This is a genomic window from Lelliottia sp. WB101 (assembly GCF_003051885.1).
Taxonomy (GTDB): Bacteria; Pseudomonadota; Gammaproteobacteria; order Enterobacterales; family Enterobacteriaceae; genus Enterobacter; species Enterobacter nimipressuralis.
Genome location: NZ_CP028520.1, coordinates 3214546 through 3328214, shown reverse-complemented (window position 1 = coordinate 3328214; position 113669 = coordinate 3214546). Strand labels below are relative to the sequence as shown.

Below are 113669 nucleotides of genomic sequence, written 5' to 3'. Positions count from 1 at the left end.
GCCCATCCCGCAACGCACTCTCGTGGTACAGGACCCGACCATGCAGCGGCGCACGATGGCGACCTTTGCCAGAGTGTGCCGTGACGAGCGCGAGTCGCCGCACTTTATCAGCCATCCGGGGATCACTCCGCATCTGCAAAACAGCGAAAACGGCCTGGTGTTTAGTGGCGGCGGTGAGGGGCTTTGGCCGGTTGAGCGTTATCTGTCGCTGGTGCTGGGTGAACTGCCGCGCCTGCGGGACGACGCGAACGGCTACGGCCCGGCGGGGCGGGACTTTATCGCTCACGTCGAGATCCCGCCTGATGTGGAAGCCGCGTGGCAGATTTTGCGCCACGACACCACTCTCACCGACGCGCTGGTCAGTCGCTCTCTGCTGTAAGTGATGCCCGTTTGCGCACCCTCTGTCGCAAACGGGCATTTTATGTTGCCGGTCTGTAATGTCATTGTTTTGCTGACCCGTTTCTTTTTTGAGATATCTCACAAAAACAGCGCGATACGATAGGCAACCTGACGCCTGATTGTAATTTTTAACATTAATTTTACTTGTTAAAAACAGTGCAATTACAGGAGCAGGTCATGACAGTACCCGTACAACATCCTATGTATATCGATGGACAGTTTGTTGCCTGGCAAGGTGAAACCTGGATTGATGTAACCAATCCCGCCACCGAAGAGGTCATTTCCCGTATTCCCGATGGGCGCGCCGAAGACGCCCGCAAAGCGATTGAGGCTGCCGAACGCGCGCAGGCCGGCTGGGAAGCGCTCCCGGCGATTGAACGCGCCAACTGGCTGCGCAAAATTTCCGCCGGTATTCGCGAGCGCGCCAGTGAGATCAGCGCCCTGATCGTGGCCGAAGGTGGCAAAATTCAGCAGCTGGCCGACGTGGAGGTCAGTTTCACCGCCGATTACATCGACTATATGGCCGAATGGGCGCGCCGCTACGAAGGGGAAATTCTTCAGAGCGACCGTCCGGGCGAGAACATTTTGGTGTTTAAACGTGCGCTGGGCGTAACGACCGGCATTCTGCCGTGGAATTTCCCGTTCTTCCTGATTGCACGCAAGCTGGCACCTGCGCTGCTGACGGGCAACACCATCGTCATCAAACCGAGCGAATTCACGCCGAATAATGCGATTGCGTTTGCCAAAATCGTCGATGACATCGGACTGCCAAAAGGGGTCTTTAACCTGGTGCTTGGGCGCGGCGAAACCGTCGGGCAGGAGCTGGCGGGCAACCCGAAAGTGGCGATGGTGAGCATGACCGGAAGCGTCACCGCCGGGGAGAAAATCATGACCGCTGCGGCGAAAAACATCACCAAAGTGTGCCTGGAGCTGGGCGGCAAAGCGCCTGCTATCGTGATGGATGACGCGGATCTTGAGCTGGCGGTGAAAGCGATTGTCGATTCGCGCGTCATTAACACCGGGCAGGTCTGTAATTGCGCCGAGCGCGTGTATGTGCAAAAAGGCATTTACGACCGCTTCGTGAACCGTCTGGGTGAAGCGATGAAAGCGGTGCAGTTTGGCAATCCCGCTGAGCGGAATGATATTGCGATGGGCCCGCTGATTAACGCCGCTGCCCTTGAGCGCGTGGAACAAAAAGTGGCGCGCGCGGTGCAGGAAGGGGCCAGAGTGGCGCTGGGTGGCAAAGCGGTGGAAGGTAAAGGCTATTTCTATCCGCCGACGCTGCTGCTGGATGTGCGCCAGGAGATGACCATCATGCATGAAGAGACCTTCGGGCCGGTACTGCCGGTGGTGGCGTTTGATTCTCTGGATGAGGCGCTGGCGATGGCTAACGACAGTGAGTATGGCCTGACCTCGTCCATTTACACGCAAAATCTGACTGTGGCGATGCAAGCGATCAAAGGGCTGAAGTTCGGCGAGACCTACATCAACCGCGAGAACTTTGAAGCGATGCAGGGCTTCCATGCGGGCTGGCGGAAATCGGGTATCGGCGGGGCAGACGGGAAACACGGTCTGCACGAATATCTGCAAACCCAGGTGGTGTATCTACAGTCGTAATTTTGCGATACGCGGGCAGCCTGGCTGCCCGCTGAAAATCAGAGTGCGGCGAACTTATCCAGAGTGCGCACCAGCTGGGTGACGAAGCCGTATTCGTTGTCATACCAGGCGACGGTTTTCACCAGCTGCAGGTCGCCCGCCTCGGACACCTCTGTCTGAGTGGCATCAAAGATCGAGCCAAAGTGGGAGCCGATCACATCGGAAGAGACAATCTCCTCGTCCGTATACCCAAAAGAGTCGTTGCCTTCGGTCGCTTTTTTCAGTGCGGCGTGAATCTCATCGACCGTCACTTTTTTCTCCAGAATCGACACCAGTTCTGTCACCGATCCGGTTTTCACCGGTACGCGCTGGGCGTGACCTTTGAGCTTGCCGCTGAGCGCCGGGATCACCAGCCCAATCGCTTTTGCCGCCCCGGTGGTGTGCGGAATAATGTTCTCCGCCGCCGCGCGTGAGGCGCGCAGATCTTTCCCGCGCGGCCCGTCCACCAGTGCCTGGGTGCCGGTATAGGCGTGGATGGTGGTCATGGTCCCGACTTTAATCCCAAAGGCGTCGTGCAGTGCTTTCGCCATCGGCGCCAGGCAGTTGGTGGTGCAGGAGGCCACCGAGATAATGGTGTCGCTGGCGTCAATCGTGTCGTCGTTGACGTTAAAGACAATGGTTTTCATCTCGCCTGCGGGCGCGGAGATCAGCACTTTTTTCGCCCCGGCGTCCAGGTGGGCTTTGGACTTTTCTTCCGAGGTATAAAAACCGGTACATTCAACCACCAGATCCACGCCCGCCGTGGTCCATGGAATGTGTTTGGCCTCTTTTTCGGCGTACACGGAGATGGATTTGCCATCAACAATCAGGGAATCTTCGGTGAAATCGACGCTCCAGGGGAAGGGACCGTAATTCGAGTCATGCTTTAGCAGATACGCCAGCACCTTGGGGGAGGTGAGGTCGTTAATGGCGACGACGGTGTTGCTGTCCTGAGTTTCAAGCAGACGGCGCAGGACGAGGCGTCCGATGCGACCAAAACCATTAATGCCAATTTTACTCATGGTTGACTCCTGTATGAACTGAACGATGCGACAGTTTGAAAACTCCTCCAGGCTTAGACCATGTCGGCGGGTGAGGCAATTGAAGATGATTCATGAGCAGGCGAAGTTTTTGAAAACCCATAAAGAAAAGTTAATGAATTTTTAAGGAAAGCCCGTTATGTTGACCCTTTGTTCGACCTTTTCCAGGAAATCATATGCGTAATAAATATACTGGCCTGCAAATTGGCATTCACTGGCTGGTGTTTCTTCTGGTTATCGTGGCTTATGCGGCGATGGAGCTGCGAGGATTCTTCCCCCGCAGCGCGCGTCCGGTCATTAATATGATTCATGTTTCCTGCGGGATTTCGATCCTGGTATTGATGGTGGCGCGTCTGCTGGTACGCCTGAAATTCCCGGCACCGCCGATTCAGCCTAAGCCAAAACCGATGATCACCGGCATGTCACATCTGGGGCATCTGGTGGTGTATCTGCTGTTTATTGCTTTGCCATTGATTGGCCTGGTGATGATGTATAACCGCGGCAACCCGTGGCTGGCCTTCGGCCTGGTGATGCCCCATGCGCCAGAAGCAAATTTCGATCTGGTGGACAGCCTGAAGGCGTGGCACGTGACGCTTGCGAACATCGGCTATTTCGTCATCGGCATTCACGCTTTTGCGGCGCTGCTGCATCACTATTACTGGAAAGACAACACGCTTCTGCGCATGATGCCGAAAAAGCGTTCCTGATAACCTTTCCTGCCTGTCCCAAACCCGCTCTCGTCAGCGGGTTTTTTGTGTTTATTTCCGACATCAATCCATAAAAAGAGCCATTCCAGTTAAGCGAATAAACATTCGTTCTTAAGGTGAGCTTTAACCCGATGATTTGCTTTAAGTCTGTTGTATTTCAGTCATGAATATATCCATGACAAACGCAGGGTGAACGATTATAAATGCACTATCCACCACGGACAGGGTGTATCCAAATCTGCAGTGCTGTGTGTTTACGGGACCTGACCGATGTCGGCAGGTTCCCGGATTTTCCTCAAGGCTGCGTGAATACACTTCCTAAACGTCTCCCTCCACAACCCTTTGCTCACTCGTCGCCAATCATTGCTATCCGCGTCATAAAATTCCGTTTAGGTCTGCGTTGTTAGACAAGGCCCGTTGATCATTTGCTTGAGAGTATGAATGAAGTTACTATACCCCCCTACAGTATCCATGAGGAGGGCGTATGCCTCATTCACCCGAAGACAAAAAACGCGTTCTGACTCGCGTGCGGCGCATTCGGGGGCAGGTTGATGCCCTTGAACGTGCGCTGGAGTCCGGCGAACCCTGCCTTGCCATCCTGCAGCAAATCGCGGCGGTTCGCGGTGCGGCGAACGGTTTGATGGGCGAGATGGTCGAAATTCACCTTAAAGATGAGCTGGTGACGGGCGAAACCACCGCCGACCAGCGTGCGGTTCGCATGGCGGAAGTCGGTCATTTGCTACGCTCTTATCTAAAATAAAACACTGGCATCACATAAAGGAAAGCAATATGAAATCACGTGCAGCTGTCGCATTTGGCCCCGGCCAGCCGTTGAAAATCGTCGAAATTGACGTTGCGCCGCCGAAGAAGGGCGAAGTGCTGATCAAAATCACCCATACGGGCGTGTGCCACACCGATGCCTTTACCCTGTCGGGTGACGATCCGGAAGGCGTCTTCCCGGCGGTATTAGGCCATGAAGGCGGTGGCGTGGTAGTGGAAGTCGGTGAAGGCGTCACCAGCCTGAAGCCGGGCGATCACGTTATTCCTCTGTACACCGCCGAATGTGGCGAGTGTAAGTTCTGTAAATCCGGTAAAACCAACCTCTGTCAGGCCGTTCGCGCCACGCAGGGCAAAGGCCTGATGCCTGATGGTACCACGCGTTTCTCTTACAATGGTGAGCCGATTTATCACTACATGGGCACCAGTACCTTCAGCGAATACACCGTTTGCGCGGAGATTTCCCTGGCGAAAGTGAATCCACAGGCGCCGCTGGATAAAGTCTGCCTGCTGGGTTGCGGCGTGACCACCGGTATCGGCGCGGTACACAACACGGCGAAAGTGAAAGAGGGCGACACCGTGGCGGTGTTTGGTCTCGGCGGGATCGGTCTGGCGGTGATTCAGGGCGCGGTGCAGGCGAAAGCCGGGCGCATCCTCGCAGTCGATACCAACCCGGAGAAATTCAAACTGGCCGGTGAAATGGGCGCAACAGATTTCATCAACCCGAAAGACTACGACAAACCGGTTCAGGATGTGATTGTTGAACTGACCGGCGGCGGCGTGGATTTCAGCTTTGAATGTATCGGCAACGTCAATGTCATGCGCTCTGCGCTGGAATGCTGCCACAAAGGCTGGGGTGAGAGCATCATCATCGGCGTGGCAGGGGCGGGTCAGGAGATCAAAACCCGTCCATTCCAGCTGGTGACCGGACGCGTCTGGCGCGGCTCCGCATTTGGCGGCGTAAAAGGGCGCACCCAGTTGCCGGGGATGGTCGAGGATGCAATGGCCGGGAAAATCAATCTCGACCCGTTCATTACCCACCGTCTGCCGCTTGAGCAGATCAACGAAGCCTTCGATCTGATGCATGAAGGAAAATCGATCCGCACCGTCATACATTTCGGCAGCAACTAATTATTCTGCCAGCGGTTTTTTGCCGCTGGCCCTTCCTGCATATTCTTCTCTAAAGTGTGACCTGTCTGGCGCTTTTAGCCGTAAGCAAATTTCCTTCCGTGCCGATGACTATTTTACAGGCGTGTTTTTCACGCATTTACCTATAAAGAGAGTCGACGGTCATGGACAACACAAAAACGATGCGCAGCCCGCAAACGCTGAGCTTCCTGCATCATATCCGGCTGGTTCCGCTGTTTTCCTCAATTCTCGGTGGCATCATTTTGTTATTCGCATTGAGTTCGGCTCTGTCGGGGTATTTCCTGCTGCAGGCTGACACGGATCTGCAGGATGTCACGTCAGAAATCCAGGTACGTACGGGGCTGTCGAATAGCTCGAACCATTTACGCACGGCGCGCATCAATATGATCCATGCCGGTGCGGCCAGCCGTATCGCTGAGATGGACGCGATGAAGCAAAACATCGCTGAAGCCGAAACGCGTATTAAGCAGTCACAGGAGAGCTTCGCCGCCTATATGAATCGTGCCGTGCGCACGCCTGCGGACGAAGCGCTGGATGGTGAGCTGAAAACCCGATTTGATGCCTATATCACCGGCCTGCAGCCGATGCTGAAATACGCCAAAAACGGCATGTTTGAAGCCATCATTAATCACGAAAATGAGTCTGCGCGCCCGCTGGACGATGGCTACAACGAAATCCTGCTGAAGGCGATTAAGATCCGTACCGATCGCGCGAATGCCCTCACAACCGACGCTCACAAGCGCACTCAGCTTGGCCTGATGTTTATGGTCGGCGCCTTTGCGCTGGCGCTGGTGCTGACCGCGATGACCTTCGTGGTGCTGCGCCGCACGGTGATTCATCCGCTGCAACGCGCTGCCCGCCGCATCGAACAGATTGCGAAGGGGGATTTGACCATGGCGGACGACCTGACCGGTCGCAGCGAGATCGGGCGTTTAACCCGCGATCTGCAAACCATGCAGCACTCGCTGGTGAATACCGTCGGAACGGTTCGCCAGGGCGCGGAGCAGATTTACCGTGGCACCAGCGAGATTTCTGCTGGTAACACCGATCTCTCTTCCCGCACCGAACAGCAGGCGGCGGCCATCGAACAGACCGCTGCCAGCATGGAAGAGCTGACGGCGACGGTGAAACAGAACGCCGATAATGCCCATCATGCGAGCAAACTGGCGGAAGACGCTTCCGGGAAAGCCAGCCGTGGCGGCCAGATGGTCTCTGGCGTGGTGAAAACCATGAGCAATATCTCTACCAGCTCGAAGAAAATCTCGGAAATCACGGCGGTGATCAACAGCATCGCTTTCCAGACCAACATTCTGGCCCTTAACGCCGCCGTGGAAGCGGCCCGTGCGGGCGAGCAGGGGCGCGGATTTGCCGTGGTAGCCAGCGAAGTGCGTACGCTGGCAAGCCGCAGCGCCAACGCGGCAAAAGAGATTGAAGGCCTGATTAATGAATCTGTCACCCTGATCGACCAGGGTTCCGGCGAAGTGGTTGCCGCGGGGAATACCATGAATGAAATCGTTGAAGCCGTGAAACGCGTCACCGATATCATGCTGGAGATCGCCGCAGCCTCCGACGAGCAGAGCCGGGGTATCGTGCAGGTGAGCCAGGCGATCTCTGAGATGGATAAAGTGACCCAGCAGAACGCCTCGCTGGTGGAGGAAGCCTCTGCGGCGGCGGCATCGCTGGAAGAACAGGGTGCTCGTCTGACCGAAGCCGTGGGCGCGTTCCGTCTTAACGGCACAACCGCCAGTCGCGGGAATAAAGCCGCACCAGCCAAGCAGCCTGCGCCATTGCGTCAGGCGGTGGTTGACGGTGGGGATAACTGGGAAACATTCTGAGTGGGTGACATATCGATGGGCAGCTATGTCTAACTCCATCGATATCATCATACGTCCGTAAACGTGAAACGTCGCCGGGCGATAAAAAAAGGGGCCAATCGGCCCCTTTTTCATTACTGCTTTTACGCTTTATCGGGCAGGGCGTACGCAATAATGTAATCACCACGGTCCGGTGACTGACGCGCGCCACCTGCGTTAATGATGATGTACTGTTTGCCGGTTTTCGGCGACACGTAGGTCATCGGGCCTGACTGGCTGCCCACTGGCAGACGGTCTTTCCAGATCTCTTTCCCGGTTGCGGTATCAAACGCGCGCAGGTAGAAATCCTGAGTGCCCGCGAAGAACAGCAGACCAGACTGGGTGGAAAGCGATGCGCCCAGCGTCGGCATTCCGATTGGGATCGGCATGTGCATGCGAATACCTAGCGGACCGGTATCTTCAACGGTACCAACCGGAACCTGCCACACCAGCTTGCCGCTTTTCAGATCCACGGCGGACATGGTGCCGAACGGTGGTTTCTGGCACGGAATGCCCAGCGGAGAGAGGAAACGCTCGCGCATTGCGCCAAACGGCGTACCGTCCATCGGCACAATACCCATCTCGATCCCGCTGGCGTTTTTGGCAACGTTCGCGCGCGGCACCATATAGTTCGCGAGACCCAGACGCATATCGTTGACGAACATCAGGCCGTTATTCGGATCAACGGAGACGCTGCCCCAGTTCATCCCGCCGAGAGAGCCTGGGAACTGCAGGGAGCGGTCAAGACCTGGTGGGGTAAAGACGCCCTGGTGACGCATCTCTTTAAACTGAATGCGGCACAGTAGCAGATCGACAGGCGTTGCGCCCCACATGTCGGATTCGGTCAGCGTCTGGTTGCCAATCATCGGCATGCCAACGGAATACGGCTGCGTTGGGGAGTAACGTTCGCCTTCAATATTACCTGCCGGAACCGGACGCTCTTCCACTTTGGCTACCGGCTTGCCGGTTTCGCGGTTGAGCATAAAGATCATGCCCTGTTTGCTGGTCTGCACCAGCACCGGCGTGGTGCCGCCTTTACCGTCAGGGAGATCGTACAGCAGCGGCTGCGACGGCAGGTCGAAGTCCCACAGGTCGTGGTGTGTGGTCTGGAAATGCCAGCGCACCTGACCGGTAGTCGCGTCTACCGCCACAATTGACGAACTGTATTTATCGTCCAGCGCGGTACGTTCGCCAGCATAGAAATCGGGCGTTGCGTTGCCGGTTGGCAGATAGATCAGGTTCAGTTTTGCGTCGTAAGACATGGCAGACCAGACGTTCGGCGTACCGCGCGTATAGGTCTGGCCTTCTGGCGGCAGACCGGTCAGCTCCGGATTGCCGGGGTCCCAGGCCCACGCCAGTTTGCCTGTGTGCACGTCATAGGCACGAACCACACCCGGCGGTTCGCCAGTCGAGAAGTTATCCGCCACGCGGCCACCGACAACCACCACATTACCGGCCACCAGCGGGGTGGAGGTTTGCTGATAGTAGCCCGGTTTGATTTCACCCATGCCAACGCTGAGGTCAACAATACCGTGATCGCCAAAGTCTTCGCAGACTTTGCCCGTATCGGCGTTGATAGCAATCAGGCGCGCATCGGTGGTTGGCAGGAACAGACGACGGGCACAGGCGGCCGGTTGCGTGTCTGTTTGTGACGTTGTCACGACGCTGTGATCTTCAAAGAAGCCCAAGCCACGGCAGCGCTGCCAGTTTGGCGCGGTGGCTTTGGAATCGTAGCGCCATTTTTCTTTACCGGAATCCACGTCCAGCGCCAGCACTTTGCTGTATGGCGTGCAGACAAACAGGGTGTCGCCCACCTGCAGTGGCGTGTTCTGATCTTCTGCGCCAGAACCGTTGCTCACCGGGATATCACCCGTGTGCGCGGTCCAGGCCACTTTCAGCTCGCCGATGTTTTGCTTGTTAATCTGATCCAGCGCGGCAAAACGGTCGCCGTGGGTGGTGTTACCCCAGTGTTCCCAGTTTTTCTGCTGCTCGCCAGGGGCGACGGGTTTCACTGGCACCGCTTCGTTAGCCGTGACCAGGGTTTGCGGCTTAAACATCCAGCCGAAGCTCACCAGCATCGCCACGGCGAGCACGGCGGCAAGGGTAAACGCCGGGGTTTTGTTTACGGCCTGGTTGCCGTTTGCTGCGCGCAGGAACGGCCAGACAATGGCACATAAAAAGGCCAGCACGGCGAGGGTAAACAGGCGCGAGAAGAGCGGCCAGAAATCCCAGCCTGCGTCACTGACGGCCCAGAATAACGACGCGATAAACGCGATGGCATACAGAATGATGCCGCTGGTACGATTCATGAGGATTAAAACGGCGGAGATAACCATCACCACGCCAATGATCAGGAAGTACCAGCTTCCGCCTACGGTGGCGAGCTTAAAGCCCAGCCCGCCGACCGCCAGTCCGATGATTGCCATCAGGACGACCAGGAGCCACTGCAGGAGTCTCGGAACCCCGCGTGGCGCGCTGCCAAATGTCATGTCTATCTCCTTAAAGACCTCGTATTCCTCCGGCGGCACGGGCACGGGGCCTGTACCAAATGGGTAACCGAATACGGGTTTAATGATGATTTATACGATGAATACCGTTTATACGGCTTTGAAATCCACCGAATGAAATAGGGTGTGAACCATTTGGTGAATTCGTGGCTATGATAAGTCTGTTAAATTGTTTGTTGCAATTGTTAATAAAAAATTTCGCATTATTTGATTAAAAGCGATAAAAAACCCGTCATCACGACGGGTCAGCTGGAAAGCGAAGGGAGACGGTTAAATCGGCATCGACTTGCGGATGGCGCTCAGCAACGCTTGCGCCCCCGAGGAGAGCGGGGTGTCTACGCGGGTCAGGATACCAATCGGCTCACCGGCGCCCGGCGACGCAACAGGCAGCGCGGTCAGGGTGCCCTGGCGGAGATCTTCTTTTACCGCCCCGGACGGCACGAACCAGACATAGTCATAATCTACCGTCAGCTGGCGCGACAGGGAGGCCGAGAGGGTTTCGATACACCCCGATGGCAGCTTGCAGCCCTGCATTTGCAGCATCACTTCGGCGTTATGGCGCGGAACAGTCCCTTTTGGAGACACCACCACCGGCCATTCCATGACCCGACTCAGGGTGACCGTATCATGCAGCAGCGGGTGATTCGGGCGAACCACCAGTTTCAGCGATTCCAGGAACAGCAGCTCGTAATTCAGACCGCCCATCAACTCTGGATCGGACATTCGCCCAATGCCCAGATCCAGCTCGCCAGACTTTAACCCGGCCAGCAGCATGGTGTTATTCATCGTGGCGACCTGCAGCGTGGTATTTTTTTGCTGCTTATGAAACTGACCAATCGCCGAAGGCAGAATGCCGAGCGCCGCCGTAGGCAACGCGCCAACGCGAACCACATCCGAGATCTGATCGTCCTTACGATTCAGCGCCTGACCGGCAGTATTGAGCGCATCCAGCACTTTGACGGCGTGGGTGAGAAACTGTTCGCCGACTAAGGTGAGCTGTGCACCAAGGCGCCCGCGATCGAACAGGCGTGCGCCGGTGAGTTGTTCCAGTTCGTTCAGGGTCTTTGAGAGGGCTGGCTGGCTAAGATTAAGAGTTTCAGCCGCACGCCCCAGCGTTCCCTGTTGAGCGACGGCCACAAAAGTGTGCAGATGGCGCAAGCGTATGCGCTGACTAAACAAACCATTTTTTTCCATGATGCGATGTTAAGAACAGAGCCGTGCGAGTGACAAGGGAAGATGTTTAATTTTGATAACTTGATAGCAAAATATTATTAACATTTGATCTATTTGAGTTACAAGAATTTTTTCACCCGTGGATGAGGTGATTCTCCTGAGGTTTTTTCTTCGCGCAGAAAGAGAAAAAGCGCAGGGAATAACCACTTGTCTGTCAGGATCACAAATCGCAAATTCTTCCCCCCAACGACAGCGGCCTTCTCTACACTCCAGGTAATATTCACTGGAGGCATGACATCATGGCGAACACCATCACGGCTGATGATATTCGGGAACACTTTTCGCAGGCTATGTCAGCGATGTACCAGCAGGAAGTTCCGCAGTACGGCACGCTGCTGGAACTGGTAGCGGACGTGAATCTGGCGGTACTGGAAAACAATCCGCACTTACATGAACAGCTGGCCAACGCCGATGAGCTGGCGCGTTTAAACGTCGAACGCCACGGGGCGATTCGCGTGGGGAGCGCTCAGGAGCTGTCCACCTTGCGCAGGATGTTTGCCATTATGGGCATGTATCCTGTCAGCTATTACGATCTCTCCCAGGCGGGCGTCCCGGTGCATTCTACGGCGTTTCGTCCCATTGATGACGCCGCGCTGTCGCGCAACCCGTTCCGCGTGTTTACCTCGTTGCTGCGCATGGAGCTTATCGAAAATGTCGCTCTGCGCGAACGTGCGGCTGAGATCCTCGCCCAACGTACTATTTTTACTCCGCGCTGCCTGGAACTGATTGCGCTGCATGAGTCAGAAGGGCAGTTTACTGACACGCAGGCGCGCGAGTTTGTTCAAGAAGCACTGGAGACGTTCCGCTGGCATCGCCACGCCACCGTCGATCAGGAGACCTATCAGGCGCTGCACGATGAGCACCGTCTGATTGCCGATGTGGTCTGTTTCCCGGGATGTCATATCAACCATCTTACGCCGCGCACCCTGGATATCGACCGGGTGCAGGAGCTGATGCCGAAATATGGCATTGAGCCGAAGATTCTGATTGAGGGGCCGCCGCGTCGTGAAGTACCGATTTTACTGCGCCAGACCAGTTTTAAAGCGCTGGAGGAGCCGGTGCTGTTTGCCGGAGAGCATAAAGGCACCCATACGGCGCGCTTTGGCGAAATCGAACAGCGCGGAGTTGCGCTCACGCCAAAAGGTCGTGAACTGTATGACCGTCTGCTGAATCAAGCCGGAACAGGCAAGGATAATTTGACGCATCAGCTGCATCTGCGAGAGGTGTTCCAGACCTTCCCGGACAGCGAAATGTTCCTGCGCCGTCAGGAGCTGGCCTATTTCCGCTACCGTCTGACGCCTGCGGGCGAAGCGCACCGACAGGCGTTCCGCCCGGGCGACGATCCCCAGCCGCTCATTGAGCGTGGCTGGGTAGTGGCGCAGCCGATTATTTATGAGGATTTTCTGCCGGTGAGTGCGGCGGGGATTTTCCAGTCCAATCTGGGGAATGAAACCCAGGCGCGTAGCCGTGGAAATTCGAGTCGTGAAGCGTTTGAAGCCGCACTGGGATGCCCGGTAAACGACGAGTTTGCGCTGTATCAGCAGGCCGAAGACCGCAGTAAACGGCGTTGCGGTTTGCTCTGAAATCGCTACTCTGCTGGGGTGTGATGGAAAAAGAAGGCAAGTATGGAAAATTCCACGACCCCAGTAGTGACCACCCGCCAGGGCGCAGTAAGCGGTTTTATTGATGATGATGTGCACGTCTGGTGCGGTATTCCGTATGCCGCGCCGCCCGTTGGCGCGCTGCGCTGGCGCTCGCCGCAACCACCCGACTCCTGGGAAGGTATCCGCCCGGCCAATACGTTTTCGGCATCCAGCTGGCAAAACATCGACTACTGTCGGGAACTGGGCGGGGGCGACCCAGGGCGATTCTCGGAAGATTGTCTCTATCTCAACGTCTGGGCTCCCGCAAAACGGACCGGGCCACTTCCCGTAATGGTCTGGCTGCATGGCGGCGGATATACCATTGGCGCGGGCGGATTACCGCCTTACCGGGGGAAAGCGCTGGCACACCGCGACGTCATTGTTGTCACCATTAACTACCGTCTGGGCCATCTCGGCTTCTTCGCTCACCCGGCGCTCGCCGGTGAGGAAGCCGATGTGGTGCATAATTTTGCGCTGTGCGATCAAATTGCGGCGCTTCACTGGGTACAGGATAATATTGTTGCGTTTGGCGGTGATGCGGATAACGTGACCTTGTTTGGCGAATCCGCCGGGGCGCGAAGCGTGCTGTCACTACTGGCTTCGCCGCTGGCAAAAGGGTTGTTTCACAAGGCGATCGTGCAGAGCGGTTACACCCTTCCTGATACCCCGCGCGAGCAGGCACTGCAAAAAGGTGAGGCGCTGGCGGCGCATTTTAGCATTGAGAATGCGACCGCTGAACAGCTGCGGGCGATCCCCGCCGATGCGTTCTGGTCACTGACGGCTCCCCTCAATATTGCCCCGACGCCGATTGTCGGCGACTGCGTGCTGCCAGAAGCAATGCTGGATGTGTTTTTCTCGGCCCGCCAGCATCCGGTTCCGGTGATGATTGGTTCCAACAGTGACGAAGCCAGCGTGATGGCGGTGTTTGGCATCGATCTCGCCGGGCAAATTCAGAAGCTGCGTCGTGAACGTCGGTTTGGCCTGGGGCTGATCAAGCTGCTTTATCCCGGTGTGAAGGGGGATGAAGAGCTGGGGCGTCAGGTGTGTCGTGATATGGCTTTTACGACCATGGGATTTGTGGTGATGCAAGCTCAGCAGCGGGTCGGCGAACCCTGCTGGCGCTACTGGTTTGATTACGTTGCGGAAGCGGAACACGAAACCTATCAGAACGGCGCGTGGCACGGCAACGAAGTGCCCTATGTCTTTGACACGCTCGGAAAGGTGGAACCTGCCAGCCAGTATGTGAACGAGCGCGATTTGGCCTTTGCTGCGCAGGTGGCAGATTATTGGGTCAATTTTGCGCGTTTCGCGAGCCGAACCTGTGATGCGCTACATGGCCCGACGCGCTGGCCAGCCTGCCGGAAAGGGCGTGATGTGCTGTTACGCATTGGTTTGAATAAACATGCAGGATTTCGCCTGGAAAACCGCTTTATGCGCGCCAGAATGAGTCTGTTTAAACGGGTAATGAAGCATCACGTGAGCCTGGATTGAGCAGACATGCGCGAAACGCGGCCAGCCCGGCGGCTTTTGCGCGTGATTCCCGTAAAACCAGCCGATAGCTGGCGCCGGTTTTCACGCTGGTATTGAAGGGGCGTGCCAGGCGCCCGGCGCGAATATCTTCTCTCACCAGCGTTTCGTCAGCAATCGCCACGCCCAGCCCCTGCATCGCGGCGGTTATCGCCAAATCCATGGTGTCGAAGTGTTGATTTCGCTGCATTGTCAACGCGAGCTCTTCCTGCCTGGACAACCACAGCGACCAGTCGGTTTTATCCCGCGTGGGGTGAAGGAATGTCAGCGACTCCAGAGAGGCGCTCATTCGTAATGGACTCATCACCGGCGTGAGCGCCTCTTCGAACAGCAGATCGCCCGCGCTGAGATGCGTTCCGAAGACGATAGCCGCATCGTAGGACTCGGTTTTGAAATTCACCGTGTGATCGGTGGTGGTGGTGAGGGCAATTTGCAGCTCAGGCTGATCGCGTTCCACTTCAAGCAGGCGTGGAACCAGCCAGCGCATAGCGCAGGTCGGGACCTTCAGACGCACCACCGTTTGCTGAGCACGCGCCTGTTCCGCGACGGTCAGCAGGTGTTCGAAGGCGGCCTGTAGATCAGGAAGCAGGGCGCTGCCCTGAGATGAAAGCCGCAGCCCCCGCGCATGACGTTCAAAAAGAGAAAAGCCGAACCAGGCCTCCAGTGTGGCAATTTTACGACTAACGGCACCCTGAGTGAGACACAGCTCTTTCGCGGCGTGGGTGAGATTCAGATGACGAGCGGTGACCAGAAAGGCGTCCACAGCATTGTGCGGAAATGAACGGCGCGACATAAACACTCCAGGTATGCGTTTTTATCATGTCGTTCATAACACCTGACCTTAAGGTACCTGTCAATCGGCGAAAAAAAACCCGCCGGATGGCGGGTTTTTGGATTATGCGCAGAATTAGAACTGGTAAACCAGACCCAGGGCTACGATATCATCAGTAGAGATGCCAGAATCTTTATAGAACTGATCATCTTCATCCAGCAGGTTGATTTTATAGTCAACGTAGGTGGACATATTTTTGTTAAAGTAATAGGTCGCGCCAATATCAGCGTATTTAACCAGATCTTTATCGGTGTTGCCGTTATAGCTCAGGTCCTTACCTTTAGACTGCAGGTAGGAAATCGATGGGCGCAGACCGAAATCGAACTGGTACTGAGCAGTAATTTCGAAGTTCTGCGTTTTATTCGCAATACCGCCATCATCGCTGTTACCGTAAATGGTCATATTACGGGTTTCAGAATACATGGTCGCCAGGTAAATATCTTGATCGTCATATTTCAGACCCGCAGTCCATGCTTCGGCTCTATCGCCACCAGCATAACGGCCACCACCAGAGTTAACCTGGTCGGTAGTACGGTCGGAAGAGGCATACGCCGCACCAGCGCTGAAGCCCATACCGAAATCATATGTAGTAGACATACCATAGCCGTCGCCATTTTCATGACGAATATCGCGGCCGTTGTTGGTGCCTTCGTTACCGTTGCCATCACCTTCGTTGTTACCCTGATACTGCAGAGCAAAGTTCAGGCCATCAACTGCACCGAAGAAGTTACTGTTACGGTAAGTTGCAACGCCGTTTGCGCGGCTGGTCATGTAGACATCAGACTGTGCCCAGGTATCGCCACCGAACTCTGGCAGCATGTCGGTCCAGCCTTCTACGTCGTACAGTACGCCGTAGTTACGACCGTAGTCGAATGAACCGTAGTCACCGAATTTCAGACCTGCGAAGCCCAGACGGGTCCAGGACTGGTTAGACGAACCTTCAGTGTTGTTCGCCTGAACGTTGTATTCCCACTGGCCAAAACCGGTCAACTGGTCGTTGATCTGCGTTTCGCCTTTGAAGCCAATACGCACGTAGCTCTGATCGCCATCCACACCAGAATCATCAGAGAAATAGTGCAGGCCATCAACTTTACCGTACAGATCCAGTTTGTTACCGTCTTTGTTATAAATCTCAGCTGCGTGAGCAGCACCGGCTGCCAGAAGCGCCGGGATAACAAGTGCCAATACTTTTCTATTCATTTTTTCATTCCTTAGAAAGGTTTTTATTATGATTTGAAATGAACTTTTGCCCATTACAAGAATCACCCGAATCCTAATATTGTTTTTAATAGTGCGGCAAACAGTATGCGCTTATAAAATGTTAAGAATTAATTCCGCCGTAACGGAATGAAACCTCAATTATATTGAGTTATGAGTTGCTATTATTTATTGATGTGAATTATTAATTGTTAATTAACAGTGCTGCAAATTTCGTCTTGTTTATTAAGTTTCCGCCTGTGTGATTTAATAATTGTGACCGCTGCATGAGTTTTTAATGGAAAAATAAAAACTCTGTTTTTGCCAGAGTTGCGCCCGGCGAAATACGTCAGCCATGCGTTTTCATCATGGCTACTATGACAACAATTCGGTTGTCGCCACAGCTGCCTTCGCGTTGAATAGTTATGCAATATCCACGAGAAAGGATTGATGATGACTCTGCGTACTCCCGTGCACACCCGCTCGAAACTGCCTGACGTTGGCACGACTATCTTTACGGTGATTGGGCAGCTTTCTGCTCAACATAACGCCATCAATCTTTCTCAGGGGGCACCTAACTTCTCCTGCGATCCTAAGCTCATTGCAGGCGTAACCCGCGCCATGGAGGCGGGGCATAACCAATATGCGGCGATGACCGGCCTGCAGCCGCTGAAAGAACGCATCGTCGATAAAATTGCCACACTCTATGGCACCCGTTATGACGCCAGCAGCGAAGTGCTGATTACCGCCAGTGCCAGCGAAGGGCTGTACTCGGCCATCAGCGGCCTGGTGCATCCTGGCGACGAGGTGATCTATTTTGAGCCGTCGTTCGACAGCTACGCGCCGATTGTGCGCTTACAAGGCGCCACGCCGGTGGCGATTAAGCTGACGGTGCCCGATTTTGCCGTCGACTGGGATGAAGTCCGCGCCGCGGTGACGTCGCGCACACGCATGATCATCATCAATACCCCGCACAACCCGAGCGGTCAGGTCTTCTCGGCGAACGACCTCGAACAGCTGGCAGCGATTACCCGCCAGACGGATATCATTATTTTGTCTGATGAAGTGTACGAACACGTCGTGTTTGACGGCCAGCCGCATCACGGCATGGCAACGCACCCGCAGCTGGCGGAGCGTAGCGTGATCATTTCATCATTTGGAAAAACCTATCATGTCACCGGCTGGCGAGTAGGGTATTGTGTGGCTCCCGCTGAACTGATGGACGAAATCTGCAAAGTGCATCAATTCCTGATGTTTTCTGCCGATACCCCTATGCAGTACGCCTTTGCAGAGCATATGGCCGATCCTCAGACCTGGCTGTCGCTGTCGGCGTTCTATCAACGCAAACGCGATTTACTGCAAAATCTACTGGCGGAGTCGCCGTTCCGTTTGCTGCCGAGCGCAGGTTCGTTCTTCCTACTGGCCGATTACAGCCACTTCAGCGACGAAAGCGACAGTGAGATGGTCAAACGGCTGATCGTTGAATCCGGTGTCGCGACCATTCCGCTGTCGGCGTTCTACACAGACGGTACAGATAACAAATTGATCCGCCTCTCTTTTGCGAAAGACGAGGCGACATTACGGGCAGGTGCGCAGGCCCTGTGTCGGGTTAAACCACGCTAAGGAGTGTTGAGATGAAATTTAACGCGTTAGTTGTCGGCATGGGATTGCTGTGTTCTTTTTCTTCCTTCGCTGCAACCGAGCTGCGCTATGGCCTGGAAGCGGAATATCCGCCGTTTGAAAGCCGTAATGCGTCGGGTGAACTGGAAGGTTTTGATATCGATCTGGGCAAAGCGATTTGCAAAGCCGCTGAGCTAAAGTGCAGCTGGGTCGAGACCTCATTTGATGCGTTGATCCCAGGGTTAATGGCGAAGAAATTCGATGCCATCAACTCGGCCATGAACATTACGGATCAGCGTCGTCAGAGCATTGATTTCACCCAGCCGATCTACCGTATTCCTTCCCAGCTGGTCGGGAAAGAAGGGAGTGGCGTCGACGCGACGCCGGAAGGTTTGAAAGGTAAAACCATCGGTGTGTTGCAGGGTTCCATTCAGGAAACCTATGCCAAAGAGCACTGGGAGAAGCACGGTGTCACCGTGGTGTCTTATAAAGATCAGAATATGGCCTGGGGTGATTTGCTGAATGGCCGTATTGATGCTTCGCTGGTGATGTCCGCGGCCGGGCAAGCAGGTTTCCTGAGTAAGCCGCAGGGGAAAGGGTTTGGCTTTATTGGCAAACCGGTGTCGGATGACACTATCCTCGGCAGCGGGATCGGTTTCGGGCTGCGCAAAGGTGACGAGGCCACCAAAAAACAGCTCGATGCGGCTATCGAAAAAGTCCGCGCTGACGGCACCATCGACCAGCTTGCGAAGAAATACTTCCCGGGTATCGATGTCAGCGTAAAATAATAATATTGCGCCTCTTCGCCTCTGATGCAGATGTCCATCAGAGGCTTTTTATTTTCGATTTATACATAACTTTACCGTCAATTCAGTCCTTTCCCCTCGACAGAAAATATTTCTCGCTTTGCTCAGAATATCGCCGCTCAACAATTGGATTTCAAACCGTTTTTGTTTAGGCTGTGCGTTCTTTCTTGCCGTCGTTTCGCTGCCCGCGAAACTCATTCACACGACCATAAGGACGTTTTCTCAGGCATGAATCGCAGACGTTTTTTACAAGGCTCGCTGGCAATGGCTGCGCTGAGCGGTACCGCTGGACTCTCATCGCTGTTTTCCCGTGCGGCATTTGCCGCGGAATCGGATATTGCCGACGGTCAGAGTCGTCGTTTTGACTTCTCTGTACTGCAATCCATGGCGCACGATCTGGCGCAAACTGCGTGGGGCGGTGCGCCGCGTCCGCTGCCCAATACGCTGGCGACCATGACGCCGCAGGCGTACAACGCCATCAAATACGACGAGAAACAGTCACTGTGGAACAATATTGAAGACCGCCAGCTCGACGTGCAGTTCTTCCATATGGGAATGGGATTCCGCCGGCGTGTACGTATGTTCTCGCTTGATTCTGCGACATCCCAGGCGCGTGAAATTCACTTCCGCCCGGAGCTGTTTAGCTACAACGATACGGATGTCGACACCCAACAGCTGCAGGGGCAGAGCGATTTAGGCTTTGCCGGTTTCCGCGCCTTTAAAGCGCCGGAGCTGGCGCGTCGCGATATCGTCTCCTTCCTAGGCGCGAGTTATTTCCGTGCCGTGGATGATACCTATCAGTACGGCTTGTCCGCACGCGGTCTGGCGATAGACACCTTTACCGATACGCCGGAAGAGTTCCCGGACTTCACCTCATTCTGGTTTGAAACCGTCAAGCCGAACGACACCACGTTTACCGTCTATGCGCTGCTCGACAGCCCAAGTATCACCGGTGCCTATAAGTTCGTGATCCACTGCGAGAAGAGCCAGGTGATCATGGAGGTGGATAACCACCTGTATGCCCGTAAAGACATCAAGCAGCTCGGCATTTCGCCGATGACCAGCATGTTCAGCTGCGGAAATAACGAGCGCCGCATGTGTGACACTATCCATCCGCAAATCCACGACTCCGATCGTCTGGCGATGTGGCGGGGCAACGGCGAGTGGATCTGTCGTCCGCTGAACAACCCGCAAAAACTGCAGTTCAACGCCTTCCAGGATAAAAACCCGAAAGGCTTTGGCCTGCTGCAGCTGGATCGCGATTTCTCCCACTACCAGGACATCATGGGCTGGTACAACAAGCGTCCGAGCCTGTGGGTTGAGCCGCGCAATCAGTGGGGCAAAGGCAGCGTCGGACTGATGGAGATCCCTACCACCGGCGAAACGCTGGATAACGTCGTCTGCTTCTGGCAGCCGGAAAAACCGGTTAAAGCTGGCGATGAGCTGGACTTCAAATACCGTCTCTACTGGAGCGCACAGCCGCCGGTTCGCTCGCCGCTGGCGAACGTCTACGCCACCCGCACCGGTATGGGCGGCTTCCCGGAAGGCTGGGCACCAGGCGAAAACTACCCGAAAGTCTGGGCGCGTCGCTTTGCTATCGACTTCGTGGGGGGCGATCTGAAAGCCGCTGCGCCTAAAGGCATCGAGCCGGTGATTACGCTCTCTAACGGCGAAGCGAAACAGGTCGAAATCCTCTACGTCGAACCGTTCGACGGCTACCGTATTTTGTTTGACTGGTACCCAACGGACGATTCCACCGATCCGGTCGAAATGCGCATGTTCCTGCGCTGTCAGGGGGATGCGATCAGTGAAACCTGGTTGTATCAGTATTTCCCACCTGCGCCTGATAAACGCAACTACGTTGACGATCGCGTGATGCGCTAACGCTGAATTCCCTCTCCCAAAACGGGGGAGGGAAAGTGAGGACCCATGACGGCTAACACCCCTGAAATCATTCCTGTTACCGACCGCATCGAACTGCGGGCCATCGACGAGCGCTATACCGCTGAACTGCACAATCTGGTGGTCAAAAATAAAAGCTGGCTACAAACCGCCTTTGACTGGGCGCAGTATGTGGGAACGGAAGACGACACGCGCAAAAATGTGCTCAGCAATCACATGCTGCATCAGCGTGGTTACGCGAAAATGTTCCTGATTTTTCAGGATCAAACCCTGAAAGGTGTGCTGTCATTTAACTCGATTGAGCCGACGAATAAGACGGGTTACATCGGCTACTGGCTGGATAAAGGCAGCCAGGGGCAGGGTATTTTGTCAAACGCGTTGCAGGCGTTTATGCGCTACTACGCTGAGCGCGGGGAAGTCCGCCGTTTCGTCATCAAATGTCGTGTGGCGAATGCGCAAAGCAACAGCGTAGCCGTGCGCAATGGTTTTGAGCTGGAAGGCTGCCTGAAAGAAGCCGAATTTTTAAACGGCGAGTTCCAGGATGTAAACAGCTACGCCAAAATCATTCGTCTATAGCGCGCCGAGCAGCGGGGTACGGGTGATGCGCTGTTTCCCGTTGATCACCTTCTCACCGCGTAAATGGATGTTATCGCCACCGAATGCCTCAATCACCGCATCGTCGGTGATTTCAATACGATGTTCGATCAGCACATCGCCGCTGATTCTCGCCCGTCCCTGAATCACCACTTTATCATCAATCAGAATCGGACCACCGCGCAGCCAGGCCTGGCCGCCGATCAGTACATGATGTTTGATGATCACGTTCCCCTCGACCACGGCGTTTTCAGCCACCTGCGAACTGTAGCGTAGCGTCGGAATCGCATCGTCTTCATGGCCGGCAACCAGCCGGGCATTGCCATACACTTTTGCGCAGTCGCAGACCCAAACGTTATTCAGATCGTTGCCTTCGATGAGCGCATTCTCGAACACTTCGGCCCGATGCTCGATAAAGGCGAAATTGACCATCGCCTCCCCGTAAATCTGCGCCTGATGGACAATTCTGGACTGGCTGACGGTGGCGTTATCGTAAATTTTCAGAACCTGTTCACGATCCGGCGTCAGGCCAAGGGCTGCAATAACAGTGCTTTGATGCAGAATCCGTGCATTGCCGTAAAGATGGCAGATACCGCGCACTTCGGAAGACTGAACGGTGACGTTGTCACTTAACTGTGCGCCATGGCTGATGTGTGAACCGTCGACCCAGCTGTTATCAGCTATTTTCGCGCCGTGGCTGATCACACAATGCTGGGTGATTCGCGCGTTATCACGAATTTGCGCCTGTGCGAAAACCACGCTGTTTTCATCATAAACCCAGCAGTTGCCGTCATGGGACAGGGCGCTTTCATCCTCCAGCCAGCCGCCTTTTGTCCCGGCGGTCACATCGCTGAAATCTCGTGTGGCGATGATTTGCCGGAGCTTTACGGCTGCTTTTGTCTCGCCGTTCTGCCAGTGGTGGAGGCGGGTTTCGTCGCTGAGTCGGTATTTTTGCATCTCATGATCTCGGCTAAGGGTCTTTACTAACCGTAGCAAACTTTACGCCTTCTGAAGTGCTGGCAACCGCGTCTGAAACCCCTTAAACTAGCATTTCAAATATAATTTATACTTTAAAATGAATGCATAAAAGACACAAATCCCAACAGGTTCTTAACTTACCGTTCGGTTACTTTGGCATGGTATTAGGGACTATTGGCATGGGTTTCGCGTGGCGCTATGCCAGCACGATCTGGCCGGTTTCCCGTTGGCCGGGTGAGATTCTGGTGCTGGTGGCGATCCTCATCTGGTGTTTGCTGACCCTGGCAATGCTTACCCGCGCCGTACGCTTCCCGCACAGTGTTCTTGCGGAGATGCGCCATCCGCTGATGAGCAGTTTTGTCAGTCTGTTTCCGGCCACCACACTGCTGGTGGCGATAGGTTTTGTCCCCTGGTGTCGACCCGTTTCGCTGGTGCTGTTTGGTATCGGCGTTGTGGTGCAGCTGAGCTATGCCGCCTGGCAAAGCGCCGGTTTATGGCGGGGAAAACACCCCGAAGAGGCCACCACGCCGGGCCTGTATCTTCCGACGGTCGCCAATAACTTCATCAGCGCGATGGCCTGCGGCGCGCTCGGTTTCCACGATGCCGGGCTGGTATTTTTGGGTGCCGGCGTTTTCTCCTGGCTGAGCCTTGAACCGGTGATATTGCAGCGTCTGCGCAGTTCTGGCGAGCTACCCTCGGCGCTGCGCACCTCTCTGGGTATCCAGCTGGCGCCTGCGCTGGTGGCCTGCAGCGCCTGGTTTAGCGTCAACGGCGGTGAGGCAGATACCTTCGCCAAAATGCTGTTTGGCTACGGGCTGTTGCAGCTGCTGTTTATGCTGCGACTGATGCCCTGGTATCTCTCCCAGCCGTTCAACGCCTCCTTCTGGAGCTTCTCATTCGGCGTTTCTGCGCTCGCTACCACCGGGCTGCATCTGGGGCAGAGCAGTCCATCGGGCTTTTTCCACGCCATTGCGGTACCGCTGTTTATTTTTACCAACTGCATCATTGCGCTCTTACTGGTGCGCACCTTCATTTTACTGGTGCAGGGAAAGCTTTTAGTTCGTTCAGATAAAGCCACGCTTATGCACGCTGAGGAAAAGAGATGACTCACTTTGATGAAAACTATTTTACGGAAAAATATGGCCTGACCCGCACCCACTCGGATGTGGTTTACAGCGCCGGGATCGTCAAACTCGGCAAAACCCTGGATCTGGGCTGCGGCAATGGTCGCAATAGTCTGTATCTGGCCGCGAAGGGTTATGACGTAACTGCCTGGGATAAAAACCCGATGAGCATCGATAACATCGCGCGCATCCAGGCGGAAGAAGGGATCGTCAATCTGCAGGCTTCCGTGCAGGATCTGAACAGCCTGAGCTTTGACGGTGAGTACGATTTTATTCTCTCGACCGTGGTGATGATGTTCCTGGAAGCCAAAACCATTCCAGGACTGATTGCGAACATGCAGCGCTGCACGGTGCCTGGCGGTTACAACCTGATTGTGGCGGCGATGGATACGGAAGATTATCCGTGCACCGTTGGTTTCCCGTTCGCCTTTAAAAGCGGCGAGCTGAGCCGCTACTACGAAGGCTGGGAACTGCTGAAATATAATGAAGACGTCGGTGAATTACACCGCACCGACGCCAATGGCAACCGCATCAAACTGCGTTTCGCCACACTGCTTGCCCGTAAACCGGCCTAACGCGCCGCCAGCAGGCAGAGTTGCAGGGCCGTTTTGTAAGAGGCCTCGAACGACGACAGCGGCAAAAACTCAAACTTCGAGTGGAAGTTATGCGCGCCGGTGAAGAAGTTCGGGGTCAACAGTCCTTTCGCCGACAGGGCCGCACCATCGGTGCCTCCGCGCATCGGCGTCGGTTTTGGCGTGATGCCGAGCGACGTCATCGCCTCAAACATCAGGTCGATAGCACGACGATCTTCCCCAATCGCATTGCTGATATTGCTGTAGGTGTCTTCAATGTGATGCTCGACGCGGGCGGTAGGGTGTTGCGCGGCGATTTTACCGGCAACGTCAGCGATCTGCTGTTTGCGCGCGGCAAAACTGGCTGTGTCGAAATCACGGATATTGGCTTTCAGTACCGCCTCGTTTTGCCCGGCCTGAATGCCGTTAAACCAGATATACCCCTCGCGGCCCTCGGTGCATTCCGGCGTCTGCTGACGATCGAAATGGCTGATGTAGTCCATCGCCATCAGTAGCGGGTTCACCAGCACGCCTTTCGCCGACATGGGGTGGGCGGTTACGCCGGTAAAGCGGATTTCTGCCGCCGCCGCGTTAAAGTTCTCGTAAACAATCTCGCCGATTTCGCAGCAGTCGATGGTCCAGGCAAAATCAACGTCAAAACGTTTTAGATCCAGCGCTTTCGCCCCGCATAAGCCAATCTCTTCATCGGGCACAAACGCCACCACGATATCGCCGTGCTGATCTTCTGCCGTCAGGTTTTCCAGAACCGTCATTACCACCGTCACTGCGGCTTTATTATCTGCGCCTAATACGCTGGTTCCGTCGCTGAAAATAATCTCTTCGCCAGGATAAGCCAGTATTTCTGGATGCTCATTCACCCGTAACCAGATCTGTTTCTCTTTATTCAGACAGAGGTCTTCTCCTGCAAAAGTTAATATTTGCGGATGAATATCCGGTGATAATCCCACGTCTACCGTATCAATATGGGTAATAAAACCAATGCGCGGAGCGCCGCTGACATTGCCTTTTTTGACGGCGGTCACCGTGGCAAATTCGTCGATCACGATGTCGCTCAACCCCAGTGATTCCAGCTCTTCTGCCAGCACCCGCGCCATCTCGTGCTGGCCTGGTGTGGAAGGGAGGGTTGCGCTTTTCGGATCGCTCTGGCTGGTGATGGCCAGGTAGCGATAAAAGCGTTGGGTTAATTGACTGGAAAGCGAATTCGTCATAGTGATTCTCTCTTTATTTGTATTATCAGGTGTTTGCATTGTCACTTTAATGGTATTTATGCAATGGCAAAAGAATTAATTAGCCGTCGAATTAAAAAGACAGGAAAATGCGATGAATAGCAAACTGACAACCTTAACCCTGGCAATTGCTGCATTAACGGTAAGTTCCGCCGTGGCGGCAAAGACACTGGTGTATTGCTCCGAAGGATCGCCGGAGAATTTTAATCCCCAGTTATACACCTCTGGCACCAGTGTGGATGCCAGTGCCGTACCGGTCTATAACCGACTGGTCGATTTTAAACCTGGCACGACGGAGCTGGTGCCAAGCCTGGCCGAAAGCTGGGATGTCAGCGAGGACGGCAAGGTCTACACCTTCCATCTGCGCAAGGGCGTTAAATTCCAGAGCAATAAATTCTATAAACCGACGCGCGATTTTAACGCCGATGATGTGATTTTCTCCTTCATGCGGCAGAAAGACGTTAACCACCCGTACCACAACGTCTCCAACGGCAGCTTTTCCAACTTTGAAAGTCTGGAGTTCGGCAGCCTGATTACCGCTATCGACAAGGTGGACGACCACACCGTGCGCTTTACCCTGGCGCATCCGGAAGCCCCGTTTGTCGCCGATCTGGCCTGGTATTTTGCCTCGATTCTATCCGCGGAATACGCCGACGCGATGCTCAAAGCGGGTACGCCGGAAAAAGTGGATATGGACCCAATAGGCACCGGGCCGTTTAAACTGACGCAGTACCAGAAAGATTCGCGCATCCTCTTCACCGCGTTCCCGGACTACTGGCAGGGCAAATCAAAACTCGACCGACTGGTGTTTAGCATCACGCCGGACGCCTCCGTGCGTTTTGCTAAAATCGAGAAAAACGAATGCCAGGTGATGCCGTTCCCAAATCCTGCCGATCTGCCGCGCATGAAGGCCAACAGCGATATCAACCTGATGAGCAAAGCGGGGCTAAACACTGGATTCCTGGCGTTTAACACCCAAAAGCCGCCGCTGGATAACGTGAAAGTGCGTCAGGCGCTGGCGATGGCGATAAACAAACCGGCGATCATTGACGCGGTGTTCCATGGCACGGGAACCGCAGCGAAAAACCTCCTGCCTCCGGGCGTCTGGAGCGCCGACAGTGATCTGAAGGATTACGACTACAGCCCCGATAAGGCCAAAGCGCTGCTGAAAGAGGCGGGATTTGCCAACGGCGTGAGTATTGAACTGTGGGCGATGCCGGTGCAGCGCCCGTATAACCCGAACGCCAGACGGATGGCCGAAATGATTCAGGCTGACTGGGCGAAAATCGGCGTGCAGGCCAAAATCGTCACCTATGAGTGGGGCGAATACCTTAAGCGTGTGAAGGGCGGTGAGCACCAGGCGGCGCTGATGGGCTGGACCACGGCGACGGGCGACCCGGATAACTTCTTCGGCCCGCTGTTTACCTGTACGTCCGCCAACGGCGGCTCGAACTCGGCGAAATGGTGCTATCAGCCGTTTGATAAGATCATTAACGAGGCGAAATCGATAACCGATCACGAGAAACGCGTGGCGCTGTACAAAGAGGCGCAGCAGATGATGCACGATCAAATGCCTGCGGTGATGATTGCGCACTCCACCATTTTCGAACCGGTGAGAAAAGAGGTGACGGGTTACGAAATCGATCCGTTTGGTAAACACCTCTTCTGGCAAGTGGATATTAAATAACCATAAATCACTGCCCGTGACTATTCCGGGCAGTTTGTTTTTTGAATTGTGCCGCCAGCACCCTTTTTGTCACAACAAACCCCTGATTCTTTTGCTATAACTTCATATGCATATCTGCACATAACAGGGATTCACAACCATGCGTACTCAGACTTTTTTTAAAGTTGCAGCGCTCTCTGGCCTGCTGGTTTTAGCGGGCTGCGCGTCCAAAGTGGCGCAACCCGATCAATATTCGGGCTTTTTGAAAGATTATTCAGGCTTGCAGCAGACAACGTCAGCAACGGGCAAACCGACGCTGCGCTGGGTAGATCCATCCTACAAACCGTCTAATTACGATAATATTGTCTGGAATCCAATCACCTATTATCCGGTGCCTAAACCAACTACTCAGGTAGGGCAAAAGTTACTGGACGATCTGCTGGCCTACACCAATACCAAATTGAAAGCGGCCATTGGCCAGACGAAACCGCTGGTGACAACACCAGGGCCACGTAGTCTGATCTTCCGCGGCGCGATTACGGGTGTGAGTTCGAAGAGCGAAGGGCTGCAGTTCTATGAAGTGGTGCCGGTTGCGCTGGTGGTAGCGGGTACGCAAATGGCGACAGGACACCGCACGATGGACACCCATCTCTTCTTTGAAGGTGAGTTGATCGACGCCTCAACGGGTAAACCGGTGATCAAAGTAGTTCGTAAAGGCGAAGGGAAAGAGCTGAATAACGAAAATGCACCAATGACCGTGGCGACGCTGAAACAGGTCGTGGATGACATGGCGACGGATGCCACCATGTTTGATGTGAACAATACCAAAAAATAATCTGAAACCGGCGGCCTCACACCGCCGGTTTTTTTATGCCATCCGCAGACGCCTGAACCAGGTTTCCGGTCGGGTGAACATCACCAGGTTCCCCGTCAGTATCAGCAGTAATCCCGCCACCGCGTTCATGTGCCAGACGTAGCCCTCATACACCGTAGAAATCGACAACGCGACCAGCGGGAACAGCAGGGTGCTGTAGGCCGCTTTGCCTGCACCGATGCGACCGACGAGTGTGAAGTACGCGCCAAAGGCAATCACAGATCCAAAGATCGCCAGATACAGCAGCGCACCGATGTAGCTCATGGTCCACTCGGGGACAAAGCTGTCGCCGCGCACCAGCGCAATCGCACCCATCACCAGCGTACCGTAGGTCATCGCCCAGGCGTTGGTGGTCATGGTTTCCAGGCCGTTACGCTGATGGCGAAGGCTGATCATATTGCCCAGCGAGAAACCGTAGGTTCCAAGCGCTGACAGGCCGATACCCAGCAGCAGTTCGTGGCTCCAGCCGCTGGCCAGCAAATCGTCCCAGAAGAGGGTGATGATGCCAAGCAGCCCGAGGATCGCGGCGGCCCAGAAACGTGCCGGTGGACGCTGGCCGAAGAAAATAAAGCTGTTGATGGCGTTATACAGCACCGCCATCGAGAAAATGACCGACTCCAGCCCGGTATTGATAAACTTCGCCGCTGTGTAAAAACACCAGAAGTTGAAGCAAAACACGCAGCAGCCCTGAACCATACAGAACAGATGATCGCGCACCGCCAGTTTACGCAGACGCCCCAGCGCCAGCAGGACCAGCATCATCGCGGCGCTCGCCACGGCAAAGCGCCAGAAAATGGACACCGGCGCGGCAACCGGTCCTTGTTGCAGGAAAATCGCAATCCAGGTCGTCCCCCAGATCACCACCACCAGCCCATACAGAAGTGCGTTCATCGTTCTCTCTTATCAAAGGGTAAAAGTGAAGTGTGACCGGAACTGAACCGGCGCGCTTTCAGCCACTTGCGGCTCACTTGCAAATTCTTGCGCTTTTTTGTTTCCCCATGACTGGTATCGCGGGGCAACACTTCTTAGACTGTCGATCTGTTTACTTGTCAGTTACGGTTATGTCTCACGCTTACGACACCTTTGAAACCCTTCGCCAACAGAACGCCGTGCTGCGGGAGACGGTTGCCCTCAATTCGGGCATCCAGCTGGCGGCGTGGTACAACAAGCACGATACGGTGACGGTAAAAAGTAACCACCACACCCTGAGCCTGTATGTGGCGGACGGCTACGAGAGTTACCACAAAACGGCCAGCGGCTGGAAAAACGGCGGCGGGCCGGACCGTTTTTGCCTGATGCCAAAAGAGAGCGAGTCGAGCTGGGACATCCGCGACGATTTATCCTTTGTGCATCTCTACTGCACTGACGAGCACCTGCGCGAACTGGGGGAGAAGATCTGGGATAAAAGCCCGGCGGCGATCGCGCTGGATGAAAAAACCTTCGCCAGCGATCCTAAAATCGCGATGCTTTATCGCCAGTTTTTGCTCGGCTGCGACTGGCAGCAGCAGGCCAACCAGCTGACGCTCAGCACCGCCAGCACCTTGTTGTTGACCCATTTGATCCAGAACTATTCCAGCGTGCAGTGGAAGCTGCCCGTCGTCACGGGCGGCCTGTCGCCGTACGTGCTGCGCAACGTACTGGAGTATGTGAATAACCATCTCTCCCAGGCGTTAACGCTGGCTGAACTGGCTGCGGTAGCGGCGTTGAGCGAATACCACTTTGCCCGCATGTTCCGCCAGTCGATGAATATGGCGCCGCATCAGTACGTCATGCAGCAGCGTATGGAAAAGGCGAAGAATCTGGTGCAGTTCACTCAGCAACCTTTGACCGACATCGCGCTGGCCTGCGGGTTTAGCTCGGCCAGCCATTTCAGCAATCGCTTTAAAGCGACCCTCGGATTAACCCCCTCGCAGCTACGCGCGGCGAAAGCGTGATAACACGACAAAACAGATCCCACCCGCGATAAGCCCCCAGAACGCCGACCCAATCCCGAGCAGTGTTACACCGCTGGCGGTCACCAGAAAAGTGACGATGGCCGCATCGCGCTCCGCCTCATGCTGCAACGCCTGATACAGACTGCCACTGATGGTGCCCAGTAACGCCAGCCCGGCCAGCGTCTGGATCCAGCTGAGCGGCAGCGCCGCCATCAGCGCGGTAATCGATCCGCCGAAAATGCCTGCCAGCAGATAAAACACGCCTGCCGCCGCCGCGGCCAGCCAGCGCTTGTTGGCGTCCGGATGCGCGTCCGGGCTTTGACAAATGGCGGCGGTGATCGCCGCGATGCAGATGGAAAAGACGCCAAACGGCGAGAACAGCAGGGCCAGTGCGCCGGTGAAAATGATCAGCGGCGAAACCGCGACCGGATATCCGGAGGCTTTCATGGTGGCGAAACCCGGCGCGTTTTGCGACGCCATGGTCACGAGAAAGAAAGGCAAGCCGATGCTGACGAGCGTGGTGAAGGTAAACTTCGGCGCGATAAATTCCGGAAGCACCACGCGAAAAGCAAGATTATCCGTGACAACGTCACCTCCCGCCCAGGCAGCCATGCTTCCGACCAGCAGTGTGGTGACAATGGCATAGCGCGGCGCGAAGGCTTTTGCGATAAGCCACGCCAGCAGCATGCTTCCACACAGCAGAAAATGGCCCTCAAGATGACTGAACGCCTGCAGGCCAAAGCGCAGCAGCACACCTGCGAGCATCGCCGCCGCGAGAGTATGTGGGATAATTTTCATCAGCCGGGCGAACAGACCCGTCACGCCGCAAAGCAGAATTAGCGCGTTAGCGAAGATAAAAATGCCGATGGTTTCGGCAAGGGTGACGCCCTGCAGGCTGGTCGCCAGCAGCGCCGCGCCAGGCGTGGACCAGGCGGTAAGCACCGGCGATTTGTACCACAGGGAGAGGGCGAGCGTGCTTACCCCCATCCCGATGCCGAGTGCGGTCATCCAGCCTGCAATCTGTTGGGGCGTGGCGCCCGCTGCGGCCGCAGCCTGCCAGATGATAGCGGCAGAGCTGGCGTAGCCCACCAGCACGGCGACGAAACCGGCCAGCACCGCCGGAAAAAGTGAGGAGGAAGGGCGCATAAAGACTCCATTGTGCGTTATAGCGTCCGTGGGAATGTAGCACTGTGCGCTATAGCGTACAAGTGGTACACTCCCGGCAACGGGAGGATCTATGAATATCACTGAACATCTGGCGTCAACGCTGAAAAACGAGCGTCAGGCGCGTGGCTGGAGTTTGTCGAAGCTGGCGGACGAGACAGGCGTATCGAAAGCGATGCTCGGGCAAATCGAGCGCAACGAGTCCAGCCCGACGGTTTCGACCCTGTGGAAAATCGCCACCGGCCTGAACGTCCCTTTCTCCGCCTTTATTACACCGGAAACGCACCCGCAGCCCGTCTTTGACCCGCAGCAGCAGGCGATGGTGGTCAAGCCGCTTTTCCCGTGGGACGAAACGCTAAAGTTTGACCATTTTTCGATCACCCTGGCGCCGGGCGCACTCAGTGAATCGACGCCGCACGAAGCGGGTGTGATTGAACATGTGGTGGTGATCAGTGGCGAACTGGAGATGTGTATCGACGGTATCTGGCGCACGATTTTACCCGATTCCGGCGTGCGTTTTGCGGGCGATAAACCCCATGCCTACCGCAATAGCAGCGGGCAGACCGTGCACTTTCATTCGTTGATACATTATCCCCGCTAAAGGTACGCAAAACGGTTTCGCTGTCGTAGACTTCTGACTACAATAGCCGCCATTTTGACCATAACGGATAACGACGAAGTATGCGCCTGCAATCCCATCATCTTGAACTCTTAAGCCCGGCCCGTGACGCCTCCATCGCGCGTGAGGCGATCCTGCACGGTGCGGACGCGGTCTATATCGGCGGCCCGGGCTTTGGCGCTCGCCATAATGCCAGCAACAGCCTGCGCGATATCGCCGAGCTGGTGCCGTTTGCCCACCGTTTCGGTGCCAAAGTGTTCGTGACCCTGAACACCATTCTTCATGATGATGAACTTGAGCCTGCCCAGCGTCTGATTACCGATCTGTACCAGACCGGCGTTGATGCCCTGATCGTGCAGGACATGGGTGTGCTTGAGCTGGACATACCGCCGATTGAGCTGCATGCCAGCACTCAGTGCGATATCCGCACGGTTGAAAAAGCGAAGTTTCTCTCTGACGTCGGTTTTACCCAGATCGTGCTGGCGCGCGAACTGAATCTGAACCAGATCCGCGATATTCACCAGGCCACCGACGCCACCATTGAATTCTTCATTCACGGCGCGCTGTGCGTGGCCTATTCCGGCCAGTGCAACATTTCCCACGCGCAGACCGGGCGCAGCGCGAACCGCGGTGACTGCTCTCAGGCGTGCCGTCTGCCGTACACCCTGAAAGACGATCAGGGCCGCGTAGTGGCATTCGAAAAACACCTTCTGTCGATGAAAGATAACGACCAGACCGCCAACCTGGCGGCGCTGATCGACGCTGGTGTGCGCTCCTTCAAAATTGAAGGGCGCTACAAAGACATGAGCTACGTGAAAAATATCACCGCGCACTACCGCCAGATGCTGGATGCCATCATTGACGATCGCGGCGATCTGGCGCGCGCGTCTGCCGGGCGTACCGAGCATTTCTTTATCCCGTCGACGGATAAAACCTTCCACCGTGGCAGCACAGACTACTTCGTGAATGCGCGAAAAGGCGATATCGGCGCGTTCGATTCACCGAAATTTATCGGTCTGCCGGTGGGAGAAGTGCTAAAAGTCGCGAAAGATCATCTCGACGTGAAAGTGACCGAAACGCTCGCCAACGGCGACGGTCTGAATGTGATGATCAAACGTGAAATTGTTGGTTTCCGCGCTAATACGGTGGAGAAAACCGGCGAAAATCAGTATCGCGTCTGGCCAAATGAAATGCCTGCCGATCTCTACAAAGCCCGTCCTAATGCGGCGCTCAATCGCAACCTGGACCACAACTGGCAGCAGGCGCTGCTGAAAACCTCCAGCGAACGTCGCATCGCCGTGGATATCGAACTGGGCGGCTGGGAAGAGCAGCTGATCCTGACCATGACCAGCGAAGATGGCGTGAGCGTGACCCATACTCTGGACGGTCAGTTTGAAGAGGCGAATAACGCCGAAAAAGCGCTGAACAGCCTGAAAGAGGGCGTGGCGAAGCTCGGGCAGACAATCTACTACGCGCGGGATATTCAGGTGAACCTGCCCTCCGCGCTGTTTGTCCCGAACAGCCTGTTGAACGCGTTCCGTCGCGAAACGGCAGAGATGCTGGATGACGCGCGTCTGGCAAACTATCCGCGCGGCAGCCGTAAAGCGGTTTCTGTGCCTGCGCCGGTCTATCCGGACACCCATCTGTCGTTCCTTGCTAACGTCTACAACCACAAAGCGCGGGCGTTCTACCATCGCTATGGCGTACAGCTGATCGACGCGGCCTATGAAGCGCATGAAGAGAAGGGCGATGTGCCGGTGATGATCACTAAACACTGCCTGCGCTTCGCCTTTAACCTGTGTCCGAAACAGGCGAAAGGCAGCATCAAAAGCTGGAAAGCAACGCCAATGCAGCTGGTGAACGGAGACGAAGTGTTAACGCTGAAATTTGACTGCCGTCCGTGTGAAATGCACGTCATTGGTAAGATGAAAAATCACATCTTTAAGATGCCACAGCCGGGTAGCGTGGTGGCATCTGTCAGCCCGGAAGATCTGATGAAAACCCTGCCGAAGCGTAAAGGGATTTAATCAGCGAAAATGGGTCTCCGGTTTGCGCGATTTTTGCCAGTGATGGTGCTCGCGCAAACCCTCCGCAGACTCCTCCGCCACATACCGCAGTTCGTCGCTGTCCGCGCTATGACGCAACTGATGGTCGGCATTCTGTACCAACAGATATTCATGGCCTTTATGCCCCGCCATTAACTGACCCGAAAACAACGCGCAGGTCAGCAGTACGATTGATAAACACGTTTTAACCATTTCATCACCACCGCGTAATATTTGCGGCTACTATGCCAATAGTTGCGTCGGGTTATTATTCGGATATTCAAACTAACGAAAAGAGTTTGTCAGTTTTTACAACTGGTTTGTGTCAAGTCTAATAAAAGACCTGACCTTTAAAGGGTATTTTAGCGAGGTGATGCCCTCTGAATAATAGGCGCTAGAAGATTGAGAAGAATCCGATATAATAATGTTTTGACTATGGACCAGGTCGATCAAATGACAAAAGCATTCTCTCTTTCCGCCTTCGGTATTGCTGTCGCAATTGTTGGCGCTGCCTATATGGGTTACGCGCACTTCCACGATAAACCCGATTATCTGCAAGCTGCTGAAACCCGAGTCAGTTCATATCTCACCAGCGATTATGGCCGCGTATCCTGCAACAGCACGCAGGTGAAGGGCCAGCAGTGGCATTTGGAATGCCACAACATAGCGAAAAGCAAAAACTTCGAATACGCTGTCTATCCCGCTGATCAGGCACCCTATGGCGTATCACGCGCATTTTACCTTGAAGCGGTTAACGATAACGCCATTCAAAGCGCCAGCCAGGGGCTGATGAAGTATCTGCAAATCAGTACAGCGGCGAATAATGCCCAGTCGTGATAATGCCGGATGACGTTTGTTTAATATTCGTTTATGTCGCGAATGGTAGTTTATTGTGCGATCCGCTACCGGTTATGGAATACCGGACGTAGATACCAAAATACAAATCTATCCATGCAAGCATTTACCGCCAGATTATGGCGGTTTTTTTTTGCGTTAAATTCAGCGAATATCTGCATGACACTGGCGGGATAAATACTCTTTTCTGTATTGCGCAGGCGAAAGATCATACTGCTGGCGAAAATGGTGGCGCAGGGTGGCGGAATGGCCGAAACCGGTTTGCTCTGCGATGCTGTCGATACTTAAGCGGCTATTTTCCAGAAACTCCTTTGCCCGCAGCAGCCGTTCATTCAGCAGCCAGCGCGCAGGCGTGGTTCCCGTGGCATTCGCAAAACGGCGCAAAAAGGTACGCTCACTCATTCCCACACGACGCGCCAGGGAACTCACGCTGTGGTTCACCGTCAGCTGCTGATGCAGAAAATCAAACAGCTGTCCGAATCGCTGGCTCTCCCGCAATACCGCGACCGGACGGCTCACCTGCTGCGTTTGTGCACCATCGCGATGCGGCTGAATCACCAGACGGTGCGCCACGCGGTTCGCGGCGTCCATCCCATAATCACGCCGGACGACGTGCAGGCACAGATCGATTCCGGCGGCGCTGCCCGCCGAGGTGAGAATTGTCCCTTCGTCCTGGTAAAGCACATCTTCAATCACCTCAATTGCCGGAAAGCGCGTTTTCAGTGTCTCTGTATAGCGCCAGTGCGTGGTGGCTTTTCGCCCGTCAAGTACGCCCGCTGCGGCCAGCACGAACACGCCGGAACAGATTGAGAGCAGATGGCAACCGCGCGCGTGGGCACGGAGAAGCGCCTCGCACAGTGCGGGCGGAACGGTTTCCTCTACACCGCGCCAGCCGGGAACGATAATCAGGTCTGCCTGCTCCAGAAGTGTTAAATCACCGTCTGCCACCATTCTGATCCCGCCCGTTGCCCGCAGCTCGCCTTGCTCCACGGAAGCCACGCTAAACCGATACCAGTCATCGCCCATTTCCGGGCGCGGCAGGCCGAAAATCTCGACCGCCACGCCAAACTCGAAAGTACACAGACCGTCGTACGCCAGAGCAACCACCCGCGGGCGCGGGACCTGTCGTAAGTTTGTCATCATTTTGCTGTTTTCTGGCATAACCGCAGGCATTCACTGACTCAATTTTTGGATAACGTACTGTTAACACAAACGCCATACAGGAGAAAGTACCATGAGTTATGTCACTGAGTTTCCCGCCGCCGACCCACAAGAGTCTGTCGCCCATTTTCTGCGCCGTCTGAGCGTGGAAACAGACTGCGCCGACGTGCATCACGCCATAGCCCATCACCAGCAGGATTTTGTACTGCTGCACGTCGTGGGCCGCCCGGAGCAATTTGCCCGCCGTCATCTGCCTGGGGCGATCCATTTGCCCTGGTCGGCGATGAACGCCGAAACCATGGCGCAGTGGCCGCAGGATACCCTGTTTGTGGTGTACTGCGCCGGACCGCACTGCAACGGCGCAGACCGGGCGGCGCTGAAGCTTTCCCGTCTCGGCTTGCCGGTCAAAATCATGATCGGCGGCATTACAGGTTGGGAAGATGAAAACTTCGCCTTTGCCACGGATGATTGACCCGAAGATGAAAAAAATTCATCTGCCATGAAATTTTCTCGTTTGCTGCAACGCAGGGGTTATGACATCTTTTTGGACATATAGCCATCCAGAAGTCTAAAAGTTCAATTACTGAATTATCACTGTTGGCAATCAATTGCCGGCAGCAAAGGAGAGAATCATGCAACGACAACACGCCCCGTACCGTGCAGATGTGGTAGGCAGTTTTTTACGTCCCGATGCGATTAAAGAGGCGCGAGCGAAATTCGCCAGCGGTGAGATTGACGCCGGTCAGCTGCGTGCCGTTGAAAACGACGCCATCCGTCAGGTGGTGGAGCAGCAGTGCGCCTGCGGCCTGCACGTGGTGACAGACGGTGAGTTTCGTCGCGCCTGGTGGCACTTTGATTTCTTCGACGGTTTACAGGGCGTGGAACGCTATGATTCGAACCAGGGCATCCAGTTTAACGGCGTGCAGACCAAGGCCCACGGCGTGCGCGTTACCGGCAAACTGGGCTTTGGCGACCATCCGATGCTGGAAGATTTCCGCTATCTGAAAAGCATCAGCGGCAACGTCCAGCCGAAAATGACCATTCCAAGCCCGAGCGTGCTGCATTTCCGTGGCGGGCGTAAAGATATCGACGCGACGGTTTACCCGGAACTGGACGCCTATTTCGACGATCTGGCGACCACCTGGCGTGATGCGATCCATGCATTTTATGAAGCGGGCTGCCGGTATCTGCAGCTGGACGACACGGTCTGGGCCTATCTCTGTTCTGAAGATCAGCGCCGCCAGATCAAAGAGCGTGGTGACGATGCGGATCAACTGGCCCGTACCTATGCCCGCGTGCTGAACAAAGCGCTGGAAGGCAAACCGGATGATTTGACGATCGGTCTGCATGTCTGTCGCGGTAATTTCCGCTCCACCTGGATCTCCGAAGGCGGTTATGAGCCGGTGGCCGAAGTGCTGTTTGGTTCCGTCAACGTGGACGCGTTCTTCCTCGAATATGACAACGACCGCAGCGGTGATTTCGCGCCGTTACGCTTTGTTCGTCCCGGCAAGCAGCAGGTGGTGCTGGGCCTGATCACCACCAAAAATGGCGAACTGGAAAACCCGGAAGGGGTAAAAGCGCGCCTGGAAGAGGCGGCGCAATACGTGGCAAAAGAGCAGATTTGCCTCAGCCCGCAGTGCGGTTTTGCCTCGACCGAAGAGGGCAACACCCTGACGGAAACCCAGCAGTGGGACAAAGTGCGTCTGGTGACGCAGATCGCTGACGAAGTCTGGTAATTCTTCGGGCACAGCATTGCACTTTATTAATGCAGCGCTGTGCCATTCTGAGTCGTTTCCCGCCGTTTACTGCCTTTACTCCCCTGAAATTCCGCGATTTTCCATCCTGGCATCCTTTTTGCTCTCCTGAAAATGACACGTTTGATTCTGCGTCCAGATAGTACCGGACGTTTTCGCACAGCTTGTTTTTCAGGAGTGAAAATATGCACCGTCGTACCTTAATCAAAGCTTTCGCACTGTCTGCTTCCGTTGTCGCAATGGGGATGAGTTTCGGCGTGCAGGCTGCCGATACGATTAAAATCGGGATCATGCACTCGCTCTCCGGCACGATGGCGATCTCAGAGACGCCGCTGAAAGACGTGGCGCTGATGACCATTGATGAAATCAACGCCAAAGGCGGCGTGCTGGGTAAAAAGCTCGAACCGGTGGTGGTAGACCCGGCCTCGAACTGGCCGCTGTTTGCGGAAAAAGCGCGTCAGCTGTTAAGCCAGGATAAAGTCGCAGCGGTCTTTGGCTGCTGGACTTCTGTATCGCGCAAATCGGTATTACCGGTCTTCGAGGAGCTGAACGGGCTGCTGTTCTATCCGGTGCAGTATGAGGGCGAAGAGATGTCGCCAAACGTGTTTTATACCGGTGCGGCACCCAACCAGCAGGCCATTCCGGCTGTCGAGTATCTGATGGGTGAGGATGGCGGGAGTGCGAAACGCTTCTTCCTGCTGGGGACCGACTACGTTTACCCACGCACCACCAACAAAATCCTGCGCGCTTTCCTGCATTCCAAAGGGGTTCAGGATAAAGACATTGAAGAGGTCTACACCCCGTTTGGTCACAGCGATTACCAGACTATCGTCGCCAATATCAAGAAATTCTCCGCTGGCGGCAAAACGGCGGTGGTCTCCACCATCAACGGCGACTCCAACGTTCCATTCTATAAAGAGCTGGCAAACCAGGGCGTGAAAGCGACGGATGTGCCGGTGGTGGCGTTCTCCGTGGGTGAAGAGGAGCTGCGCGGCATCGACGCTAAACCACTTGTCGGCAACCTTGCCGCCTGGAACTACTTCGAGTCTGTCGATAACCCGACCAACCAGACGTTCGTCGCTGCTTATAAAGCCTACGCCAAAGCGCACAAACTGCCGAACGCCGATACGGTAGTGACTAACGATCCGATGGAAGCCACCTACGTGGGCATTCATATGTGGGCGCAGGCCGTGGAGAAAGCCGGAACCACCGACGTGGACAAAGTGCGTGCCGCCATGGCCGGGCAATCCTTCAAAGCGCCGTCGGGCTTTACGCTGACCATGGATGAAACCAACCACCATCTGCATAAGCCGGTGATGATTGGCGAAATCGAAGGCGATGGCCAGTTTAACGTCGTCTGGCAGACTGATAAAACCGTCCGCGCTCAGCCGTGGAGCCCGTTCATTCAGGGCAATGATAAAAAGCCCGACCAGCCGATGAAAACCGCCAGTAACTAAGCCTAATCGCACGGAGAAAAGCCATGAGCGTAATGCGAATGTTCGTCGCAATAGTCTGGCTTGCCGGTCTGCTGCCAGGGATGGCGCAGGCGTCGGATGCGGACAACTTTGTCGCCGCAAGCCGCAGCCAGCAAACCGCACTGCTGGAACACTGGGCCGTCGCGCCGGATGTCAAACGCCTGCCGCTGTTGCAGGCCCTACAGAAAGAGAACCTGTTTGCTGACGGGCAGAAGCACGCTTTTGCCCGCGTCAACGGCGAGATGGTCGCGCTGGGGGAGGCGTCGACGGTGGCGGGTGAGCCGAAAGCGGTCCGTCTGACCAACCGCCTGCGGGTGTTGGCGTCGACGGCACTGTCCACGCACCTGCTCGCCAGTGACAACGTCACGCAAAGAGCACGTGCCGCGCTTCAGTTGCAGCGCGATGCCACGCCGGACATGCTGAATATGTTGCAGCAACGTCTGCTCGTCGAGAAGGATGACGGCGTGCATCAGGCGCTGGAAGTGGCGCTGGCAAATCTCCAGCTGGTCAGCCCGCAGGCGGAGGTGCGTTTGCAGGCGGTTGAGCTGCTGGGGCACTCAGCCGATCCGGAAACCCAGACCCGTCTGTTGCCTTATACCCAGCTCCAAACGGAACCCGACGCCCGCGTGCGCGAGGCGGCGGAAAACAGCCTGAGCAAAATTCAGCATCGTCTGCTGATAAGCGATCTGCTGGGGCAGGCCTTTATGGGGTTGTCGCTGGGGTCCGTACTGCTGCTGGCGGCGCTGGGACTTGCGATCACCTACGGCTTGCTGGGGGTGATCAATATGGCGCACGGCGAAATGTTGATGCTGGGCGCCTACTGCACGTGGATGGTTCAGCAAATGATGGCGCAGTTTATGCCCCAGTGGCTGGCATTTTACCCGGTGGTGGCGCTGCCGGTGGCCTTCCTGGTGACTGCCGGGATCGGTATGGCGCTGGAGCGCACGATTATCCGTCATCTCTACGGTCGACCGCTGGAAACGCTGCTCGCGACCTGGGGTATCAGCCTGATGATTATCCAGATTGTGCGCATGACCTTTGGCGCGCAGAACCTGGAAGTGGCTAACCCGGCGTGGCTGTCGGGGGCGTGCAGGTGTTTGCCAATCTGATCCTGCCGTGGAACCGTCTGGTGGTGCTGGGATTTGTGCTGCTGGTCCTGTTCTTCACCTGGCTTATCCTCAACAAAACCCGCCTGGGGCTAAACGTGCGGGCGGTGACGCAAAACCGCAGTATGGCTGCCTGCTGCGGGGTGCCGACCGGGCGCGTCGATATGCTGGCGTTTGGTCTGGGATCGGGGATCGCGGGATTGGGAGGCGTGGCGCTGTCGCAGCTCGGTAACGTCGGGCCGGAACTCGGACAGGGTTACATCATCGATTCGTTCCTCGTGGTGGTGCTGGGCGGTGTCGGCCAGCTGGCAGGCAGCGTGGCCGCGGCATTTGGCCTCGGGATCTTCAACAAAATTCTTGAACCGCAAATGGGTGCCGTGCTCGGCAAAATCCTGATTCTGGTGGCGATCATTCTGTTTATTCAGAAACGTCCTCAGGGGTTGTTTGCACTTAAAGGGAGGGTGACAGACTGATGAGCCAGCCGCTGACGTTAACCCTGGCGCGAAAAGCGCCACGCTTTATCCCGCTTTTTGGCAGCCTGATGCTTGCCATTTTGCTGGTCCTGCCGTTTCTGGCGCTGCTGCCGGCCAGCCATCCGCTGGCGGTCTCGACCTGGATGCTGACGCTTGTCGGGAAGATCCTCTGCTATGCGATCGTTGCCGTCGCCCTCGACCTGGTCTGGGGTTATGCCGGAATGCTGTCTCTGGGGCACGGTATTTTCTTTGCTCTCGGCGGGTATGCGATGGGGATGTACCTGATGCGTCAGGCGTCGGGCGAAAGCCTCCCGGCGTTTATGTCGTTTCTCTCCTGGAGCGAACTGCCGTGGTTCTGGTGGGGCACACAGCATTTTGCCTGGGCGATGCTGCTGGTGGTGATGATCCCCGGCCTGCTGGCGCTGATCTTCGGCTGGTTTGCCTTTCGCTCAAAAATCAAAGGGGTCTATTTTTCGATCATGACCCAGGCGCTGACCTACGCAGGTATGCTCCTGTTCTTTCGCAATGAAACCGGCTTTGGTGGCAACAATGGCTTTACCGGTTTTACCACGCTGCTGGGCTTTTCGGTGACGGCAACCACCACGCGTATCGCCCTGTTCCTGGCGACCGTTGCCCTGCTGGTGGCCTCGCTTGCCATCGGTTTTGCGCTGGCGAAAAGCAAATTTGGCCGCATCCTGACGGCGGTGCGCGATGCGGAAAACCGCCTGACGTTTTGCGGCTACGATCCGCGTGGTTTCAAACTGCTGGTCTGGACGCTTTCGGCGGTGCTGTGTGGGCTTGCCGGGGCGCTTTACGTTCCGCAGGTGGGGATTATCAATCCCGGCGAAATGTCGCCAACTAACTCTATTGAAGCCGCCATTTGGGTGGCTCTCGGTGGGCGAGGAACGCTGGTCGGCCCGGTGATTGGCGCGGCGCTGGTCAACGGTGCGAAAAGCTATTTCACCGTGGCGATGCCGGAATACTGGCAGCTGTTTCTCGGCGGAATTTTTATCGCCGTCACGCTCTTTTTACCGCGCGGCGTCTACGGGCTTTTTCGTAAGGGAGAGAAATAATGCAGCCAGCCGAAGGACTCTTTACCCGGCAGTTGCCCGGCGACCGCTTTCGCGATCAGACTGACCCGGTGCTCCAGCTGGAGTCGATTAACGTCAATTTCGACGGTTTTCAGGCGCTGACGGATCTGTCGCTCAACATTGGCGTGGGTGAATTGCGCTGCGTCATTGGGCCTAACGGCGCGGGGAAAACCACGCTGATGGACGTGATTACAGGCAAAACGCGGCCACAAAGCGGGCGGGCGATTTACGATCAGTCGATAGATTTAACGGGTCTCGATCCGGCGGCGATTGCACGTCAGGGGATCGGGCGCAAATTCCAGAAACCGACCGTGTTCGAAGCCCTGACGGTGTGGGAAAACCTGGAGCTGGCAATGAAAGGCGACAAATCCGTGTGGGCCAGCCTGCGCGCGCGTTTGACGTCAGAGCAGAGCGACCGTATCCACGAGATGTTAACGCTGCTGCGCCTGAGCGCCGAGCGCGACCGGCGCGCCGGGATGCTCTCTCACGGGCAAAAGCAGTTTCTGGAAATCGGCATGCTGCTGGTACAGGAGCCGCACTTGCTGCTGCTCGATGAGCCTGCCGCCGGGATGACGGATGCAGAAACCGAATATTCAGCAGAGCTGTTTCGCACGCTTGCCGGGAAACACTCCCTGATGGTGGTCGAGCACGACATGGGCTTTGTTGAAACCATCGCCGATCACGTCACCGTTCTGCATCAGGGGCGAGTGCTGGCGGAAGGCTCGCTGCGTGAGGTGCAGGCCAACGAGCAGGTGATTGAAGTCTATCTGGGACGCTAAAGGAGCCGTCATGCTACAGGTTAACGAACTGAATCAATATTATGGCGGCAGCCACATTTTACGCGGCGTGAGTTTTGATGCGCCCGGCGGGGAGGTCACCTGCTTGCTCGGGCGCAACGGCGTGGGAAAAACAACCTTACTCAAATGCCTGATGGGGCTGATTCCGGCGCGCAGCGGGGAGATTGTCTGGCAGGGCAAAACCATCACTCACGCCAGGCCGCACCATCGCGTGCAGTCTGGTGTGGCGTACGTGCCGCAGGGGCGTGAGATTTTTCCGCGTCTGACGGTGGAAGAAAATCTGCTGCTGGGGATGTCGCGTTTTTCCGCACGAGAGGCGAAAAGCGTCCCGGAGGATATCTGGCAGCTGTTTCCGGTGCTCAAAGAGATGAAGCACCGTCGCGGGGGCGATCTCTCTGGCGGGCAACAGCAGCAACTGGCAATTGGCCGCGCGCTGGCAAGCCGTCCGCAGCTGCTGATCCTCGATGAGCCAACAGAAGGCATTCAGCCGTCAGTGATTAAAGAGATTGGTGTGGTGATTCGCCAGCTCGCCAGCCGGGGCGATATGGCGATTTTACTGGTGGAGCAGTTCTATGATTTTGCCGCGGAACTGGCGGATAACTACCTGCTGATGTCGCGCGGAAGCATCATTCAGCGCGGGCGCGGGGAGAACATGGAGCAGGAGGGCGTTCGCGGCTTAGTGGCGATCTGAGGGTTATTGTTTTTTGAAATGTTATATCATAACATTCGCATTCTCATAACATGGAGTGAGGATCGCGTTTTGGCAGCACATATTGGAAAATTTGCAATGACTCTGGGGGCGCTGCTGGTCAGCGGCCATCTGTTTGCCCACTCGCACGGTCACCAGATGACCGAAGCGGAACAACAAGCGGCGAACGGGGTATTCGAGGATAAAGACGTTAAAGACCGCACGCTCTCCGACTGGGACGGTACCTGGCAGTCCGTTTATCCTTTCCTGGTTGACGGTTCACTGGACCCGGTTTTTAAAAAGAAAGCGGAAAAAGAGGGAAGCAAATCCTTTGACGAGGTGAAAGCCTACTACCGCAAAGGATATGCCACGGACGTAGACACCATCGGTATTGAAAATAACGTGATGGAGTTTCACACCGGCAAAACGGTGGCGAGCTGTCATTATGACTACAGCGGGTTCAAGATCCTGACCTACGCGTCAGGCAAGAAGGGCGTGCGTTACCTGTTTGAGTGTAAAGACGCCAGCTCTAAAGCACCAAAATTTGTGCAGTTCAGCGACCACACTATCGGCCCGCGTGCCTCGGCGCATTTCCATCTCTTTATGGGCGATACCTCCCATGAGGCGCTGCTGAAAGAGATGGATAACTGGCCGACCTATTATCCGAATGAGATGTTTAAAAAGCAGGTGGTGGAGGAGATGTTGCACCACTAAGGTTCCTGCAAGTCACGCTGTTAAACGCCGGGCACGCGCAACGCTGCCCGGCAACACGCTACGCCGTTTCCACTCGCTCAGCCCAGGGCTTCATGCTCATTCCACGCAGGATCATCAGCCAGGCAACCACAATCGCGACCATCATAATCACAAACAGCGACCAGTGCGGCAGGTGGGTCAGAATGAGTCCGGTAATCATCGGGTTCGCCGCCGCGCCCAGCCAGCCCAGCGCCTGCGCCGAGAAGTAGCTCGCTTTCATCCCCGGCGGCGCGATGTTATCGATCAGCAGATATTCACCCGGTGCATAGATAATCTCGCCGATGGTAAACACCGCCGAGGCAATTCCCCAGTAGATCAAATTGGTGCCCGAGAGCATAAACCCGCCCAGCCCGAGCAGGAAGAAGAGTGTCCCGAGCGCCATCAGCGGACGAATGTTGCTGGCCTTCAGCCTGCGACCGATAAAATATTGCAGAGAGACCACCATCGCGGCGTTGGCTGGCAGCACCACGGCGACCACTTTTTCTGCGAATTCACTGGTGTAATCCGCCGCCAGCACATACTGGGAGATACAGCTGGCGAACGAGCCGCCGACGTAAGAGGCCAGCAGACCAGAGAGCGTATACCAGAACAGCGCCCGGTCGCGAAGCAGCACCGAGGGTTGCCACGGAACGGTGACGTTGTCACTGTCTGCCACAATGCTCTTTTGCACATACACCTGAATAAACACCAGCGGCAGCGCGGCGCAGAAGGCCGCCAGCCAGAACGGCAGTTGCAAGCTGTACATCACCAGCAGCGTGCCAATCGGCGGCCCGACCGTCCAGCCGATATTCAGAAAACTGTAGTTGAGAGAGAAGACGCGCGCTTTTTCTCCCGGCGTCAGTACATCTGCAAACCAGGCTTTGAGTACGGTTGAGAACACAGAGTACGCGCAGTTAATCACCGCGAAGAACAACACCACCAGGGTGACATTATTCACCAGCGGAATGGCCACGAAACCGGCAATAAACGCCAGAATCGACAGCAGCATGTAGCGCTTTTTATCGAACTTATCCGCCAGGATGCCAAACCCCATGCTGAACACCACGCCAATGGTCAGGGCGATGGTCAGGGCATAGCCGATATTCGCCACGCTCATCTGGTAAACGCGCGTGAGGTAGATGGTCATAAAGGGCAGCGTGGCCCCCGACCGATGGTTAACAGTAATGACGATGCCAACAACGCTGCGGTTGAGCGCCTGAGTGATGATTTCATTTTCCTGCCCGACATATGCTTATGCTTTTTTTATGTCTCAATGATTATCACGCCATAAGGGGAGTTGTATACCACCCAATTTTTCCGTAAGTGCTTTGTCTGACTGCCAGAATTAATGATCTTTTCCTCACTCGCTTTTTTCGTTACCTTGAATCTGTTTACAAAAATTTAATAAATCAGGGGCAGGGTATGACGCGCAAAGACGGACTGCTGGCGTTGCTGGTGGTCGTGGTATGGGGACTGAATTTTGTGGTGATTAAAGTGGGGCTGCACAATATGCCCCCGCTGATGCTCGCCGGTTTGCGCTTTTTACTGGTGGCCTTCCCGGCGCTGTTTTTTGTCGCCCGTCCAAAGATCCCGTTTCGTCTGCTGCTCGGCTACGGCCTGACCATCAGCTTTGGTCAGTTTGCCTTTCTGTTCTGCGCTATCAAGTTTGGGATGCCAGCCGGGCTGGCGTCGCTGGTGTTACAGGCACAGGCTTTCTTCACCATTATTCTTGGCGCGTTTGTCTTTGGTGAGCGTTTACAGGGCAAACAGCTGGCGGGGATTACGCTTGCGGTATTTGGCGTGCTGGTGCTCGCCGAAGCGAGTCTGAACGGTCAGCACGTGGCGATGCTGGGCTTTATGCTCACACTGGCCGCAGGGCTGAGCTGGGCGTGCGGAAATATCTTCAACAAGCTGATCATGCAGCACGAGGCGCGCCCGGCGGTGATGTCGCTGGTGGTCTGGAGCGCGCTGATCCCGGTCATTCCGTTTATGGTGGCGTCGCTGATGTTTGACGGCCCGGCGCTGATGCTGAAAAGCCTGATTGAGATCGATCTCACCACCATTTTGTCGCTGGTGTATCTGGCCTTCGTCGCGACGATCGTCGGGTATGGCATCTGGGGAACGCTGCTCGGGCGTTATGAAACCTGGCGCGTGGCGCCGTTGTCACTGCTGGTGCCGGTGGTCGGGCTGGCGAGTGCGGCAGTTCTGCTGGGTGAAAAGCTGACGATGCTGCAACTGATCGGCGCGGTGCTGATCATGGCCGGGCTGTACATCAATGTCTTTGGATTGCGGCTGCGTCGGGCGACGCGCATCAGGGGATGAAAAAAGCCCCGCAAACGCGGGGCAAAAACGAATCAGAGGTCGTGCTGATTGTAATACGGCACGCCTAATTCGTCGGATTTGTCGCTACCCGCACCCATATGATTGAAATCAAACGGTGATTGATCGTGTGCGGTAGGCAGAACCATCGTGGTGCGGCTGTTCTGCTGATTAGCGTGAGTGGTTTGCTCCGCAAAAGTCTGGCCGGAGACCAGCACCAGTAAGGTGAGGGCGGCGGAGGCGATACGTTTCATGATTTCCTCGGTTACGTCTTATTACAGGCGATTAGCAATTACAATGTGTTAGCGGATGCAGATAGCGGGATTCGCCGGGCATACTGGTGATTCGGTACTTGTGCGGCGGCACGTCGAAATAGTTCTTGAACGTGCGGGTCAGGGTTTGTTGCGATTCAAACCCATAACGCTCAGCCAGATACAGAATCGGCTCGTTGCTCTCTTTCAGCTTCTGCGCAATTTCCGTCAGCTTACGGCTGCGGATGTATTGCCCTAAAGAATGACCGGTCTCTTTTTTGAACATCCGTTGCAGGTGCCATTTTGAGTAACCTGAACGCTCAGACACCTTCTCAAGTGAGAGCGGCGATTCCAGGTTATCTTCGATCCAGTCCAAAATGCTATGAATAGTGATGGCGTCATTATTGCGTCTGGACATCGTCATACCTCTTCTGTTTACGGCAGGATTTTCTTCAGCAAATGCTCAAGAGTGACCACTTCATCCGCCGTTAAGTTTTTTGTTAGTTCCTGGTGCAGTGTTTGTCCTACTAACTCATGACAGCGTTCGCACATGGCCGCACCATCGCTGGTGAGCTGCACCAGTACGCCGCGCTTGTCATTGGGGTTAGGTCGCCTTTCAATCCATCCTTTGCAGACAAGACGATCGAGCATGCGCGTGAGCGCGCCAAGGTCGACAGAGAGCACCTTTTTCAGCTCAACCGGGGTGATGCACACTTCGCAGCGAATGGAGCACAGCACTTTGAACTGGGTCGCAGTGATGTCCATCGGAGACAGATAGTCGTTGAGCAGGCGATCTTTTTTCTGGTTCACCATATGAATAAGACGGCCCAGTGGAATAATTTCGTTAAAGAGATCACTGGTGCTTTTCACAATGGTTGCCCTGGCAAGTAGTTTAATCACGGCAGATATTATTGCTCAGGCAAGTATAAGTCAACCGAATGTATCCGCCGATGCCACGATTTGCTAAAACGTTTCATGAACTTTTTTTGAGTCCTTTTAAATCATAAACATAACGCTGGGTTATCGTAATTCAGCGGAAAACACTGCTTACGTTGTCTGCGTGGCTGTGTCAGGCCATTTCACCGTATACTGTCAGTGTTGATTATGGATAAGGACGACGACGCACTATGGTGGAATTAATTCAGGCAATAGGACTTGGGCTGGTGGTGCTGTTGCCGCTGGCGAACCCGTTAACAACCGTGGCGTTGTTTTTAGGGCTGGCGGGCAATATGAACAGCGCCGAACGTAACCACCAGTCGTTGATGGCATCGGTGTATGTTTTCATCATCATGATGGTGGCGTATTACGCCGGACAGGTGGTGATGAATACCTTCGGAATTTCGATTCCCGGGTTACGAATTGCAGGGGGCTTAATCGTCGCCTTTATCGGTTTCCGCATGCTGTTCCCGGCGCACAAAGCCCATGAATCGCCGGAAGCGAAAAGCAAATCGGAAGAGATGGAGTCTGAGCCTTCCGCCAATATCGCATTTGTTCCGCTGGCCATGCCAAGCACGGCAGGGCCAGGGACGATAGCGATGATCATCAGCTCCGCATCAACGGTACGTGATGGCACAACCTTCTCCGCGTGGGTCGTCATGGTGGCGCCACCGCTGATCTTTGCCATTATCGGCGTCATTTTGTGGGGATGTTTGCGCAGTTCCGGCGCGATCATGCGTTGGGTGGGTAAAGGTGGTATCGAGGCGATTTCTCGTCTGATGGGCTTCCTGCTGGTCTGTATGGGTGTGCAGTTTATTATTAACGGCGTACTGGAAATTATTAAGACCTACCACTAACACAGCCGGGCCTACACAATCTGTAGGCCCGGGCAATTGCTACTCTCTTCGGCAAAAATCACCCGTGATGCGTCTGCTCTTCCAGCGCCACCGGCCACTTGCGGAAGATCAGAATCGACCAGATCAACGCTGCCAGCGCCGGAATCGCCCCCAGATAGCCAATCGCTGACATAGAAAAATGCAGGCTGATCTGATTTCCCACCAGCGCACCCGCGCCGATGCCTAGATTGAAGATCCCGGAGAAGAGCGACATCGCCACATCGGTGGCATCCGGTGCCAGCGCCAGGACTTTAACCTGCATACCGAGGCCAATAATCATCATCGCCACGCCCCAGCAAATACTCAGTATTGCCAGATTTGTTTCGCTACCCGCTGCCGGCATCAGCAACACCAGACACAGCATCAGGGCACCGATAGCGCCGCTCACCAGCAGCGACGCGTGCTGATTGCCCAGTTTGCCAAACAGGATACTGCCGATAATGCCAGCCCCGCCGAGGAGCAGCAGAAGCACCGTTGCAAAATTAGCGCTAAAGCCCGCGACAACCTGCACAAAAGGTTCAATATAGCTGTAGGCCGTGTAGTGGGCGGTAACGACAATGACCGTCAGCAGATAAATACTCATCAGCGCCGGGCGGCGGAACAGCACCGGCAGGCTTTTAAGCGAGCCGGAGTGTTCACTCGGTAATTTCGGCAGGAGCTTGATCAGGCACAGCAGGGTGATCAATGCGCCCATACCGATGGCAAAGAAGGTGGTTCTCCAGCCGAAATACTGCCCGACGATGCGCCCGATAGGCAGGCCGAGCACCATCGCCAGCGCGGTGCCGGTCGCCAGCAGGCTCAGTGCCTGCGCTCGTTTACCTGCAGGTGCCAGACGAATGGCCAGCGAGGCGGTAATCGACCAGAAAATGGCGTGAGCGAACGCAATACCGATGCGGCTTATCACCAGCACGGTAAAGTTCCAGGCGAGGAACGACAGCACATGGCTGGCGATAAACAGCACAAACAGGCCAATCAACAGCTTGCGTCGCTCCATCTGGCTGGTCAGCAGCATAAACGGCAGGGACATCAGCGCTACCACCCACGCGTAGATGGTCAGCATGATCCCGACCTGCGCAGTTTCCATCTGGAAACTTTGAGCGATATCGGAAAGCAGACCCACGGGAACAAATTCCGTGGTATTGAATATAAACGCGGCAATGGCAAGCGTGACCACACGTAGCCACGCGACCTTGCGTGAAACTGTGTTCGAAGGCATAAGATTTGGGGTTCGTTGCTGAAAAGATGAGAGGGCGATCTTAAAGCCTTAACTGGCTAAAAGACAATCATTATGTGATGCAGATCTCAATATTTTGCTTACACGTCCTGTAGCGAAGGGCGTTGTTTTCCTTGAATATAAAGAACAGCACAATAAAAACAGGCGGTACGACGATGCAAGAAATTGATTTTTATCTGGTGGATGCCTTCAGCGATAAAGCCTTTGGTGGTAACGCCGCCGCAGTGTGTCCGCTGGAGGAGTGGCTTCCGGACGAGACGTTGCTCAGCATGGCGAAGCAACATAATCAGTCGGAGACGGCGTTCTTCGTGCGTACGGACGAGGGTTTTGAGCTGCGCTGGTTTACGACACTTGATGAGATTGACCTGTGTGGGCATGCCACGCTGGCGGCGTCGCATGTGATCTTCGAATATCTCGACTATCCGCATACGGAAATTACCTTCACTACCCGTTTTGTGGGCAAACTGACCGTGAAGCGCAACGGCGACTGGCTGACGCTCAACTTCCCTGCGTGGGCGAGTGAGTCCGTCGATAACCCTCCGGCGCTGCTGTTTTACTCCCTTGGGATCACCAGCGCGAAAGAGGTTCGCGTGGCGCGAGATTATATGGTGGTGCTGGAAAACCAGCAGCAGGTTGAGTCCATCAGCCCGGATATCTCATCCATGATCCCGCTCGACAAAATGGTCTGTATTACGGCGCCCGGCGACGAAGCGGATTTCGTCAGCCGCTTCTTCTGCCCTGGCGAAGGCGTGCCAGAAGATCCGGTGACGGGCTCCACCCACAGCATGCTGATTCCCTACTGGAGCGAAAAGCTCGGCAAAACGCAGATGCAGGCGCGCCAGGTGTCGGCTAGAGGCGGGGATCTGCGCTGTGAGCTACAGGGCGACCGGGTGCTAATTGGCGGGCAAGCCACGCTTTATCTCAAAGGAAAAATCTTCCTGCGCCAGTAGTCTCCGCTTTTACGTCTACATGCCCGCAGCCTGCGGGCATTTTCTTTACCGCTTTTGCGCCACATCCCAGATAAAACCGAAGGGATCCTGCACGCGCGCTTTCACATCTCCCCAGAACATCTCCGCCGGCTCGTTGAGCACCCTGGCTCCGGCCTGCACCATTTTGTTGACCTGTGAGACGGCATCATCGACATACAGATAGAAGATAAACTGCGGTGGGTTGCCGGACGTCAGTGGGCTGCGGAGATCCGAATCCCAGCCCTCCTGATTCAGAGTGAAATTGGTGCCGCGATAGCGAATACGAGCAAACAGCAGCTCGCCGTCTTCACCCTCCAGCTCGGCAATTGCCACCATATCCATTGCGCCGGTATAGAAATCCACGGCTGCCCTGACATCAGGGACGTTAAGCGCGGTGGTCAGCCAGGTGAGCCCCATTCCTTCCCACGGATGGGGGCGATTTTCGACGTTGTTAAACCAGTCCAGTTTTTTCATTTTTATCTCCTCAGGAGGCAGTTAATCAGGGTGCGGCTGCCAGTAGGGGGAGATGTTATCGCGGTTTAAATACAATTACTGTATATAATTACAGTGTCCCGCATTTTTGGCACCCTTTATCAGGTAATCCTCAAACGAGGTGCAGAGATAAGTTAAAAGTATGAACACCTGAACCGAGGTGGCAGCTATGTTGATAACAAACAACAAAAGGAGCCTGCCATGTATTCCATTACCTCTGAATCTGCCTCTCATCCGGATATTCTGGCGCTGATCGCCGCCCTGGACAGCTATCAAACTGAGCTTTACCCGGCGGAAAGCAACCATCTGGTCGATCTCACCCAGCTGGCGGAGGGGTCGCTTTTAATGATGGTGATCCGTGATAACCAGCTGAATGCCGTGGGCTGCGGGGCGATCGTGCTCAACGGCGACGGCAGCGGGGAGATGAAACGGGTGTATATCGATCCCACCCATCGCGGTCAAAGGCTTGGTGAAAAACTACTGGCGGCGCTGGAAGACGAAGCCCTGAGCCGCCACTGCCACACGTTGCGCCTCGAAACCGGTATCAAGCAGCACGCGGCTATTCAGCTGTATGAGCGCTGCGGTTATCAGGCGCGCCCGGCGTTTCCGCCCTACGACGAAGATCCACTTAGCCTGTTTATGGAGAAGGTGCTGGTGGCTGACGTTCGTTTAGCAGTGCTATAAACGCCTCAAGCTGACGCGTCATTGCGCCGCGTCGCCACACCAGCCAGGTCGTGAGCCAGCGCCAGTTTTCCGCCAGCGGCCACGCCCCCACCTGAAGATGCCCCGGCATGCTCTCCAGCATCGAGCGGGGCATCAGCGCAATACCTGCGCCCGCAATCACACAGGCCAGCATACCGTGGTACGACTCCATCTCATGGATCCGCCCCGGCGTGGCGCGATCTGCATGAAACCAGCTCTCCAGATGCCGTCTGTAGGAGCAATTAGCGCGAAACGCGTACACGTCCCGACCGCTCACCTGCGTGGCGCGCGACACCTTTTCATGCCCGGCGGCGGCAACCAGCATCATCTCTTCCTGATAGACCGGCATCCCGTCCAGCTCCGGATGCGAGAGCGGCCCGTCGACAAATGCCGCGCTCAACGTGCCCTCCAGCACGCCATCAATCATCGTGCCGGAAGGTCCGGTGGACAGGGCGAACTGAATGCGCGGATAGCGCTGGTTAAACTGCGCCAGAGATTCAGGAATCCGCACCGCGGCGGTGCTCTCCAGGGCGCCCAGAGCGAACAGCCCCTGCGGTTCATCCCCGGCGACCACCATCCGCGCCTCATCGACCAGGGCGAGGATCTGCTTGCTGTAGCGCAGAAAGTTATGCCCGGCGGGTGAGAGGCGCAAACGCTGGTTTTCACGGATAAACAGCTCAACGCCAAGATCCGCCTCCAGCTGACGGATTCGGGTGGTCAGGTTGGACGGCACACGATGCACCTTTTGCGCTGCCTGGGTGATGCTCCCGGTCTGGGCGACGGCGTTAAACATTTCGAGCTGAGTTAAATCCATAGCATTCTCTATTCGTGAATAAGTGAGTCAGTATTATTCATTTTTAAGAAATAGCAGAGTGAGCCACAATCAATCAACCCTTATTACGTGGAGAAGACTATGACTCATTCACCGGCTACCCATGCGCAGTCAATTAATCCGGCTAACGGCGAAACCCTCGCGGCCTATCCGTGGGCCACCGCCGCCGAGGTAGAGCAGGCGATCGCGCGGGCGGATCGCGGTTTCCGTCAGTGGCGCAATGAAAGCGTTACTCACCGGGCGCAGAAACTGCGCGATCTTGCTACCGCACTGCGGGCGCGCGCAGAAGAGATGGCGCAAATGCTGTCCCGTGAGATGGGTAAACCTATTTTGCAGGCACGCGCCGAAGTCACGAAATCTGCCGGTCTGTGCGACTGGTACGCCGAGCACGGCCCGGCGATGCTGGCTGCGGAACCGACGCAGGTTGAAAATCAAAAAGCGGTGATCGAGTATCGCCCGCTGGGACCGGTGCTGGCGGTGATGCCGTGGAACTTCCCGCTGTGGCAGGTGCTGCGCGGGGCGGTACCGATTCTGCTCGCCGGTAACAGCTATCTGCTGAAACACGCGCCGAACGTTCTGGGGTCGGCGACGCTTATCGGCGAGATGTTCGCGGATGCCGGTTTTGCGCCGGGGGTGTTTGGCTGGATCAACGCCACGAACGACGGCGTCAGCCAGGCGATTAACGATCGTCGCATCGCTGCGATTACCGTCACCGGGAGCGTACGAGCCGGGGCGGCGATTGGTGCACAGGCGGCTGCGGCCCTCAAAAAATGCGTGCTGGAGCTGGGTGGGTCCGATCCCTTTATTGTGCTGAACGATGCGGATCTGGATCTGGCCGTGAAAGCGGCCGTCGCCGGGCGCTATCAGAATACCGGACAGGTGTGCGCGGCCGCTAAACGCTTTATCGTCGAAGAGGGTATCGCTGAGCAGTTTACCGAACGCTTTGTTGCGGCCGCTGCGGCCCTGAAGATGGGCGCGCCCGATAACGAAGAGAACTATCTGGGGCCGATGGCGCGGTTCGATCTGCGTGATGAACTGCATCAGCAGGTACAGGCGACGCTTAACGAGGGCGCAACGCTTTTACTCGGCGGAGAGAAAGTGGCCGGTGCGGGGAATTACTATCCGGCGACCGTATTAGGCAACGTCACCCCAGAAATGACCGCGTTTCGTCAGGAGCTGTTCGGTCCGGTCGCCGCGATCACCGTGGCGAAAGACGCGGAACATGCCCTGATGCTTGCAAACGACAGTGATTTTGGTCTGTCGGCGACGGTGTTTACCGCCGATGCGCAACGTGCCGAGGCGTTTGCTCGCCAGCTGGAGTGCGGCGGGGTGTTCATCAATGGCTACAGCGCCAGCGATGCGCGCGTGGCTTTTGGCGGCGTGAAGAAGAGCGGCTTTGGCCGTGAGTTATCTCACTTTGGTTTGCATGAGTTCTGCAATATCCAGACCGTATGGAAAGACCGCGTGTAGGTCTTGTTAAACTTGCTTAAAAGGCCTTCACCGCGAAGGCCTTTGTCATTTTTGTGTCATGGTTCTGTCATTTGTGTTTCGTAGACTCCCACGCGTCTAACGTACTGTTACAGAAGAATATTATGAACCTAACGCAAATTTTCAGCCGTATTGCGAAGCGTCAGTTTGGTCTGCTGGCGGGCATCTTTTGTATTATCGGGCTTTTCTCCGCCCTGCAGCTCTCCTCGTCAATTCTCCTGACCGCCTCGCTTCGTGATGCCCAGCGTAATGAACAACAAAATCAGCTGGCGCAACAGCAGCAAAGCAAACTGGATCTGGCGCGTGTCTCTCTGCTGGCGGCAAGCGATCTGCTCAATCGCTCGGGCGTCTATTTTATGCAGGATAAAGAGACCGGCTCTGAAGGGAGCTGGAACAGCCTGATGGATGAAGCGCAAAAGGCGCTTAATGCTTCCCGGGAGGCGTGGAAGGCCTGGCTGGCGCTGAATCCCCCCAAAGACGAGGCGCTGATTAATAGCTATCAGTTATTCTACGGCGCCATCAATGAGCAGGCGGAAGGGCTGGTCAAGACCCATTCTATTGACGCTTTTTTTGCTGTTCCCGCCCAGGCGTTTCAGACCGACTTTAATGATAACTACGCGCGCTATCAGCAGCTGAGCGAGCAACGGGCAGGAGAAGGGCGCATGTCGCTAATGGATCGCCTCGCTGATTTGCAGTCGCTGTTCCTGCTGGCGCCAGTGGTCCTGCTACTGATTGCGGTGGCGGTGTGGTTTGGCATGTCGCGCTGGGTGATTGCCCCGCTGCGCAGGCTTATCGCTCATATTAACCAGCTAGCCGCCGGAGATCTCTCGGGTGCCGCGCCGGCTGTAAACAGTTTTAACCGAGAAATCGGGCAGTTGAGCGCCAGTATTAGCACCATGCAGCGCGGATTACAGCAGCTGGTGACGCAGGTGAGTGAAGCCACAACCGCAATGGTAGAAAACATCGGCGAACTGGCGGAAGGCAATCAGAAGCTGTATCAGCAGTCTGCGCGGCAGGCCCAGGAGCTGAGCGACGTGACGGCGCACATCGCCACGCTGGAAACCCACGTGGAGGGCAATACGGGGTACGCGAAGCTCGCCAGCTCGCGTGCGGATGAGGCGCGTAAGACGGCGGCGGGGGGTGATATCATGATGTCGACCGTTAATGCCTCCATGCAGGCGATCGTAGAACGATCGTCAGAGATGCGCGGGATCGTCTCGATGATCGACAGCGTGGCGTTTCAGACCAACATTCTGGCGCTGAACGCCGCTATTGAAGCCGCCCATGCGGGCAATCAGGGGCGAGGGTTTGCGGTTGTCGCGCGTGAGGTGGGATTGCTGGCGAGAAAAAGCAGTCACTCGACGCAAACTATTCAGGAGCTGATTAATCACTCGTTACAGGGAATTGAAGACGGATCGAAAGCGGTGGTGAAGCTTGAGAACAACCTGCAACAGGTGACCGTGCTGGTGGCAAATCTGAGCGGTCTGCTTGACGATATTTCTGCCGCCACGATGAGTCAGGGGGAGAGTATTCATCAGATGACGCGCCAGCTGCAGGCGCTGAATCAGGTGTCGCAACAGACGGATGTACTGGTGACCACCGCCTCCCAGGCGTCGCGTCGCTTACACGATGAGTCGTATTTGCTGATGCAGGCGGTTTCGCGTTTTCGACTTCCCGCCTGACGCGACACATTCGCCTCTGTTATACTCGCAGCCCGTTTTTGGCCTCCAGGCAAGGAGCAACATGTGGCTGCGGTCATCGATAATCAGATGCTGGAAGAGATTCTGGCGCAGGTTCGTCCGTTAATCGGGCAGGGAAAGGTTGCCGATTACATTCCGGCGCTGGCGTGCGTCAGTGGCAATAAGCTGGGTATCGCCATTTGCACCGTGAAAGGTGAGCTTTATCAGGCTGGCGATGCCGCCGAGCGCTTTTCGATTCAGTCGATCTCCAAAGTGTTAAGCCTGGTTGCGGCGATGCGACAGTATGACGAAGACGAGATCTGGCAGCGGGTGGGGAAAGATCCTTCCGGACAGCCGTTTAACTCGCTGCTCCAGCTGGAAATCGAACAGGGCAAACCGCGCAATCCTTTTATCAACGCCGGGGCGCTGGTGGTCTGCGACATGCTGCAGAGCCGTCTTAGCGCGCCGCGTCAGCGGATGCTGGAGATTGTGCGCCAGCTGAGCGGCGTTTCGGATCTGAGTTACGACGCTAACGTTGCTCGCTCTGAGTTTGAACATTCGGCGCGAAACGCCGCCATCGCCTGGCTGATGAAGTCTTTCGGTAATTTCCACAACGATGTGGCTACCGTGCTGCAAAACTATTTCCACTACTGCGCGCTGAAAATGAGCTGCGTGGAACTCGCGCGTACTTTCCTGTTTCTGGCCGACCAGGGCTTCTCCTCGCTGCATAATCAGGCAGTTGTCACGCCGATGCAGGCGCGTCAGGTCAATGCGCTGATGGCGACAAGCGGGATGTATCAGAATGCCGGAGAATTTGCCTGGCGCGTCGGGCTGCCCGCTAAATCAGGCGTTGGCGGCGGGGTGGTGGCCATTGTCCCTCACGAAATGGCGATTGCGGTCTGGAGCCCGGAGCTGGATGACGCCGGGAACTCGCTGGCAGGCGTGGCGGTGCTGGAGAAACTCACCCAGCGGCTGGGGCGGTCCGTCTACTGATGAACACCCTTGACGATCTGTTTGCCCGGCTGGGGCGTTCAACCTTTCGTTCTCGCTTCAAACTGGGCGCGAAAGAGCGGCAGTACTGCTGGGACAAAGGGGCGGAAACTATCGATCAACACGCCGCGGATTTCGTTGCCCGTCGTCTCGCGGCGGCCATGCCCGTCAACGACGGCAAGCAGACCCCAATGCGCGGGCATCCTGTCTTTATCGCCCAGCATGCTACGGCAACCTGCTGTCGCGGTTGTCTCGCTAAATGGCACCATATTCCCCAGGGCGAGGCGTTAAACGCCGATCAGCAGCGTTACATTGTGACGGTCATCCACCACTGGCTGGTGCTGCAAATGAACGCCCAACCTTGATGGGTTATGCATGCCGGCTATGTATGTTATAGATACGTGCTAATCTTTTATTATTCTGCTGATGACCGCGAAATAATTGCGCTAAGCAATTATATGGATTGATATTTGATGCCTTCTTCTTTGACATCCTTTAAGCCTTTTCTGCCCGATAATCCGCTTCGCAATGCGGTCAGTATTTTTATTCTGACCACGCTGTTCTATTTTATTGGCGCGGAACTGCGTCTGGTGGAAGCGCTCTCACTGTTTTGGCCGCTGAATGGCGTGATGGCCGGGGTGTTTGCCCGTTACGCGTATCTCAATCGCCTGCACTATTACGCGGTGTCCTATGTCGCGATGCTGATGTACGACGCGGTGACCACCAACTGGGGGATGGCCTCGGTGGTGATCAACTTCTCTAATATGGTGTTTATCGTGACCGTGGCGCTGCTGGTGACACGAGACAGACGTCGGGGCCGCACGGTTCCAGACCCGATCAATGCCTTACGCCTGTTTAACTTTTGCCTTATCGCCGCGCTGCTGTGCGCGCTGGTGGGGGCGATGGGTTCCGTCGGGATCGACAGTCAAACCTTCTGGCCGCTGTTTGCCGACTGGTTTAGCGAGCAGTTCTCGACCGGCGTGCTGATTCTGCCGTGCCTGTTGACCGTTAAAATCCCTGAGATCAAGAACCCGGTGCGGGTAGAACACTTTATGCCCGTGGTGGCGCTGATCGTCTCTGTCCTGGCCTCGGTGGTGATCGGCGGGGCGGGCAGCCTGGCCTTTCCGCTGCCGGCGCTGATCTGGTGTGCGGTGCGTTATTCGCTTCCCGCGACCTGTCTGCTGACCTTTGTCACCGGCGGGGTGGAGATCATCCTGGTGGCGAACTCGATTATAAATATTGCCGTGGCGACGCCGCTTTCGACGCCGATGATGTTCTCTGCGCGTCTGGGCATCGCTACCATGGCAATTTGCCCGGTGATGGTCTCCGTGAGCGTGGCGGCGATTAACTCTCTGATTCATCAGGTGTCGTTGCGCGCCGATTATGACTTCCTGACCCGCGTCTATTCGCGCTCAGGTTTGTATGAAGCGCTGAAACACGAAGAGTCCCATCGTCATCCCCGTTTTCTGACCGTGATGCTGCTCGATATCGACTACTTCAAAAGTATTAATGACAACTATGGTCATGAGTGTGGCGACCGGGTGCTGGCCTCTTTCGCCGGGCAGGTGCAGCAGGTGGTGGGCGAGGACGGGCTGGTGGCGCGCATGGGCGGGGAAGAGTTTGCGGTCGTGGCCAATACCGTTGATGCCCGTCAGGGCGTTGAGCTGGCAGAACGTATCAGAGAATCTGTTGCTTCGCATCCCTTCAGCTGGGGTCAGCACACGCTGTTTTTGACGGTGAGTATTGGGCTTGGGAGTGCGAAAGCAGAATCCTGGCAGCTCACGGAGGTCTTTAATAAGCTGTTAGCCGAAGCCGACGAGTATCTCTATCGTTCGAAAAAAGCTGGGCGAAATCGTACCAGTGCGCGTCATCCAGACGATCTGCGCGTCGTCGAACCGCAAAAAAGTACGGAACAGGTGTAAACGTATCCATCCCAGGCAGAATGCGGCCCTGATGTTATCACTTTGCTGATAAATTGCTTGCTACGTATTTTTAAGCTCAATAAGATACCGGTGATAACACATCGGAAAAATCGCGTAATGAACGGAACTGATAAACTGAGTAAAAACCATCGCTTACCAGGGAGTCGTTTTGTTAAACGTATGTATCTGATGCGTATCCTGGGCACTTTTCTCTGCTTTATTCCTATTCTTTCTGTCCTGATTGAACATCAACGTTCAGTATGGCTAATGCTTTTGCTGGCGCTAAACGCGTTTGTCTGGCCGACCGTCGCCTGGCTGCGCGCCAGCCGTTCTTCTACGCCGCTTGCCGCAGAACATCAAAATCTGGTGATCGATGCAGGGGCGGGAGGGTTCTGGATCGCGATGATGGCCGTGAATCCGCTGCCCTCGGTGGTGATTGCCACGATCCTGCTGGCCGATCGTCTGTCCGCAGGCGGTTTTGCCCTGATGAAGCGCGCGGCGATAGCCATGCTGGCGGTGTTTCTCGCCGCCTGGCTGTTGCAGGGCATGGCGATTATTATCACCGTTTCGCAACAGACCATGTTTGCCACCTTGCCCCTGATTGCGATCTACATCATTGCGCTTAGCGTGCTGACGGACAGTATTGCCATTCGTCTGCGGATCAAATCCCGCGAGCTGGAGCGGATCGCGATGATGGATCCGCTGCTGGATATCGCGAACCGGCGCCTGCTGGAAAAGCGTATCGAACACGAGCTGAATAAACTTCAGCAGGCTTGCCGGGAATCGGCGCTGATGTTCATTGATATCGATAATTTTAAAGAAGTGAACGATCGTTTCGGGCATAAAGTCGGGGATGCGTTGCTCGCCTCGGTCTCGGAGATTTTACACATTGCCACACGTCAGACAGACACCCCGGCGCGGCTGGGCGGCGATGAGTTTGTGATCCTGCTTCCGGATACCAGCATCGATGAGGCGCACGTGGTGGCGTCGCGAATCATGGAGGCCGCCGCCATTATGCAAGATGTGGCGCACGAAACCGTCAATTGCACGCTCAGCATTGGCATTGCGGGGGCGACCCGCGAGATGTCCAACGTAACGGACTGGCTGCAGGCGGCGGACACCGCCCTTTACCAGGCTAAGCGCGGCGGTAAAAATCGAATTTTTGCGCACTGACAAGTCGTTTCTTTAGGCTAAGCTATTAAAAAGCTGCGTGTCAGGAGACATCATGAAAGCGCCCGCGATCCCTGCCAATGAATCAGACCGTCTGCTGTCCCTGCGTGATTCCAGGCTTTTGGAGTCGAACAACCATCAACCTTACGATCGCATCACCCGGCTGGCAAAACGCCTGTTTGCCGTGCCGGTGGCGAGGGTGAACCTAATCGACGAACGTTCGCTGGTGGCGCTCTCTTTAGACAATGCCATGGCAGCCGTTCTGCCGCGCAATCTCTCTTTCTGTGGGCATACGCTGTTTAATAACGCACTGCTGGTGGTGTCTGACCCGCGACATGATCCCCGTTTTGCCGATAATCCGCTGGTAAAAGGCCAGCCTGGCGTACGTTTTTACGCCGGGTATCCGCTGCGTCTGCCCGACGGCGCTATCGTCGGCACACTCTGTTTGATGGACTATGTCCCCCGCGATTTTGTTGCGGCCGATCTTAACGCCCTGAGCGACCTGGCAGCGCTGGCGGAAGACGAGTTCGCTGCCGCCTGTGCGGCGACGACGGATGAGCTGACGGGGCTGTTTAACCGGCGTGGATTTAATCAGTTAGCGGCGTTTGCCTTATCCGGGGCCCGGCGTCGTGCAGAGCCACTGACGCTCGCCTGGATGGATCTGGACCGCTTCAGACAGATTAACGAACGCTACGGGCAGGCAGAAGGCGATTCGGCGCTGAAAGCCATGACCGAGCTGATGCGCACCTCATTCCGTGAGGCGGATCTGCTGGTGCGTTACGGTAGCGATGAATTCGCGGTTCTGTTTGCCGATACGGATGAGCAGGGGGCCTGGATTGCGATGCAGTATCTCAATGAGCAGGTCGCGGAATACAACCAGCGTGGGCTGCATCCCTGGAGCCTGACATTCTCCTGGGGAATCTGTGAATTCGACCATCAGCAGGATGATTTGCAGCGCTGGCTACAGACCGCTCACGACAAAATCCTCGCCATGAAACAGCGATACAGTGCAGACAGCGGGCATAATAAAAGCCTATGAATGGCGTGCTTGCGTTAAATAATTGTTAAAGGCAATCTGGGGCGGTCTCTTCACAAGGAAATCCCATGACCGCCTCTCTGCACATTCACACCCTTTCACGTGACGATATTCACTCGCATCTCGACTCACTGGCTGACATCCTCGAAAACTGCGTTAACGGCGGGGCGTCGGTGAGCTTTATGCTACCTTTTTCGGCTGTAAAAGCGCGTCAGTTCTGGCTCGGCGTGGCGGAAAGCGTGGCCCGCCGGGAGCGCACCGTGCTGGCCTGTCGCGACGAAGGTGGCGAATTTTTGGGTACCGTGCAGCTCATTACCGATCAACCGGAGAACCAGCCGCACCGGGCGGATGTAGCCAAGCTGCTGGTCCACGAAAAAGCCCGCCGTCGCGGTGTGGCGATGCGCTTAATGGAAGCCCTGGAAGGGGTCGCGATGGAGGAGGGTAAAACCGTGCTGGTACTGGATACGGCTTCGGGCAGCGGCGCTGAGACGTTCTATCAGCGTGCGGGCTGGCAAAAGGTCGGTGAGATCCCGCGCTACGCCCTGATGCCGGACGGCGAAATGACGGCGACATCGGTGTTCTATAAGTTTTTATAATATTTTTCACAATTGCTTTATGAATTGATCAAAACAGGGTTTCATGGTCGAAAAGTTTGATAAGTTATTGGACCAATCTTATCGGGCTGTATGACTAATTAAAAAAGGAACCCCTTGTGAACACACTCAATCGTCGTGATTTTCCCGGTGCTCTCTATCCTGAACGTATCATCCAGTTTGGTGAAGGTAACTTTTTACGTGCGTTCATCGACTGGCAGATCGACCTGCTAAATGAGCACACCGATCTGAATTCCGGGGTGGTGATTGTTCGTCCTATCCAGAGCGATTTCCCACCTTCACTGAGCACTCAGGATGGTCTGTACACCACGATCATTCGCGGCCTGAATGAGAAGGGCGAGGCTGTGAGCGACGCGCGTCTGATCCGCTCCGTGAATCGTGAAATCAGTGTTTACAGCCAGTATGACGAATTCCTTAAACTCGCACACAATCCGGATATGCGCTTTGTGTTCTCCAACACTACCGAAGCGGGCATCAGCTATCACGCCGATGACAAATTCGACGATGCGCCTGCCGTGAGCTATCCGGCAAAACTCACCCGTTTACTGTTCGAGCGTTTCAGCCATTTCAACGGCGCGGCCGACAAAGGCTGGGTGATTATTCCGTGCGAGCTGATTGATTATAACGGCGATGCGCTGCGTGAACTGGTGCTGAAATATGCCCAGGAGTGGGCGCTGCCAGCGGCATTCACCCAGTGGCTGGTTGATGCCAACAGTTTCTGCTCCACCCTCGTGGACCGTATTGTCACCGGCTACCCGCGTGACGAAGTGGCTGCGCTTGAAACGGAACTGGGCTACCACGATGGTTTCCTCGATACCGCGGAACACTTCTATCTGTTTGTGATTCAGGGGCCTAAATCTCTGGCCGCCGAACTGCGTCTCGATAAATTCCCGCTTAACGTGCTGATTGTGGACGACATCAAACCGTATAAAGAGCGCAAAGTCGCAATCCTTAACGGCGCGCACACGGCACTGGTTCCGGTAGCCTTCCAGGCGGGGCTGGACACGGTCGGCGACGCGATGAACGACGCAGAAATCTGCGCATTTGTGGAAAAGGCCATCTACCAGGAGATCATCCCGGTGCTGGATTTACCAAAAGATGAGCTGGAATCCTTCGCCAGCGCGGTGACAGGGCGTTTCCGTAACCCGTACATCAAACACCAGCTGCTGTCGATTGCCCTGAACGGGATGACAAAATACCGCACCCGTATACTGCCGCAGCTGCTGGCAGGGCAGAAGGCGACCGGGAAATTACCTGCGCGTCTCACCTTTGCGCTGGCCGCGTTGATCGCGTTTTATCGTGCAGAGCGTGAGGGTGAAAACTATCCGGTGCAGGACGATCTGCACTGGCTGGAGCGCTATCAGCAGCTGTGGGCGCAGCATCATGACAAGCAGATCAGCACCAGCGAACTGGTGAAAGCGGTTCTCAGCGTGAGCGATCACTGGGAGCAGGATCTGACGAAAGTAAGCGGATTGGTAGAACAGGTTACGCTCGATCTGGATGCGATTCTTCTGAAGGGGATGCGCGCGGCAGTCAAACCGCTGTGCTAATCTTCTCGCCCGGCTCCGGCCGGGTTTTATTTAAAGCACCATTAGTTACAACATACTATTCGCTCCATTTTTTTATAACACACTTCGGCACCGTGCGCTTTTTGTCTCGCAGTTAAAAAGGAGCAGCAATCCTGTAACAAGCTTGCAACCGTGACGGCGATCACGTTTAATAGTCGCGCTCTTTATTGACCTGAAGCTGACTATGATTGTTCGTCCTCAACAGCACTGGCTGCGCCTGATTTTTGTCTGGCATGGCTCCGTCCTGTCTAAAATCTTTACCCGGTTATTCCTTAACTTCCTGTTATCCATCGCTGTTATCGTGATGTTACCCTGGTACTCCTCCCTTGGGATCAAACTGACCGTTGCGCCGTTCAGCATTCTCGGCGTGGCGATCGCTATCTTCCTCGGGTTTCGCAATAACGCCTGTTATTCGCGCTACGTTGAGGCTCGCCAGCTTTGGGGGCAACTGATGATAGCGTCACGCTCGTTATTTCGCGAGGTGAAAAACACGCTCCCGGACGATCAGCATCTCAGCGAGTTCGTGCGCATGCAGATCGCCTTCGCCCATTGCCTGCGCATGACGCTCAGACGCCAGCCGCAGGCAGAGCAGCTTTCACGCTATCTTTCTGCGTCACATTTACGCGCGGTGATGGATTCAAACTCGCCGTCGAACCGTATTTTGCTGATCATGGGCGAGTGGCTGGCGGTGCGCCGTCGGGAAGGGCAGCTGTCGGATATTTTGTTCCACAGCCTCAATAATCGTCTGAACGACATGTCCGTGGTGTTAGCCGGATGCGAGCGGATTGCCAATACGCCGGTGCCGTTTGCCTACACCCTGATTCTGCACCGCACGGTCTATCTGTTCTGCATTATGCTGCCGTTCGCCCTGGTGGTCGATCTGCACTACATGACGCCGTTTGTCTCGGTGCTGATCTCTTACACCTTTATTTCCCTCGATGCGCTGGCTGAAGAGCTGGAAGAGCCTTTCGGCGTGGAAAATAACGACCTGCCGCTGGATGCCATCTGCAATGCGATGGAGATCGATCTGCTACAAATGAACGATGAGCCGGAAATCCCCGCCCGCGTGTTACCGGACAAGCATTACCAGCTCACGTAATGAACATTCAGGAACGCTGCAAGGCGTTCCACTCCTCGCGGGTGATTTCCCATAACTCCGAGTCCAGCTCGCCGCTGACGTAGGCTTTCTTTTCGGTTCTCACCAGGCGCATCCCGCTGCTGGTAGAGATCCGCTGTGAGCGCTGGTTGACGGCTGCTTTTGGCGCGCGCAGAAGCGGTTTGTTCAGCGTATTAAACCAGAAGTCCGTCGCGGCAATGCTCGCTTCGCGCATATAGCCCTGACCCTGCCATTCGGGCGCCAGCCAGAATCCCCGATTATTATCCTCGACGTCGTACAGGCAGATCAGACCAATCAGCTGATTGGGATTGTCTTTGCAACGAATCGTCCAGAACCACGCCACGCCATTTTCCACATCCGGCAGGGCGACGTTGTTCACGTATGTCTCTGCGCCATCGGACGGATAGGGCCAGGGTACGCTCGCCACCATATAACGAACGATCTCCCAGCGTGGATATAATGTCTGGATTTGCAGCGCATCTTCCGCTTCCAGCGGTTTGAGTAACAGACGTTCAGTGGTTAACGTGGGCGTTTTCACGATTCGGATCTCCATTATTTGTCGTTATGTTTTTGTTTGCCTTTTGCTATTTTCATGATTACCACATTCTGCTGTGACTGAATAGCCGAGGAAAATATGACGTTAAGACTGGCCGCACCGGAAGAGGCCGAGAGACTCTGGCTCGTTCGCAATCTGGCTATCCGTGCAGGCTGCCAGAGTAGCTATGATAGTGACGTGATCGCTCGCTGGACGCCGGAGGCAATGCCGGAAAGCTATCGTCAGGTGATAATCGATAATCCTTTTTACGTGGTCGAAGACGAGAAGGGAGAAATCGTGGCAAGCGGCTATCTCGATCTGGCCGCCAGCAGCGTGGAAGCGATCTTTACCGTCCCCGACGCAGCCGGAAAAGGGCTGGCGGGGCGGATCATCGCGGCGATTAAAGCAGAGGCACGCGCACGCGGCATTTCGCAATTAACGCTCTCCTCAACGCCTAACGCGCAGACCTTCTATCAGAGACAAGGCTTTGTAACGGTTAGCGAGGGATTTCATTATTCAAGAATGGCCGACGCCCAGCTGCGTTGTATTCACATGACGATCGATTTAACCGGCGAGGAGACCCTATGACGATAACCGTAAGGGCGTTGCGTGCAGAGGATTATGCCGACTGGCGGCCGCTGTGGGATGGCTACACGGCGTTTTACGAATGCAAACTTGATGAGTCCGTGACTACGTCGACATGGGAAAGGGCGCTGAGCCCGCATTCTGCGCTGCTCTGTCGGGTCGCGGAAATGGACGGGAAAGTCGTGGGTTTCGCCCTGTGTGTGCTGCATGAAGGGACATTTTCAACCGCGCCCGTATGCTATCTGGAAGATCTGTTTGTCGATGCAAATGTGCGTGGGAGCGGTGCCGGAAAGGCGCTGATAGAGGCCCTCCAGGCGGAAGGAAAGCGCGAAGGGTGGTCAACGCTGTACTGGGTGACGCGTCAAAACAACCCTGCGCGAAAACTGTATGACAAGTTTAGTGAAGCGGACGATTTTGTACGTTATCGCCTGTCGCTTTGAATTCTTTTAAGGTTCACGACGGGCAACGATAAACAGGCGCGGGAAAGCCAGCAGAATCTGCCCGTTTTCCTGCAGCGGATACTGCTGCTCCAGAAGTTCAAGATAGCGATCCAGATAGTTCCGCTGCTCGTGTTCGCTCAGCTCCTGCAACCAGGGGCGCAATCCGGTGGCACTCACCCAGTCAACGATCGCCTGATGCGAACTCATTTTGTGATAGTAGGTAGTGCGCCAGATATCCACGTCGCAACCCGCGTCCGTCAAAATATCAAAATAGGCATGAACGCCGGGCAGCGGATCGCGGCTGCGGTCCGGGAAACCTTGCTCGTAAGCCACTTCACGCATCAAAACGTGCGATGGCTCATCGCGATTATCAGGCATCTGAATCGCCAGCACGCCGTTCATTTTGAGCAGAGAAACCAGGTGCGGGAGCAGCTCGTAGTGATCGCAAATCCACTGCAGCGACGCGTTGGCATAGACAAGATCAACCGAATGCGCCGGGCGATAGGTTTGAATATTGGCTTCAATAAACTGGCATTCGGGCAACGCAACCCGCGCCTGTTCCAGCATGGCCGGTGAATTATCCACGCCAACAATGCGTGCCGATGGCCAGCGCTGATGCAAAAGTGCGGTGCTGTTTGCCGGGCCACAGCCCAAATCCAGCACATCCGTCACCTCGTTCAGCGCCACTCTTGCCAGCAGTTCGGCGGCGGGACGAGTGCGTTCCGCGCCGTATTGCAGATATAAAGAAGGGTTCCAGTCGGCCATCATCGCATCTCCAGTTTGCGGGTTTCAGCAAGTGTAGATGATTGGCGATGGTTATGTTCAGGCGTTTAACCAGGCCTGGCCCTCAGCTTTCATTTTTCGCTCTAATTCACTGCCGCGCGTGGCAAAAACACGTTTAACCGGGAACCCGCTCTTTTCCAGCACGTAGGCGAGAGCGGCGTATTCTCGCGGGTATTTCTCGGCAGTCGCCGCGTCTATCTCCACCATTCCCATCGGGAACGTAAAGGTGCCCATGTCGTAAATGCTCTGCCGATGGAACAGTTTCCAGACGCCGTCGCGTTTCTCCATCAGGTCGTAGAAACGGTTATGTCCGTTGCAGCCCACGTTCAGTTTGACGTTTTCGGCGATAATAATGGCGTTCGTTTCCACGATCGCTTTGTCACCCTTAAAAGTAATAATCGGATTGCCCATCAGATGTTTGGTGCGGATATCCGATGCGCCCATACGCTCTGAACCCGTTACAAAATCACCGAAAAGCCCTTCAAACCAGGTGACTTCGATCGTGCCGTCAGGGTGAAAGAGTGAACGCAGCTGTTCCCATTCGTTCAAATCCCGGTGGATCCAGCCGTTGATCAGGTCGGTAATCTGCAGGCGATCTTCAGTTCTGTTTTCCATTTTTCGTGCTCCGCTAATGAAAGATGCATGGAGTATTCACCCTGCGTTCGATAACATCCAATAGAATAAAATGACAGATTAATCAGATTTAATGATTGCTGGAGGTGCGACATGGATTTACGCCAGTTACGCTATTTTCTGGCCGTGGCGGAAGAGAAGCATTTTGGCCGCGCCGCTCAGAGCCTGAACATTGTCCAGCCGGCGTTAAGTATGCAGATCCGCGCGCTGGAGGAGGAACTCGGCGGCGCGTTGTTGGTTCGGACCAGCCGAAGCGTCGAGCTGACCGAAGCGGGAAAACTGTTCCAGACCGAGGCACGACGCACGCTGGAGCAGGCCGAGTTTGCCCGACACGCTGTTGCGCGCTCCCTGCGCGGAGAGACCGGCACGGTGCGAATCGGGTTTGCCGGGAATGCCGTATTCAGCGGGAAACTGATGCGTGATTTGCGTCATTTTCGCCAACGCTATCCGGATGTCGAGATGATTTTGCAGGAGGTTCCGGCGCAGCAGCAGGTGGAAGCCATTCTCGCCGGGCGGCAGGATATCGGCTACACGCCGGATCACAGCAAAACCCTGACCGCCGGAATCAGGGTGCAGAGGATAGGGGACTGGGACATTCTGGTGGCATTGTCGGACGAACACCCGCTGGCTGAGCGTCCGCTCTTTACCGTCGAGATGCTTGCCGGGCAGCCGCTGATCCTCTACGACGCCCATGATACGCATGAAAATCTGTATCTCATGCTGAGCCAGCAGCTGCAAAACAGGCTGCAGATTGCGCACCGTTCTGACAGCACCCTGAGCGTCCTGGCCCATGCCGCCGCCGGAATGGGGCTTGCGCTGGTTCCCGCACCGCTGCAGCAGGTGAATATTCCCGGCCTGGTTTATCGCCATCTGAATGCCCCGGCGTTAACGGCCAATTTGCTGCTAATTAGCCGTGACACGGAGACAAGTGGCGCGGTGAACGCATTTCTGTCGTTAGCGGCACAGGGCGCGGCTCGTTGATCTGCCCCACGCCTCATTCTGGAGCGCGTCATTTGCCCCATTTCCGCGAACCGATGACGCACAGAATGACGCCTGCGGTGATAACTATCATCAACGGGCTGACGCTTTCGTGCAGGAGCGTCGCCGACAGCCCCAGCCCGAAGAACGGCTGTAACAACTGAAGCTGACCGACGGCGGCGATCCCGCCCTGCGCAAGCCCTTTGTACCAGAAAATAAAGCCAATCAGCATGCTGAAAAGAGAGACGTATCCCAGCGCCAGCCAGGCGGAATACCCGATGTGGCTGAAGGAGGCAGGCTGGGTCATCACTGTGGCTGTCAGCATAAAGGGCAGAGAAATCAACAGCGCCCAGCTGATGACCTGCCAGCCTCCGAGCACACGGGTCAGTCTGGCGCCTTCGGCGTAACCCAGACCGCAGACGATCACCGCAGCGAGCATCAGCAGATCGCCAACAAGGGAGACTGCCGCGCTTTGTGAGAGGGCAAAACCCATCACCAGAACGCTGCCCAGCACAGAGAACATCCAGAAGGCTTTTTTAGGCCGTTCACCGCCGCGCAGTACGCCAAAAATCGCGGTGCTGAGCGGCAGCAGGCCGAGAAAAACAATCGAGTGCGCCGAGGTGACATGCTGAAGCGCCAGCGCCGTCAGCAGCGGAAAACCAATCACCACCCCAAGCGCGACCACGACGAGCGGCAAAATGTGCGACAACTGCGGGCGTTTTTCCTTAAACCCGACAATCAGCATCATGGCGAAAAGACCGGCAATGGATGCCCGCAGGAACGTCAGGAAAAAAGGATTCATATCCAGCACCGCCACACGTGTGGCGGGTAGCGAACCGCTGAAAATGATGACGCCCAGCAGCCCGTTCAGCCATCTGGACATCGCGTTGGAATCCGTTTTATGCACTACGGAATTGACCACGAACACCTCTTTATTTTTATCACGCCCGCAGGCTTGAGCATCTGTGAAGCCGATGGTAGTCTCATGAATCCGATACAATCAAAAAATTGTCATGGATACATTCGATGAAAGCCCGGTATAAAGCGATAGTGGATACCTTCGCAGCGTTGATTCGGGCGGGGACGCTCACGCCTGGCACCCGGCTGCCGACCCACCGCCACCTGTCACAGCGGGAAAAAATCTCCCTGGCGACGGCGACCCGCGTCTATACGGAGCTGGAGGCGATGGGGCTGGTGAGTGGCGAAACCGGGCGAGGGACGTTTGTCCGTGAGATTGCTGTTCCTTACGGCCACGGGGTCGATCAACAGGCCGTGGCATCCGATGTACTGGATTTGAACTTTAACTATCCCGCGTTAGCGGGGCAGGGAGAGCTGCTGCGCGAGGCGTTACGCCAGGTATCGAACGCCGGTGATATCGAATCGCACTTACGTTATCAGCCCCATGCCGGGAGGCTGACCGATCGCGAGATTATTGCCGGGCATTTCTCCTGTCAGGGATTTCGCCCTGCGCCGGACAATGTCGTCATCGTCAATGGCGCCCAGCACGGATTGACCGTCGCGGTGATGGGGCTACTGCGCCCCGGCGATGTGGTGGCCGTGGACGCGCTGACCTATTCCGGTTTTAAAGCGCTGGCCACGTTATATCATCTGGAGCTGATCCCTGTCCCGTCGCTGGCTGACGGCCCGGACCTGAACGCGTTACAGCAGATTTGCCAAAAACGCCCAGTTCGGGCGGTGTACACCATGCCCACGTTGCACAACCCTTTGGGCTGGGTGATGAATCGCGAGCAGCGACAAGTGCTGGCCGGGATCGCCCGCGCCCACGATCTCATCATTATTGAAGATACGGCGTATGCCTATTTGATTGGCAGGCCACCGCCGCCGGTCGCGGTTTATGCACCGGAGCGCACGGTTTACGTCACCGGATTTTCAAAGAACGTGGCGACCGGGCTACGGGTGGGCGCGGTGATCTGCCCTGAATCGTACCGTCCGGCCCTGGAACGCGCGGTTCGGGCGACCAGCTGGAATACGCCATCCATCATGACAACTTTGGTGTGTAACTGGATTCAGGACGGTACGGTGTCGCGTTTTGAAACGCTGAAAAGACGCGATGCGCGCGAACGGCAGGCGGTACTCAGGGAGTCTTTAGGCGAACTGGCGAGCATCACTCATCCAAATTCCTATTTCGCCTGGCTGCCCCTGGCTGAAGAGACGCGCGCCGACCGGGTGGTAAAAGATCTGATGGACAACCATATCTCCGTTTCAACGGCAGAGCCGTTCTGTACGGCGCAGACCATCCCTCAGGCCATCCGCATCGCGCTGGGGTCGGTGTCAATTGAGCATCTGCGCACCGCACTGGTCAAGGTGCGTGAAGCGATAGCGTTAGAGCAAAGCCGCTGAACAGAAGACCGGAACTCAATCCACTTTCAGCATCGCTAACAAACGTTTCACCGTCCGCGAGCGTTCGAAACGACGCCAGCAGAGGGCGATATCCGTAAAGAGTTCCGGTGTGTTCAGGGCATGGTAGGTCACATCGGTCGGCGAAATGGCGGCCATCGACTGTGGCACCAGGGCGAACCCGCCCCCTGCGGCGACCATGCTCAGGGAGGACGAAAGCTGGGAGGATTGCAGCGTATGGTGCATATCAATTCCGGCCCGCTCGCAGCAGCCGTAAACGCGCTCGAACAGGGCTGGCGCAACCTCCTGCGGGAATAAAATCATCGGCGTATCCCGAAGCTGGTCCAGCGCCAGCGCGCCGCACGCCGAAAGGGGATGCGTACGGTGTAACGCCACCACCATCGGTTCCCGATCGAGTAACTTCAGCTCAAATTGCTTGCTGCTCTCGCACGGTAAACGCACAAAGGCGATATCCAGTTCCCCCTCTGCCAGCATCGTCATCAGCGAGGACATATTGGCTTCGACCTGGTGAACCGTCACCGCCGGGTTCTGAAGCTGATACTGATGAATCAGCGCAAAGATCTGCGGATGAAACGCATCAGAACTGGTGATCCCAATTGACAGATTCCCGCTTAGCCCGCGCGCAATGCCCCTGGCTTTCTCCAAGGCAGCATCGCTCATCGCGAGGATTTTGCAGGCGTCCTCATAGAACGCTTCTCCCGCCTCGGTGAGTTCCACGCCCCGCGTCAGGCGTCTGAACAGTGGGGTGCCCACTTCCACCTCGAGCCGCTTGATCTGCTGGCTCAGGGGAGGCTGCGACATCCCCAATGCTTTAGCCGCTTTGGTGAAGTGTCGTTCGCGCGCAACCGCGACGAAATACCGTAGATAACGAAGTTCCATATCAAAAACGTCTCAAACCCGCATGCTTTCTATATTGGAACTCTCTGCTGAATCGGGTCAACATTTATTTAACCTTTATAAATAAAGTTGAAGAGGAAACGCATGATGACGCATTCATCTGCATGCGATTGTGAGGCGAGTTTGTGCGAAACCCTTAGAGGATTCTCAGCGCAACACCCTGACAACGTGATCTATCAGACATCGCTAATGAGCGCCCTGTTGAGCGGCGTGTATGAAGGGGAGACCACCATCGCCAGCCTGCTCACGCACGGCGATTTTGGCCTCGGCACGTTCAACGAGCTGGATGGCGAAATGATTGCCTTTAGCAGCCAGGTCTACCAGCTGCGCGCCGATGGTAGCGCCCGCGCGGCACAGCCGGAGCAAAAAACGCCGTTTGCCGTGATGACCTGGTTCCAGCCGCAATATAAGAAAACATTTGATGAGCCGGTCAGCCGCCAGCAGATCCATGACGTGATAGACCAGCAAATTCCATCGGATAATCTGTTTTGCGCCCTGCGTATTGACGGCAACTTCCGCCACGCACACACCCGTACCGTTCCTCGCCAGACGCCGCCTTATCGCGCGATGACCGACGTGCTCGACGACCAGCCGGTGTTCCGTTTTAACCAGCGCAAGGGGGTTCTGGTCGGATTCCGTACCCCACAGCATATGCAGGGCATTAACGTGGCGGGTTACCACGAACACTTCATCACTGACGATCGTCAGGGCGGCGGGCATCTGCTCGATTATCAGCTTGAGCAGGGCGTACTCACGTTCGGTGAAATTCACAAGCTGATGATTGACCTGCCTGCCGACAGCGCGTTTTTGCAGGCTAATCTCCACCCGGGCGACCTCGATGCAGCGATCCGTTCCGTCGAAAACTAACAGGAGAATCATCGTGAACAGTGATAAACAGGCTCGTCAGTGGGCGCATGGTGCCGATATGATCGTTGGCCAGCTGGAAGCGCAGGGCGTGAAACAGGTTTTTGGTATTCCCGGCGCAAAAATCGATAAAGTCTTTGATTCACTGCTGGATTCTTCCATCAACATCATTCCCGTGCGTCACGAGGCGAATGCGGCGTTTATGGCGGCAGCGGTAGGGCGATTGACCGGTAAAGCCGGTGTGGCGCTGGTTACATCCGGTCCGGGCTGCTCGAACCTGATCACCGGTATCGCCACGGCCAACAGCGAAGGTGACCCCGTTGTTGCCCTGGGCGGGGCTGTGAAACGGGCAGATAAAGCCAAACTGGTCCATCAGAGCATGGACACCGTCAGCATGTTCAGCCCGGTCACCAAATACGCCGTGGAAGTGAGTTCTTCGGATGCCATTGCCGAGGTGGTATCCAATGCCTTTCGCGCCGCTGAGCAGGGCAGACCGGGCGGGGCGTTTGTAAGCCTGCCGCAGGATATTGTCGATCTGCCGGCCACCGGCGCGATTTTGCCCGCCAGCACATCGGCACTCATGGGCCCGGCTCCAGACGCGGCGATTAATGACGTCGCGAAGCTCATCGAAAACGCCAAAAATCCGGTCATTTTGCTGGGCCTGATGGCCAGCCAGCCCGCGAACAGCGCGGCGCTGCATACGCTGCTGGAGAAAAGCGGTATTCCGGTCACCAGCACCTATCAGGCGGCAGGAGCTGTGAATCAACAGCACTTCACCCGCTTCGCCGGACGCGTCGGCCTGTTTAATAATCAGGCGGGCGATAGGCTGTTACATCTGGCGGATCTGATTATTTGCGTGGGATACAGCCCGGTGGAATACGAACCGTCTATGTGGAATAGCGGCGACGCCACTCTGGTGCATATTGATGTGCTTCCGGCCTATGAAGAGCGCAACTACGTCCCGGACCTCGAACTGGTCGGGGATATTGCCGGCACGCTAAACCGGCTCGCCAGCCGGATCAGTCATACGCTGGAGCTGAGCCCGCGCGCCACTGAAGTTCTCCTCGATCGCCGCCATCAGCGTGATTTGCTCGACAGACGTGGCGCATCGCTGAACCAGTTTGCCCTGCATCCGCTGCGCATCGTGCGTGCCATGCAGGACATCGTTAACAACGACGTGACGCTCACCGTCGACATGGGCAGTTTCCACATCTGGATTGCCCGCTATCTCTACAGCTTCCGTGCGCGTCAGGTGATGATTTCTAACGGGCAGCAGACCATGGGCGTTGCGCTGCCGTGGGCGATTGGCGCCTGGCTGGTCAACCCTGGCCGCAAAGCCGTCTCGGTATCCGGTGACGGAGGATTCCTGCAGTCAAGCATGGAGCTGGAAACCGCCGTGCGCCTCAAAGCCAACATTCTGCACATCATCTGGGTTGATAACGGCTACAACATGGTGGCTATCCAGGAAGAGAAAAAATACCAGCGACTTTCCGGCGTGAACTTCGGCCCGGTGGATTTCAAAGCCTATGCCGATGCCTTTGGCGCGAGAGGCTTTGCCGTGGAGAGTGCCGACGCGCTGGAACCCACGCTTCGTGCGGCGATGGAGGTCGACGGCCCTGCCGTGGTGGCCATTCCCGTCGACTATAGCGACAACCCGCTGCTGATGGGCCAGCTCCATCTCAGTCAGATTTTGTGAACTACTTAAGGACAAAGACATGCATAAAGTTGCTCTCGTAACAGGCTCCGGTCAGGGAATTGGTAAAGCGATTGCGCTTCGCCTGGTGAAAGATGGTTTTGCGGTTGCTATTGCCGATTACAACGGCGAAACAGCAAAAGCCGTCGCCGATGAAATCACCCGTAACGGTGGCAAAGCTGTTGCCGTGAAGGTGGATGTATCGAACCGCGAGCAGGTGTTTGCGGCAGTAGAGAAAGCCCGGACGGCGTTGGGTGGCTTCGATGTGATCGTCAATAACGCCGGGATCGCGCCCTCTACGCCTATCGAGTCGATCACGCCTGAGATTGTCGACAGGGTTTATAACATCAACGTGAAAGGGGTGATCTGGGGGATTCAGGCCGCGATTGACGCTTTTCGCAAAGAGGGGCACGGCGGCAAGATCATCAACGCCTGCTCCCAGGCGGGCCATACGGGAAATCCTGAGCTGGCGGTCTACAGTTCCAGTAAATTCGCCGTACGCGGCTTAACGCAGACCGCCGCGCGAGACCTGGCCCCGCTCGGCATCACCGTTAACGCCTACTGCCCGGGTATTGTGAAAACGCCGATGTGGGAAGAGATTGACCGTCAGATTTCCGAGGCCGCAGGCAAACCGGCGGGCTACGGCACTGAAACCTTCGCCAAACGAATCACGCTTGGCCGCTTGTCCGAACCGGAAGATGTCGCCGCCTGCGTCTCTTACCTCGCAGGGCCTGATTCTAACTACATGACCGGTCAGTCTTTGCTGATTGACGGCGGAATGGTGTTTAACTAAAAAATAACGATAAGCTCTGACATGTGTTTCCCCTGCATCATTGCAGGGGCTTTTTTTATGCGCGGTTTTCTCTGTCGCCCGCTATCTGCTAATCCTTAATGCTTGACCCAGACCAGCTGTTCCACCGGGAAGCCCAGCTCACGCGCCGTCGCAAGGAAGTCCTGCTTGACCGCCTCTGGAAGGGTTGTTGAGCGAGAAAGTATCCATAAATAGTCACGATTCGGGCCGCTGACCAGTGCGTGCTGGTAATCCTTATCCAGTTTAATCACGTTATAGCCGCCGTAAAACGGGCCAAAGAACGAGACTTTCAGCGCTGCAGTGGTGGGTGCTCCGGTGAAGTACGCTTTCCCTTCACTTTCTTTCCACCTGTTCTTAATCGGATCATATCCACGGTTGAGTACGGTAATTCCCCCGTCGCTACGCAGACCGTACGTCGCTGTAACCTGTTCCATCCCTTTTTCAAAGCGGTTTTCCAGGCGCGCGATTTCATACCATTTACCGAGGTAGCGGCTGGCGTTAAAGTCGCTGACAGGCTTCACGCCCTTTGGTGGGGTCGGTGATTTACATGCAACCAGCGTGAGCGCCACAGCGATACCCGTCATCACAGGCCATAGTTTCATGCGAACTCCTTTCTTTTTAGTAACCGGGAGTTAAGTGTAGTGTAAACAACAGGTCAGAATGATTATCACAAAAAATTGAGTATTTCCTGATAAGACGGCTGACGGTGAAAAGCGAAGGTTGCTCAGGTTATTCTGTACGGGCCTGAAAAACTGAGCGCTTCCTTGAACAGTCGTTATTTCTTGATCTGTTTTCCGTGTTCATCCACAACCGGTTCACCATCTTCTTTCGTGAACGCACCGCGCTGCTCTTCCGTCAAAATATCCAGTACCACCTCTGATGGCCTGCATAAACGCGTCCCCTGAGGGGTAACGACAACGGGCCGGTTGATGAGAATAGGGTGCTGTAACATGAAATCAATCAACTGGTCATCGCTGAAAGAGTCGTCTGCCAACCCTAATTGGTCATAGGGTTCGACATTTTTGCGTAACAGCGCCCGAACCGTTATCCCCATATCTGCAAGCAGTTTCACCAGCTCTTCCCGCGTGGGCGGGGTATCCAGATAGAGGATAATCTTGGGTTCCGTCCCGCTGTTGCGGATCATTTCAAGGGTATTTCGCGACGTGCCGCAGGCAGGGTTGTGGTAAATAGTGATGTTGCTCATATCAGTACCTCATTACACAGTGAAAGACAGGCGAAGCGCCAGCGCGGCCAGCGTCACAAATAGCACCGGGATGGTCATGACGATCCCGACCCGGAAGTAATATCCCCAGGTGATGGTCATATTTTTCTGCGCCAGAACGTGTAGCCACAGCAGTGTCGCCAGGCTGCCAATCGGGGTGATTTTGGGGCCCAGATCGCTGCCGATAACGTTGGCATAGATCATCGCCTCTTTGATGACGCCGGTCGCGGTACTGCCATCGATCGACAGGGCACCCACCAGAACGGTTGGCATATTGTTCATCACGGAGGAGAGAAACGCCGTCAGGAATCCGCTCCCGAGTGTCGCAGCCCACAAACCGTGATCGGCCAGTTGGTTGAGCAGAGCAGAGAGGGCGTGCGTCAGGCCCGCATTGCGCAAACCGTAGACCACGAGGTACATGCCCAACGAAAAGATCACGATCTGCCAGGGCGCGCCACGCAGCACGTTGCCGGTATTTATGGCATGCCCTTTTTTCGCGACGGCAAACAGAAGCAGCGCACCGACGGAAGCGACCAGGCTCACCGGCACGCCGAGTGGCTCGAGACCAAAGAATCCGACTAACAGCAGCACCAGAACCAGCCAGCCCATTTTAAAGGTCGCGCCATCGCGGATGGCCATTTTCGGTTGTTTCAACAGAGAGACGTCATAAACGGCAGGGATCTCTTTGCGAAAGAACACATGCAGCATAACCAATGTTGTAGCAATCGCCGCAAGGTTGACCGGGACCATCACTGCGGCATATTGCGCAAAGCCCAGTTTAAAGAAATCCGCCGACACGATATTCACCAGGTTTGACACGATCAGCGGCAGGCTGGCCGTATCGGCGATAAACCCGGCCGCCATGACAAAGGCCAGCGTGGCGCCTTTGCTGAAACCCAGCGCGAGGAGCATCGCGATTACAATCGGGGTCAAAATCAGCGCGGCACCGTCGTTGGCGAACAGCGCAGCCACCATCGCACCCAGCAGGATAATCCAGGTGAACAGCAGGCGGCCACGTCCATTACCCCAGCGGGCAACATGCAGCGCGGCCCATTCAAAGAACCCGGACTCATCAAGAAGAAGACTGATGATGATCACGGCGATAAACGTGGCGGTGGCGTTCCAGACGATTTGCCAGACTACCGGGATATCTTCGGGATGAACGACACCCGTCAGTAAAGCCAGACCTGCACCCAGCATGGCGCTCCAGCCAATGCCCAGACCCCGTGGTTGCCAGATAACCAGAACGAGGGTAAGCAGAAAAATTGCACCGGCCAATAACATCAGTTACTCCATTCATATCTATTCAGACGAATATGTAAACGCATTTCAGCATGCAGCCGGTGAAGCGTTGTTGAGCGTGTTGCGAATGTTTTCACGCTCACAGTTCCAGGCTGAGTCAATAATCGCCGCCGCCCACGCGGGGATATGTGGCGAAAGGCGATAGTGCACCCATTTCCCTTCACGACGATCGGAAACCAGCCCGGCTTCACGTAATAACGCCATATGGCGTGAAATTTTGGGCTGAGACTCTGCCGTTGCCGCACAGATATCGCATACACAAAGCTCTCCGGACGCCCTGAGCAACATCACGATCGTTGAACGGGTTTCATCAGAAAGTAATTTAAAAAGCTGAACAGGCTGTAGCATGTTGCACCTCGATAAGATTTGACAACACATATGCTAATCCATATATGATAACTTTAAAAGTACAGCGTTTAAGAACGGAGCCATTTCATGAAACATTTACCCGCCATCGAACCACAATTCTTTGATGATACGGTCACCAGCAAAATTTCAGGCAGTGACCCAACAACGCCGCCACGCATTCTGATTCTCTACGGATCCATTCGGGAGCGTTCCTACAGCCGGTTTGCCGCAGAAGAAGCGGGGCGGTTATTGACCGAATTGGGCGCCGACGTGAAGATATTTAATCCATCGGGTCTGCCATTGCCGGACGACGCACCGGAAACCCATCCGAAAGTGCTCGAACTGCGGGCGCTGGTCAGATGGTGTGACGGGATGGTCTGGAGTTCTCCCGAAAGGCATGGCGCAATGAGTTCGGTGATGAAAGCGCAGATTGACTGGATACCGCTGAGTGAAGGCGCGGTTCGGCCGTCTCAGGGAAAAACGCTGGCCGTGATGCAGGTTTGCGGAGGCTCGCAATCATTCAATACCGTCAACCAGATGCGAATCCTTGGCCGCTGGATGCGGATGTTCACCATTCCAAATCAGTCGTCAGTGCCGAAGGCGTGGCAGGAGTTTGATGAAGGAGGACGGATGAAACCGTCAGCCTGGTACGATCGAATCGTGGATGTGACAGAAGAGCTTTTTAAAATCACGCTGATTCTGAAAAGACACGCAGGTTATCTGTCCGACCGATACAGCGAAAGAAAAGAGAATCACCAGGCGCTGTCGGCGCGAGTGAATCAGGCAAAAATCTGAGAACAGATTTCAGAGGGATGCGGAAAAGACCGGAGTGAATGAACTCCGGTTGTACATAATCAGCCTGATGTGGATGGTAGATTTGAGTAGTTATATGATTGGTGCGCATAATGTATATTATGTTAAATGCGGAATCTAATAAAACAAACGCATTACCAGACCAGCTCTACTCTTCTGCAACTGCCTTAACTCCCCCTGATGCACGATATCGCTTGAAACTGCACGTAATTGACGATTAACATAAGCCTCGAAACAAAAAGCGCACAAACGTGCAAACTCATGCACTCTTACTTACTGAGGTTGATATGACACAACAGTTGATTTTAATCGCCGGCCCCTATCGTAGCGGCACCGATGGCGTGCAGGCGCGCATTGATGAAAACCTTGCCCGCCTTGAAAACGCGGCGTTGGCCGTCTATCAACGTGGCCACGTTCCGGTTATTGGCGAATGGCTGGCCTTACCGTTGGCAAAAATGGCTGGCTCGAAATCGATGGATGATGAAATCAGTGAAGCGATGCTCTATCCCGTCGCGCACCGACTCATTGCAAAATGTGATGCTATCTACCGGATTGCCGGCGCGTCCAAAGGTGCCGATATGGACATAGAGGTGGCGCAAACGCTGGGGCTTAACATTTACACTGCGCTTGAGGATATCCCACAGGTTTGATGTTGCCTGCTGGCCTGTCGGCGTACCGACAGGCCGGATCATAAAAGCTTTTCGCGTGGGTTATGCCTCTTCCCGTTCAGAGGTCATCACCACGGAAATCCCCTTTTCTTTTACCGCGTTAATCCAGGCTCTATCGGTATCGTCTTCAACGACAATAGTGTTCACCAGCGAAAGATCACCAATCACAAAAGATGACGCTGTATTGATTTTTTCGGGGGAAGCCAGCACAACCGTTTCGGCGGCTCTGCCGGAAAATGCACGTTTGATGCTCGCCTCTTCAAAATCTCCGGTCGTCAGGCCCGCATCAGGATGGATGCCGGTCACTCCCATAAAGAACAGGTCCGCATGGATTTTTTCGATGCCTTCGATAGCAGCCGCGCCGACCGTAACAATAGAGTGTTTATACAGACGACCACCGATCAGGATAACCTCAATGGAGGGATGTTCGACAAGTCCCAGCGCAATGCCTGGGCTGTGCGTGACCACGGTTATCTTCAAATCAGGAGGTAAAAACCTAATCAGCTCTGAAGTGGTCGTGCCGCCGTCAATGATCACTACCTGGCCGTCAGAAATCAGCTGCGCACCTTTACGGGCGACATTTTTCTTGGCATCCATCTTTACCGATTTACGCTCAGCAAACGGAGCAATGGCCGAGGATGACGGCAGCGCTCCACCGTGAACTCGCTGTAAACGCCCTTCTGCCGCCAGCTCGCGTAAATCACGCCGAATGGTGTCTTCAGACACCGCGAAGAGCGTGCTGAGCGCTTTCGACTGGACCTGACCTTCAGCCTCGAGCTTTTCAAGGATCAATTGTTTTCGCTGTGTTGTGAGCATAAGGAATTCCTGATATTGCACGATTAATCTTGAAACTGCACGACAATGCTGTTTATGATAATTACTCTACGTAAGGAGGAACAAACGTGCAATCAAAACGTGCAGATGTACGCATCATAGAAAGTGAAACACTGTCAGATAACTGGTACATCCTGAAAAAATATACCTTTGATCTGCAGCGGCGCGATGGTGAATGGCAGCGGCAAAATCGCGAAGTTTACGACCGGGGAAACGGAGCCACCATCCTGCTTTATAACCGGGATAAAAAGACAGTGATCCTGACCCGCCAGTTCCGCTTCCCTGTCTTTATTAACGGGCACGAAGATGACCTTATTGAAGCTGCTGCGGGCTTGCTCGATAACATGGATCCGGAAAGCCGGATTAAAGCAGAAGCGGAGGAAGAGACCGGCTATAGCGTTTCCCGCGTTGAGAAAATTTTTGAAGCTTACATGAGCCCAGGCTCCGTCACTGAAAAACTCTATTTTTATCTCGCCGAATACCAGCTGAAAGACAAAACCAGTGAAGGCGGTGGACTCAAAGCGGAGGGTGAGGATATCGACGTACTGGAAATGACGCTGGAAGAGGCACTGCGCGGCATTGAAACGGGCAGGATTGTAGACGGGAAAACCATCATGCTGCTTTATCATGTTGCCCTGAAAGGCATTCTGTAAATGCCGTAGGACAGATACCTGCCGCAGTGCAGGTGTCTGCGGGTGTTAAGCATGCACAACGGAGATGCAAAGATGGCCGACTGGAACCCTTCCCTTCACCTGCGATAAGGAGCCGGACGTATTCGGCCCCGCCGCTGAATTGCTCTGGCTGACGTGTCATTGCTCAACGTCAGCCCTGAGCAACGTTATGACCGGGCCTCTTTAAGCAGTTGCTGGATAACGTTTTCCTGCTGTTCATAGTTACCTTCGCCAAAGGAGGTATAACGTAACTGCCCTTTAGCATCGAAATAGTAATGTGCTGGCCAGTACTGGTTTCCGAAGGCGTTCCAGATCTGGTAGTTATCATCCGTCACGACCCGATACGGCAGTTCCCATTTCTTCACCGCGTTTTTCACCGACGAGAGCGGTTTTTCCCACGGATATTCAGGCGTATGCACGCCGATTACTACCAGACCCTGGGACTGATATCGCGTGGCCCAGTCGCGGACATGCGGGAGCGTATGCTGGCAGTTGATACAGTCCCAGGTCCAGAAATCAATCAGTACTACTTTACCCCGCAATGATTCAGACGTGACAGGGTCACCATTAATCCACCCGGTTCCTCCACTTAAGGAAGGCAACTGACTCATGGGTTCGGTCATTACAACCGGCCGCAGTTTTACTGGGGAAGTGGCGGGCTTAGCCAGCGTCAGCAGCGTCGTTTCAAGACGGTCTGCCACTCCATTTGCACCTTTCAGCACCGAGTTCATCCCCGTGGCGTTGAACGCAACAGCCGTTAACATCACCACACCCGCCCCCTTGCGCAATCTCTCCATCAGCGCTGATTTGGCCCGCAGCGGTGCCATCAATTTTCGACCACCGGCCATAAGCAGGCTCAGCATAAGCGCACATCCGCTGCCATACGCCGCCAACAGCGCGCCGGTGGTGATGGTCGAATGACCCGCAATATTGATACTGAAAATAGCCCCGAGGATCGGTCCGGCACAGGGAGACCAGAGCAGACCGACGGCAAGTCCGGCCAGGAAAGCGGAAAACATTCCACGCGTTAGTCCGCTACGGGTGTTGAGGATATTGCCCGCGTTGACCGCAGGCCCGGCTATACGCTGGGCGAATGACGGGAAAATTAAGGCCAGCGCGGCCGTACCCAGAATAATGAGTGCCAGCCAGCGCCCTATTATCGTGGCATCCGTGATCCATTCGCTGGCAACAGTGACAACCATCGCCACCACGGTAAACATCACGATCATCCCTGCCAGCAGAGCCAGGATATGTCTTCGCTGCCCCTGAAAACCGGCAAACAGAAGAGGAATCACCGGGAGCGTACATGGACTGAGCAGGCTTATCATCCCGCCCAGAAAAGCGATTATCAAAAACATAGAAACCTCACATTACAGATGGCCTGCGACGCTGCAGTGAGGGTATTTCATCGTAAGGATGTGTTTGGGATGTGTGCCAAAAGGGGCGATTTGTCTGCTCTCGTATCGCTAACGCAACCGGATACAAACCCGTACAATTAGCGACGCGGTAGTGTTACCGTGACCTTCAGCCCGCCTTCAGGCCGGTTTGCCAGCCGCAGTTTCCCGTCAAGCTGCGCGGTCAGCTGTGCGGCAATCGCCAGCCCCAGGCCTGTTCCGCCGGTATCACGGTTACGCGATGTTTCTACCCGATAAAAAGGCTGTAATACCGCGTCGAGTTCAGCATCGGGTATCCCCGGCCCGCCATCCAGAATATGGATAGCAATGTATCCGGCAGAAGAATCATCAATCTCAATAACGGCATAGCCACCAAACTTAAGCGCGTTATCCAGGAGATTGGTCATCACCCGGCGAAGTGCCTGCGGCCGAGTCACTATCGGCAGGCGGGTGTCGTTTGCCTGAAACTGCACGTTTTTACCAATGTCCTGATAATCACAGGCAATGCTGTTTACCCAGGCATTGAGCTCCAGCTTTAGCGAGGTTTCCTTCAGGGATTCTGATGACCGGGCATAGGCAATCCCCTCCCGCACCAGACGGGTCATGTTATCGAGGTCGTTCAATAACTTGTCGCGTAACTCGGGTTGATCGGTCATCTCGACGCGCAATTTCATGCGCGTGATGGGCGTCTGCAGATCGTGAGAAATAGATGCCAGGATCTGCGCGCGGTCGCGGAGATAGGATTGAATGCGCGCCTGCATCGCGTTAAAGGCATGCGCGGCTCTTTGCACTTCTACCGGCCCCTCCTCCTTCATTGGTGTGTTTGCCGCCGGGTCAAGCGCTTCAACCGCACGGGTAAACTGTAAAAAAGGTCGAATCACCTTACGAACGGCGATCAAGGCACAGGCCGCAAGCATCAGCAGCTGCAATACCAGCACGACAGGTAACCAGCTGGCGACTGGTGGCATGCGTGGTGTCAGATCGATGGTTAACGGTGCGCCATCGCGTAAGGTGAGATGTGCCTGAATATGGGAAATGGGACCGGGAACGGCGGTAAACGTGAGCCGATGATCAGCCGCAAGGGTCTCTTTTAGCGTTCGAATGGCATCGCGCGAACGCTTATCCTCAGGCGGTGCGCCCGGTTCTCCTGGCCCAAGAATATAGCGATAGTTACCGCGCTCAAGCCGCGGCAGCCAGGCTTCCCGCTCCTGAGCGGGAAGCCTGTCAAGAATGGCCACGCTGGTGGCAACATCGTTTTCCAGATTACCCAGCATTACGGCGCGGGCGCTGTGCATGCGTTCAACCATCACCAGCGTCAGGCTGAGGGTATTGGCCAGTAAGAGTCCAGCCAGCACAATGACCAACAGCCGGGACAACAACGAGCGTGGCCAAAGCGTCATTCATTGGCCTCTTTTATGGTCACCGGCATTGTAAAAACATAGCCTTCACTGCGCACGGTCTTTATATAGGCCGGCGTGCGGGCATCTTCATTCAGACGCTGACGAACCCGGCTCACCAGCAGATCAATCGATCGTTCAAACAGCTCGGCATCGCGCCCCTGGGTCAGATTGAGCAGTTGATCCCGGGTCAGGACGCGCTGAGGGTGATCGAGGAACACGCGCAGCAAACGATATTCCGCCCCGCTGAGCGCCACTACCATCCCTTCACTGTCGATTAAATGACGGGCTACGGTGTCCAGCTGCCATTCACCGAACGTGACCAGTCGCCCGGCCTCTGTCACCTGTAAATTGGGGGGCATTGTGCGGAAACGACGTAAAATGGCTTTTATCCGCGCGAGTAACTCGCGTGCAACAAAAGGCTTCACGACGTAATCGTCTGCGCCCATCTCTAGCCCCAGGATCCGGTCTGTTTCCTCGTTACGCGCCGTAAGCATCAGAATGGGCAAGTCTTTATGTTTACCGCTTCGGAGCTGACGACACAACGTTAATCCGTCATCGCCGGGCATCATGACATCCAGCACCACAAGATCGATATGCTGTTTATCAAGCACAACTCGCATCTCTTTGCCATTTGCCGCGCCAGAGGCGCGATATCCAGACTTAACGAGGTAATCGACAATCAGCTCACGAATATCCCTGTCGTCATCGACGACAAGGATATGATCAATATGCTCCACAGTAATCTCCAGACTGAAGGGTAACGTATTGAAAATAGCACGTTTCAGAGGTTATCTGCGTCAACAACTGCGTTAACGAAATCCTGCGGATCTTCCTGCGGTGGATTGTGACCTACGGTTTTGCCAAAGGTACGGTGTTCATATTTACCGGTGAATTTCCCAGCGTAGGCCTGTGGAGCAGGATGCGGTGCCCCGTTGTTTCCGCCTTCGATGGTGATCGTCGGGACGATAATATTCGGAAGCGTTGCCAGTTTTTGCTCATAGCTGTCGTATTTGCGCTCCCCTTTTTCCAGCCCTAAACGCCAGCGATAGTTACTGAGCGTCACCGCGACATGGTCCGGGTTATCAAGAGATTTTGCACTGGCGTCAAACGTTGCATCGCTAAATTTCCAGTCAGGTGATGCCTGGGACCAGATCAAACGGGCGAAGTCATGGGTGTTTTTGGCATAGCCTTCAGCGCCACGTTCAGTGGCGAAATAGAACTGATACCACCACTGAACTTCGGCTTTCGGCGGTAAGGGCTGTTTGCCAATCTGCTGGCTGCTGATCAGGTATCCACTGACGGAGACCAGCGATTTAACGCGTTCTGGCCACAGCGCCGCGACGATGTCCGCCGTACGGGCACCCCAGTCGTATCCTGCAAAAACGGCCTGCTTGATGTTCAGGGCATCCATCAGGTTCACAACGTCTTTCGCCATGGCCGAAGGCTGGCCGTTACGCGGCGTTTTATCTGAGAGGAAACGAGTAGTTCCGTAGCCACGTAGAGACGGCACAATCACCCGATATCCTTTGGCTGCAAGCGCGGGAGCGACTTGCGCATAACTATGAATATCGTAGGGCCAGCCGTGTAATAAAATGATCGGTTGACCATTTTTCGGCCCGATGTCGACATAACCGACGTTAAGGTCGCCGGCGTTAATCTGCTGAGGATGATCAAAAGCCGTCGCGAAATCAGTACCGGTTGCTTCGGCCTGACAGGATATGACGGTACCAAGAGAAACGGTTAACGCCAGAGTTGAGTATGCGAGTTTGCTGGACATGTTGTTATCTCCGATTGAGTACGATTCACGGGGATATAACAACATCGGTTTGTATAACGGATATGTGCGAATGGGCCTTTATTGCAAGCCTGTGTATGTATCAGAGACGTTGATACAGTGTGATACAAATAACAGGTCATTGCGTCTTAAAGCGAGACGCGATAACGAACATCATCGTCGGCTTCGCCAATGCGAAAAGCCCCTGGATTGTTTGCCGATAACCGGACTTTCTTGTACCCTTCCCTTGCACTCCTTGACGACTCACAGCAGAAACCGGACTTCACTATGGCAGCTCATATTTCCAAAGATCCTTTGCATGGCGTAACGCTTGAAATGCAAGTCAACGCACTGGTTGCCCGTTACGGTTGGGTTCAGTTGGGCAAACTGATCAACATTAACTGTTTTAAAAGCGATCCTAGCGTTAAATCGAGTCTGAAGTTTTTGCGTCGTACTCCCTGGGCGCGTGCTGAAGTTGAAGCCCTGTATCTGGACTCGCTGGACGATGCGGCACCTGAAGAATCTGACCCGCTTCATGATGACCCTTGGGCTAACAGCCGACTGAAAAAGAGTTAACATCAGATGCCCTTACACGTTAAACGTTCTGGCGCACTTATTCTTCTCGCGCTGCTGCTCGCCAGCTGCTCATCCAAACCGCCGGTTTCCTTAGTCACCCCGCTTCCGCCGGTGACCAAACATCCACTGCCTGATAAATCACGTGATCATGGCCCGATGCGCGGCATTTGGCTGGCGACCGTGTCTCGTCTCGACTGGCCGCCGGTCTCCTCCGTGAATATCAGCAACCCGACCACCCGCAACAGCGTGCAGCAAAAAGCGTTGACCGATAAGCTCGATAAACTGAAAAGCCTCGGTATCAACACGGTATTTTTCCAGGTCAAACCGGATGGCACGGCGCTGTGGCCGTCAAAGATTTTACCCTGGTCTGACACGCTCACCGGACACGTCGGACAAGATCCAGGCTACGACCCGCTGATGTTTATGCTCGACGAGGCGCACAAACGCGGTATGAAAGTTCACGCCTGGTTTAACCCTTACCGGGTCACGACCAATACTAAACCGAGCACGGTTGCGGAACTGAATCGCACGATTTCGCTCAATCCGGCCAGCGTGTTTGTTCTGCATCGCGACTGGATCCGCACCGCCAGCGATCGCTACGTGCTAGACCCGGGTATTCCTGAAGCCCGCGACTGGATCACCAGTATTGTGGCCGAAGTCGTTTCCCGTTATCCGGTCGATGGTGTGCAGTTCGATGACTATTTCTACACCGAAACGCCAGGCTCGACGCTCAATGACTACCAGACGTTCCAGAAATATGGTGCCGGGTTTGCGTCCAAAGCCGACTGGCGCCGACACAATACCCAACAGCTGATTGAACAAGTTTCGCGCTCGATCAAGCAGCTGAATCCCGGCGTCGAATTTGGCGTCAGCCCTGCGGGCGTCTGGCGTAATCGCTCCCACGATCCTTTAGGATCTGAAACGTCCGGTGCGGCAGCCTATGACGAAGCCTTTGCCGATACCCGTCTTTGGGTGAAGCAAGGTCTCCTGGATTATATAGCCCCTCAGGTTTACTGGCCCTTCTCACGCAAAGCCGCGCGTTATGATGTGCTGGCAAAATGGTGGGCAGACGTCGTTAAGCCGACCAACACGCGCCTTTATATTGGTGTCGCGCTGTATAAAGTGGGTGAACGATCTAAAAATGAGCCAGACTGGACAATTAATGGCGGTGTGCCGGAGCTGAAAAAACAGCTCGATTTGAACGAATCGGTACCGCACATCGACGGTACGATTCTGTTCAGAGAGGACTATCTCAACCAGCCGCAGGCGCAGGAAGCGGTCAGCTACATCAAAACTCGCTGGGGTTCGTGAACCCCGGCTAGTCGGGTTTTGGACCGAACATTTCCAGCAACTGCTTCTGATCGGGCATCCCGACCACCTGCTGCAACTCATTTCGGTCATTCATGTAATAGATTGCGGGCGTAGCGTTTGCGCCCAGCTCATCCATTAATTTCTGATGCTGCTGGAGCAAATTAAAGGTGTCCCGCGATGAGGTGCCTTTCAGCTCCGGCAGAATTTTACCGCCGGAAAGCTCATACTCTTTCCACGCCGCGACCGGATCGGCTGCATTCAGAATGGCTGTCGCATTTGGGCCACTTTTCGGATTCAAAAACGCCACCAGCAGCGTATTTAACTGCACTTTCCCGGCTTTTACCCACGGCTGGGCTTCGGCCCAGAATTTTTTGCAGTACGGGCAGAATGGATCGGCAAAGACATACACCTTCCGGGGAGCCGTCTGTGCGCCCTCTTTCAACGGCTGCGTTTTGTTGAGCGTATCCCACATCTGACGGCCTAACGGGATATAAATCTCTTTCTGGAAATAGGCTTCGCTGATATTTTTCCCTTTATCATCATAAAGATAACCAGAGATAATATGCTTCCCGTCAGGCGTCATAAACAGCGTGACGCCCATGTCCTGATACTGCCCGATCCAGCTTTTTACTCCGCCGGGAGCATCAATTTCTTTGATATTATGAATGCCCTGCTGCTCGCCAAACTGCTTCACAATCGGCGGAATATCGCTGGCTGCCATGGCCAGCGCGGGAATAAACCATGTGGTCATAAGAAGAAGATTGCGCATAACACACCTGTAAAAAGAAGACGCACCGATAATAGACCATAACGATGGATATCCCCTTACCTGGTGTGTAAGGTTTTGTCTTTGTCACTTTTTTCCTGAACCAATAAGCGCCAGTTCCCTTCTCACAACCAGGCGTTTATATGCGCGGAGAGAAAAATTTCATCACGCGTTAATGCGTCATCAGTGGCCAGTGAATATCCCCGACACCGTTGAGCTGCGGACGGGAAAACAGGAAGCCCTGGAAACGTCTGATCCCGGCCGATTCCAGCCAGCACCACTCTTCCATCTTCTCGATACCTTCAGCCACCAGCGTAATTTCCAGATCGGTACAGCAGCTGACAATCGATTTCACGATCGCCTGCTTCGGGCCGCTGAGATGAATATCACTGACAATTTCCCGATCAATTTTGATCTTATCCGGCTGGAATTTGGTGAGCAGCGACAGCCCGGCATATCCCGAGCCGAAATCGTCGATAGCCAGACCGATCCCCGCTGCCCGCAGTTGTTTGATGGCGCTATTGAACTGTTTAAAGCCGGAAATCATTTCGTTTTCCGTCACTTCCACCACCACTTGCTCAGGCAAAAGGTGGTGTTTCGCGATATTTTCCAGCAGGAAACTCACCGCATCGGGCACATTGATTAGTGAGCCAGGCAGCAGATTAATGGCGATCTTATGACTGCCAATGCCGATTTTTTCTGCTAGCGCAAAGACATAGGCTTTGGTCTGAAGATCGATTTCATAGAGTTTGTCAGGATGAATGGCATTAAAGAATCGCTCCGGACTTCCCCCGTCATTGCCGCGAATCAGCGCCTCCAGTGAGGTGATTTTCCCCTCTGAAGGCTCTACAATGGGCTGGAAAGCAAACTGGCATATCTGGTTCGTCATTAACCCCTCAACACCTTGTCCAAAAGGCGCCAGTTCTGATTCCAGTTTCCAGCTTTCGGGGCGAAATGCATCGTTCGCACCAGGCTGCTTTTTATGCGTGATAAAGCGCTGAATGAATTTAAATACTCGATCTTCAGAAGTGAGGTAGCTTTCGAGTTTGCTGTAGCGCAGCACCGATTGCAGCACGGATTTTGGCGTATCTACCTGCAGGTCGAACAGCAGCATGCCAACGTTTTCGAAGCGGCGACGTGGCCCGTAGTCGCGCATCAGTTCCACGACGCCATTATGCCGTTTGTCAGCCCGGATTTTCTGGAAAAGCGCAACGACGTTCTCTTCTTTTCCCTCAAGGATTTGCAGAAACTCCGCGCCGTTAAACAGCAGAATGCCGGTAATGTTTAGCCCGGCATTACGCTGTTTTGCTTTTTCGACCAGTGAAATGAGCTCGAATGGTTCACAGGATGAATTTAACTGGCTTCGATAAATGAGTGTAGTCAGCACGGTAAGTCAGTCTCGCCATGATAATTTCGCCTTTAAGCGATTGTTTATCATAATTTATAGCCGCCGACTAATAATATTGCCTCAACAAATCATTTTCAGATTTTTTAGTGCAAACATAACCAGCACAAATGTAGTAATTGTCACTTCGCCCTCTTTTATCCCCGCCAGGGGATATTTTCCGTTTATCCCTTTGCGGGGATAATTCGCTGATTAATCCTCTCCAGCATGTAGCTATAAAACGGATTTGAGGTCACGCGCATCAGCGAATCCATCCCTACCACCAGCACCGATGTTTCGCCGCGCAGGGCGATATTTCCCAGGTTGATACCGTAATGGTGCGGATTCACAGGCTCGCTGCCGTACAGATCGTCTGTTGGCGGGAACGGAATCGCCACATGCGATAAAGAGTAGAGATCGCGCGGATAGGGCGTCGTGAGCGGTTGAACGGTATCATTCACCGCTCCGGGCGCCGTGGTGCGGGCTTCAGTGTTTAACGTCTGCGCAGAGGCATTGGTCACCACCGTGATTGCGAAGCGGCGCGGCACAGTCGGCAGCAGCCCATTCACCGCCACATACGAACCCGGCCTGAACAGCGGGCGCAGCGTGCTCGCCTGGTTGATATCGAATATAACCAGCTCGCTCCCGTTCTCCGGCAGCAGATTAAACAGCGAATCGACCACCCCGCGCGTGCTGACGGTGGAATCCATCACCGACTGAAACGCCAGCACCGGCGGGAACGAGGACAGTTTGTTCTGGCGCGCCTGATTGTTAAGCTGCTTTTGCAAAGCCTGCGTTAACTGCCAGGACTGGCGCGCGGCATTCACCGGAAAGGAGTTGTATTTAAACGGATTATATTCGGGCAGAACGCTGAGCCACGCCGCTTTGGCAAACGACGGCAACAGCGCGGGTAACCCCGCCAGACCGGCAAAACGCGCAAACGCGTGGACGCGGATCATCGGAGAAAGCAGGATCAGCTGTTGCGGTTTGCGAAGACGGGGATCGTCATTGGCGTCGAGGGCATATTTCATCGCCAGCGCCCCGCCGTTGGAATAACCCACCAGATGCAGAGGCACATCGCTGCCCGCCAGCCGCGTGGCATCGCGAACCGCCATACGCGCCACGGCAAGCCACGCTTCCCAGTCGACATTGGTAAGCGCACCCGGTGCCGTACCGTGTCCGGGCAAGCGTGGCGCAATGGCCACAAACCCGCGCTGTTGATAATCAACGGCGATACTGCGTACGCTATAGGGCGAATCCGTCAGCCCGTGCAACAGCACAACGGCGCCTTGCGGTTTACCTTCCGGCATCAGCACAAACGAACGATTGCCGTCATCGGGAAACTGCCCCGGCCACATAGGGCTGTGACGATAATAGCGGTTCAGCGGCGTCTGATCCGCTTTATCCAGTTTGTCCGTCACCTCTGTTTGCAGATCGTGGAAAATCGCCTTTTCGCGCGTCAGATAATCACTGAAACTGGCGCGATCAACCTCCTGCACAGACATCTCGTGCGCCGTCCAGGTATGCCAGGGATGCAGCGCTGGGCCGGTTTCGGTCTTATAGACCCGCACTGCCAGCAGCACGATCAGCACAATTCCCAGCACCATAGCGGCACGTTTCATCAATGCCCACACACGCACCCGTATCCGCCACGGCAGATTAGCCATTCCCGTCTCTCTTTCTGTAAAAAATAAGGACCTATCTTAAAAGAGATAACGCACGATGCCAAAAGTGCAATCCTGGCGTACAGTCATTTGATGCGTCTGACACTCCTTCTGCTGCTTCTGCCCATGTCTGTTTTTTCGGCACCGCTCGTGCCGCCCCCCGGTTTTGTCAAAGCCCAGCCGCACAGACTGCAAGGTAAATGTGTTCCTCTCCCCGCGCCGTACACCGGCAATCTTGTGTTTCGCAGCAAATACGAAGGATCGGACAGCGCTCGCGCGACGCTAAACTCGCAGGCGTACAGCGACTTTCACGCCCAGACAAAACCGATAACCGATTTTGAACGTGGGATTGCCAACATGGTCTGGCGCTATAAACAGAGCGGCGATGAGAAAACGCGGGAGTGTGTTCTGCATGGCTTTACGAGCTGGGCAAACGCCGGGGCGTTAACCTCGACGCAAACCAACCACACCGGGCGGTCGATGCGTAAATGGGCGCTGGCGACGCTCGCCACCAGTTGGATTGAACTGAACGCACCGGCAAAAGACGATGGTGCGACGACGCGTTGGCTGTCGTTGCTTGCCGATCAGGTGAAAGATGACTGGGACGGTCTGCCCCTTTCTAAAACCAATAATCACAGCTACTGGGCTGCATGGTCAGTGATGGCGGCGTCGGTAGCGCTCGATCGCCGGGATCTGTTCGACTGGTCGTTAAAAGAGTACCGCATCGCGGCAAGTCAGATTAACGCGAACGGCATATTACCCAACGAGCAAAAACGCGGCCCGCGCGCCGTGGCCTATCATCACTATGCCCTTCAGCCGCTGGTGATGATCGCAAGCTTTGCGAAAGCTAATCAAGTGGATATCACCCAGCAAAACCGTGGTGCACTAAAAAGGCTCGCGGGTTACGTCCTGACGCACGACACCCAAGATGAGTGGTTAGAGCCGTATTGTGACCTGACGACATGTGACAGCGTCACGCTTGCGCGAAGAGACGGACTGCGCCCAATAAAAAACCGCCGTCTCGGCGGTCAGTTAACGCTCATCTACGCACAATAGCCGGGCGGCGCCCGGCTTTGCAGAGATTAGTTCAGTTTATAATCCAGCGTGATTTCCGCCTTCAGAACCTGAGAGACCGGGCATCCGGCTTTCGCTTTCTGGATAATGCCGTCGAACTGCTGCGGCTCAATGCCAGGTACGGTTACCTTGCTTTGCAGCGCGATTTTGGTGATCGCAAAGCCGCCGTCAGTTTTATCCAGCGACACATCTGCCGTGGTATCGATGGAATCCGCGGTGTAACCCGCCTCTCCCAGCATCAGTGACAGCGCCATTGAGAAACAGGCGGCATGCGCTGCGCCAATCAGCTCTTCCGGGTTGGTCCCTTTTTCGCCTTCGAAACGGGTATTAAAGCCGTAAGGTTGTTGATTCAGGACGCCGCTTTCCGTAGAAACCGTTCCTTTGCCGCGTTTAATATCGCCAGACCAGTGTGCCGAACCGTGCTTATGAATCGTCATTATTGCTCTCCTTTTGGCTTACAAAGGATTAAGTATAGAACCTCAACGCCAATGTGAGAGGAACACGGAACACTCTTAGGCGTTTGCTCACTTCGTCATCAACGACTCGCTCAGCGCATCCAAGAATAAGCGCTGTGCCGCAGGCTGATAATCTCTGGACTGATAGATCCCAAAAATGCCGATCGGTTTCGGCGTGAATGCGCTGAGGACGGGAACCAGCTTGCCGCTTTCCAGCGCGGGCTGCGCTTCCCACGCCGGCAGCATTGCGATCCCGCAGTGCTGGATGGCGGCCTCCATCAACAGCGACGAAATACTGGCGCTCAGATTGCCGCTCACCGCAACGGAAACGACCTCTCCCGCGTCGGTGATAAAATTCCACGACTGTCCGGCGAAGAAGCTGTAATGCAGGCAGTTGTGTTGCGCGAGATCTTCAAGGCTTTGCGGCGTGCCGTGGTCAGCCAGATACTCTGGCGAGGCGCAAAGCACCGAGCGGCACTCACCCAGACGGCGGGCGATCATTCCAGGTTCCGGGTTGTCGGTAATGCGGATCGCCACGTCGATGCGCTCACCCACCAGGCTGACGGGATGATTATTAACGTCCATTTCGACGCGCACTTTGGCATGACGCGTCAGAAAATCCGGCAGCATCGGGGCGACAATCTGCATCGCCGTGAAGTGGGCGCAGGCTACGCGCAGCGTGCCGGACGGCGTTTCACGGGAGGACTGATCCTCAATCTCCTGCGACAGCCGTGTGAGATTGCGGGTTTTCTGCAAGACCTTTTCCCCGGCAGGCGTCAGGGTGAGCTTACGCGTGGAGCGATGCACCAGCCGCGTTCCGGCCCATTTCTCCATTTGCTCCAGATAACGGCTCACCATCGGGCGAGAAATGCCCAGCGCGCGGGCCGCAGCGCTGAGACTCCCCAGCTCGCAAATACGGTTATAGACCTGGGCGGCAATCACGCGATCCATTGTTATGACTCCATCTGCTCGATTTATGAAACTAAGCATGTCTTGTTTCAGGAATTCTGGCAAATCGAGAGATCCGTACAATAGAGACTTTCCGACACTACCGAGACAAAATGATGAAGCTCAATCGCCTTGCCCTGCTGTGCGCCCTGTTCACGCCCGCTGTTTTTGCCGCGCCCTTAACGCTGGATACCTATAACCCACAGGAGAAAGGTATCTTCGCCGTCTCTTCGACGCTGGTTTCCGGGCCGAAAGAGGCCGTGCTGTTCGATGCGCAGTTCAGCGTCAAAGATGGCGAGCAGCTGGTCGAGAAAGTGCGCCGCAGTGGTAAAACCCTCAGCAAGATTGTGATCACCTCCGGCGATCCGGACTTCTACTTTGGTCTGCAGCCGCTGGTGAAAGCCTTCCCAAATGCTAAAGTGGTGGCGACCCAGGCGGTGGTGGATCACATCAAGGCTACCAAAGATGCCAAACTGGCCTTCTGGGGGCCGCAGATGAAGGACGGCGCGCCGTCGGAACTGATTGTCCCGCAGGTAATTGCCTCAACCACCTTTATGGTGGACGGCGAGAAAATCGATATTGAGCAGGCAGACAGCTATGCCGCCTACGTGTGGATCCCGTCGGCCAAAGCCATTCTCGGCGGTACGGGCGTTTCGTCCGGCATTCACCTCTGGACGGCAGACACGCAAACCAAAGCCAGCCGCCAGCAGTGGTTGTCCACCCTGGATGAAATGGCCGCGCACAAACCCGAGCGCGTTATCCCAGGCCATTACCTCGGTACCCCGCCTGCCGGTACCGCCGCCATCGATTTTACCCGCACCTACCTGCAGCAATTTGAGCAGGCGCTGGCGGCGCATAAAGCGTCAACTGGCGTGATCGATACCATGAAAAAACAGTGGCCGAATCTTGCCGAAGTCAGCTCCCTGGAATTGAGCGCGAAGGTCAATACCGGCGAAATGAAGTGGTAACAGGCTAACGGTCTCCTGCTATATTTATTCTTTTTATAGCAGGAGATGATTATGCAACCCTCAGTAAGAGGAATTGACCACATTGGTATTACGGTTCCTGACATTGAACAAGCCACGTTATTTTTTGAGAAAGCGTTCGCAGCAAAAGTGATATATCGTTCAGCAGATCCTGGCAGTGAAAATATTGATGACGAAGCCCAGGAAAATACCTTAAGACTATTTCCAGGGACCAAAGTCCGCGCTATCAGGATGCTGGCAATGCCTCATGGCCCAGGCATTGAACTGTTTGAAATGCACGGCCCAGAACAGCAATCGGCAGTCCGTCCCAGTGATTTTGGTCTGCAACACTTCGCTGTCTATGTCGATGATTTTGCACGTGCCATAGCGTGCTTTACCGCTGCTGGCGGCGAGATGTTTACCGAGCCAAAACCCCTTTCATTCCCCGCTGAACGGGGTGAAGGCAATGCCTTTTGCTACGGCAAAACCCCCTGGGGAAGCGTAGTTGAATTGATATCATGGCCGTCCCCGATGCCCTACGAAAAATATACGAATCTGCGTCGCTGGAAACCCTGAGTTAACGAAAAAAACGTTAAATATGATATTTTTATTTCCAGGATGAATCTGAACCACAGCGGGAAGAATATTTGCCATTCTGAATGTGAATTATGAATTGCGTACCGGATTATTAAACAGATAACGACACGGAGGCAGCATGTTTACACATTACTCAGCAAATACTCATTCCGCACAACCGGCCCTGGTGAATGCGATTGAACAGGGCCTGCGCGCCGAGCATGGCGCGGTCACTGAAGATGACATTTTGATGGAACTCACCCGCTGGGTGGAGGCCTCAGATAATGACATCCTCAGTGATATCTACCAGCAGACCATTAACTATGTGGTGAGTGGTCAACATCGCCCCCTGTAAAATACCTGCTATGCTGGATCTGCAACCTAAGGGGTTACATTTCGTTTGCGAGAGCAAACTGGTCCTTAAAACTATCAACAGGATTGAGGAGTTAACATGAAATCGAACCGTCAGGCACGTCACATTCTGGGACTGAACTACAAGCTGTCTAACCAACGTAAAGTGGTGATCGAGGGCAGCAACGAAACGGTAGTCACCCACACGCACGGCAGAAAACGCCACGCAGACAAATAATTCACGTCACTGAATCACGACACCATCGGCAAAACCGATGGTGTTTTTGTTTGTGTGTTGCGGTAATTAACATTTAGCTCCTTTATAATGCCAGTCGACGTCGCCCTGCCAGCAAGCCAGAAAGATGACAATACGCAGTGCCAGGGACGGATATTCAAAAAATCGAGTGAGTGACATGGACAACAAAGCAAAACATCATCGTTCCCTTTATATCCCCTACGCGGGGCCGGTTCTGCTGGAGTTCCCGCTGCTGAATAAAGGCAGCGCCTTCAGCGCGGAAGAGCGCAGCAGTTTTAACCTGCTTGGCCTGCTGCCGGAAGTGGTCGAAACCATCGAAGAGCAAGCCGAACGCGCCTGGATCCAGTACCAGGGTTTCAAAACCGAAATCGACAAACACATCTACCTGCGTAACATCCAGGACACCAACGAAACCCTCTTCTACCGTCTCGTGCAAAATCACCTCGAAGAGATGATGCCGGTGATTTACACCCCGACCGTCGGGGCGGCCTGTGAGCGCTTCTCCGAGATCTACCGTCGTTCGCGCGGCGTGTTTATCTCCTACCAGAACCGCCACAACATGGATGACATCCTGCAAAACGTGCCGAACCACAACATCAAAGTGATCGTGGTGACGGACGGCGAGCGTATTCTGGGCCTCGGCGACCAGGGTATCGGCGGCATGGGTATTCCTATCGGCAAACTTTCGCTCTACACCGCCTGCGGTGGCATAAGCCCGGCGTATACGCTGCCGGTGGTGCTGGATGTCGGCACCAATAACCAACAGCTGCTGAACGATCCGCTGTATATGGGCTGGCGCCATCCGCGCGTAACGGACGATGAGTATTATCAGTTCGTCGACGACTTCATTCAGGCCGTAAAACACCGCTGGCCAGACGTGCTGCTGCAGTTCGAAGACTTCGCGCAGAAAAACGCCATGCCGCTGCTCAACCGCTATCGCGATGAGATCTGCTCTTTCAACGATGACATTCAGGGCACCGCAGCGGTGACCGTCGGCACGCTGATCGCCGCGAGCCGCGCGGCAGGCAGCCAGCTGAGCTACCAGAAAATTGTCTTCCTCGGTGCAGGCTCTGCCGGCTGTGGGATTGCAGAACAGATCATCGCGCAAACCCAGCGCGAAGGCTTAAGCGAAGAGCTGGCCCGTTCGCGGGTGTTTATGGTCGATCGCTTCGGTCTGCTGACCGACGGAATGCCAAACCTGCTGCCATTCCAGACCAAACTGGTGCAGAAACGCGAAAACCTGAAAAACTGGGATACGGATAACGAAGTGCTCTCCCTGCTGGACGTGGTGCGCAACGTGAAGCCGGATATTCTGATCGGCGTTTCGGGGCAAACCGGGCTGTTCACCGAAGAGATCATCCGCGAAATGCACAAACACTGCCCGCGCCCTATCGTGATGCCGCTCTCTAACCCGACCTCTCGCGTCGAAGCCACGCCGCAGGACATCATCGCCTGGACGGAAGGCAATGCGCTGGTCGCGACCGGCAGCCCGTTCGATCCGGTGGTGTGGAAAGACAAAATCTACCCCATCGCACAGTGCAACAACTCCTATATCTTCCCGGGAATTGGTCTGGGTGTGATCGCATCCGGTGCGTCGCGCATTACGGACGAAATGCTGATGTCTGCCAGCGAAACTCTGGCCAAGCACTCTCCGCTGGTGACCAACGGCGAAGGTCTGGTGCTGCCAGAACTGAAGGATATCCATACCGTATCGCGGGCGATTGCCTTTGCGGTCGGCAAAATGGCGCAGCAACAGGGTGTGGCGGTGAAAACCTCCGCCGATGCATTGCAGCAGGCCATCGACGACAACTTCTGGATGCCGGAATACCGGAACTATCGTCGTACCTCGATTTAAACCTTCCCTCTGTAAGTTGCCGGGTAGCACAACGCCACCCGGCAAACGCCAGGCCCGGTGGCACGCTGCTTGCCGGGCCTGTAAAACCCCGCTACACTCCCTTCATCCATAAACCCACTGAATAAATAAGGAGGCTAATTATGCTGTATAGTGAAATTTTCAATGTTTCACATACATTTGGTGATCGCACCAGCTCAAGCGTTATCGGTATCGTGCTGCGATAACTTCTGCTTGAGCGAAGACACCCACACCTGAATCCCTTCCCTCGGGCTTACTGAGTTATCGTCAGCGATGTTTGACGAGGCATTTCCATGCCTGTAACACTTGAGTAAGCAACAATGAGCACATTACTAACTGCACAATCTCTCCGCGTTGAAACGGCGTTTAACACCCTTTTCGACTCGCTCTCCTTTACCCTGAAAAAAGGCGACCGTATTGGTCTGCTGGGCGATAACGGCTGCGGCAAAAGTACCCTGCTGAAGATCCTCGATGGCACCGAGTCCCCTTCTGTCGGCACGGTGGCGCTCGCCGGCCACTGCCTGATGGCACGCGTGGAACAGCATCTGCCGGAGTCGATTTATCCTCTGTCAATGCTCGACGCCGTGCTGGCGCAACTGCCCGCAGCGGAACGCGACAGCCTGCGCTGGCGCGCCGAAACGTTGCTTGGCGGTATGGGTTTTACCTCACAGGATATGGCCTTACAGTCGTCGACCCTGAGCGGCGGGCAGCACACACGGCTGCTGCTGGCGCGGGCGTTAATCAGCGATCCCGACCTGCTGCTACTGGATGAACCCAGCAACCACCTCGATCTGCCAACCATGCTCTGGCTGGAGCAGTTTTTACAGAACTGGTCCGGCAGCTTTGTGCTGGTGTCGCATGACCGACAGCTGCTCGATGCTGTCACCAACGGCAGCTTGATTTTGCGCGATAAAACGCTGCACAGCTTCGCCCTCCCTTGCTCCGCCGCCCGTCAGGCGCTGGCGGCAAAAGATGAAAGCGATGCCCTGCGGCACAAGGCCGAGCAAAAAGAGATCGACCGCGTTGCGGCCAGCGCCAAACGGCTGGCGACCTGGGGCAAGGTCTACGACAACGAAGATCTCGCCCGCAAAGCGAAACAGATGGAAAAACAGGTCGAACGCCTGAAAGAGAGCCAGACCGATCTCACGGCGGGCAGTCCGTGGACGTTAACACTGCGTGGCGATGCGCTGCGTGCCGACCGGTTGCTGGAGATGACGCATCTTCCCGTCCCTCCGGCGCCCGGCTTGCCCGCGCTGTTTGACGTGGATATCGCGAGGCTTAAGAGCGGCGACCGCGTGGCGATTATGGGCCGTAACGGCTGCGGGAAATCCTCGCTGATGAAGCTTATCTGGCGGCAATTTGTCACAGAACAGTCGACGGATGAACTGAAAATCCATCCCCGCCTGACCCTGGGCTACTACGACCAGACGCTGCACCAGCTGCCGGACGATGCCCCGCTGCTGGAGGCGCTGGAGCCGTTCGCGCCAGACCCGCAGGTACGCAAAATGGCACTCATCAGCGCCGGTTTTCCATGGGTACGCCACGGGCAGAAAGTCAGTACCCTCAGCGGCGGCGAACGTTCTCGCCTGCTGTTTGTCGGCCTGACGCTCGCCCGTTACAGCCTGCTGATGCTTGATGAGCCAACCAACCACCTGGATATGGAAGGCAAAGAGGCGCTGGCCGAAACGCTGCAACAGTTCGAAGGCGGCGTGCTGCTGGTGAGTCACGACAGGCAGCTCATCAGCCAGAGCTGTAACCGCTTCTGGCTGATTGAGGACGGCAGGCTCAGCGAATGGCATGATGCCGAGGCGGTGTTTGCCCGCCTGCGGGAAAGCAGCGGATTAACCCCATCTGACGTGTCAGCCAATACAGCGCAATCAGCGCCGACAGAGTTTGACGATCTGCTCGAAAGACTGGTGACGCTTGAGACGCTGCTGGCTGAGGATATGGCGCGTAAGTCGAAGCATCAAAAACCTCAGCTTCAGCAACAGTGGCGCGAGGAGATTGCCCGGCTAGAAGCACAGCTGTAACCCTGCGCCCGGCTGCACGTTCAGCCGGGCCAGTTTATTATTGCGGTTTGTTCGCTTTCCAGGCGTCCCACGCCTGTTTGATTTCCTGCTTCGCGGTCGCGGCATCGTTAAAGCCATTCAGCTCCACTTTTTTACGCCCTTCCGGCAGCTCTTTATAGACGCGGAAAAAGGATTCGAGGCGCTGCACTTCGATTTTCGGCAGATCGCTCAGCTCCTTAATGTCATCATAAGTCGGGTCGATTTTGCTCGCCGGGACAGCCACAATTTTGTCGTCTTTATCCCCGCCATCCACCATCTTCAGCACGCCAATCGCACGCAGTTTGATAAGCGTACCCGGTGCCATTGGCGCGCGGGTGTAGAAAATCACGTCCAACGGATCGCCATCCCCTGCAAGGGACTGTGTCAGGGAGCCATAGTTAGCCGGATAAGCCACCGGCATCGACTGGAAACGATCGGCAATAATAAAACCGGTTTTGGCATCGGTTTCATATTTGATGATACCGCCCGCCGGGATTTCGGTGACGGCATAAAACTCTTCCGGATTATTTTCCGGCTGTGGGAATTCCAGGATATTTTGCGCCTGCACAGAGGCGGAAAGGAGAACGCTAACGGCCAGTAAGGTTTTGAACAGCTTCATGTCTTTTAACTCTTCGGTTATTGGGAAGCCAACACGTTACGTTTTCCAGATGACAGAACCATGACGTTTTTTTGTCAGTTTCTCATCCCCACCTGTATTCAGGGCTTGAAGGGTTTATTGATGCTTTAATCGCCTGAATGACAACGAAATTATTACATTATGTTGCCCCGCCCTTGTATAAAACCGCCAAAGCATTAATCCTTAAGGAGTAAGAACGATTCTCATCTTTCTTACTGGCTATGCAGATACCGAACATGAACATGGAGATACATATGAAGGCTGCTGTCGTTACTCAAGATCATCAGGTTAATGTCACCGATAAAACCCTTCGCGCGCTGCAACACGGCGAAGCGCTGCTGAAGATGGAATGCTGTGGCGTCTGCCACACGGATCTTCACGTGAAGAACGGCGATTTTGGCGATAAAACCGGGGTGATCCTCGGCCATGAAGGGATTGGCATCGTCAAAGAAATCGGTCCTGGCGTCACCTCACTGAAAGTGGGCGATCGCGCAAGCGTGGCCTGGTTCTTCCAGGGCTGCGGTCACTGCGAATACTGTAACTCTGGCAACGAAACCCTGTGTCGCGACGTGAAAAACGCCGGGTATTCCGTTGATGGTGGGATGGCTGAAGAGTGCATCGTGACCGCCGATTATGCGGTAAAAGTGCCGGACGGCCTGGAATCCGCAGCGGCCAGCAGCATCACCTGCGCTGGCGTCACCACCTATAAAGCGGTAAAAATTTCCCACATCAAACCGGGCCAGTGGATTGCGATCTACGGTCTGGGTGGGCTGGGCAACCTGGCGCTGCAATACGCGAAAAACGTCTTTAATGCCAAAGTCATTGCCATCGACGTGAATGATGCGCAGCTGAAACTGGCCGCCGACATGGGTGCCGATCTGACAATCAACTCCCGCAACGAAGATGCGGCGAAAGTGATTCAGGAAAAAACCGGCGGAGCGCATTCTGCGGTCGTCACCGCAGTGGCGAAAGCCGCGTTTAACTCTGCGGTCGATGCGGTGCGTGCCGGTGGCCGTGTGGTGGCTGTCGGTCTGCCGCCAGAAGCCATGAGCCTGGATATTCCACGTCTGGTACTGGATGGAATTCAGGTGGTCGGTTCGCTGGTTGGGACCCGTCAGGATCTGGTCGAAGCCTTCCAGTTTGCCGCCGAAGGCAAAGTGGTACCGAAAGTCACGATGCGCCCGCTGGGCGACATCAACGCGATTTTCAAAGAGATGGAACAAGGCCAGATCCGTGGCCGTATGGTGATTGATTTCCGTTCTTAATGGATTCAGGACGGGCTGCGACGATCCGTGATCCAGTCCTGTACCTCAATCAGGAATGTATCGGGTGCTTTACGGTACATTTTGCGCGCCAGATCGAGAATGGTGTGGCGCGCCAGTTCTTCTTCCATCCGCTGTTGGGCGCTGTCCATCACCGAACGCACGCCGCATGGCCCGTCGCAAACCCAGGCCGGTGGAGCTTCATCAAACACCGCCAACCGCTGGCGCACTTCACGACACTCAAACATATTCTTCTCGCCATCAATGGCATGCACCACATCCAGCACTGAAATGAGTTCTGCCGGACGCGCGAGTTTAAACCCGCCGCCCTTGCCTTCCGTGCTGTTGACCAGTCCCGCCCGCGAAAGACGGGTGAAGATTTTGCCCAGATAGTCGTAAGGCACACCCTGCAGTTCCGCCATCTCCCGGACGCTCAATTCTCGCTCGTTGCCTTTGGCATCTACCATGCACATCAGACTATGAATGGCGTACTCCACACCGGAACTGTAAAAGGCCATGATTAACTCCGCTCTCATTATTCGTGGTTATTATAGCCGTGTTCGTAAGCAGAAAAACAGCCCATGACTCCCTCGCCAGTTAACTCACTGATTTTTAGCTTGTCTTACATGCGACCGCTCGCTAACTCAGAAAAAAGTTGTTGGAGTTAACTCCGACCAGTATAGTTTCAGTCAGGTCAGGCACAAAGCCTGATGAGCAAAAGGATCGAAAATGAAAAAGCATATTTTAATTGTGGGCAGTGGTTTTTCCGGTATGTGGGCAGCGGTGAGCGCAGCGCGCCTGGCGGAGCTGAACGGGAGCACCGATCTGCGTATTAGCGTGCTGGCTCCGCAACCTGAGCTGCGCGTTCGCCCGCGTTTCTATGAAGAGAACGTCGCCGGACTGGTGGCTCCCCTGACGGATCTGTTCGCCGAACTGGACGTTGAGTACATTCAGGGAAGCGCAGAACGCATTGATACTAAAGAGAAAGCCGTGTGGTATCGCGACAGCCAGGGCAACACTTCCCTCATAACGTATGACCGCCTGGTACTGGCCACCGGCAGCCAGTCCAAACGCCCGGCGGTGGCCGGTCTGACTGAATTTGCTTTTGATATCGATCAGCTTGAATCTGCTCAGGTGTTCGAAAAACACCTCGATGCCCTGGTTCATCAGCCCTCTACCCCGGCGCGTAACACGGTGGTGGTCTGTGGGGGCGGGTTTACCGGCATTGAGCTGGCAACCGAATTACCGGCGCGTTTGCGTGCCCGCTTTGGTGATGATACGCAGACTAAAGTCATCGTAGTTGAGCGCGGCGCGGTTATCGGCGGTCGTTACAGCGAAGCGTTGCGCGATGTGATTGCGAATGCCAGCGAAGAGCTGGGCGTGGAATGGCGTCTGAACAGCGAAATCGAAGCGGTCGATGCGCAAGGCGTCATTCTCAAGAGTGGCGAACGCATTGACGCTGCCACCGTGGTCTGGACGGCTGGCGTGGAAGCTCATCCGTTGACGACTCAGATTGACGGCGAGCGCGACGCTCAGGCGCGTCTGCGGGTGAACGAACTGCTGCAAATCCCTGCGCACCCGGACGTCTTCGCCACCGGCGATACCGCCCATGCGAAAACGGATGATGTGGGGAATACGGCGCTGATGACCTGTCAGCATGCGATCCAGCTCGGAAAATTTGCCGGACACAACGCCGCTGCCAGCCTGCTGAACGTCGAGCCCTACCCGTACCGCCAGGTGAATTATGTCACTTGCCTCGATCTCGGTGCCTGGGGCGCGGTGTACACCGAGGGCTGGGAGCAAGAGGTGAAACTGGTCCGTGAAGAGGCGAAAAAACTCAAAATTGCCATCACCAACGAACTGATCTATCCACCCGCGGCCAATCGCGCAGTTGCCTTTGCGGCAGCGGACCCACTGGCGAAGTTTGTGTAAAGAGTTCATCCGCTCCTGACCGGGGGCGGCTTGTATATTTCCGATTTCCGGCAATCCTTATCTCAATTCCTTTGTTCCTTTGTTTTCAGCCGCGCCCGATGATGAATCCGACGCTAAAACGAAGATAACAAAGGAATTCACCATGCAAACCCCTTTTCGCCTGCCGCTGCTGACGGCGCTGATCCTCGCGGCGACGGCTGCTCACGCCGCCGACACTCCGGTTAAAGGCGGCACGCTTGTCTATCTGGAACAACAGGCGCACACCAATCTTTATCCCCCGGCGGGCGGCTTCTATCCGAACGGCGGCATTCTGAATCAGATCACCGACAAGCTCACCTGGCAGAACCCGAAAACGTTGGAGGTGGAGCCGTGGATCGCCGAAAGCTGGTCCACCAACGCCGACAAAACCGAATACACCTTTAAAATCCGCCCAGGGGTGACGTTCTCCGATGGCACGCCGCTCGACGCCAACGCGGTGGCCAAAAACTTCGACACTTACGGATTGGGCAACAAAGCCCAGCGCCTGCCGGTTTCCGAGGTGATCAACAACTACGATCGCAGCGAAGTGATCGATCCGCAGACGGTGAAGTTCTACTTCAAAAAACCGTCGCCAGGATTCTTACAGGGCACCGCCACTATTGGTTCTGGGCTGGTGTCACTCAGCACCCTGAAGCGCAACTTTGAGGAGCTGGGCGACGCGCGCCACATCATCGGCTCCGGCCCGTTCGTGGTGAAAGATGAAAAACTGGGCCGGGAAGTGACCCTTGAGGCGCGAAAAGCGTACCAGTGGGGCCCGAAAAATCTCGCCCAGCAAGGCCCGGCAAATCTGGATGGCATTAAATTTATCGTCACGCCGGAAGACAGCGTGCGCGTCGGCGCGCTGCTGGCGGGCCAGGCTGACTTTATCCGTCAGGTGCAAGCCTACGACGAAAAACAGGCCACCGAACAGGGCTATAAAATCTACGCTGCCCCAACGCGCGGCGTGAACGACAGTATCAGCTTCCGCCCGGATAACCCGCTGGTGTCTGACCTTCGCGTGCGTCAGGCGCTGCTCCATGCCACCAATGCGAAACAGGTCGTTGAAACCCTCTTCTCACCGAATTACCCGCAGGCAAAATCGGTGATTGCCGATTCTGCCGCTGGCTTTGTCGATCTCAGCGACAAGCTGACCTTTGACGCGGCGAAAGCCAACGCGTTGCTCGATGATGCAGGATGGAAAACCGGCGGCGACGGTATCCGCGTCAAAGACGGACAGCGACTGGCGCTGACGGTCTATGAATCCCTGCCGCAGCCGCAAAACAAAGAGGTGCTGCAACTGGTGGCCCAGCAGTGGCGTCAGGTCGGCGTGGCGCTGAGCGTCAAGGCGGGTGATGCGGGCAGTCGCACGCTGGATAACCTCGACCCGCTGAAAACGCCGCTGACGGTGTCGGAAGTCGGCCGCGCCGATCCGGATGTAGTGAAAAGCATGTTCTATCCGGCCAACCGCGACGCGCTGCTACAAAAAGGTGGCTCCAGCGACAAGGTGAAAAGCTTCCGCGACGACAAACTCAACGAACTGCTGGTAAACATCTCCGCCGAAGTCGATCCGCAAAAACGCCTGCAGCTGACGGGCGACGCCCAGCGCTATCTGCTGGATAACGCCTATGTAATCCCTATTTTTGAAGAGCCGCAGGTCTTCGCCGGTGCGCCATGGCTGAAAGGGGTGAACTTCGAAGCGGTAGGACGTCCGTCGTTCTACGGCGCGTGGATCGAGAAACACTAAGGGGGCGATGATGAGCCATTATCTGCTGCGACGGGCCGGAATGGGGCTGCTGGTCCTGTGGGCCGCCTTTACCCTCTCCTTCGTACTGCTTCAGGTGCTGCCGGGGGATGCGGTGCTGATTAAATTTCAGAACCCGGATCTGGGCTTAAGCCTGGCGCAAATTGAAGAGATGCGCGTCGCCTACGGTGCAGACAGCCCGCTCTGGCAACAGTATTTCCACACGCTGTTTGCCATGCTGCGCGGCGATTTTGGTTTTTCATTGCAGGCGGGCGTGCCGGTGAGCGAACTGATCGCGAGCAATTTGCCGGACACCCTGAGTCTCGCCCTTCCCGCGTTCGCGCTGGCCGTGGTGCTGGCCTTCGTGCTGGCCTTTGCCGCACGTCTGCCGGGGCTGCGCTGGGTGAGTAACGCCATTCAATCCGTGCCGGTACTGTTTATCTCGCTGCCGACCTTCTGGCTCGGCATCGCGCTCATCCAGCTGTTCTCATTCCAGCTACGGCTGATTCCGGTGATTAACCCGTCGCCATTGCAGGGGTTGATCCTGCCGATCGTTACTGTCGCCATTCCGATTTCCGCCCCGCTGGCGCAAATTCTGATGCGCAGTCTCGATCAGGTGTCCGCTCAGCCGTTCGTCGCCGTCGCGCGCGCCAAAGGGCTGAGCGAAACCGGCGTGCTGTGGCGTCACGTCACAGGCAATGCGCTGCTGCCGGTGCTGAATATCGCCGGGATTTTGCTCGGCGAACTGATTGCCGGGGCGCTGATTACCGAAACTGTATTTGGCCGCAGCGGTCTGGGCCAGCTGACGCAGCAGGCCGTCAACAACCAGGATATCGCCGTATTACAGGCGGTGGTGATGATCTCGGCCCTGGGCTTTGTGCTGATAAACCTGCTGGTGGATCTGCTGATGCCGCTGTTTGATCCTCGTCTGCAAACCGTCACCGGAGGTGCATCATGAGTCTGGTGGACTATGCCGCCGCGGCGCGAAAACGCGTCCCGGCCCTTCGCACCGTCGACATTCAGCCCGGATTATGGCTGGCGTGGGGCGTGATTATCGTTGCCGCTCTGGCCGCACTGGCGCCGGGTTTGCTTACCCACTACAGCCCGATTGAAGGGATCGCGGGCGCACAGCGCTTAGCTCCCCAGGCGGGACACTGGCTGGGAACCGATCAACTTGGCCGTGACGTCTACGCGCGCATTGTCTATGGCGCATCCCACTCACTCAGCGCCGCCCTGGCGGCCGTGGCGATGGGATTAGTGGCTGGCACGGCAATGGGGGTTATCGCCGGTGCCTTCGCCGGGCGCGTGGAGTCGGTGCTGATGCGTTTTGTCGATGTGCTGCTGTCGATTCCCTCGCTGCTGCTCTCCCTGACGGTGATTATTTTGCTCGGTTTCGGCACGGTGAACGCGGCTATTGCCGTCGGTGTGGCGTCGATTGCCAGTTTTGCCCGCCTGGCGCGCGGCGAAGTGGTGCGTATTCGTCACGCAGATTATGTCGAAGCGGCCTACGGCAGCGGCGGCACCTTCTGGGCAGTGCTGTGGCGTCACATTTTACCGAACTCCCTGACGGCGGTGCTGGCCTTCGCGACCCTGCAGTTTGGTCAGGCGATCCTCGCCCTTTCGACGTTAAGTTTCCTCGGCTACGGCACCCCGCCGCCTGTCCCGGAATGGGGGCTGCTGATTGCCGAAGGGCGTAACTATCTCTCCACCGCCTGGTGGCTGACCACCTTCCCCGGCATCGTGGTGATCGCCGTGGTGCTTGCCACCAACCGTATCAGCCAACAGTTAAGCGGAGGCCGCTCATGACCGTTCTGTCCGTGGAAAATCTGACTTTAAGCTACCGCATCGGTCGCCAGTGGCGTGAAGTGGTCCACAACGTCAGTTTCACCCTAAAACGCGGGGAAATGCTTGCCTTTGTGGGCGAGTCTGGCTCCGGGAAAACCACCACCGCGCAGGCGATTATCGGCTTGCTGGCGGACAACGCCCGTCGCGATAGCGGCAAAATTGTGCTGAACGGCGAAGAGATCAGCCAGTGGTCAGCAAAACGGCTCAACAGCCTGCGCGGAGCGCGTATCAGCCTGGTGCCGCAGGACCCTGGTAACTCCCTGAATCCGGTCAAAACCATCGGCGCCCAGGTGGGCGAAGTGCTGCATATTCACCAGAAAATCACAAAGACCGAGCAAGAAAATCAGGTGCTGGCGCTGCTGACTAAAGTCGGGCTAAGCCACCCGGCACAGCGGATGAAGCAATATCCACATCAGCTTTCCGGCGGGATGAAGCAGCGGGTACTGATCGCCATCGCCATCGCGTTGCGCCCGGATGTGATCATCGCCGATGAACCGACCAGTGCCCTGGACGTGACGGTACAAAAACGCATTCTCGATCTGCTGGATATCCTGCGCCGCGAATCGGGAACGGCGGTACTGTTCGTCACCCACGATCTGGCCCTGGCCGCCCAGCGTGCCGATCGCTTACTGGTCTTTCGGCACGGCGAAGTTCAGGAACAGGGGGCAACCGCCAACGTGGTGCGCGCCCCGCAGCACGCCTATACCCGCCAGTTGCTGAGCGATTTGCAGGGTTCACGCTTGACCATTGCGCCGGTCTCAGGCCTTCGGCTGGCCTCTCCTGCCATTCGCGCTCAGGCCATCAGCAAGCAGTTCACTCTCAGTAAAGGTCACACTTTACAGGCGCTGGATAACGTCAGTTTTGATGTGCAGCGCGGCAGCACGCACGCGCTGGTCGGGGAGTCGGGATCGGGGAAAACCACTCTGGCCCGCATTTTACTGGGGTTTGAGCAGGCGGACAGCGGGCGCGTCACCCTCGATGATATCGATGCGACCCAGCTCAGCGTGGAGGCACGCCGCCAGCTGCGGCAGAAAATTCAGTTCGTCTACCAGAATCCGTTTGCCTCCCTCGACCCACGGCAAACGCTGTTTGAGATCATCGAAGAGCCGCTGAAAAACTTCAATAAGCTCGCCCGAGCGGAGCGCAAATCCCGCGTCGAGGCGGTGACCACCCGCGTGGCCCTGCCGCTTGAGCTGCTGAGTCGTACCGCCCGCGAGCTTTCTGGCGGCCAGCGTCAACGCGTGGCCATCGCTCGTGCGCTGATTCTGGAGCCAACCATTCTGGTACTGGACGAAGCGACCTCGGCGCTGGATGTCACGGTGCAGGCGCAAATCCTCGCCCTGCTGCAACAACTCCAGCAGCAGCTTGGGCTGACCTATCTGTTTATCACCCACGATCTGGCGACCGTTCGCCGCATTGCGCACAGCGTGACAGTGCTGCGCAGCGGTCAGGTTGTTGAACATGGCACGGTGGAGGCGCTCTTCTCCTCGCCACAGAGCAGCTATACCCGCGAGCTGATCGACGCCATCCCCCATTTTTCACCCGTTACGAAGGAGTACGCATGACGCGTAAACGCCTGGGATTCTTTACCCGCCTGCTCGACGACGCGCCTGCGAAAGCGCGCTATCGTCTGGCAACAGAACAGATCCGCCATGCCGAGCGCCACGGTTTTGATACGGCCTGGATTGCTCAGCACCATTTCCACGAGCGCGAAGGCGGCCTGCCGTCGCCGCTGGTGTTCCTCGCTCACGTTGCGGCCCAGACCCAAAGCATCCGTCTGGGCACGGCGATTATTACCCTGCCGATGGAAAACCCGCTGCGCGTGGCGGAAGACGCGGCGGTCCTCGATCTGCTGGCGGACGGTCGCCTTGAAGTCGGTTTTGGCTCCGGCGGTACGCCAACCTCGTTTCTGCCTTTCGGCCTGACGTTCGACGAGCGCGGCGCGACGTTTGCCGACCATCTGCACCTGATTCAGAGTGCCTGGCGCGGTGATTCCCTGACGCATCCGGATAACCATCTCTATCCACCTGCGCCGCAACTGGCAGAACGCGTGTGGATTGCGACCTTTTCCGTTGAAGGCGCCGTGCGCGCCGCCCGGGCCGGGCACGGGCTGATGCTCTCCCGAACTCAGCCTCGCCCGGCTGACCAGCCAGGGCTTACTCTCGACCAGATTCAGAACCCGATTGTGGATGCCTATCTCGCCGCGCTGCCCTCGGGAGTGGCGCCGCGAATTCTGGCCTCGCGCACGGCGTTTGTGGCCGACAGCGATGCGTATGCTCTGAACGTCGCAACGCCCGGGTTAACCCGGCAGGCAGAGGCGCACCGAGCGGCGGGTCATACCGTAACCGGTGACAGTGTCACAGATTATATTCGCCAGTTCGACGCCCATATCGGCGCGCCGCACACCGTGCTGGAATCACTCGCTCAGGATTCCGTCCTCAAACGGGCGACGGATATTTCATTCCAGGTCCATTCCGTTGAGCCGTCCCATCGGGACACCTTACGTTCAATTGAGCTTATTGCTGAACATATCGCCCCTCATATTCTTTAAGGAGTCCCTATGTCTTTAAGTCAGGATATTGTTGCCGAATTAGCGGAGATCGCCCCCGGTTCGCCGCTGGCAACGGCTCGCGCCACGCGCGATGCCGCCACCCGTCATGCCCAGGGCAGCTATGAAACACTTTTTAGCCAGCAGGATGCGGCGTTCCCGCTTGATGAACGCGCGGCGGTGGCCGCTAAAGTGGCAAAATGGCACCGCGTTGACGCGCTGGCCGCCCACTACGCCGGTTTTGGGCTGGCTGACCCGACTTCCGCACGGCTGACGCCCGCGCTGACCTTTGCGCGTCTGCTGACGTTTTCCCCGGTCGAAGCCACGCCCGGCGCATTAAGCGCACTGACGCAGGCGGGATGGAGCAAAGAAGCCATTGTGACGCTGGCTCAGCTGATCGCGTTCGTGAGTTTTCAGAGCCGTCTCGTCGACGGGTTGCGCCTGCTGAATGACAAAACCGTGGCTGCAAGCGACACGCCGGTGGTGGCGGGGATCTGGCACAGCACGCCTGAGACAAAAAGCGGCAAACCGGCGCCGGTACAGTTCACGCAGCAGGAGCTGGGCTGGGAGCCGTGGCTGGCGTCAAAACCGCTGGCAGAGTTCAACGCCGACGAGCAGGCTATTCTTGCGAAATTTGGCCATACGGACTCAGACTATTTCCGCCTGCTGGGGCGCAATTTGCCGGTTCTGGAACAGCGCACGCTGACCGATAAAGGGATTTTTTACACGCCAGGCGGCCTGCCGCGCGCGGAGCGTGAACTGGCGGCGACGGTGACCAGCAAGATCAACGGCTGCATTTACTGCGCATCTGTCCATGCGCGTAAGGCGAGCCAACTGTCGAAGGACAATAATGCCATAGACGCGCTGCTGGCCGTGCGGCCGGGACAGTCCCTGAGCGAGGGGCAATCGGCGCGCTGGCAGGCGGAAATTGATTTTGCGGCGGCGCTGTCCGTGACGCCACCCGCTGTGACACCCGCGCATCTCGCGGCACTGGAGAAGCAGTCTCTGGACACGCTTGAACAGCTCGATCTGGTGCAATCTGCGGCGTTCTTCGCCTGGGCCAACCGTTTAATGCTGACCCTCGGCGAACCTTACCTTCCGTAACGTAAATCAGGCTAACGCGCTGGCGTTAGCCTCCGCCCGTTTGGCTTTCTGACGGCCATACAGCAGCAGCGATGACATGGCGGCGAATGAGAGGAGCGCCGCCGGTAACGTCACGTAGCTCCAGCTGTAGCCGAGAACGATCATCATCCCGCCGAAATACGCCCCAATCGCACTGCCAAGGTTAAAGGCCACCTGCCCGCCCGCCGCGCCCAACAGCTCACCGCCCTGCGCATTTTGCAGCAGCATAATTTGCAGCGGTGCCGACAGCGCAAACAGCCCCGCGCAGCAGATAAAGCCCATCACCAGAGACGCAGCCTGATTTTCACCGAAGGCAAACAGCATCAACAGCGACAGAACGATCACCAGATCGGTGGTCGCCGCAATGCGCAGCGGGCTGTAACGACCGGAAAGTTTGCCGCTGAGCAGATTACCGAGCACCATGCCCAGCCCCATCAGCATCATGATAACGGTCATAAACCCGGCGGAGAATCCGGAGACGTTGACCATAAACGGCTTCACAAAGCTGAACCATGCGAAGACTCCGGCATTACCGAACATCGTCGCGGCAAAAATCAGCCAGGGTTCCGGTTTCTTCAAAAAGTGAAACTGCTCCGTGAGCCGGGTTTCGGTTTTATCGTACAGGGTCGGCACCCAGAAAATGACCGACAGGATCACCAGCGCGTCAAACGCCGCAATCAGAAAGAAGGTGTAGCGCCAGTTATATTCATGCCCAAGCCAGGTGCCGAGCGGAACCCCCACCAGATTGGCGACCGTCATTCCGGCAATCATCCCCGATACGGCGAGGGTGACTTTTCCGGGCGGCGCTATCTTTGAAAGGATGATCGCACCGACGCCGAAGAAGGCCCCGTGCGGAAAGCCGGACACCAGCCGCCCGATGGCCAGCCAGAAATAGGACGTTGAGAAGGTAAAAATGGCGTTTCCGACCACGCACAGGGCGACCAGAAAAAGCAGAACCGTTTTTAACGAAAACTTACTTGAAAACAGCGCGATGATCGGCGCACCAATGACCACGCCAAAGGCGTAGTACGAAATCATGCTCCCGGCAGAGGGGATCGAAATGCCGGTATCGTGCGCCAGCTCGGTCAGCACACCCATGATGCCAAACTCGGCCATGCCCAGTCCAAAAGTGCCCAGCGCCAGTGAAAAAACGGTTTTTTTCATACCACAGCCATTTGTTAAAAATTTGCAACAGCCATTATTGAACAAACTGGTATGGTGAGCCAGTTCGAATTGGCGCTCTGACACGTTAATCCATTCATTCGGTCTGGCTTGTGAATATCCTTAACCGATAATCGCGACGCCCAGGCGTTCCATAATTTGCGCAACCTGATAGCTATCGAGCTTCACCCCCTGCAAATCGACGCCGCGCACGTCCAGATCGCCGAGTTCAGAATTGGTCAGATCGCAATGAGTGACGTTAACCGCCCGCCAGTCGAATGACGAAAACTCCCCGCCCGACAGATCGGAGCCGCTAAACGTTGCGCCGAGGATCTGCGCGCCGTTCCAGCGGTTTTCCCACAGCTCGCATTTTTCGAGCACCACTTTGGAAAAGTTGGCGTAGCTGAGGTTGCTTTTGGTGATGTACGCGCTGCAAAACCAGCTGCGGGAGGTGATCATGTTCATAAAGCTGGTGCCGCGAAAGTCTGCGCCCTGCGCGCGGCACTCGCGGATTTCAATCCCCAGCGCGCTGGCGTTCCTGAAATCGGCCATCGTTAAATCGCAATTTTTGAAAATGGCGTCTTTCAGCGTAGCGCGAGAAAAATTCCCGCCCTGCTGGCTTTCGCGATCGTAAAACTGACAGCCGATAAATTCCGTGCCGGTCAGATCGACGCCGGAAAAGTCGCAGTGGCGAAATGTCCCGTTCTCAATTTTCTCGCCCGTAAACTGGTTTTTGCCAATTCTTACCCCGTCCAGCGTCAACATTTTACGACAACCTGTGTTTATATACAGTAATGCCGTATTCTAACCCGATCCCATGGTGTTGTGTAAATAATTCCCGCGAGGATTTGCGAGCACGATTACACTTCAAAGTGTTCTTACCCTCCCTTCTGTCGAAGAGGATTGCCATGGGAAACATCAAGAAAGCGAAAAGCCCGGCGGAAAATGTGAAACGCGAACCGCTGAAAGAGAAGGCATACGAAAAGGAGCTGCGGCGTCTGCACGTTGAGCTGGTCAAGCTCCAGCAGTGGGTTGTCAGTAAAGGGCTAAAAGTCTGCGTGGTGTTTGAAGGCCGCGACGGTGCAGGCAAAGGCGGGACGATTAAAGCCATCACCGAACGCGTCAGCCCCCGTGTATTTCGCGTCGTTGCGCTGCCCGCGCCGACAGAGAAAGAGAAAAGTCAGCTCTATTTCCAGCGCTACGTGCCGCATCTGCCCTCGGCGGGAGAAATCGTGATTTTCGATCGCAGCTGGTACAACCGTGCGGGCGTTGAACGCGTCATGGGCTTTTGTACGCCTGAACAGGTGCAAAAGTTTCTGGATGGCACGCCGACCATGGAACGGGCGATGGTGGATGCGGGGATCATTCTGATCAAATACTGGCTCGAAGTGACGCCCAAAGAGCAGGAGCGCCGCCTGCGGGATCGTATTGATGACGGGCGTAAAACCTGGAAGCTGTCACCGATGGACATCAAATCGTTCAGACTGTGGGATAAATACACCGAAGCGCGCGATGCGATGTTTGCTGCCACCGATACCGCCTGGGCGCCGTGGTTTGTCGCTCGATCCGAGGATAAAAAACGGGTGCGACTGAATGTCATCTCGCATTTGCTGTCGCAAATCCCCTACAAAACCCTGCCCGTCGAGCCGGTAAAACTGCCGAAGCGTAAAGTGGGTAAAGTAAAACCGACGGATTATCCGTTCCGCTATATTGCGGAGCGGTTCTGAAAAGCGCCAGGGGCAACCGATAAAACACCTCCCCCAGGACGGCATAAACGCAGCGCCGCCGGCAAATACCGACGGCGCTTGAGGTTACTTCATCCCTTCCGTGCTCTCTTTTTTCGCTTCCAGTCTTTCGACATCACGATACCAGCGCGGATGGTGTTTTTGCGCCCAACGGCGGCTTACCTTCCCTTCGATCATCCCTTTAATCGATCCTTTCACCCAGAAAGCCATATACATATGAATCAGGATGGCATGGATCAGAATGATGGCGACGGTCGCATGGATCAGCAGGCTGTAGCGAATCACCTGAATCGGGAAATAATGGGCAAAATAGGGACGCCAGATAATCACCCCGGTCACCAGCAGCACAAAAATCATGCTCATGATGGTCCAGAACATCATTTTCTGTCCGGCGTTG

Annotated in this window: 110 protein-coding genes and 2 pseudogenes (2 of these 112 only partly in view); 70 read left to right on the top strand and 42 right to left on the bottom strand. The window is 55.6% G+C overall.

The features are described 5' to 3' along the window. Together DAI21_RS16030 and aldA are read left to right on the top strand one after the other, a co-directional pair. On the top strand, window positions 1-379 hold the 3' end of the coding sequence (locus tag DAI21_RS16030; protein WP_107703610.1) for a YdcF family protein. Its footprint begins 416 nt before the window's first position; 379 of the gene's 795 nt are visible here — the last part of the coding sequence; the start codon falls outside the window, past its left edge; the stop codon is at window positions 377-379. 197 nt (window positions 380-576) lie between these two features. Beyond that, window positions 577-2016, top strand: coding sequence for an aldehyde dehydrogenase (aldA, locus tag DAI21_RS16025; protein ID WP_107703609.1), 1440 nt, complete (start codon window positions 577-579; stop codon window positions 2014-2016). Window positions 2017-2054: 38 nt separating this feature from the next. On the opposite strand, the gene gap is transcribed toward aldA, so the two are convergent. Next, the gene (gene gap / locus DAI21_RS16020; protein WP_100780221.1) at window positions 2055-3056 is read right to left on the bottom strand and encodes a type I glyceraldehyde-3-phosphate dehydrogenase; all 1002 of its coding nucleotides are present in this window, start codon (window positions 3054-3056) and stop codon (window positions 2055-2057) included. Window positions 3057-3250: 194 nt separating this feature from the next. Between gap and cybB the strand changes: the two genes are divergently transcribed. The 4 genes from cybB (at window position 3251) to DAI21_RS16000 (ending at window position 7542) form a co-directional block, all read left to right on the top strand. After that, a complete protein-coding gene (gene cybB, locus DAI21_RS16015) occupies window positions 3251-3781 on the top strand; it encodes a cytochrome b561 (protein WP_107703608.1) in 531 nt (176 codons plus the stop codon). 484 nt (window positions 3782-4265) lie between these two features. Then, complete coding sequence (locus DAI21_RS16010) at window positions 4266-4541, top strand: metal/formaldehyde-sensitive transcriptional repressor (protein WP_032610935.1); 276 nt, start codon at window positions 4266-4268, stop codon at window positions 4539-4541. 29 nt (window positions 4542-4570) lie between these two features. After that, a complete protein-coding gene (locus DAI21_RS16005; protein WP_107703607.1) occupies window positions 4571-5689 on the top strand; it encodes an S-(hydroxymethyl)glutathione dehydrogenase/class III alcohol dehydrogenase in 1119 nt (372 codons plus the stop codon). A gap of 161 nt (window positions 5690-5850) precedes the next feature. Continuing rightward, the gene (locus tag DAI21_RS16000; protein ID WP_107703606.1) at window positions 5851-7542 is read left to right on the top strand and encodes a methyl-accepting chemotaxis protein; all 1692 of its coding nucleotides are present in this window, start codon (window positions 5851-5853) and stop codon (window positions 7540-7542) included. A gap of 122 nt (window positions 7543-7664) precedes the next feature. On the opposite strand, the gene DAI21_RS15995 is transcribed toward DAI21_RS16000, so the two are convergent. Both DAI21_RS15995 and DAI21_RS15990 read right to left on the bottom strand, forming a co-directional pair. After that, on the bottom strand, window positions 7665-10049 hold the full coding sequence (locus tag DAI21_RS15995; protein WP_107703605.1) for a glucose/quinate/shikimate family membrane-bound PQQ-dependent dehydrogenase: 2385 nt from the start codon (window positions 10047-10049) through the stop codon (window positions 7665-7667). 288 nt (window positions 10050-10337) lie between these two features. Then, entirely contained in the window at window positions 10338-11261 is a 924-nt protein-coding gene (locus DAI21_RS15990; protein ID WP_100780215.1) for a LysR substrate-binding domain-containing protein, read from the bottom strand. A gap of 278 nt (window positions 11262-11539) precedes the next feature. Here DAI21_RS15990 and DAI21_RS15985 point away from each other — a divergent pair, with 278 nt between their 5' ends. Together DAI21_RS15985 and DAI21_RS15980 are read left to right on the top strand one after the other, a co-directional pair. Next, window positions 11540-12883, top strand: coding sequence for a VOC family protein (locus DAI21_RS15985; protein WP_107703604.1), 1344 nt, complete (start codon window positions 11540-11542; stop codon window positions 12881-12883). A gap of 42 nt (window positions 12884-12925) precedes the next feature. Next, complete coding sequence (locus DAI21_RS15980; protein ID WP_107703603.1) at window positions 12926-14434, top strand: carboxylesterase/lipase family protein; 1509 nt, start codon at window positions 12926-12928, stop codon at window positions 14432-14434. On the opposite strand, the gene DAI21_RS15975 is transcribed toward DAI21_RS15980, so the two are convergent. Next, on the bottom strand, window positions 14397-15263 hold the full coding sequence (locus DAI21_RS15975) for a LysR substrate-binding domain-containing protein (RefSeq protein WP_107703602.1): 867 nt from the start codon (window positions 15261-15263) through the stop codon (window positions 14397-14399). The two genes, DAI21_RS15980 and DAI21_RS15975, sit on opposite strands and share 38 nt — an antisense overlap. Window positions 15264-15377: 114 nt before the next feature. After that, window positions 15378-16502: a porin OmpC gene (gene ompC / locus DAI21_RS15970; RefSeq protein WP_107703601.1), complete on the bottom strand. Its 1125-nt coding sequence runs from the start codon at window positions 16500-16502 to the stop codon at window positions 15378-15380. A gap of 450 nt (window positions 16503-16952) precedes the next feature. Between ompC and DAI21_RS15965 the strand changes: the two genes are divergently transcribed. The 4 genes from DAI21_RS15965 to rimL all read left to right on the top strand — a co-directional run bounded on the left by DAI21_RS15965 (window position 16953) and on the right by rimL (window position 21403). Continuing rightward, window positions 16953-18122: a pyridoxal phosphate-dependent aminotransferase gene (locus DAI21_RS15965; RefSeq protein ID WP_107703600.1), complete on the top strand. Its 1170-nt coding sequence runs from the start codon at window positions 16953-16955 to the stop codon at window positions 18120-18122. Window positions 18123-18133: 11 nt separating this feature from the next. After that, window positions 18134-18907 carry an ABC transporter substrate-binding protein gene (locus tag DAI21_RS15960; RefSeq protein WP_100780209.1) on the top strand — a complete coding sequence of 258 codons (774 nt, stop codon included), beginning with the start codon at window positions 18134-18136 and terminating at the stop codon, window positions 18905-18907. 246 nt (window positions 18908-19153) lie between these two features. Continuing rightward, entirely contained in the window at window positions 19154-20809 is a 1656-nt protein-coding gene (locus tag DAI21_RS15955) for a glucan biosynthesis protein D (RefSeq protein ID WP_102103689.1), read from the top strand. A 45-nt stretch (window positions 20810-20854) separates the two neighbouring features. Continuing rightward, window positions 20855-21403 (top strand): 50S ribosomal protein L7/L12-serine acetyltransferase, encoded by a 549-nt coding sequence (gene rimL, locus DAI21_RS15950; RefSeq protein WP_107703599.1) that lies wholly within the window; start codon window positions 20855-20857, stop codon window positions 21401-21403. Here rimL and ydcK read toward each other — a convergent pair. After that, on the bottom strand, window positions 21398-22378 hold the full coding sequence (gene ydcK, locus DAI21_RS15945) for a YdcK family protein (protein ID WP_107703598.1): 981 nt from the start codon (window positions 22376-22378) through the stop codon (window positions 21398-21400). The genes rimL and ydcK overlap by 6 nt on opposite strands. A 122-nt stretch (window positions 22379-22500) precedes the next feature. On the opposite strand from ydcK, the gene tehA reads away from it, so the two are divergent. Beyond that, window positions 22501-23505 (top strand): dicarboxylate transporter/tellurite-resistance protein TehA, encoded by a 1005-nt coding sequence (gene tehA, locus DAI21_RS15940; RefSeq protein WP_107703597.1) that lies wholly within the window; start codon window positions 22501-22503, stop codon window positions 23503-23505. Next, the gene (gene tehB, locus DAI21_RS15935; protein WP_107703596.1) at window positions 23502-24098 is read left to right on the top strand and encodes a tellurite resistance methyltransferase TehB; all 597 of its coding nucleotides are present in this window, start codon (window positions 23502-23504) and stop codon (window positions 24096-24098) included. Before tehA ends, tehB begins: the two co-directional genes overlap by 4 nt. Here the strand turns inward: tehB and pepT are convergent. Next, entirely contained in the window at window positions 24095-25324 is a 1230-nt protein-coding gene (pepT, locus tag DAI21_RS15930) for a peptidase T (RefSeq protein ID WP_107703595.1), read from the bottom strand. The genes tehB and pepT overlap by 4 nt on opposite strands. 112 nt (window positions 25325-25436) lie before the next feature. Here pepT and DAI21_RS15925 point away from each other — a divergent pair, with 112 nt between their 5' ends. Together DAI21_RS15925 and DAI21_RS15920 are read left to right on the top strand one after the other, a co-directional pair. Further along, window positions 25437-27029 carry an ABC transporter substrate-binding protein gene (locus DAI21_RS15925; RefSeq protein WP_107703594.1) on the top strand — a complete coding sequence of 531 codons (1593 nt, stop codon included), beginning with the start codon at window positions 25437-25439 and terminating at the stop codon, window positions 27027-27029. Between the two features lie 139 nt (window positions 27030-27168). Continuing rightward, complete coding sequence (locus DAI21_RS15920; protein ID WP_107703593.1) at window positions 27169-27843, top strand: DUF3313 domain-containing protein; 675 nt, start codon at window positions 27169-27171, stop codon at window positions 27841-27843. A gap of 33 nt (window positions 27844-27876) precedes the next feature. Here the strand turns inward: DAI21_RS15920 and DAI21_RS15915 are convergent, their stop codons facing one another. After that, window positions 27877-28773, bottom strand: a complete 897-nt coding sequence (locus tag DAI21_RS15915) for a DMT family transporter (RefSeq protein ID WP_107703592.1) — start codon at window positions 28771-28773, stop codon at window positions 27877-27879. Window positions 28774-28943: 170 nt separating this feature from the next. Here DAI21_RS15915 and DAI21_RS15910 point away from each other — a divergent pair, with 170 nt between their 5' ends. Further along, a complete protein-coding gene (locus tag DAI21_RS15910; RefSeq protein ID WP_100780200.1) occupies window positions 28944-29816 on the top strand; it encodes a helix-turn-helix transcriptional regulator in 873 nt (290 codons plus the stop codon). On the opposite strand, the gene DAI21_RS15905 is transcribed toward DAI21_RS15910, so the two are convergent. Then, entirely contained in the window at window positions 29796-30983 is a 1188-nt protein-coding gene (locus DAI21_RS15905) for a benzoate/H(+) symporter BenE family transporter (RefSeq protein ID WP_370447049.1), read from the bottom strand. The genes DAI21_RS15910 and DAI21_RS15905 overlap by 21 nt on opposite strands. A gap of 70 nt (window positions 30984-31053) precedes the next feature. Here DAI21_RS15905 and DAI21_RS15900 point away from each other — a divergent pair, with 70 nt between their 5' ends. Both DAI21_RS15900 and DAI21_RS15895 read left to right on the top strand, forming a co-directional pair. Next, a complete protein-coding gene (locus DAI21_RS15900) occupies window positions 31054-31581 on the top strand; it encodes a helix-turn-helix domain-containing protein (protein WP_107703591.1) in 528 nt (175 codons plus the stop codon). Window positions 31582-31661: 80 nt separating this feature from the next. Continuing rightward, window positions 31662-33626: a U32 family peptidase gene (locus DAI21_RS15895; protein ID WP_107703590.1), complete on the top strand. Its 1965-nt coding sequence runs from the start codon at window positions 31662-31664 to the stop codon at window positions 33624-33626. On the opposite strand, the gene DAI21_RS15890 is transcribed toward DAI21_RS15895, so the two are convergent. Then, the gene (locus tag DAI21_RS15890) at window positions 33627-33857 is read right to left on the bottom strand and encodes a DUF2554 family protein (protein ID WP_102103699.1); all 231 of its coding nucleotides are present in this window, start codon (window positions 33855-33857) and stop codon (window positions 33627-33629) included. Between the two features lie 240 nt (window positions 33858-34097). Between DAI21_RS15890 and DAI21_RS15885 the strand changes: the two genes are divergently transcribed. Then, window positions 34098-34481 carry a hypothetical protein gene (locus tag DAI21_RS15885; protein ID WP_107704272.1) on the top strand — a complete coding sequence of 128 codons (384 nt, stop codon included), beginning with the start codon at window positions 34098-34100 and terminating at the stop codon, window positions 34479-34481. 162 nt (window positions 34482-34643) lie between these two features. Here the strand turns inward: DAI21_RS15885 and ftrA are convergent, their stop codons facing one another. Continuing rightward, entirely contained in the window at window positions 34644-35660 is a 1017-nt protein-coding gene (ftrA, locus tag DAI21_RS15880; protein ID WP_107704271.1) for a transcriptional regulator FtrA, read from the bottom strand. A 73-nt stretch (window positions 35661-35733) separates the two neighbouring features. Between ftrA and DAI21_RS15875 the strand changes: the two genes are divergently transcribed. The 8 genes and pseudogenes from DAI21_RS15875 to zinT all read left to right on the top strand — a co-directional run bounded on the left by DAI21_RS15875 (window position 35734) and on the right by zinT (window position 43758). Next, a complete protein-coding gene (locus DAI21_RS15875; RefSeq protein ID WP_100780195.1) occupies window positions 35734-36132 on the top strand; it encodes a rhodanese-like domain-containing protein in 399 nt (132 codons plus the stop codon). A 160-nt stretch (window positions 36133-36292) separates the two neighbouring features. Then, window positions 36293-37396, top strand: coding sequence for a cobalamin-independent methionine synthase II family protein (locus DAI21_RS15870; RefSeq protein WP_107703589.1), 1104 nt, complete (start codon window positions 36293-36295; stop codon window positions 37394-37396). Between the two features lie 203 nt (window positions 37397-37599). Further along, entirely contained in the window at window positions 37600-38871 is a 1272-nt protein-coding gene (gene urtA, locus DAI21_RS15865; protein ID WP_100780193.1) for an urea ABC transporter substrate-binding protein, read from the top strand. Between the two features lie 23 nt (window positions 38872-38894). Further along, a pseudogene (gene urtB / locus DAI21_RS15860) lies at window positions 38895-40468 on the top strand (urea ABC transporter permease subunit UrtB). Beyond that, complete coding sequence (urtC, locus tag DAI21_RS15855; RefSeq protein WP_107703588.1) at window positions 40468-41541, top strand: urea ABC transporter permease subunit UrtC; 1074 nt, start codon at window positions 40468-40470, stop codon at window positions 41539-41541. Before urtB ends, urtC begins: the two are co-directional and overlap by 1 nt. Further along, on the top strand, window positions 41541-42338 hold the full coding sequence (gene urtD / locus DAI21_RS15850; RefSeq protein WP_107703587.1) for an urea ABC transporter ATP-binding protein UrtD: 798 nt from the start codon (window positions 41541-41543) through the stop codon (window positions 42336-42338). Before urtC ends, urtD begins: the two co-directional genes overlap by 1 nt. Window positions 42339-42348: 10 nt before the next feature. Continuing rightward, on the top strand, window positions 42349-43047 hold the full coding sequence (gene urtE / locus DAI21_RS15845; RefSeq protein ID WP_100780189.1) for an urea ABC transporter ATP-binding subunit UrtE: 699 nt from the start codon (window positions 42349-42351) through the stop codon (window positions 43045-43047). Window positions 43048-43116: 69 nt separating this feature from the next. After that, window positions 43117-43758 (top strand): metal-binding protein ZinT, encoded by a 642-nt coding sequence (gene zinT / locus DAI21_RS15840; RefSeq protein ID WP_107704270.1) that lies wholly within the window; start codon window positions 43117-43119, stop codon window positions 43756-43758. Between the two features lie 58 nt (window positions 43759-43816). Here the strand turns inward: zinT and ydeE are convergent. Then, window positions 43817-45009, bottom strand: a pseudogene (ydeE, locus tag DAI21_RS15835) (efflux MFS transporter YdeE). Window positions 45010-45198: 189 nt separating this feature from the next. Here ydeE and eamA point away from each other — a divergent pair. Further along, window positions 45199-46098: an O-acetylserine/cysteine exporter gene (gene eamA, locus DAI21_RS15830; protein WP_107703585.1), complete on the top strand. Its 900-nt coding sequence runs from the start codon at window positions 45199-45201 to the stop codon at window positions 46096-46098. A 32-nt stretch (window positions 46099-46130) separates the two neighbouring features. On the opposite strand, the gene marB is transcribed toward eamA, so the two are convergent. The 3 genes from marB to marR are packed head-to-tail and all read right to left on the bottom strand — an operon-like array spanning window position 46131 to window position 47216. Further along, the gene (marB, locus tag DAI21_RS15825; protein ID WP_100780185.1) at window positions 46131-46349 is read right to left on the bottom strand and encodes a multiple antibiotic resistance protein MarB; all 219 of its coding nucleotides are present in this window, start codon (window positions 46347-46349) and stop codon (window positions 46131-46133) included. Window positions 46350-46380: 31 nt separating this feature from the next. Continuing rightward, a complete protein-coding gene (marA, locus tag DAI21_RS15820) occupies window positions 46381-46764 on the bottom strand; it encodes an MDR efflux pump AcrAB transcriptional activator MarA (protein WP_142503360.1) in 384 nt (127 codons plus the stop codon). 17 nt (window positions 46765-46781) lie between these two features. Next, window positions 46782-47216 (bottom strand): multiple antibiotic resistance transcriptional regulator MarR, encoded by a 435-nt coding sequence (marR, locus tag DAI21_RS15815; RefSeq protein ID WP_100780183.1) that lies wholly within the window; start codon window positions 47214-47216, stop codon window positions 46782-46784. Window positions 47217-47473: 257 nt separating this feature from the next. Here marR and DAI21_RS15810 point away from each other — a divergent pair, with 257 nt between their 5' ends. After that, entirely contained in the window at window positions 47474-48139 is a 666-nt protein-coding gene (locus DAI21_RS15810; RefSeq protein WP_100780182.1) for a MarC family NAAT transporter, read from the top strand. Window positions 48140-48197: 58 nt separating this feature from the next. Here DAI21_RS15810 and DAI21_RS15805 read toward each other — a convergent pair whose 3' ends face one another. Further along, the gene (locus DAI21_RS15805; protein WP_107703584.1) at window positions 48198-49394 is read right to left on the bottom strand and encodes a sugar transporter; all 1197 of its coding nucleotides are present in this window, start codon (window positions 49392-49394) and stop codon (window positions 48198-48200) included. Between the two features lie 173 nt (window positions 49395-49567). On the opposite strand from DAI21_RS15805, the gene DAI21_RS15800 reads away from it, so the two are divergent. Then, entirely contained in the window at window positions 49568-50362 is a 795-nt protein-coding gene (locus tag DAI21_RS15800) for a PhzF family phenazine biosynthesis protein (RefSeq protein ID WP_102103710.1), read from the top strand. Between the two features lie 45 nt (window positions 50363-50407). Here DAI21_RS15800 and DAI21_RS15795 read toward each other — a convergent pair whose 3' ends face one another. Then, on the bottom strand, window positions 50408-50854 hold the full coding sequence (locus DAI21_RS15795; protein WP_107703583.1) for a VOC family protein: 447 nt from the start codon (window positions 50852-50854) through the stop codon (window positions 50408-50410). 219 nt (window positions 50855-51073) lie between these two features. On the opposite strand from DAI21_RS15795, the gene DAI21_RS15790 reads away from it, so the two are divergent. Further along, the gene (locus DAI21_RS15790; RefSeq protein ID WP_107703582.1) at window positions 51074-51556 is read left to right on the top strand and encodes a GNAT family N-acetyltransferase; all 483 of its coding nucleotides are present in this window, start codon (window positions 51074-51076) and stop codon (window positions 51554-51556) included. Here DAI21_RS15790 and DAI21_RS15785 read toward each other — a convergent pair. After that, a complete protein-coding gene (locus tag DAI21_RS15785; RefSeq protein WP_107703581.1) occupies window positions 51510-52388 on the bottom strand; it encodes a LysR family transcriptional regulator in 879 nt (292 codons plus the stop codon). The genes DAI21_RS15790 and DAI21_RS15785 overlap by 47 nt on opposite strands. A 99-nt stretch (window positions 52389-52487) precedes the next feature. On the opposite strand from DAI21_RS15785, the gene sad reads away from it, so the two are divergent. From sad to DAI21_RS15735, 10 genes are all read left to right on the top strand, one after another. Continuing rightward, on the top strand, window positions 52488-53876 hold the full coding sequence (sad, locus tag DAI21_RS15780; RefSeq protein WP_107703580.1) for a succinate-semialdehyde dehydrogenase: 1389 nt from the start codon (window positions 52488-52490) through the stop codon (window positions 53874-53876). Between the two features lie 122 nt (window positions 53877-53998). Next, window positions 53999-55576 carry a methyl-accepting chemotaxis protein gene (locus tag DAI21_RS15775; RefSeq protein ID WP_107703579.1) on the top strand — a complete coding sequence of 526 codons (1578 nt, stop codon included), beginning with the start codon at window positions 53999-54001 and terminating at the stop codon, window positions 55574-55576. Between the two features lie 63 nt (window positions 55577-55639). Continuing rightward, complete coding sequence (gene glsB, locus DAI21_RS15770; RefSeq protein WP_107703578.1) at window positions 55640-56566, top strand: glutaminase B; 927 nt, start codon at window positions 55640-55642, stop codon at window positions 56564-56566. Beyond that, window positions 56566-56928: a DUF4186 domain-containing protein gene (locus DAI21_RS15765; protein WP_100780174.1), complete on the top strand. Its 363-nt coding sequence runs from the start codon at window positions 56566-56568 to the stop codon at window positions 56926-56928. The genes glsB and DAI21_RS15765 overlap by 1 nt, the downstream gene beginning before the upstream one ends. Before the next feature lie 108 nt (window positions 56929-57036). Then, entirely contained in the window at window positions 57037-58485 is a 1449-nt protein-coding gene (locus DAI21_RS15760; RefSeq protein ID WP_107703577.1) for a diguanylate cyclase, read from the top strand. A 180-nt stretch (window positions 58486-58665) separates the two neighbouring features. Further along, the gene (locus DAI21_RS15755; protein WP_107704269.1) at window positions 58666-59658 is read left to right on the top strand and encodes a diguanylate cyclase; all 993 of its coding nucleotides are present in this window, start codon (window positions 58666-58668) and stop codon (window positions 59656-59658) included. Window positions 59659-59710: 52 nt separating this feature from the next. Beyond that, complete coding sequence (locus tag DAI21_RS15750; protein ID WP_107703576.1) at window positions 59711-60694, top strand: sensor domain-containing diguanylate cyclase; 984 nt, start codon at window positions 59711-59713, stop codon at window positions 60692-60694. Window positions 60695-60759: 65 nt separating this feature from the next. Further along, the gene (locus DAI21_RS15745) at window positions 60760-61287 is read left to right on the top strand and encodes an N-acetyltransferase (protein WP_107703575.1); all 528 of its coding nucleotides are present in this window, start codon (window positions 60760-60762) and stop codon (window positions 61285-61287) included. A 116-nt stretch (window positions 61288-61403) separates the two neighbouring features. Next, the gene (locus DAI21_RS15740) at window positions 61404-62855 is read left to right on the top strand and encodes a tagaturonate reductase (protein WP_107703574.1); all 1452 of its coding nucleotides are present in this window, start codon (window positions 61404-61406) and stop codon (window positions 62853-62855) included. A 202-nt stretch (window positions 62856-63057) separates the two neighbouring features. After that, a complete protein-coding gene (locus DAI21_RS15735) occupies window positions 63058-63972 on the top strand; it encodes a bestrophin family protein (protein ID WP_107703573.1) in 915 nt (304 codons plus the stop codon). A 7-nt stretch (window positions 63973-63979) separates the two neighbouring features. Here DAI21_RS15735 and DAI21_RS15730 read toward each other — a convergent pair whose 3' ends face one another. Beyond that, window positions 63980-64528 (bottom strand): GNAT family N-acetyltransferase, encoded by a 549-nt coding sequence (locus DAI21_RS15730; protein ID WP_107704268.1) that lies wholly within the window; start codon window positions 64526-64528, stop codon window positions 63980-63982. A gap of 96 nt (window positions 64529-64624) precedes the next feature. On the opposite strand from DAI21_RS15730, the gene DAI21_RS15725 reads away from it, so the two are divergent. Together DAI21_RS15725 and DAI21_RS15720 are read left to right on the top strand one after the other, a co-directional pair. Continuing rightward, window positions 64625-65113 carry a GNAT family N-acetyltransferase gene (locus DAI21_RS15725; RefSeq protein WP_107703572.1) on the top strand — a complete coding sequence of 163 codons (489 nt, stop codon included), beginning with the start codon at window positions 64625-64627 and terminating at the stop codon, window positions 65111-65113. Then, window positions 65110-65550: a GNAT family N-acetyltransferase gene (locus tag DAI21_RS15720; RefSeq protein WP_107703571.1), complete on the top strand. Its 441-nt coding sequence runs from the start codon at window positions 65110-65112 to the stop codon at window positions 65548-65550. Before DAI21_RS15725 ends, DAI21_RS15720 begins: the two co-directional genes overlap by 4 nt. Before the next feature lie 6 nt (window positions 65551-65556). On the opposite strand, the gene tam is transcribed toward DAI21_RS15720, so the two are convergent. Further along, window positions 65557-66315, bottom strand: coding sequence for a trans-aconitate 2-methyltransferase (tam, locus tag DAI21_RS15715; protein WP_107704267.1), 759 nt, complete (start codon window positions 66313-66315; stop codon window positions 65557-65559). Window positions 66316-66372: 57 nt separating this feature from the next. After that, window positions 66373-66948, bottom strand: a complete 576-nt coding sequence (locus DAI21_RS15710) for a nuclear transport factor 2 family protein (protein WP_107703570.1) — start codon at window positions 66946-66948, stop codon at window positions 66373-66375. Between the two features lie 111 nt (window positions 66949-67059). Between DAI21_RS15710 and DAI21_RS15705 the strand changes: the two genes are divergently transcribed. Then, a complete protein-coding gene (locus DAI21_RS15705) occupies window positions 67060-67947 on the top strand; it encodes a LysR substrate-binding domain-containing protein (protein ID WP_107703569.1) in 888 nt (295 codons plus the stop codon). 28 nt (window positions 67948-67975) lie between these two features. Here the strand turns inward: DAI21_RS15705 and DAI21_RS15700 are convergent, their stop codons facing one another. Then, window positions 67976-68866 carry a DMT family transporter gene (locus DAI21_RS15700; RefSeq protein ID WP_107704266.1) on the bottom strand — a complete coding sequence of 297 codons (891 nt, stop codon included), beginning with the start codon at window positions 68864-68866 and terminating at the stop codon, window positions 67976-67978. A gap of 104 nt (window positions 68867-68970) precedes the next feature. On the opposite strand from DAI21_RS15700, the gene DAI21_RS15695 reads away from it, so the two are divergent. Further along, on the top strand, window positions 68971-70305 hold the full coding sequence (locus tag DAI21_RS15695; protein ID WP_107703568.1) for a PLP-dependent aminotransferase family protein: 1335 nt from the start codon (window positions 68971-68973) through the stop codon (window positions 70303-70305). Window positions 70306-70320: 15 nt separating this feature from the next. On the opposite strand, the gene DAI21_RS15690 is transcribed toward DAI21_RS15695, so the two are convergent. Further along, the gene (locus DAI21_RS15690; protein WP_107703567.1) at window positions 70321-71202 is read right to left on the bottom strand and encodes a LysR family transcriptional regulator; all 882 of its coding nucleotides are present in this window, start codon (window positions 71200-71202) and stop codon (window positions 70321-70323) included. A gap of 105 nt (window positions 71203-71307) precedes the next feature. Here DAI21_RS15690 and budA point away from each other — a divergent pair, with 105 nt between their 5' ends. Genes budA through DAI21_RS15675 form a run of 3 tightly spaced genes read left to right on the top strand, consistent with a single transcriptional unit; the run spans window position 71308 to window position 74570 of the window. Further along, the gene (gene budA, locus DAI21_RS15685; RefSeq protein WP_107703566.1) at window positions 71308-72087 is read left to right on the top strand and encodes an acetolactate decarboxylase; all 780 of its coding nucleotides are present in this window, start codon (window positions 71308-71310) and stop codon (window positions 72085-72087) included. A gap of 13 nt (window positions 72088-72100) precedes the next feature. Next, window positions 72101-73780 carry an acetolactate synthase AlsS gene (gene alsS / locus DAI21_RS15680; protein ID WP_370447032.1) on the top strand — a complete coding sequence of 560 codons (1680 nt, stop codon included), beginning with the start codon at window positions 72101-72103 and terminating at the stop codon, window positions 73778-73780. Between the two features lie 19 nt (window positions 73781-73799). Further along, complete coding sequence (locus tag DAI21_RS15675; protein WP_107703564.1) at window positions 73800-74570, top strand: (S)-acetoin forming diacetyl reductase; 771 nt, start codon at window positions 73800-73802, stop codon at window positions 74568-74570. 95 nt (window positions 74571-74665) lie between these two features. On the opposite strand, the gene DAI21_RS15670 is transcribed toward DAI21_RS15675, so the two are convergent. From DAI21_RS15670 to DAI21_RS15655, 4 genes are all read right to left on the bottom strand, one after another. Further along, complete coding sequence (locus DAI21_RS15670; RefSeq protein ID WP_107703563.1) at window positions 74666-75190, bottom strand: lipocalin family protein; 525 nt, start codon at window positions 75188-75190, stop codon at window positions 74666-74668. Window positions 75191-75363: 173 nt separating this feature from the next. Then, on the bottom strand, window positions 75364-75792 hold the full coding sequence (arsC, locus tag DAI21_RS15665) for a glutaredoxin-dependent arsenate reductase (RefSeq protein ID WP_107703562.1): 429 nt from the start codon (window positions 75790-75792) through the stop codon (window positions 75364-75366). A gap of 12 nt (window positions 75793-75804) precedes the next feature. Then, window positions 75805-77094, bottom strand: coding sequence for an arsenic transporter (locus tag DAI21_RS15660; RefSeq protein ID WP_107703561.1), 1290 nt, complete (start codon window positions 77092-77094; stop codon window positions 75805-75807). A 45-nt stretch (window positions 77095-77139) separates the two neighbouring features. Further along, entirely contained in the window at window positions 77140-77460 is a 321-nt protein-coding gene (locus tag DAI21_RS15655; RefSeq protein ID WP_107703560.1) for a metalloregulator ArsR/SmtB family transcription factor, read from the bottom strand. Between the two features lie 87 nt (window positions 77461-77547). Here DAI21_RS15655 and arsH point away from each other — a divergent pair, with 87 nt between their 5' ends. Next, window positions 77548-78255: an arsenical resistance protein ArsH gene (gene arsH, locus DAI21_RS15650; RefSeq protein WP_107703559.1), complete on the top strand. Its 708-nt coding sequence runs from the start codon at window positions 77548-77550 to the stop codon at window positions 78253-78255. A 305-nt stretch (window positions 78256-78560) separates the two neighbouring features. Next, a complete protein-coding gene (locus tag DAI21_RS15645) occupies window positions 78561-78923 on the top strand; it encodes a DUF4406 domain-containing protein (protein ID WP_107703558.1) in 363 nt (120 codons plus the stop codon). Between the two features lie 60 nt (window positions 78924-78983). Here DAI21_RS15645 and DAI21_RS15640 read toward each other — a convergent pair whose 3' ends face one another. Next, window positions 78984-79757: a DeoR/GlpR family DNA-binding transcription regulator gene (locus tag DAI21_RS15640; RefSeq protein WP_107703557.1), complete on the bottom strand. Its 774-nt coding sequence runs from the start codon at window positions 79755-79757 to the stop codon at window positions 78984-78986. An 86-nt stretch (window positions 79758-79843) separates the two neighbouring features. Here DAI21_RS15640 and DAI21_RS15635 point away from each other — a divergent pair, with 86 nt between their 5' ends. Next, complete coding sequence (locus DAI21_RS15635; protein ID WP_100780147.1) at window positions 79844-80428, top strand: NUDIX domain-containing protein; 585 nt, start codon at window positions 79844-79846, stop codon at window positions 80426-80428. Between the two features lie 185 nt (window positions 80429-80613). Here DAI21_RS15635 and DAI21_RS15630 read toward each other — a convergent pair whose 3' ends face one another. The 4 genes from DAI21_RS15630 to DAI21_RS15615 form a co-directional block, all read right to left on the bottom strand. After that, window positions 80614-81804 (bottom strand): cytochrome c biogenesis protein/redoxin, encoded by a 1191-nt coding sequence (locus DAI21_RS15630; protein WP_107703556.1) that lies wholly within the window; start codon window positions 81802-81804, stop codon window positions 80614-80616. Window positions 81805-81941: 137 nt separating this feature from the next. Further along, the gene (locus DAI21_RS15625) at window positions 81942-83240 is read right to left on the bottom strand and encodes an ATP-binding protein (RefSeq protein ID WP_107703555.1); all 1299 of its coding nucleotides are present in this window, start codon (window positions 83238-83240) and stop codon (window positions 81942-81944) included. Further along, a complete protein-coding gene (locus DAI21_RS15620; protein ID WP_025204193.1) occupies window positions 83237-83977 on the bottom strand; it encodes a response regulator in 741 nt (246 codons plus the stop codon). Before DAI21_RS15620 ends, DAI21_RS15625 begins: the two co-directional genes overlap by 4 nt. A 44-nt stretch (window positions 83978-84021) precedes the next feature. Next, a complete protein-coding gene (locus DAI21_RS15615; RefSeq protein ID WP_107703554.1) occupies window positions 84022-85017 on the bottom strand; it encodes an alpha/beta fold hydrolase in 996 nt (331 codons plus the stop codon). 285 nt (window positions 85018-85302) lie between these two features. Here DAI21_RS15615 and DAI21_RS15610 point away from each other — a divergent pair, with 285 nt between their 5' ends. After that, entirely contained in the window at window positions 85303-85590 is a 288-nt protein-coding gene (locus DAI21_RS15610) for a VF530 family DNA-binding protein (protein WP_107703553.1), read from the top strand. A gap of 6 nt (window positions 85591-85596) precedes the next feature. Next, window positions 85597-86901 (top strand): glycoside hydrolase family 10 protein, encoded by a 1305-nt coding sequence (locus DAI21_RS15605; protein ID WP_107703552.1) that lies wholly within the window; start codon window positions 85597-85599, stop codon window positions 86899-86901. A gap of 7 nt (window positions 86902-86908) precedes the next feature. Here the strand turns inward: DAI21_RS15605 and dsbG are convergent, their stop codons facing one another. From dsbG to DAI21_RS15590, 3 genes are all read right to left on the bottom strand, one after another. Continuing rightward, on the bottom strand, window positions 86909-87670 hold the full coding sequence (gene dsbG / locus DAI21_RS15600) for a thiol:disulfide interchange protein DsbG (RefSeq protein WP_107703551.1): 762 nt from the start codon (window positions 87668-87670) through the stop codon (window positions 86909-86911). A 169-nt stretch (window positions 87671-87839) separates the two neighbouring features. After that, window positions 87840-89054, bottom strand: a complete 1215-nt coding sequence (locus tag DAI21_RS15595) for a diguanylate phosphodiesterase (protein ID WP_100780135.1) — start codon at window positions 89052-89054, stop codon at window positions 87840-87842. A gap of 182 nt (window positions 89055-89236) precedes the next feature. Then, window positions 89237-90718 (bottom strand): carboxylesterase, encoded by a 1482-nt coding sequence (locus tag DAI21_RS15590; RefSeq protein ID WP_107703550.1) that lies wholly within the window; start codon window positions 90716-90718, stop codon window positions 89237-89239. 234 nt (window positions 90719-90952) lie between these two features. Between DAI21_RS15590 and DAI21_RS15585 the strand changes: the two genes are divergently transcribed. Next, window positions 90953-91771, top strand: a complete 819-nt coding sequence (locus tag DAI21_RS15585; RefSeq protein WP_234419483.1) for a mannuronate-specific alginate lyase — start codon at window positions 90953-90955, stop codon at window positions 91769-91771. A gap of 26 nt (window positions 91772-91797) precedes the next feature. Here the strand turns inward: DAI21_RS15585 and DAI21_RS15580 are convergent, their stop codons facing one another. Together DAI21_RS15580 and DAI21_RS15575 are read right to left on the bottom strand one after the other, a co-directional pair. Next, the gene (locus tag DAI21_RS15580; protein WP_100780129.1) at window positions 91798-92226 is read right to left on the bottom strand and encodes an OsmC family protein; all 429 of its coding nucleotides are present in this window, start codon (window positions 92224-92226) and stop codon (window positions 91798-91800) included. Window positions 92227-92313: 87 nt separating this feature from the next. Next, on the bottom strand, window positions 92314-93195 hold the full coding sequence (locus tag DAI21_RS15575) for a LysR family transcriptional regulator (RefSeq protein ID WP_107703548.1): 882 nt from the start codon (window positions 93193-93195) through the stop codon (window positions 92314-92316). A gap of 113 nt (window positions 93196-93308) precedes the next feature. Here DAI21_RS15575 and DAI21_RS15570 point away from each other — a divergent pair, with 113 nt between their 5' ends. From DAI21_RS15570 to DAI21_RS15545, 6 genes are all read left to right on the top strand, one after another. Further along, window positions 93309-94160, top strand: coding sequence for a Vmh family MBL fold metallo-hydrolase (locus DAI21_RS15570; protein WP_107703547.1), 852 nt, complete (start codon window positions 93309-93311; stop codon window positions 94158-94160). 51 nt (window positions 94161-94211) lie between these two features. Then, on the top strand, window positions 94212-94733 hold the full coding sequence (locus DAI21_RS15565; protein WP_107703546.1) for a VOC family protein: 522 nt from the start codon (window positions 94212-94214) through the stop codon (window positions 94731-94733). Between the two features lie 139 nt (window positions 94734-94872). After that, window positions 94873-95088 (top strand): biofilm-dependent modulation protein, encoded by a 216-nt coding sequence (gene bdm / locus DAI21_RS15560; protein WP_100780123.1) that lies wholly within the window; start codon window positions 94873-94875, stop codon window positions 95086-95088. A 96-nt stretch (window positions 95089-95184) separates the two neighbouring features. After that, entirely contained in the window at window positions 95185-95322 is a 138-nt protein-coding gene (sra, locus tag DAI21_RS15555; protein WP_102103745.1) for a stationary-phase-induced ribosome-associated protein, read from the top strand. Between the two features lie 175 nt (window positions 95323-95497). Beyond that, window positions 95498-97195, top strand: a complete 1698-nt coding sequence (locus tag DAI21_RS15550; RefSeq protein ID WP_102103746.1) for an NAD-dependent malic enzyme — start codon at window positions 95498-95500, stop codon at window positions 97193-97195. 338 nt (window positions 97196-97533) lie between these two features. Next, window positions 97534-99243: an ABC-F family ATP-binding cassette domain-containing protein gene (locus DAI21_RS15545; protein WP_107703545.1), complete on the top strand. Its 1710-nt coding sequence runs from the start codon at window positions 97534-97536 to the stop codon at window positions 99241-99243. Window positions 99244-99280: 37 nt separating this feature from the next. Here the strand turns inward: DAI21_RS15545 and DAI21_RS15540 are convergent, their stop codons facing one another. Continuing rightward, window positions 99281-99880: an inorganic diphosphatase gene (locus DAI21_RS15540; protein WP_107703544.1), complete on the bottom strand. Its 600-nt coding sequence runs from the start codon at window positions 99878-99880 to the stop codon at window positions 99281-99283. A 272-nt stretch (window positions 99881-100152) separates the two neighbouring features. Between DAI21_RS15540 and adhP the strand changes: the two genes are divergently transcribed. Beyond that, window positions 100153-101163: an alcohol dehydrogenase AdhP gene (gene adhP / locus DAI21_RS15535; RefSeq protein ID WP_102103749.1), complete on the top strand. Its 1011-nt coding sequence runs from the start codon at window positions 100153-100155 to the stop codon at window positions 101161-101163. 5 nt (window positions 101164-101168) lie between these two features. On the opposite strand, the gene DAI21_RS15530 is transcribed toward adhP, so the two are convergent. Beyond that, on the bottom strand, window positions 101169-101678 hold the full coding sequence (locus tag DAI21_RS15530; protein ID WP_100780116.1) for an Rrf2 family transcriptional regulator: 510 nt from the start codon (window positions 101676-101678) through the stop codon (window positions 101169-101171). Window positions 101679-101889: 211 nt separating this feature from the next. Here DAI21_RS15530 and DAI21_RS15525 point away from each other — a divergent pair, with 211 nt between their 5' ends. From DAI21_RS15525 to DAI21_RS15495, 7 genes are all read left to right on the top strand, one after another. Then, the gene (locus DAI21_RS15525) at window positions 101890-103092 is read left to right on the top strand and encodes an NAD(P)/FAD-dependent oxidoreductase (protein ID WP_107703543.1); all 1203 of its coding nucleotides are present in this window, start codon (window positions 101890-101892) and stop codon (window positions 103090-103092) included. 142 nt (window positions 103093-103234) lie between these two features. Then, window positions 103235-104854 carry a TIGR04028 family ABC transporter substrate-binding protein gene (locus DAI21_RS15520; protein ID WP_107703542.1) on the top strand — a complete coding sequence of 540 codons (1620 nt, stop codon included), beginning with the start codon at window positions 103235-103237 and terminating at the stop codon, window positions 104852-104854. Between the two features lie 10 nt (window positions 104855-104864). Then, window positions 104865-105809 carry an ABC transporter permease gene (locus DAI21_RS15515; RefSeq protein WP_107703541.1) on the top strand — a complete coding sequence of 315 codons (945 nt, stop codon included), beginning with the start codon at window positions 104865-104867 and terminating at the stop codon, window positions 105807-105809. Continuing rightward, a complete protein-coding gene (locus tag DAI21_RS15510; protein ID WP_100780110.1) occupies window positions 105806-106657 on the top strand; it encodes an ABC transporter permease in 852 nt (283 codons plus the stop codon). Before DAI21_RS15515 ends, DAI21_RS15510 begins: the two co-directional genes overlap by 4 nt. Further along, window positions 106654-108261 (top strand): ABC transporter ATP-binding protein, encoded by a 1608-nt coding sequence (locus DAI21_RS15505; protein WP_107703540.1) that lies wholly within the window; start codon window positions 106654-106656, stop codon window positions 108259-108261. Before DAI21_RS15510 ends, DAI21_RS15505 begins: the two co-directional genes overlap by 4 nt. Next, window positions 108258-109247 carry a putative FMN-dependent luciferase-like monooxygenase gene (locus tag DAI21_RS15500; RefSeq protein WP_107703539.1) on the top strand — a complete coding sequence of 330 codons (990 nt, stop codon included), beginning with the start codon at window positions 108258-108260 and terminating at the stop codon, window positions 109245-109247. The genes DAI21_RS15505 and DAI21_RS15500 overlap by 4 nt, the downstream gene beginning before the upstream one ends. A 9-nt stretch (window positions 109248-109256) precedes the next feature. Beyond that, window positions 109257-110348: an alkylhydroperoxidase domain protein gene (locus DAI21_RS15495; RefSeq protein WP_107703538.1), complete on the top strand. Its 1092-nt coding sequence runs from the start codon at window positions 109257-109259 to the stop codon at window positions 110346-110348. A 6-nt stretch (window positions 110349-110354) separates the two neighbouring features. Here the strand turns inward: DAI21_RS15495 and araJ are convergent, their stop codons facing one another. Both araJ and DAI21_RS15485 read right to left on the bottom strand, forming a co-directional pair. Beyond that, entirely contained in the window at window positions 110355-111530 is a 1176-nt protein-coding gene (gene araJ / locus DAI21_RS15490; RefSeq protein WP_107703537.1) for an MFS transporter AraJ, read from the bottom strand. 120 nt (window positions 111531-111650) lie between these two features. Beyond that, complete coding sequence (locus DAI21_RS15485; protein WP_100780104.1) at window positions 111651-112292, bottom strand: Qnr family pentapeptide repeat protein; 642 nt, start codon at window positions 112290-112292, stop codon at window positions 111651-111653. Between the two features lie 143 nt (window positions 112293-112435). On the opposite strand from DAI21_RS15485, the gene ppk2 reads away from it, so the two are divergent. Continuing rightward, on the top strand, window positions 112436-113254 hold the full coding sequence (gene ppk2, locus DAI21_RS15480) for a polyphosphate kinase 2 (protein WP_107703536.1): 819 nt from the start codon (window positions 112436-112438) through the stop codon (window positions 113252-113254). Window positions 113255-113338: 84 nt separating this feature from the next. Here ppk2 and fdnI read toward each other — a convergent pair whose 3' ends face one another. Next, a protein-coding gene (gene fdnI / locus DAI21_RS15475) for a formate dehydrogenase-N subunit gamma (protein ID WP_100780102.1) crosses the window boundary here: on the bottom strand, window positions 113339-113669 show its 3' portion. The gene runs 326 nt beyond the window's last position; 331 of the gene's 657 nt are visible here — the last part of the coding sequence; the start codon falls outside the window, past its right edge — the gene reads right to left on this strand; it ends in the stop codon at window positions 113339-113341.

Excerpts from the sequence above, each read along its gene's own strand:
- aldA (WP_107703609.1), top strand. The coding sequence starts at position 577 with ATGACAGTACCCGTACAACATCCTATGTATATCGATGGACAGTTTGTT.
- gap (WP_100780221.1), bottom strand. The coding sequence starts at position 3,056 with ATGAGTAAAATTGGCATTAATGGTTTTGGTCGCATCGGACGCCTCGTC.
- cybB (WP_107703608.1), top strand. The coding sequence starts at position 3,251 with ATGCGTAATAAATATACTGGCCTGCAAATTGGCATTCACTGGCTGGTG.
- DAI21_RS16010 (WP_032610935.1), top strand. The coding sequence starts at position 4,266 with ATGCCTCATTCACCCGAAGACAAAAAACGCGTTCTGACTCGCGTGCGG.
- DAI21_RS16005 (WP_107703607.1), top strand. The coding sequence starts at position 4,571 with ATGAAATCACGTGCAGCTGTCGCATTTGGCCCCGGCCAGCCGTTGAAA.
- DAI21_RS16000 (WP_107703606.1), top strand. The coding sequence starts at position 5,851 with ATGGACAACACAAAAACGATGCGCAGCCCGCAAACGCTGAGCTTCCTG.
- DAI21_RS15995 (WP_107703605.1), bottom strand. The coding sequence starts at position 10,049 with ATGACATTTGGCAGCGCGCCACGCGGGGTTCCGAGACTCCTGCAGTGG.
- DAI21_RS15990 (WP_100780215.1), bottom strand. The coding sequence starts at position 11,261 with ATGGAAAAAAATGGTTTGTTTAGTCAGCGCATACGCTTGCGCCATCTG.
- DAI21_RS15985 (WP_107703604.1), top strand. The coding sequence starts at position 11,540 with ATGGCGAACACCATCACGGCTGATGATATTCGGGAACACTTTTCGCAG.
- DAI21_RS15980 (WP_107703603.1), top strand. The coding sequence starts at position 12,926 with ATGGAAAATTCCACGACCCCAGTAGTGACCACCCGCCAGGGCGCAGTA.
- DAI21_RS15975 (WP_107703602.1), bottom strand. The coding sequence starts at position 15,263 with ATGTCGCGCCGTTCATTTCCGCACAATGCTGTGGACGCCTTTCTGGTC.
- ompC (WP_107703601.1), bottom strand. The coding sequence starts at position 16,502 with ATGAATAGAAAAGTATTGGCACTTGTTATCCCGGCGCTTCTGGCAGCC.
- DAI21_RS15965 (WP_107703600.1), top strand. The coding sequence starts at position 16,953 with ATGACTCTGCGTACTCCCGTGCACACCCGCTCGAAACTGCCTGACGTT.
- DAI21_RS15960 (WP_100780209.1), top strand. The coding sequence starts at position 18,134 with ATGAAATTTAACGCGTTAGTTGTCGGCATGGGATTGCTGTGTTCTTTT.
- DAI21_RS15955 (WP_102103689.1), top strand. The coding sequence starts at position 19,154 with ATGAATCGCAGACGTTTTTTACAAGGCTCGCTGGCAATGGCTGCGCTG.
- rimL (WP_107703599.1), top strand. The coding sequence starts at position 20,855 with ATGACGGCTAACACCCCTGAAATCATTCCTGTTACCGACCGCATCGAA.
- ydcK (WP_107703598.1), bottom strand. The coding sequence starts at position 22,378 with ATGCAAAAATACCGACTCAGCGACGAAACCCGCCTCCACCACTGGCAG.
- tehA (WP_107703597.1), top strand. The coding sequence starts at position 22,501 with ATGCATAAAAGACACAAATCCCAACAGGTTCTTAACTTACCGTTCGGT.
- tehB (WP_107703596.1), top strand. The coding sequence starts at position 23,502 with ATGACTCACTTTGATGAAAACTATTTTACGGAAAAATATGGCCTGACC.
- pepT (WP_107703595.1), bottom strand. The coding sequence starts at position 25,324 with ATGACGAATTCGCTTTCCAGTCAATTAACCCAACGCTTTTATCGCTAC.
- DAI21_RS15925 (WP_107703594.1), top strand. The coding sequence starts at position 25,437 with ATGAATAGCAAACTGACAACCTTAACCCTGGCAATTGCTGCATTAACG.
- DAI21_RS15920 (WP_107703593.1), top strand. The coding sequence starts at position 27,169 with ATGCGTACTCAGACTTTTTTTAAAGTTGCAGCGCTCTCTGGCCTGCTG.
- DAI21_RS15915 (WP_107703592.1), bottom strand. The coding sequence starts at position 28,773 with ATGAACGCACTTCTGTATGGGCTGGTGGTGGTGATCTGGGGGACGACC.
- DAI21_RS15910 (WP_100780200.1), top strand. The coding sequence starts at position 28,944 with ATGTCTCACGCTTACGACACCTTTGAAACCCTTCGCCAACAGAACGCC.
- DAI21_RS15900 (WP_107703591.1), top strand. The coding sequence starts at position 31,054 with ATGAATATCACTGAACATCTGGCGTCAACGCTGAAAAACGAGCGTCAG.
- DAI21_RS15895 (WP_107703590.1), top strand. The coding sequence starts at position 31,662 with ATGCGCCTGCAATCCCATCATCTTGAACTCTTAAGCCCGGCCCGTGAC.
- DAI21_RS15890 (WP_102103699.1), bottom strand. The coding sequence starts at position 33,857 with ATGGTTAAAACGTGTTTATCAATCGTACTGCTGACCTGCGCGTTGTTT.
- DAI21_RS15885 (WP_107704272.1), top strand. The coding sequence starts at position 34,098 with ATGACAAAAGCATTCTCTCTTTCCGCCTTCGGTATTGCTGTCGCAATT.
- ftrA (WP_107704271.1), bottom strand. The coding sequence starts at position 35,660 with ATGCCAGAAAACAGCAAAATGATGACAAACTTACGACAGGTCCCGCGC.
- DAI21_RS15875 (WP_100780195.1), top strand. The coding sequence starts at position 35,734 with ATGAGTTATGTCACTGAGTTTCCCGCCGCCGACCCACAAGAGTCTGTC.
- DAI21_RS15870 (WP_107703589.1), top strand. The coding sequence starts at position 36,293 with ATGCAACGACAACACGCCCCGTACCGTGCAGATGTGGTAGGCAGTTTT.
- urtA (WP_100780193.1), top strand. The coding sequence starts at position 37,600 with ATGCACCGTCGTACCTTAATCAAAGCTTTCGCACTGTCTGCTTCCGTT.
- urtC (WP_107703588.1), top strand. The coding sequence starts at position 40,468 with ATGAGCCAGCCGCTGACGTTAACCCTGGCGCGAAAAGCGCCACGCTTT.
- urtD (WP_107703587.1), top strand. The coding sequence starts at position 41,541 with ATGCAGCCAGCCGAAGGACTCTTTACCCGGCAGTTGCCCGGCGACCGC.
- urtE (WP_100780189.1), top strand. The coding sequence starts at position 42,349 with ATGCTACAGGTTAACGAACTGAATCAATATTATGGCGGCAGCCACATT.
- eamA (WP_107703585.1), top strand. The coding sequence starts at position 45,199 with ATGACGCGCAAAGACGGACTGCTGGCGTTGCTGGTGGTCGTGGTATGG.
- marB (WP_100780185.1), bottom strand. The coding sequence starts at position 46,349 with ATGAAACGTATCGCCTCCGCCGCCCTCACCTTACTGGTGCTGGTCTCC.
- marA (WP_142503360.1), bottom strand. The coding sequence starts at position 46,764 with ATGTCCAGACGCAATAATGACGCCATCACTATTCATAGCATTTTGGAC.
- DAI21_RS15810 (WP_100780182.1), top strand. The coding sequence starts at position 47,474 with ATGGTGGAATTAATTCAGGCAATAGGACTTGGGCTGGTGGTGCTGTTG.
- DAI21_RS15805 (WP_107703584.1), bottom strand. The coding sequence starts at position 49,394 with ATGCCTTCGAACACAGTTTCACGCAAGGTCGCGTGGCTACGTGTGGTC.
- DAI21_RS15800 (WP_102103710.1), top strand. The coding sequence starts at position 49,568 with ATGCAAGAAATTGATTTTTATCTGGTGGATGCCTTCAGCGATAAAGCC.
- DAI21_RS15795 (WP_107703583.1), bottom strand. The coding sequence starts at position 50,854 with ATGAAAAAACTGGACTGGTTTAACAACGTCGAAAATCGCCCCCATCCG.
- DAI21_RS15790 (WP_107703582.1), top strand. The coding sequence starts at position 51,074 with ATGTATTCCATTACCTCTGAATCTGCCTCTCATCCGGATATTCTGGCG.
- DAI21_RS15785 (WP_107703581.1), bottom strand. The coding sequence starts at position 52,388 with ATGGATTTAACTCAGCTCGAAATGTTTAACGCCGTCGCCCAGACCGGG.
- sad (WP_107703580.1), top strand. The coding sequence starts at position 52,488 with ATGACTCATTCACCGGCTACCCATGCGCAGTCAATTAATCCGGCTAAC.
- DAI21_RS15775 (WP_107703579.1), top strand. The coding sequence starts at position 53,999 with ATGAACCTAACGCAAATTTTCAGCCGTATTGCGAAGCGTCAGTTTGGT.
- DAI21_RS15765 (WP_100780174.1), top strand. The coding sequence starts at position 56,566 with ATGAACACCCTTGACGATCTGTTTGCCCGGCTGGGGCGTTCAACCTTT.
- DAI21_RS15760 (WP_107703577.1), top strand. The coding sequence starts at position 57,037 with ATGCCTTCTTCTTTGACATCCTTTAAGCCTTTTCTGCCCGATAATCCG.
- DAI21_RS15755 (WP_107704269.1), top strand. The coding sequence starts at position 58,666 with ATGTATCTGATGCGTATCCTGGGCACTTTTCTCTGCTTTATTCCTATT.
- DAI21_RS15750 (WP_107703576.1), top strand. The coding sequence starts at position 59,711 with ATGAAAGCGCCCGCGATCCCTGCCAATGAATCAGACCGTCTGCTGTCC.
- DAI21_RS15745 (WP_107703575.1), top strand. The coding sequence starts at position 60,760 with ATGACCGCCTCTCTGCACATTCACACCCTTTCACGTGACGATATTCAC.
- DAI21_RS15735 (WP_107703573.1), top strand. The coding sequence starts at position 63,058 with ATGATTGTTCGTCCTCAACAGCACTGGCTGCGCCTGATTTTTGTCTGG.
- DAI21_RS15725 (WP_107703572.1), top strand. The coding sequence starts at position 64,625 with ATGACGTTAAGACTGGCCGCACCGGAAGAGGCCGAGAGACTCTGGCTC.
- DAI21_RS15720 (WP_107703571.1), top strand. The coding sequence starts at position 65,110 with ATGACGATAACCGTAAGGGCGTTGCGTGCAGAGGATTATGCCGACTGG.
- tam (WP_107704267.1), bottom strand. The coding sequence starts at position 66,315 with ATGGCCGACTGGAACCCTTCTTTATATCTGCAATACGGCGCGGAACGC.
- DAI21_RS15710 (WP_107703570.1), bottom strand. The coding sequence starts at position 66,948 with ATGGAAAACAGAACTGAAGATCGCCTGCAGATTACCGACCTGATCAAC.
- DAI21_RS15705 (WP_107703569.1), top strand. The coding sequence starts at position 67,060 with ATGGATTTACGCCAGTTACGCTATTTTCTGGCCGTGGCGGAAGAGAAG.
- DAI21_RS15695 (WP_107703568.1), top strand. The coding sequence starts at position 68,971 with ATGAAAGCCCGGTATAAAGCGATAGTGGATACCTTCGCAGCGTTGATT.
- DAI21_RS15690 (WP_107703567.1), bottom strand. The coding sequence starts at position 71,202 with ATGGAACTTCGTTATCTACGGTATTTCGTCGCGGTTGCGCGCGAACGA.
- budA (WP_107703566.1), top strand. The coding sequence starts at position 71,308 with ATGACGCATTCATCTGCATGCGATTGTGAGGCGAGTTTGTGCGAAACC.
- DAI21_RS15675 (WP_107703564.1), top strand. The coding sequence starts at position 73,800 with ATGCATAAAGTTGCTCTCGTAACAGGCTCCGGTCAGGGAATTGGTAAA.
- DAI21_RS15670 (WP_107703563.1), bottom strand. The coding sequence starts at position 75,190 with ATGAAACTATGGCCTGTGATGACGGGTATCGCTGTGGCGCTCACGCTG.
- arsC (WP_107703562.1), bottom strand. The coding sequence starts at position 75,792 with ATGAGCAACATCACTATTTACCACAACCCTGCCTGCGGCACGTCGCGA.
- DAI21_RS15660 (WP_107703561.1), bottom strand. The coding sequence starts at position 77,094 with ATGTTATTGGCCGGTGCAATTTTTCTGCTTACCCTCGTTCTGGTTATC.
- DAI21_RS15655 (WP_107703560.1), bottom strand. The coding sequence starts at position 77,460 with ATGCTACAGCCTGTTCAGCTTTTTAAATTACTTTCTGATGAAACCCGT.
- arsH (WP_107703559.1), top strand. The coding sequence starts at position 77,548 with ATGAAACATTTACCCGCCATCGAACCACAATTCTTTGATGATACGGTC.
- DAI21_RS15645 (WP_107703558.1), top strand. The coding sequence starts at position 78,561 with ATGACACAACAGTTGATTTTAATCGCCGGCCCCTATCGTAGCGGCACC.
- DAI21_RS15640 (WP_107703557.1), bottom strand. The coding sequence starts at position 79,757 with ATGCTCACAACACAGCGAAAACAATTGATCCTTGAAAAGCTCGAGGCT.
- DAI21_RS15630 (WP_107703556.1), bottom strand. The coding sequence starts at position 81,804 with ATGTTTTTGATAATCGCTTTTCTGGGCGGGATGATAAGCCTGCTCAGT.
- DAI21_RS15625 (WP_107703555.1), bottom strand. The coding sequence starts at position 83,240 with ATGACGCTTTGGCCACGCTCGTTGTTGTCCCGGCTGTTGGTCATTGTG.
- DAI21_RS15615 (WP_107703554.1), bottom strand. The coding sequence starts at position 85,017 with ATGTCCAGCAAACTCGCATACTCAACTCTGGCGTTAACCGTTTCTCTT.
- DAI21_RS15610 (WP_107703553.1), top strand. The coding sequence starts at position 85,303 with ATGGCAGCTCATATTTCCAAAGATCCTTTGCATGGCGTAACGCTTGAA.
- DAI21_RS15605 (WP_107703552.1), top strand. The coding sequence starts at position 85,597 with ATGCCCTTACACGTTAAACGTTCTGGCGCACTTATTCTTCTCGCGCTG.
- dsbG (WP_107703551.1), bottom strand. The coding sequence starts at position 87,670 with ATGCGCAATCTTCTTCTTATGACCACATGGTTTATTCCCGCGCTGGCC.
- DAI21_RS15590 (WP_107703550.1), bottom strand. The coding sequence starts at position 90,718 with ATGGCTAATCTGCCGTGGCGGATACGGGTGCGTGTGTGGGCATTGATG.
- DAI21_RS15580 (WP_100780129.1), bottom strand. The coding sequence starts at position 92,226 with ATGACGATTCATAAGCACGGTTCGGCACACTGGTCTGGCGATATTAAA.
- DAI21_RS15575 (WP_107703548.1), bottom strand. The coding sequence starts at position 93,195 with ATGGATCGCGTGATTGCCGCCCAGGTCTATAACCGTATTTGCGAGCTG.
- DAI21_RS15570 (WP_107703547.1), top strand. The coding sequence starts at position 93,309 with ATGAAGCTCAATCGCCTTGCCCTGCTGTGCGCCCTGTTCACGCCCGCT.
- DAI21_RS15565 (WP_107703546.1), top strand. The coding sequence starts at position 94,212 with ATGCAACCCTCAGTAAGAGGAATTGACCACATTGGTATTACGGTTCCT.
- bdm (WP_100780123.1), top strand. The coding sequence starts at position 94,873 with ATGTTTACACATTACTCAGCAAATACTCATTCCGCACAACCGGCCCTG.
- sra (WP_102103745.1), top strand. The coding sequence starts at position 95,185 with ATGAAATCGAACCGTCAGGCACGTCACATTCTGGGACTGAACTACAAG.
- DAI21_RS15550 (WP_102103746.1), top strand. The coding sequence starts at position 95,498 with ATGGACAACAAAGCAAAACATCATCGTTCCCTTTATATCCCCTACGCG.
- DAI21_RS15545 (WP_107703545.1), top strand. The coding sequence starts at position 97,534 with ATGAGCACATTACTAACTGCACAATCTCTCCGCGTTGAAACGGCGTTT.
- DAI21_RS15540 (WP_107703544.1), bottom strand. The coding sequence starts at position 99,880 with ATGAAGCTGTTCAAAACCTTACTGGCCGTTAGCGTTCTCCTTTCCGCC.
- adhP (WP_102103749.1), top strand. The coding sequence starts at position 100,153 with ATGAAGGCTGCTGTCGTTACTCAAGATCATCAGGTTAATGTCACCGAT.
- DAI21_RS15530 (WP_100780116.1), bottom strand. The coding sequence starts at position 101,678 with ATGGCCTTTTACAGTTCCGGTGTGGAGTACGCCATTCATAGTCTGATG.
- DAI21_RS15525 (WP_107703543.1), top strand. The coding sequence starts at position 101,890 with ATGAAAAAGCATATTTTAATTGTGGGCAGTGGTTTTTCCGGTATGTGG.
- DAI21_RS15520 (WP_107703542.1), top strand. The coding sequence starts at position 103,235 with ATGCAAACCCCTTTTCGCCTGCCGCTGCTGACGGCGCTGATCCTCGCG.
- DAI21_RS15515 (WP_107703541.1), top strand. The coding sequence starts at position 104,865 with ATGAGCCATTATCTGCTGCGACGGGCCGGAATGGGGCTGCTGGTCCTG.
- DAI21_RS15510 (WP_100780110.1), top strand. The coding sequence starts at position 105,806 with ATGAGTCTGGTGGACTATGCCGCCGCGGCGCGAAAACGCGTCCCGGCC.
- DAI21_RS15505 (WP_107703540.1), top strand. The coding sequence starts at position 106,654 with ATGACCGTTCTGTCCGTGGAAAATCTGACTTTAAGCTACCGCATCGGT.
- DAI21_RS15500 (WP_107703539.1), top strand. The coding sequence starts at position 108,258 with ATGACGCGTAAACGCCTGGGATTCTTTACCCGCCTGCTCGACGACGCG.
- DAI21_RS15495 (WP_107703538.1), top strand. The coding sequence starts at position 109,257 with ATGTCTTTAAGTCAGGATATTGTTGCCGAATTAGCGGAGATCGCCCCC.
- araJ (WP_107703537.1), bottom strand. The coding sequence starts at position 111,530 with ATGAAAAAAACCGTTTTTTCACTGGCGCTGGGCACTTTTGGACTGGGC.
- DAI21_RS15485 (WP_100780104.1), bottom strand. The coding sequence starts at position 112,292 with ATGTTGACGCTGGACGGGGTAAGAATTGGCAAAAACCAGTTTACGGGC.
- ppk2 (WP_107703536.1), top strand. The coding sequence starts at position 112,436 with ATGGGAAACATCAAGAAAGCGAAAAGCCCGGCGGAAAATGTGAAACGC.